Genomic DNA, 93,544 nt, shown 5'->3' on the forward strand with positions numbered 1-93,544 from the left:
ATCGTCCCAAGTGGCGCGCGATCGACCGCAACGAGCAGCGCATGCTGAGCCATCGAGAGATTTCCTCTCGTTCAGAAAGGCCGAGCGCCTGTTTGGCACGGTGCCGATCCGGAGGACGTATGCCACCGGTTGGCGAGATCACAGAGAAGACCGACGAGGACTCCCGGTCAAATCGGCGTCCGATCGAACTCATCGGCTCGCCGGCCTGCCAGCGATCCCAGATCTCAGACCGCTGAGCGGTCGAGTAATAAATGCGACGTCGCTGTTTCATGCCCACACTCCATCTTTGCTAAAAGATTAGAGTGTTGCGCTGACCAATTGAGCCCGCCCCTGCTTGCGGACAGATTGGGGATAATGCGCAAGCCGCCTATTCGCCCTTGCCCCGCCTTCCATCTCTGCCTATAGCTCTCGTTTTAATGACCCCTGCATCGAAATCGACCTTTGTCCTCGGTCACCGGCACCTGCTGGGCATAGAGGGACTTTCCACTGCCGATATTACCGGCCTGCTCGACCTCTCCGAGGAATATGTCGAGCTGAACCGCCAGGTCGACAAAAAGCGCACCTCCTTGCGCGGCCGCACCCAGGTCAACCTGTTCTTCGAGGCCTCGACCCGCACCCAGTCCTCGTTCGAAATCGCCGGTAAGCGATTGGGTGCCGACGTCATGAACATGTCGGTGTCCTCTTCCTCGATGCGCAAAGGGGAAACCCTGATCGATACCGCGGTCACGCTGAACGCCATGCACCCGGATATTCTGGTGGTACGGCACCATGCCTCCGGTGCGGTCGAGCTGTTGGCGCGCAAGGTCGACGGTTCCGTGATCAATGCCGGCGACGGCGCCCATGAACATCCGACCCAGGCGCTGCTCGATGCGCTCACCATCCGCCGCAACAAGGGCCGGCTCGAGGGGCTCGTGATTGCGATCTGCGGCGACGTGATGCATTCGCGCGTGGCACGCTCCAATATCCTCCTGCTCAACATCATGGGGGCGCGCGTACGCGTGGTCGCCCCCTCCACGCTGTTGCCGCGCGGCATCGAGCGGATGGGCGTCGAGGTGGCCCGCGATATGCGCGAGGGCCTCAATGGTGCCGATATTGTGATGATGCTGCGGCTGCAGCGCGAGCGGATGAACGGCTCGTTCGTGCCGTCATCGGGCGAATACTTCCAATATTTCGGCCTCGACCAGAAGAAGCTCGCCTATGCCAAGCCCGACGCGCTGGTGATGCATCCTGGGCCGATGAACCGCGGCGTGGAGATCGACTCGATCGTTGCCGACGGCGCCCAATCGCTGATCCGCGAACAGGTGGAAATGGGAGTGGCGGTGCGGATGGCGGTGCTCGAAGCGCTCGCCCGCAACCTGCCGAATGCGTAAATCATGCTGACCGACCGCCGCCCGATCCTGCTCGCCAACGCCCGCCTGATCGACCCCTCGCGCGATTTCGACGGGATCGCTGACGTCTTGATCGCCGACGGCACCATCCGCGAGTCCAGGCGCGGCATCGGCGCGGCCGGGGTGCCCGAAGGCACCGACATCGTCAATTGCGCCGGCAAGATCGTCGCCCCCGGGCTGATCGACATGCGCGCCTTCGTCGGCGAGCCCGGCGCCAGCCACCGCGAAACCTTTGCTTCCGCAAGCCAGGCGGCCGCGGCCGGCGGCATCACCACGATTATCTGCCAGCCCGATACCTCGCCCGTGATCGACAATTCGGCGACGGTGGATTTCGTGCTGCGCCGTGCGCGCGACACCGCGATCGTCAACATCCATCCGATGGCGGCGCTGACCAAGGGCATGCGCGGCGAGGAGATGACCGAAATCGGCCTGTTGAAGGCCGCCGGCGCGGTAGCGTTCACCGATGGCGACAAGAGCGTCACCAACGCGCAGGTGATGCGGCGGGCGCTGACCTATGCGCGGGATTTCGACGCACTGATCGTGCATCACACCGAAGACCCCAATCTGGTCGGCGAAGGCGTCATGAACGAAGGCGAATTCGCCGCGCGCCTGGGTTTGGCCGGCATTCCCAATGCGGCCGAGGCCGTGATGCTGGAGCGCGACATGCGGCTCACCGCGCTGACCGGCGGACGCTATCATGCGGCCTCGCTGAGCTGCGTCGATTCGCTGGAAATTCTAAAACGTGCCCGCGATGCCGGGCTTGCAGTCAGCGCCTCGGTCTCGATCAATCATGTGACGCTGAACGAAAACGACATCGGCCCCTACCGGACCTTCCTGAAACTTTCGCCGCCGCTGCGCACCGAGGACGACCGACAGGCGCTGGTCGCAGCCGTCGCCTCCGAATTGATCGATGTCATCATGTCCGACCACAATCCGCAGGACGTCGAGGTCAAGCGGCTGCCGTTTGCGGAAGCCGCCTCCGGCGCGATCGGGCTACAGACCATGCTGCCGGCGGCGCTGCGGCTGATCCATAATGGCGAGATGGACTTCAAGACGCTGATCCGCGCGATGTCGACGCGCCCCGCCGAGCTGTTGGGGCTTCCGGGCGGATCCCTGCGCGCCGGCTCGCCCGCCGACGTCATCGTGATCGACGCCGATACACCCTGGGTGCTCGACCCCGCCGATCTTAAATCCCAATGCAAGAATACGCCGTTCGACGAAGCGCGGTTCTCGGGCCGTGTGGTGCGCACCATCGTCGGCGGACGGACCGTTTATGAACATGTCTGATGCGTGCGGGATACCCCGTAAAGGGAGCAACGGCGATGTCACCTGAAGCATTTTTGCCGGTGGCCTTCATCCTCGGCTATCTGCTCGGCTCGATTCCGTTCGGGCTGGTCCTGACAAAACTCGCAGGAACGCAGGACCTTCGTTCGATCGGCTCCGGCAATATCGGCGCCACCAATGTGCTGCGCACCGGGCGCAAGGGCCTCGCCGCAGCGACGCTGATCTGCGACGCGCTGAAGGGCACGCTCGCCGTTGTCATCGCTGGCTATTTTGGCGGACCCAACGCCGCGATGCTGGCGGCGCTCGGCGCCTTTCTCGGCCACCTGTTTCCGGTGTGGCTGGAGTTCAAGGGCGGCAAAGGCGTCGCGGTCTATATCGGTGTGCTCATTGGATTGTTCTGGCCGGCCGCGGTGGTATTTTGCCTGCTCTGGGCCGCGACCGCCGCGACCTCACGCTACTCCTCGCTGTCAGCGCTCGTTGCGAGTTTTGTCACGCCGATTTTCCTGTGGTGGTTCGGCCACCCCGCCCTCGCCTCGCTGTTCGCCGTGTTGACCCTGTTGTTGTTCTACATGCACCGCGAAAACATCAAGCGGTTGCAAGCGGGGACCGAGGGCAGGATCGGCGCGAAGACGTAGGATCGTCATTCCGGGTTTATCGCCGCGCAAGCGCGTCTTCGACGAAGCGTGCGGCCGCCAGCGCTCCAGCGTCATCGCCAAACCGTGCGACCACCTGCACGCCCACGGGCAATCCGCCCTCGGCGACATGGGCGGGAATGTTGACGCACGGCACGCCCATCAGCGTCCAGAGCCGGTTGAAGCGGGCATCACCGGTCGAGGCCAGTCCCTTTGGCGCCGCGCCCGGCGCTGACAATGTCAGCAGCACGTCGACGCCCTCGAAAATCGCAGCCAATGCGTCTCGCCCCTGGCTCGCGATCTTGATCGCGTCGTCGTAGGCGGCGGGCGTCGTTTCCCTGCTTTCGTCGAGCCGCGCACGCAGTATCGGCGGCATGGCGGCGTAGTGCACGCGGTATTCCCAGGCCAGCGCCTGATGCGCCTCGAACTCCTGCACGACAGGCTGGATCCGCCACGCCTCCGCGACGATCTCGGGCATCGCCAGCGCGCGCACTGAGGCGCCGGCGCGTTCGGCCGCGACCGTTGCGATCCGCAGCGCCTCCACGCCCGCCGCTTCCGGCGCGCCCGCAAAGTCCTGGGTCACGACGCCGATGCGCGGCGCACGCATGGGAGCACCCGGCAGCAGGTCGGGCCGGTTGGTCATCGCCGACAAACCATGCGCGAGATCTTTTACTCCGGCCGCGAACAGGCCGGCTGTATCCAGGGTCCACGAATAACATTTTATGCCGACCGTCGGCAGCAGCCGGTAAGACGGTTTTATGGCGGCCACACCGCAGAACGAGGCGGGCCGGATCACCGAACCGCCGGTCTGTGTTCCCAACGCCAGCGGAATCATGCCGGCCGCGACCGCCGCCGCAGAACCGGATGACGACCCGCCCGGCGTGTGACCGGGGTTGCGCGGATTGACCGTCGCCGTCGGATCGAGCGACGCGAACGCCGTCGTCGTGGTCTTGCCGATAATGGTCGCGCCCGCCTGCTTCAGCATCATCACGACAGAGGCATCCCCGCGCGGTCGCCAGCCCCGGTAGATCGCGGAACCCATTTCGGTCGGAAAATCCGCCGTATCCATGATGTCCTTGATGCCGACGGCAATGCCGCGCAGCGGCCCGGCGTGCGTCGCGCGGGCGTTCTCGGTACGACAGACGAAGGCACCGATGGTTTTGTCGTGCGCGTTGATCGCTTCGAGCGACTGTGCGACCGCCGCATCGGCGGCAAGATCGCCGGAAGCGATACGGTGCTGGAGTTCGGCGAGTGAGAGCATGGACGTGGTTTTCCTGATGCGACTGGATGGGTTTTACGGGCGGGGTCGGAATGGAGCAAGCGCATCGACCACCCTCTCTCGTCACGCCTGGCCTTGTGCCGGGCATCCACCTCTTTTCGTGCAACCATCTGCGAAGTGAAGACGTGGACGGCCGGGTCAAGCCCGGCCATGACGATTGAGAGGTTGCTACGGCTGCCCAGGTTCAAAACGAGTTGATCACACCCTCCGGTTGGGCGAAGCTGCACCAGCAGGAAGCCGCATGGACACTCGAACACCCACCACCACACACCTCACCGACGACCAGCGGCTCGACTGGCTGCGGCTGATCCGTTCTGACAATGTCGGGCCGCGCACGTTCCGTTCGCTGATCAATCATTTCGGCAGCGCGCGCACGGCGCTGCAGCGGCTGCCCGATCTGGCGCGACGCAGCGGCGCGGCGCGGCCGGGGCGGATCTGCAGCGAGGAAGGCGCTCACGCTGAGCTTGCCGCGAGCAAACGACTTGGCGTCAGCCTGCTCGCGCCGGGCGAAGCCGGGTATCCGCCGCGGCTCGCCACACTTGACGATGCGCCTCCCCTGCTTGGTGTGCGCGGCGCGCTTGATGTGCTGATGCGGCCGATGATTGCGGTCGTCGGCTCGCGCAACGCCTCCGGCGCCGGCCTCAAATTCGGCGGCACGCTGGCGCGCGACCTCGGCGAGGCCGGTTTTGTCATTGCCTCGGGACTGGCGCGCGGCATCGATCAGGCGGTGCATCGCGCGAGCCTCGAAGGCGGCACGGTGGCGGTGCTGGCCGGCGGTCATGACAAAATCTATCCGCAAGAGCACGAAGACCTGCTGGCAACGATCATCGAAACTGGCGGGGCCGCAATTTCGGAAATGCCGCTCGGGCATGTGCCGCGCGCGCGGGATTTTCCGCGGCGCAATCGGCTGATTTCAGGCGTGGCGCTCGGCGTGGTCGTGGTGGAGGCCGCGCATCGCTCGGGCTCGCTGATCACCGCGCGCATCGCCGCCGAACAGGGGCGCGAGGTGTTCGCGGTGCCGGGCTCGCCGCTCGATCCACGCGCTGCCGGCACCAACGATCTCATCAAACAGGGCGCGACGCCGACTACGGAAGCTTCGGACGTCATCAACGCCGTCGAGCCGATCATGGGACGGCCGATCGAACTGCGCGAGCCTGGTGAGGAGCCGATGGCATCTGAGCCCGAGGCCAGCGATCGCGCGCGCATTATCGACCTGCTTGGGCCAGCGCCGATTCTGCTCGATGATCTGATCCGGATGGCCGCCACCTCGCCGACGATCGTTCGCACCGTGCTGCTCGAGCTTGAACTCGCAGGCCGGCTCGAACGCCACGGCGGCGGGCTGGTATCGCTGATCTAGCTCGCGACCCGATTACCCGGCTCGTTGCGTCCATCGAACCGCGCTCGCGCGGCTTCGATCTCCGCCTGATGATCGCTGGCCCACTTGCCCAGTGCTTCCACCGGCTTCCATAGCCCGCGTCCGAGATCGGTCAGTTCGTAATCGACCCGCGGCGGAATGGTCGGGAAGACGGTTCGCGTGACTAGGCCGTCGCGCTCGAGTCCGCGCAGCGTCAGCGTCAGCATCCGCTGCGAGATGCCGCCAACCATGCGCTTGATCTCGTTGAAGCGCCGCGGGCCGTCACCCAGCAGCATGATCACGAACACGCTCCATTTATCGCCGACCCGCGCCAGGATCGATGCCACCCCGCGGCAATCGCTGTCGAGGTGAGGTTGAGGCGGCAGAACAGGCACTCTGGTGTGCTCCGGTTTCAAAAATGTGCCTCCTTGCGCGATTTGCGGACGGTCACTCATATAGTCTCAGTTACAAACTTATACCAAGGGTGAACGCCATGAAGCTTCTACATATCGACTCCAGCGTGCTGGGCCCCCACTCCATCAGCCGACAGGTTTCCGCCGCAATCGTGGAGCGCTTGCGCCAAGCCACGCCGGGACTCGAGGTCGGCTATCGTGATCTGACTTTGACGCCGCTGGCGCATCTGTCCGGCCCGCATCTTGCCGCCGCACAGGGGACCGCGGCCGACGCCGCCCTGCAGCAGGACCTTGCCGCCGGCCAAGCCGTGCTGAACGAATTTCTGGCCGCCGACATCGTGGTGCTCGGCGCTCCCATGTACAATTTCACGATCCCGAGCCAACTCAAGGCCTGGATCGATCGCATCCTGGTGGCAGGCAAGACCTTCAAATACGGCCCGCAAGGTGCGGAAGGACTGGCCGGCGACAAGCGTGTGATTGTCGCGATCTCGCGCGGCGGATTCTACGGCGCCGACACGCCAGCGGCCGTGGGCGAGCATCTGGAAACATATCTGCGTTGGGTGTTCGGCTTCATCGGCGTCACGAAACCGGAATTTATTTCCGCCGACGGAATCCAGGTCGGACCGGAGCACCGCGAAAAAGCGCTGGCAGGCGCCCTGCAAGCCGCAACGAATCTCCACGCGGCCTAAGATAGAGATGGCACACCGCCTGCCGGCGTCGAACAACGGCGGCGGGCGTGTGTCGCGGCGCCGGCTAGTACCACACGCCTTGTACGCCCAGGATAACCGCGATCAGGGACACCAGCAGGCCAATTCCGGAAAATAGCGCGATCGAGACCAGCGGGTGACCATCGGATTTCTGCGATGAAGCTCCTGATGCGGGCAGCGGCGCGGAGACGCGAGCGGCCTTCGGCATATCAGCCTCCCATGCGCGAGCGACCAAAATCCTACCTTTGTAGATGTCTGGCTCCTATCACCAAGGTTCAACGCGTCTGCGCAGAAACTCAAAGACCTACGCGCCATGGATCAGCACAACGGCGAAGCGATTTTCGTCAAGTCGTGCCGACCGGATTCATGATTTTCTCGAAGGGCTATGCGCGACCGATCGGTGCGCCGCCGGCGCACCCGCCGCGCCGGCATGACGAAGATGGCGGGCACGCGCGCTTGCTCCGGGGCGCCTGTCTGAGCCAGGCACAATAATTTCGTGCGTCACGACGATATACACGCATTGAGAGCGCAACTATAGGACGCATTTTGCAACTTTAACGATGCCAACTGATTGCCGTCAGGCACCCATTCGACGCCTGTCGATTTGACAGGGGCCGCCTCACCACCCATGTTCGCTGCGAAACGGCCGACGCGAATCCCGCGAAAGCGGCCTTTATTTTTCCCGTAAGCCATTGGAATGACATGAATATCGTCATTGTCGAGTCGCCGGCGAAAGCCAAGACCATCAATAAATATTTGGGCCCGTCCTACGAAGTTCTGGCCTCGTTCGGCCATGTTCGCGACCTCCCGGCCAAGAACGGATCGGTCGATCCGGACGCCAACTTCCAGATGATCTGGGAGGTGGATCCCAAGGCGGCCGGCCGGCTCAACGACATCGCCCGGGCGCTAAAAGGCGCCGACCGGCTGATCCTCGCGACCGACCCTGATCGCGAGGGCGAAGCGATCTCCTGGCACGTGCTGGAGGTGCTGAAAGAAAAGCGCGCGCTGAAAGACCACAAGATCGAGCGCGTGGTGTTCAACGCCATCACCAAGCAGGCGGTCTCGGAAGCGATGAAGCATCCGCGCCAGATCGATGGCGCGCTGGTCGACGCCTATATGGCCCGCCGCGCGCTGGACTACCTGGTCGGCTTCACCCTCTCGCCGGTCCTCTGGCGCAAATTGCCGGGCGCGCGCTCCGCGGGCCGCGTGCAGTCGGTGGCGCTGCGGCTGGTCTGCGACCGCGAGCTTGAGATCGAGAAGTTCGTGCCGCGCGAGTACTGGTCGCTGGTCGCGACCTTGACGACGCCGCGCGGCGAGGCGTTCGAGGCGCGCCTGGTCGGCGCCGACGGCAAGAAGATCCAGCGGCTCGACATCGGCACCGGCGCGGAAGCCGAAGATTTCAAGAAGGCGATCGAGGCCGCCAACTTCACGGTTTCCACGGTCGAAGCAAAACCTGCCCGCCGCAATCCGCAGGCGCCCTTCACCACCTCGACCCTGCAGCAGGAAGCCAGCCGTAAGCTCGGCTTTGCGCCGGCGCACACCATGCGGATCGCGCAGCGGCTCTATGAAGGCATCGATATCGGCGGCGAGACCACCGGTCTCATTACCTATATGCGAACCGACGGCGTGCAGATCGACAATTCGGCGATCACGCAGGCGCGCAAGGTGATCGGTGAGGATTACGGCAACGCCTATGTGCCGGAGGCGCCGCGCCAGTACCAGACCAAGGCCAAGAACGCGCAGGAAGCGCACGAAGCCATTCGCCCCACCGACCTGTCGCGCCGCCCGTCCGAGATGCGCCGGCGCCTCGATACCGATCAGGCCAAGCTTTACGAATTGATCTGGATCCGCACCATCGCAAGCCAGATGGAATCCGCGGAACTGGAGCGCACCACGGTCGACATCGCGGCCAAGGCAGGCGCCCGCGTGCTGGACCTGCGCGCCACCGGCCAGGTCGTGAAGTTCGATGGCTTTCTCGCGCTTTATCAGGAAGGCCGTGACGATGACGGCGACGACGAGGACGCTCGCCGCCTCCCCGCGATGAGCGAAGGTGAAGCGCTGAAACGGCAGGATCTTTCCGTCACCCAGCACTTCACCGAACCGCCGCCGCGCTTTTCCGAGGCGTCACTGGTCAAGCGCATGGAAGAGCTCGGCATCGGCCGTCCCTCGACCTATGCCTCGATCCTGCAGGTGCTCAAGGACCGCGGCTACGTCAAGCTCGAGAAGAAGCGCCTGTATGGCGAGGACAAGGGCCGCGTTGTCATCGCGTTCCTGGAAAACTTCTTCGCGCGCTATGTCGAATATGATTTCACGGCCGATCTGGAAGGGCAGCTCGACCGCATCTCCAACAATGAGATTTCCTGGCAGCAGGTGTTGAAGGATTTCTGGGGCGATTTCATCGGTGCCGTCAACGAGATCAAGGATCTGCGCGTCACGCAGGTGCTGGATGCGCTCGATGACATGCTCGGCCCGCACATCTACGCGCCGCGCGAGGATGGCGGCGATCCCAGGCAGTGCCCGAGCTGCGGCACCGGCAAGCTTAACCTCAAGGCCGGAAAATTCGGCGCCTTCGTCGGCTGCTCCAATTATCCGGAGTGCCGTTATACCCGTCCGCTCGCAGCCGACAGCGAGGCGAGTGCCGACCGCATCCTGGGCCAGGATCCGGAGACCGGTCTCGATGTCGTGGTGAAGGCCGGGCGGTTCGGTCCCTATATCCAGCTCGGCGAGCCCAAGAATTACGCCGAGGGAGAAAAGCCGAAGCGCGCCGGCATTCCCAAGAACATGTCGCCCGGCGACATCGATCTCGATCTGGCGTTGAAGCTATTGTCGCTGCCGCGCGAAATCGGCAAGCATCCCGAGACCGGCGAGCCGATCACCGCGGGTCTCGGCCGGTTCGGCCCGTTCGTGCGCCATGAGAAAACCTATGCCAGCCTCGAGGCCGGCGACGAGGTGTTCGACGTCGGGCTCAACCGCGCAGTCACGCTGATTGCGGAGAAGATTGCGAAGGGGCCGAGCGGCCGCCGCTTCGGCGCCGATCCCGGCAAACCCTTGGGCGATCATCCGACCCTTGGCGGCGTTGCGGTCAAGAACGGACGCTACGGCGCCTATGTCACGGCCGGCGGCGTCAACGCCACGATCCCGAGCGACCAGACCATGGACACCATCACGCTGCCGGACGCCATCGCGTTGATCGATGAGCGCGTGGCGAAGGGTGGCGGCAAGCCCAAACGCGGCGCCAAGAAAGCCAAGGCCGAAAAGCCGGCCAAAGCCAACGCGGCCGCAACGACGCCGAAGCCGGCCAAGAAGGCAGCGGCGAAGAAGCCTGCGGCAAAGCCGAAATCCGATGCCGTCAGCAAGGCGCGCGCGCCGGTAGCGGTGACTGCCAAGACCTCTCTCGCAAAGCCAGCGGCGGCGTCCAAAACGCCCGCGAAGAAAAGCGCCGGCAAGGCCCGCGGGTAAAGTGCCCGGTAATCGCGACAGGAGCTTTCCAACCCGGGACGCCATCGTCGCCTTCATCCGCGCGCATCCGGGAAAAATCGGAACCCGCGAAATCGCGCGGGAATTCGGCTTGAAGAATGCCGACCGCGCGGAATTGAGACGTATCCTGCGGGAACTGTCTGACCAAGGCACGATCGCGAAGCGCGGGCGGAAAATAACCGAAACCGCGGCGCTGCCGGCGACCGTGATGGTCGACATCACCGGCCGCGACAGCGACGGCGAACTGATCGCGACGCCCACCGAATGGGACGAGGTGGAAAGCGGCGAGCCGCCGAAGATCCGCATCCATGTTCCGCGCCGTCCGCAGCCGGGCACGGCTGCGGGTGTCGGTGACCGCGCGCTGCTGCGGATTGAGAAGCTCGATGAGGGCGATGGCGCCGCCTATCGCGGGCGCGTCATCAAGGTCATCGATCACGCCAAGACCCGCGTGCTCGGAATCTTCCGGAGCCTGCCCGGCGGCGGCGGCCGGCTGGTCCCGGTCGACAAGAAGCAGGCCGGCCGCGAATTGAATATTGCCAAAGCCGATGCTAATGGCGCCGAGGACGGCGATCTCGTCAGCGTCGATCTGGTGCGCTCGCGCGGGTTTGGGCTTGCCTCGGGCAAAGTGAAAGAGCGGCTCGGCTCGCTGGCATCGGAGAAGGCGGTCAGCCTGATCGCCATTCACTCCCACGAAATTCCGCAAGCCTTCTCGCCAGCCGCGTTGCGCGAATCCGAAGAGGCACAGCCCGCGACCTTGAAGGGTCGCGAGGATTGGCGTGACGTACCGCTGGTGACGATCGATCCGCCCGATGCCAAGGATCACGATGATGCGGTTCACGCCGAGCCGGATACCGATCCGAACAACAAAGGCGGTTACATCGTCAACGTCGCGATCGCCGATGTCGCGTTTTATGTTCGCCCGGGGTCGGCGCTCGACCGCGACGCACTGACGCGCGGTAATTCGGTGTATTTCCCGGATCGCGTGGTGCCGATGCTGCCCGAACGCATCTCCAACGATCTCTGCTCGCTGGTACCGGGCGAGCCGCGCGGCGCGCTCGCGGTGCGAATGGTAATCGGTGCCGACGGCCGCAAGCGCTCGCACAGCTTTCATCGTGTGTTGATGCGTTCGGCCGCGAAGCTGCACTACACGCAGGCGCAGGCGGCCATCGACGGACGACCGGATGACACCACGGGTCCCCTGCTCGATCCGATCCTGAAACCGCTATACGACGCCTATGCCGTCGCGAAGCGCGCGCGCGACGAGCGCGATCCGCTCGATCTCGATATTCCCGAGCGAAAGATTCTCTTGAAGCCGGACGGCACGGTGGACCGCGTCATCGTGCCGGAGCGGCTGGATGCGCACAAACTGATCGAAGAATTCATGATCCTGGCCAACGTCGCCGCGGCGGAAATGCTTGAAAAGAAGGCGCTGCCGCTTATCTACCGGGTGCATGATGAACCGACACTTGGGAAGGTTCATGCCTTGCAGGAATTCTTGAAAACGCTCGATCTGCCGTTTGCAAAAAGCGGCGCGTTGCGCCCTTCCCTGTTCAATCGCGTGCTGATGCAGGTCAAGGGTCACGATTCCGAACTGCTGGTGAATGAAGTGGTGTTGCGCTCGCAAGCCCAAGCCGAATACGCCGCCGAAAATTACGGCCATTTCGGCCTCAACCTCCGGCGCTATGCGCATTTCACCTCGCCGATCCGCCGCTACGCCGATCTCGTCGTGCATCGTGCCCTGATCCGCGGCTTGGGGCTTGGCGAAGGCGCGTTGCCGGAGACCGAGACGCCGGAAACCTTAAGCGAGGTCGCCGCGCAAATCTCCGTCACCGAGCGCCGCGCCATGAAGGCCGAGCGCGAAACCGCCGACCGCCTGATCGCGCATTTTCTCGCCGACCGCATCGGGGCAACCTTTCAGGGCCGCATCTCCGGTGTCACCCGCGCCGGCTTGTTCGTCAAACTGACCGACACCGGGGCCGACGGTTTCATACCGATCCGCACTCTGGGGACTGAGTATTTCAACTACGACGAGGCACGCCACGCGCTGGTCGGATCGCGCAGCGGTGCCATGCACCGGCTGGGTGACGTCGTCGACGTTCGTCTGGTAGAAGCAGCACCCATAGCGGGCGCGTTGCGGTTCGAACTGTTATCGGAAGGCCGCGTTATGCCGCGCGGCGGAAAACGCGAGCGCGCGCGCGGTGTTTCGAGCGCGCAAGCCAAAGCGCATCCGGGCCGCAGCCCGCGCAAGAAAGATCGCAACGCGGGCAAAAGCAGGCCGGGCGCATTGAAGAAGGGTAAGTCATGGAAACGGTGAGTGCGCACGCAAAAGTGGTTTGGACTCCTGACTCCGCGTCGGCAGCCAAACGCGACCTGTGGACTGCGCTGAAGCGCGGCTTGCGCGGCCGCTGCCCTCGGTGCGGCGAAGGCAAACTGTTTCGTGCCTTCCTGAAAATCGACGATCACTGTTCGGTTTGCGGACAGGATTTCACAGCGCATCGCGCCGACGATCTTCCGGCCTATCTCGTCATCGTCATCGTCGGCCATATCGTGGTGCCCGCAGCGTTGTGGATCGAGACCAACTACGCGCCGGCAGTCGCGCTACAGCTCGCGGTCTATCTGCCGTTCACCTTGATCGCATCCCTGCTGCTGCTGCAACCGGTGAAAGGCGGCGTGGTCGGGATACAATGGGCTTTGCGCATGCATGGATTTGACGAACAAAGTCCTGAAAAATAGCTCAGACGATCTCAACAAACGGGAAACAAGTCGGGCGGCGGGAGTGAAATGAGCGAGACGGCAAAAGAAGAGAAAGAAGCCGACCATCATCCCTATTACCGCCCCAAGGACGCCGCCACGCTGATCCTGGTTGATCGTACCGCCGCCACGCCAAAGGTGCTGGTCGGTAAACGCCACGACAAGGTGGTGTTCATGCCCGGCAAATTCGTCTTTCCCGGCGGCCGCGTCGATAAGTCCGACAACCGGGTGCCGGTGGCCGCGCCGATCCCGAAGGCGCTCGAAGAAAACCTGCTGAAAGGCAGTCCGAAGATTACGCCGTCGCGGGCGCGCTCACTGGCGATCGCCGCGATCCGCGAGGCCTGCGAAGAGACGGGTCTCTGCCTGGGACGCAACACGAGCGGCACGGCCCCGGCACTTGAAGGCCCCTGGAAATTCTTTACCGAGGCCGGCTTGTTGCCCGACCCGTCGGGCCTGTTCCTGATCGCCCGCGCGATCACCCCGCCCGGCCGCGTGCGCCGCTTCGATACGCGCTTCTTCACCGCCGATGCGTCTGCGATCGCCCATCGCGTCGATGGCGTCATCCATGCGGAAGCGGAATTGGTGGAATTGGTCTGGGTCGAGATCGGATCAAAGCCGCTCGCCGACCTGCATCCGATGACCAAGAATGTTTTGGGCGAACTCGAAAAACGCCTCGCCGGCGGACCCCTGAGCCACGACGCAGCGGTGCCGTTTTTCCATTTCTACGGCGGCAAGATGCACAAGGATGTGTTGGGGGCGTAGGCCCAGGCCGCCATACCGCAATCGTGAGTACGGATTTCGGGCTCGCGCCAAGAGGCGCGCCCCGGATGATGGCTGTGTCATAGACACCCGCAAAAACAAAATAATCTTCTGGCCGTCTCCCGATGGCGCAGCTTCCTGTCATGCCTATCTCCTCCGTAGCGACAACCATCACGGAATGGGCGATGGCAGGACGTCAGTTACGGCTCGGCGCGTTCATGCGGCCGGTCAGCATTCACACCGGTGCGTGGCGCTATCCCGGCGCCTGGCCGGATGCCAATTTCAACTTTGCGCATATCAAGCAGCTGATCCGGAAACTCGAGAGCGGAAAATTCGACGCCTTCTTCATGGCCGACCATCTGGCCGTGCTGAACATGCCGATCAATGCGCTAAAGCGCAGCCACACCGTGACCTCGTTCGAGCCGTTCACCCTGCTGTCGGCGCTGTCAGCCGTCACCGAACATATCGGACTGATCGCGACGGGTTCAACCACTTTCGATGAGCCCTATCATGTCGCCCGCCGCTTTGCTTCGCTGGATCACATCAGTGGCGGCCGCGCTGGATGGAACATCGTCACGACTTCCAATCCGGATGCAGCTCTGAACTTTGGGCTCGAAGACCACATGGAGCACGGCGAGCGTTACAGGCGCGCGCGTGAGTTCTACGACGTGGTCACGGGCTTGTGGGATTCCTTTGCCGATGATGCCTTCGTGTGCGACGTCGAGCAAGGGCTCTATTTCGATCCCGCCAGGATGCATGTGCTCGATCACAAGGGGAAGTATTTCAGGGTGCGCGGACCGCTCAACATCGCCCGTCCGGTGCAGGGCTGGCCGGTGATCGTGCAGGCCGGCGCCTCCGAAGACGGCAAGCAGCTTGCGGCGGAGACCGCGGAAGCCGTGTTTACCGGCGGCGGCAGCCTCAGTGACGGGCAAAAGCTTTATGCCGACATCAAGGGCCGCATGGACAAGCTCGGCCGCGACCGCGACCACCTGAAGATCTTGCCGGGCGCCTTTGTCGTGGTCGGCGACAGCGTCGAGGAAGCGCGGGAAAAGCGCGCCCTCCTCGACAGCAAGGTGCACTATGACAGCGCCATTGCGTCGCTGTCGGTGATACTGGGCACTGACGCGTCCGGCTTCGATCCCGATGGCCAATTGCCGCCGATCCCCGAAACGAACGCGAGCAAGAGTGGCCGGCAGCGGCTGGTCGACGTCGCTGCGCGGGACAAGCTCACCGTCCGCCAGCTCGCCCAGCGCGTCGGCGGTTTTGGCGGGCTCTCCTTTGTCGGCACGCCCACCGTCATCGCGGACCAGATGGAGGAGTGGCTGACGAGCTTCGGCTGCGACGGCTTTAACATCATGTTCCCGTTCCTGCCCGCCGGCCTCGACGACTTCGTCGACAAGGTGGTGCCGGAACTGCAGAAGCGCGGGATTTTCCGGCGCGAATACGAAGGCAAGACCCTGCGGGAAAATCTGGGACTGCCAAGGCCAAAAAACCGGTTCTTTGAGGCCTAGTTGCCCGGAATCGTGCGGTTATTTACCCGCAAAACCTTGACTTTGGGCCGATCGAGGCTAGGTTGCGCGGCGAATGCGGGCCGATTGGCCGGCTCTCGATTCCCCAGCTATTTGAGGTTCTGAACATGGCCAAAGCGGTCACCATCAAGGTCAAGCTCGTTTCCTCGGCGGATACTGGCTACTATTACGTCGCCAAGAAGAATTCGCGCACCATGACCGACAAGCTGGTCAAGAAGAAGTATGACCCGGTCGCGCGCAAGCACGTCGAATTCCGCGAGTCCAAGATCAAGTAAGATCTCGGAACGCTACTGACTTCGAACGGGGCCTTCGGGTCCCGTTTTTGTTTGGGCGCACATCCCCCTCCTGGTGAGGAGCGCGCTCTTGCGCGCGTCTCGAACCATGATTGCCTGTTGCCATCCTTCGAGACGCGGCCAAGAGGCCGCTCCTCAGGATGAGGGCCTCGTTGGCGGAGGCAGTCGCAAACTCACATACAACTCGTCATGGCCCGGCAAAGCGCGAAGCGCGTCTTCGCGCTAGATGACCGGGCGACCCAGTATTCCAGAGACGCTAGCGATAGAACCGAGAAGCCGCGGCATACTGGGTCCCCCCGCTTTCGCGGAGGACGGCGGCTGGTAGATGGCGCGACCGCGCTACGCCGTCTTCAACATCGGCGGCGCGGACGGTCGGATCAGCGCGAACGCGACCTGGATGATGCCGCCCGCCAGCCCCAGCGCGACGCCGATCCGCCAGGCCATGTTGTAGGAGCCGAGCGAGTCGTAGATCAGCCCTCCTCCGTAAGCGCCGAGGAAGCTGCCGAGCTGATGGCTCATGAAGGCGAGCCCCTGGATCATCGCCTGCCATTGCAGCCCGAACATTTCGGCGACGGCACCGGCCACCAGCGGCCCGACCCCCATCCACAGGAATCCCATCAGCGCGCCGAACACCAGCGTGCTCGCCGGCGAGGCCGGCAGCATGAAGTACCAGGCCAGAATCAGCGAGCGCGCGATGTAGATACCGCCGAGCAGCGCCAGCTTGTTCCAGCGCCCGCCGGCCCAGCCGAAAAACAGGCTGCCGAGCACGTTGAAGCCGCCGATCATGCCCAGCGTCTGCGCGCTCAACATCGGATCCAGGCCGCAGATCGCCAGATAGGACGGCAGGTGTGTGGTGAGAAACACGAGTTGCATGCCGCAGACGAAATAGGCCAGCGTCATCACCACGAACGAGGCGTTGCCGAACGCGATCTTCACCGCCACCGCGGCGGAGCTGTCGGCGATCTGGTCGGGTGTCCGTGCCGGCAGCGGCACCTTGTCGACCCGGCCGGCGTACCAGGCGGCCGGAAGCATCAGGACCGACAGAATCACAAAGCCGACCATGCCGACCCGCCAGCCGTATCCCTCATTCAGGAGCTGTCCGATCGGCGCCGAGAGCAGCGCGCCCAGCGATCCCGCCGCCGAGACGATGCCCATCACCGTGCTCCGCACCGTCGCGGGCACGGCGCGCGCCGCTACGGACATCGCGATCGCGGCAGCGGTGCACGCCAGCGACACGCCGATCAGCACACCGCCACCGATCATCACGCTGAGCAGCCCCTGTGCGCTTGCCATCAGCGCGAGGCCCACAATGTAGAACAGCGATCCGACCATCATGATCGGGCGAAAGCCGTAGCGCACCGTCATTGCGCCAGCGAGCGGCTGCAAAAATCCCCAGGCGAGGTTTTGCACGGCCAGCGCCAGCGTGAAATCGGAAACGGATATGTGGATGTCCTGCGTCAGCGGCTGCAGGAAGATGCCGAGCGACTGCCGCAAGCCCATGCTCAAAGTGAGCATGATGGAAGCGCCGATCAGGATGGGGAGCGTGGGCCGAAGTATCTGCAGCAGGGGCATTGTTCTTCTTCTCCCGTTGGATCGCGGCTGCAAACGCCGCGATCTGCCAGCGCGTTGGGCTTGATTACACCGACCTGTGTAATTAATATGCGGGACGACGCTGCTGTCAAGGGCAGAACAACACAGGTCTGTGTAAAATGTCCCGGTCCGAAAAGCCCACTATGAAAGAGCGGATTCTCGAAACCGCCGATCGGCTGTTTTATCTGCGCGGCATTCGCGCGGTGGGTGTCGATACCGTCGCCGCGGAGATCGGCATCAGCAAGCGCACGCTGTACAACCACTTTCCCTCAAAGGACGAATTGATATCGGCCTATCTGGCGCGCCGCTTCCACAAGGCGCCGGTCTCCGACAAGCCACCCGCCCAGCAAATTCTCGGCACGTTCGATTCACTGGAGCGGCGCTTCGCCAGCCGGGATTTTCGCGGCTGCCCCTTCGTCAACGCGGTTGCCGAACTGGGGCCTGAGGATCGCGCCGTCAAAGAGATCGCGATCGCCTTCAAGGAGAGCCGCCGTGTCTGGTTTCGCGATCTCTTGATGCAGCTTAATGTCGCCGATGCAGAGGGCCTTGCGACCCAGCTCACGCTTCTTGTCGATGGCTCGATCGCGCAGCACTTGGTCCGCGGCGATCCCTCAATGGCTCACGCTGCAAGGCAGGCCGCGCGGGTGTTGCTGGCCAATGCGGGGATTGAGGTTGGTGAGCAGGATGCCCAGCAAAATCCAGGAGGGGTTATGAAGAAGCGCGCATCCAGGATCAAGTGACGTTCTCGCAACACCACTACCGTCGTCATCCGCGAAAGCGGATGATCCGGTATTCCAGAGCATTAGTGATTTAACTCGAGAAGCCGCAGTGTACTGGATACCCGCTTCGCGAGGTATGACACACAGAAATTTGGCGCGCACTACGCTAGAGCATTCACACTTATGCCGCTGCGGCCACCACGCGATTGCGGCCGTCGTTCTTGGCGCGGTAGAGCGCGGTGTCGGCGCGCTTCAGCACGTCGGCGACCGCTTCGCCCTTGAGCTCGAGCGTCGACAGCCCGATCGAGATCGTGACTTCGATGCGCGTTGCGCCCTTGTTGACTGCGAAGGGTTCGCCGGCGATCGAACGCCGCACCCGCTCCGCCACTACACCCGCGACGTGCAAATCAGTCTCCGGCATCACAATCACGAATTCCTCGCCGCCGTAGCGGCAGGCGAGATCGATGCCGCGGATCGACTTGCGGACCCGCACCGCGAACTCGCGCAACACGTCGTCGCCGGCATCGTGGCCATAATTGTCGTTAATCGACTTGAAAAAATCGATGTCGAGCATCATCAGCGCCAACGGCTTGCCCCGGCTCGAGGCCTGTTCGGCCAGCGTTGCCAGATGGCTTTCCATATAACGGCGGTTGTGCAGGCCGGTCAGCGCGTCGGTGATCGCCATCTCGATCGAATTCTGCACGTTGTCCCGCAGATGGTCGGTATAGCGGCGTTTGCGAATTTGCGTGCGCGCGCGTGCCAGCAATTCATTCTTGTCGACCGGCCGCAACAGATAATCGTTGACGCCGATCTCGAGACCGCGCAGCAGCCGCGTGTTGTTGTCGCTTTCCGCGATGGCGAGGATAGGCACCTGCCGGGTCCGCTCCAGCGATCGCAACTGGCTGCACAGCCTCAAACCGTCGAAATTATCAAGCCCGAGCGAAACGATTAGAAGGTCGTAATTGCCATCGGCGGCGTGAAACACCGCCTCCGCCGGGTTGGTTTCGACATCCACGGTGTGTTCCGTGCTCAAAACCGGCGCGAGCCGCTCATAGGATGACGGCCGGTCGTCGACCAGGAGGATGCGCCCGCCCCTCCCGGTGTCGGCCACAGCACTTCGCTCCGGCGCCTGCACGCCGATCTCGAGTGAAGTGATGGCGCGCATTCGCAGTTCATCGGTCATCATCTTCAGCCGGGTCAGCGAACGTACCCGTGCGATCAGTACGATGTCCGACACCGGCTTGGTCAGGAAATCGTCGGCGCCGGCTTCGAGACCGCGCACGCGATCAGACGGGCTATCCAGCGCGGTCACCATGACCACCGGAATGAAATGCGTTGCCGGATTGGACTTCAGCCGGCGGCAAACCTCAAAACCATCGATATCGGGCATCATCACGTCGAGCAGGATCATGTCGCACTCGGCGCGCGCACAGGTTTCAAGCGCCTCGGTGCCGTTGGCCGCGGTCAGCACATCGAAATATTCGGCCGACAGTCGTGCCTCCAAAAGCTTGACGTTGGCGGGGACGTCGTCGACGACCAGAATACGCGCGGACATCAAATTCTCCCCTACCCGATAAATCGTCGAACGGTTTCAATAAACTTGCCGACCGAAATCGGCTTTGACAAATAAGCCTCGCAGCCGCCTTCGCGGATGCGTTCCTCGTCGCCTTTCATGGCAAAAGCGGTAACCGCGACCACCGGGATCGTCCGCAACTCCGGATCGTCCTTGATCCAGCGCGTCACTTCGAGGCCGGAGACCTGCGGAAGCTGAATATCCATGAGGACGAGGTCGGGACGAAGCTTGCGGACGAGATCGAGTGCCTCAAAACCGTTGCTCGTGCCGGAGGTCTGATAGCCATGCGCTTCCAACAGATCGCGAAAGAGCTTCATATTGAGCTCGTTGTCCTCCACGATCAGGACGGTTTTAGCCATCCCGTCCCTCCCAATCCCCTTAGGAAACAGCCCGGATGCGGCGCGTCAGGCGCCGCCGGGGCGTGTCGAAATGTGAATTCAAACTAGCGCCAGATTCGCTCTAACCCGTTAAGCCCTAGTGCCAACTTTTTGCGAAGTGGTTTCCACTTGCTTGAACACATTCCGCAGACTCGGGCATGATGGTTCCAAAATTAGAGACCATAAGTGAGCGAAAGGCAAACATCGCCATTGAAAAAGCCTGTTCAAAATCCGCGGGAAGTAGCTGAAATCGTTGCCATTCAGGCGCTTTCCTTCATCGCCGGCGATCCCGAGCGGCTGGGCCTGTTCCTGGCCGAGACCGGTATCGGTCCGGAGACCCTGCGCACGGCCGCTACGGACCCGCATTTCCTCGCTTCCGTGCTCGATTTCGTGTTGCGTGATGACGCAACCGTGAAGGCGTTCGCGAGCGCTTCACAGCTTCACCCGACCAACATTGCCGCGGCTCACCAGGCGCTGACCGATCCGCAATGGGAGCGCGATGTGCCGTGAGATCAGCCGCGCCAGAGCTCGCCGGCCCGACCTGCTTTTGCCGGGATTGTCTCGGCGATCTGGACTTTGCGGCGAGGCGATGCGGCGTATGCGGCTCCCCCCGCGTCGTTCGTCACCTTGCGCTGGCCTCGCTGACGCTTGCCCACATCGATTGCGATGCGTTCTACGCCACGGTGGAGAAGCGAGACAATCCGGAACTCGCCGACAAGCCGGTGATCATCGGCGGCGGCAAGCGCGGCGTGGTCTCCGCGGCCTGCTACATTTGCCGGACCTTCGGGGTCCGCTCCGCGATGCCGATGTTCAAAGCGCTCGCGCTGTGTCCGTCCGCGATCGTGATTCGGCCGGACATGGCGAAGTATGTCCGGGTCGGGCGCGAGGTGCGCCATGCCATGCAGGCGCTGACGCCGCTGGTCGAGCCGCTATCGATCGATGAAGCGTTTCTGGATCTCAGCGGGACCGAGCGCGTTCACGGCATGATCCCGGCAAAGGTGCTGGCGCGGTTCGCCCGCGAGGTGGAGCGCAACATCGGCATCACGGTTTCCGTCGGCCTGTCCCGCAACAAGTTTCTGGCCAAGATCGCCTCCGACATGGACAAGCCGCGCGGCTTTGCCGCGATCGACCAGGACGAGGCCCGCGCGATGCTGGCGGACAAGCCGGTCGGGTTCATTTTCGGCGTCGGCCCGGCCACCCAAGAGCGGCTGTCGCAGCGCGGCTTTCGCACCATCGCCGATCTGCAGCGCGCCGATGAGATCGAACTCATGAAGCAGTTTTCGACGGAGGGGCGCAGGCTGTGGCGGCTGGCGCGCGGCATCGATGATCGCAGCGTCGTGCCCGATCGCGGCGCCAAGACCATTTCAAGCGAGACCACATTCGAGACCGACATCCGCGACTTTGCGACGCTGGAAAAGATGCTGTGGCGGATGTCGGAGAAAGTATCCTCGCGCCTCAAGACCGGCGAACTCGCGGGATCGACCATCACGCTGAAACTGAAGACCGCCGATTTCCGCCAGCGCACCCGGTCGCAATCGATTCACGCGCCGACGCAGCTGGCGGCCAAGATCTTCGCGATATCGCGCGAAATGTTGGCAAGGGAGATCGACGGCACGGCTTTCCGCCTGATGGGCACCGGCGTCAGCGCGCTCCGCCCGGGATCGCAGGCCGACGACACCGACATGCTCGATCGCCGCTCGGCCCATGCCGAGCGCGCGATGGACGATCTGCGCAGGAAGTTTGGCCAAGCCGCTGTCATCAGGGGTATTGCGTATGACGGCCCGGAGAAGGCGGAGTAGCCGGCGCCCAGAGCACGTCGGAGGTGCTTACCGCCGTCATTGCGAGCCAACGGGTCGCGCGAATGCGCGCCCGATGACAGGCTCCGCGAAGCAATCCATAGCCGACCGAACAAAAGCTTGGATTGCTTAGTCGCTGCGCTCCTCGCAATGACGAGTAGCGGCTAAGCGCGCAGCCGCCGTCACTTACACGGCTTGGTATCCCTGATGTCGAATTTTCCCAGCGCGCCGGAAATCACAAAATCATTGTAGTCGAGCACCAGCGCCCGCGAGACGCCGTTCTCGTATAGTTCGAACGACATCGCATAGACCGGAGTCTGCTCGCCATCCTTGGCCTTGGCGTCGCGGTCGTAATAGCTCACCGTGACCGGCCACCGCGTCAGCGACTTCATCGCGTCGTTTGCGGTGGAAGGATCCGGCGCCGCGGTGGCGCGATCGCCCGGTATCGCCTGCCCGATCACGGAAAGCGTATTGTAGACTTTTTCGCCATCGTCCGATCCGTCATAGACCATCAGCTCGAGCATCGATTTGCCCTCGCGCGCGGCTGCGATGATGCGCTGGATCTGCTCGGTCGGGAACACGGTCGACCCATCGAGCGTAAAGGTCTTGGACACCGGCTGCTTCAATTTCACGGTGATATGATCGCCGGCCCGCTCCGCGATCCCGTCGACCGAGCTGGAGTCGATGTCGTTCATCCGTGCATCGATCTTGAAGCGATAGCTGTTGCCCGCGCCATCCTCCCAGGAAGTCGAGCGCAGATCGCTCAAGGTCACCTTGCCCTCGCCGCTGTCCAGTGCCGACACCTGCCTGAATTCCGAGGTGTAGCCCTCGCAGGCGCTGCCGGAAAAATTATAGAGAATACGTCCGCGCGCGCTGTTGATCGAAGTGGAGCGGCGTGACTTCACCAGGCTGAGTTCGTAAAGCGCCTGATGCGCGAGAAACGGACCGCTCGCCGCGGCATGGGCTTGGCTGTCGGCAAAACCCGGCCCAACCGCAACCACGGCAATCGCCAGCAGCAGAGACCTGAGATTACGAGACGAAATCCGAAAGCGGCGGGCCATATCTTTATCCTGGGCTAGATTCGTCACATTAATGGCCGTCCCATTGCGCCGCAACTAGGGCCGCTTCACGGAAAAGTACGAATTAAACGTCGAGATGCCATGTTTTTTGGCATTTCGATACTTAAGGCCGCTGGCTTGCATGTAAGGGCGTGATGCGCGAAACAATGCGGCCGATCGGCCATCGATCGGGAACTATTCAAATCAAATGGGGACGAAACATGGCGGGTACGGTCGAGCAGAAACTTGCGGCACAGGGCGTGGTTTTGCATGAGCCCGCCAGCCCGGTGGCGAACTACGTCGGTTTCGTGCGCACCGGAAACCTGCTGTTCGTTTCGGGGCAGGTTTGCGTCAACCCGGAGGGCAAGCTGATCGCCAAAGGCAAGCTTGGCGCGGGCGTTACTGTTGAGCAAGGCAACGCTGCGGCGCGCGGCTGCGCCATCAACCTGCTGGCGCAGATCAAGGCGGCACTGGGCGACCTCGACAAGGTGGTCCGCGTGGTGCGGCTCGGCGGCTTCGTCAATTCGGCACCGGATTTTCTCGACGGGCCGAAAGTGCTGAACGGTGCGTCCGACCTGATGGTCGCGGCATTCGGTGACAAGGGCCGGCACGCCCGCACCACCGTCGGCGTGGCCTCGCTTCCTGCTGACGCCGCTGTCGAGGTCGAAGGAATATTCGAGGTCTCCTGAGCGGAGCCGCCCAAGTGCGGGCGCCCAACTGGTTGACGGCGCGGCCGGTCGCTCATCGCGGGCTGCACGACGCTGCGCGCGGCATCATCGAAAACATGCCGGGCGCGGTTCAAGCCGCCATCGATGGTAATTTCAGCATCGAAGTCGACCTGCAGCTCACCGCCGATGGCGAGGCCATGGTGCATCACGACGATGCGCTGGGCCGCCTCACCGAAGGCAGCGGCGCGCTGCTCGGCATGACCGCGGCCGAGCTCAAGGCGGTAAAGTTCAGAAATACCTTCGAGCGGATGATGTCGCTCGGCGACCTCTGCGCCCTGGTCAGGGGCCGCGTGCCCCTCGTGATCGAGGTGAAGAGCCATTTTGACGGCGACCGCAAACTGGTGACGCGAATGGCGGAGGTGCTCGCCTCCTATTCGGGACCTGTGGCTGGAATGTCGTTCGACCCCGACCAGGTGCTGGCGCTGCGCGAATCGATGCCGGCGCTTGCCCGCGGTATCGTCGCCCAGCGCAACTATGACGATGACTATTGGAAAAAGCTGACGCCGGAGCAGCGCCACGGCATGGCGCACCTCCGCCATGCGTTCCGTACGCGGCCGCATTTCGTCGCCTATTGGGTCAATCAGTTACCGGCCCCGGCGCCCTGGATCGCGCGCAACATTTTCGGCTTGCCGCTTTTGACCTGGACGGTGCGCACGCCCGAGCAACGCGAACGGGCGGCCCGCTATGCCGATCAAATGATCTTTGAAGGTTTCCGGCCGGGAACCTGACGGGCCCGCGCCCTTGAAGTCGCTGCCGCAATGCACGATCTTTGGGGCCGGTCACCATATGCGATGGCTGATCCTAACGCGTGACCGGTTCCTGACAGCCGATGGCATCATCCGAAATAACTCTCGAAGCGGTCTCGTCTATCAGCCAGATTCCGGCTGCAGATTGGGATGCCTGCGCCAAGCTGGGTCTGGCCTCGGGGACCCACAATGGCCGGGACACCCTGGCTTCGCCGAGCATCGCCGCCAATTCCTGCGTCGATACAATGTCTGGGTATAACCCATTTGTTTCACATGCGTTTTTCTCGGCGCTGGAAGCCTCCGGATCGGCAACTGCGCGAACCGGCTGGGGACCGCGCCACCTATTGGCGCGGCTCGACGGTGAGATCGCCGGCGTCGTGCCCTGCTATCTGAAATCGCACTCGCAGGGTGAATACGTGTTCGACCGCGGCTGGGCCGACGCTTATGAACGCGCCGGTGGACGCTATTATCCGAAACTGCAGGTCTCGGTTCCCTTTACCCCGGCGACCGGTCCGCGGCTGCTGGTTCGTGATGGCGCGGACAGGGAGGAAATCCGCACCTCGCTCGCGAGCGGACTGGTGGCGTTGTGCGACGCGACCAAAGCCTCTTCCGTTCACGTGACCTTTGCACCCGAAGCCGAATCGAAGTATTTGGCGCGTTGCGGATTCCTGCAGCGGAACGACCAGCAGTTTCACTGGCGCAACCAGGGCTACGGCAGCTTCGAAGACTTTCTTAGCTCCCTCAACTCGCGTCATCGCAAGGCGATCCGCCGCGAACGGCGCGATGCGATCGCCGAGGGCATCACGATCCACGCGCTCAATGGCAGCGACATCACCGAAGACGCGTGGGACGCCTTCTTCGCCTTTTACATGGAGACCGGTTCACGGAAATGGGGCCGGCCCTATCTCACCCGCAGCTTCTTTTCGCTGATCGGCGAGAGCATGGCCAAGGATGTGCTCTTGGTGATGGCCCGGCGCAAAAGCCGCTGGATCGCCGGCGCCATCAATTTCATCGGCTCCGATACCTTGTTTGGACGCAACTGGGGCGCCATCGAACATCATCCGTTTCTGCATTTCGAGGTCTGCTATTATCAGGCCATCGACTTTGCGATCCGGCGCGGCCTGAAAACTGTGGAGGCCGGCGCGCAAGGCGAGCACAAGCTCGCGCGCGGCTATCTGCCGCAAACCACCTATTCCGCGCATTACATCGCCGACCCCGATCTGCGCCGCGCGATCTCAGACTATCTCAGGCGCGAGCGCGCCTATGTGGCGGAGGCCGGTCGCGAACTCTCCGATGCCGCTCCGTTTCGTAAGATTGCCGACCCGTCTTGACCGCCGATTCAGGAGCCGCCATGACCGCCTATGACCCCAACAACCCCTTCGCAAAGATCCTGCGTGGCGAATTCCCCTGCTACAAGGTTTATGAGGACGACCACGTATTGGCCTTTCTCGACATCATGCCGCGGTCGCCTGGCCATACGCTGGTGATCCCGAAGGCGCCCGCCCGCAACATCTTGGACGTTACAGCTGAAGACTACGCCCATGTCGCGCGCGGCGCCCACAGGATAGCCCGCGCGGCGATGACGGCTTTCAAGGCCGACGGTATCACCGTGCAGCAATTCAACGAACCCGCCGGCGGACAGGTGGTGTTTCACCTGCACATGCACGTGATGCCGCGCCAAAATGGCGTCGCCCTGCTGCCGCCGGCGAGCCGCAAGGAAGACGGCAAAGTTCTGGAAGAGAGCGCCGCCAAGCTGATCGCGGCACTGAAGGGCGCGTAAGTCTCGTAGCCCATCATTCCGTCTCGAAATCCCCGTCTTGCGGCTGCGCCAGCGGCGTGAACTCGCAACGGTCGGGTTTGAGATCCAACAAAGGCGTCTCGTCGAGGCAATCCAGCCCGCGCACCAGGACCGTCGATCCCTCGATACCGACCAGCTTGACGATCGAGGTGCCGATTGGGTTCGGCCGCTGCGGCGAGCGCAGTGAGAACGTGCCGCGGGTCGATTTGTTGTTCTTCGGACTTTGCAGCACAAGGTCGCGGCGCGACCGATGCAGCCAATAGATCACTTCGAGATTGCTGTAGAAGTCGACCCCCTTCAGCGCCGGCACCCAAGGCTCGAAAATCTCGAGCCGGCAGACTGGGCCATCATGACGGCCTTGCCGCGGGACGTCGGCACGCGAGGTCCAGGGCGTGCGGATGCGGCCGATAAAGACAAGCCCGGCATCGCGTGCCGGCGGCATCTCGACGGCCAATTCCCCTTCGCGGAGTTCATTGTCTCGAACCATGTCTGCCTTTAGCTGGACCGATGAGGTAGTTACCCGAGCCACCATTTGCCAGCAAGCAACAGCAGTTCGCCGCAGACCACGCCGGCGAAAATCGATCGCCGCGTTATGACAAAAGCCGCAAACCCGGCCGCCACCGCGGCGTAGCGCAGCCATCCCGGCACGCTGGCCAAGGCGCCGGGCGGCGACAGCAAAATTTGCGCAATGACGCCGGCGAGGATGGCGGTTGCCACCGCCCTCACCCAGACCAAGAGCTCGGAGCCCTCGTCGACGCCGCCCCCGAGCCACAGTCCGAGCATCCGCCAGACCTCATTGGGCAGGAAGCCCGCGATCACAAGCACCATCAGCGCATTCCATTCGCCAAGGAGATGTCCCACCAAATCGCTCATTCGCGCTCCCGCCACCGGTGAACGCCATAAGCGATGGTGCCGGCCGAGACGCCGCTGATCAGGATATCGACGCCGGTGTGCAGCATGGTCACCAGCGGAAACAGCGCCAATCCCAGAACCAGCGCCAGGATATCGGCAAGCTGCCGGCAGTTGCGCGCGGTGGAAAGCAGAAATGCCAAAGGCGTCAAGAGCAGGATCGCGGCGGCAAACAGTTGCGGCAGGTTGGCTGCGAGACTGTAACCGATCGTGTTCGCAACCAGGCAGACGGAGACGAGACCAACGCCGAGCCCATGCGTGAACGCGATCCGCCGTTCGCGCGGCACCTGGGGCAGCAGGCGAAAACATTCGACCCACAAGGTGACCGCGATGAAATGGGTCGCCAGCACCAGGTGACGCCGTTTTGTCTTTGGCGTACGCATCATCGGCAGTACCGATACAACCATCGGAAACAGCCGGATCGCGCTGACGGTCACGGCGACTGCCGCCTGCAGTACGGTCGCGCCGGAGCCCACCGTCGAGATCAGGATGATCTGTGCCGGGCCGGCCCAAATCAGCGCCGTGCTCGCAAGCACCCATCCCAGGCTGAAATGCGTGTCATGAGCCAGCGCGCCGATGCCGAGATAGGTGGCGAACAGCACGGGCGTGAGGACCGTCGAGGCGACCGACCGCAAGCCCCATGCGAACGCCCGCACGGGACTTTGCCATTTCGGTGAGTCGAGTGCGGGAAGCGGCACGGGCAACCGGAAAATGTGAGTCGTCGCGCGCATAACGCTGGTCAAAGCAACCCGCGTCAAGCGAACCGCAGGCAGATCAGCCATCCTGCCACCGCGTCGACCTGGCTAAACGGCGGCGTCGAATCCCGGGGCAGCAACGCCGGAAAAGAATGAGTCAAGGAACATCTTTCCCAAGATATGTTTGGTCTCCGGCGTGCCGGGCTTGAGCCGCCCTTCGCTGATCGCCAGCTGGAACGCCGTCAGAGTCGGAGCCGAGAGATCGGTGTCGGGACTGGCCCGTGGGGCCGACGCAGAAGCGCTGAGCAGGACGCCCGCATAGTACAAGCGGGTAAGCGCGCGTATCAGCGCGAGCCGGTTGCGAAGGGTCTCGCCGGATGCGCGACCTAGCCAGGCCCGCAGCAATACCTCCTCCAACTCCGGTGAAGGGGCGAAACTGTCGAGCATGATCGCCACGTCGACGAGGGGATCGTTGCAATAGGCTGACTCCCAGTCGATCAGCCAAAGGCGTTCGCCATAGTCTGGGCCGTCCGATCACCCCCTGACATTCGTGTTTCGCAGCACGAAACAGGCGCCGCCGGCGCGGCGGATGCGGGCGCAGAGATCGTCGGCGGCGGGACGCGTGTCGGCGCCGATCCGCACCTGATAGAAAGTGCGGGTGCCCCGGCTGCGCCACACCGAGCTCAGCAGGCTCGGATCCTGGTCGCCGATAACCGCGCTCAAGCCTTTGATGGCGCGCGAATACATTGCCAGCGCCCGATCGCGATTGAAGCCGGCGGCGAGCTGCACGCCCCAGAGACGAGCCGCGCCAAGCTTCACATGTTGCTCGAGCTGCGTCACAAACGGATTGGGCGCGCGCTTGAGCAATGCCATCAACTCGCGGCAGCTGGAGCTCGGGGCGCGCGCTGGCATCTTGCTGTCCTTGCCGGCGGTGGACCAGTCCTCCACCGAGGCACCGGTAATGGCGACCACGTAGTTGCGCGTCTCCTGCGGCATCGGGCCGGTACCCGCGAGCCATTCCTGCACACGTCGCGGCCCGGCATTGTAGGCGGCCGCGGCAAGCCCGAGATTGCCGAACTGGTTGCGCAGTTCGTTCAAAAATTCCGCGGATTTCGGCAGCGCCTGCACGGGATCGAAGGGATCGAGCAGCCGCCGCTCGCTGGCCGTCCCGGGCATGAATTGCGCGATACCTTGCGCGCGCTGGCCGCTGCGGGTGACCGGTCCCACCGCATCGGACTGGAAGCGGCTTTCCTGCCAGATCACGCGGGCGAAAAACTCAAGCGGCAGATCGTTGGCTTTGGCCGCCGATTCGATCATCAGGCACATCGCTTCGCGGGTGTCGGTGTCGCGTGCGTTCTCCGTGGCCTTTTGCGGCGCGCCGTTGTTTTCATCCGCGGGGATGGCGCGTTCTTCGACACTCGGTTTTGCGATCTCGCCGTCGGCCACGGGCGCCGCGTCCTCGGCGGGCGCCTGCCCCACCGGCAACAAGAGCGCCAGGAGCACAGCGTAAAGCGCAGCACGCAGACCGATGAGTGTTTGCACCGCCATATCTCGCTTCCGGAAGAACCGTGCTTGACACAGGGAACCGACTAGCTAGCTATCTAGGAATGTTGGCGCGCATGTGGGAGCGCAAGACATGACCGTACCGCTTAACGACCAGCTTGGCTTCGCACCCGATGATGACGCGCCGGTCCCCTATATGGCGCGCACCCGCGAATATTATCAGGCGATCGGCTACACCACGCCCTATCGCTGGGCGCATTATGTCGATGCGCCGTTCCAGCCCCTGAAAAAGCCCCTCAACCAATCCCGCGTCGCCATCGTCACCACGGCGGCGCCGTTCGATCCCGCCAAGGGCGATCAGGGTCCGGGCGCAAAATATAACGGCGGCGCGAAATTTTATTCCGTCTATGGCGGCGACACCTCGAAGACGCATGATCTGCGGATTTCACACCTTGCCTATGATCGCGTGCACACATCAGCCGAGGACAGCGGCACCTGGTTTCCGCTGTCGCAACTGGAGCGCCTCGCCCGCGAAGGACGGATAGGCGAAGTCGCGCCGCGGTTTTTCGGCGTCCCGACCAACCGCAGCCATCGCGTCACCATCGAGATCGACGCGCCTGAAATCCTCGCGCGCTGCCGGGCCGATAAGGTAGATGTCGCCGTGCTGGTGCCGAACTGCCCGGTATGCCACCAGACCGTCAGCCTGGTCGCTCGCCACCTGGACGCCAACGGCACCTCCACCGTCGTGATGGGTTGCGCCAAGGACATCGTCGAGCACGCCGCGGTGCCGCGGTTTCTGTTCAGCGATTTTCCGCTGGGAAATTCGGCGGGCAAGCCGCACGATCCGGACTCGCAGGCCTTCACGCTGGAGCTCGCGCTGCGCGTGTTGGAAACGGCACCGGCTGCGCAAACCACCGTCCACTCGCCGCTGCGCTGGAGCGCGGACGTCTCCTGGAAGCGCGATTATAACAACATCGCACTCCTGAGCGCAGACGAACTGGCGCGCCGTCGGCGCGAGTTCGATGCGCAGAAGCAAATCGCACGCGGATTGCGCGAGAGCGCGGCGTAACCTTACGCACACGCAATATTGCCCCTGATTCCGCGCGGCTCCGGGCGGGATCGGTTTACGTTAACGCGACATTTTGGCGGCCGCGGTCTTTCGCGTGCGGCGCGGCTGGGTAAGGTCCTCCTCTTTATTGGGGGATTTTCGATGTTGGGTCGACGTCAAAGCACGCGCGACAAGATCATCTATGGCGGCGTGGCAGAGCTCGGGGAGCACGGCGCGGATGGCGTCGTCCGCAACATCCCCGACAAAGGCGCCAGCATCGAACGCAGCAACGTCATCAAACTCCCCAAAGAGCAGATGTCGCTGACGATCGAGCGAAAAGGCCGTTCCTTGCTCGCCAAAATCATCTGGTGGCGCGACAATTTCGTCGGCGTAGCCTTCTCGGAAATCCCGCCCCAGCTACCCGTCTCTGATCTCGCGGAACGGCTGCGCAAGAGCGAGCAGAAAAAGCGCCAGCTGCAGCGCCGCATCAAAAAGCTTATCGGCGAAGGCTGAACCGAACGACGCCGAAGTAACGGCGTGTACTCCTGGATGCGCGCATTACCTATATGTCCTGGTATTGAGGCGAATTTGGAAGTCTTTGATAACCTCAAGAAATGAATGCGTTCGCGTCGCTCTTTCGTTGGGCTAACCACTTTAAAACGTGCGGCTTTGGCTGAGGATGTAGTACCGGTGTCTATCGAAAATTTTAGCAAACGGCGAGCCGTCAACATTGCCGTCCGTGGGAACTACAGCCTCGCAAAATGGTATGACAAACAGGGAAAGCCCCGCACCTTCGCGTGCCGGACCACGCGCGTTTCGCCGTTCCGGATGATGGTCGAGGTGCCAGTGGTCGGCAAGGTCGGCGATCCCATCACATCCTATTTCAACGATTTCGGTAAACTCGAGGGCTTTATCAGCGACACCACGACCGGCGCCTTCCTCTTCGAACTCGAGATGACACGGTCCAAGCGGGAGAAGCTCGCGAGCAAGCTCACTTGGCTGGAAAAGAAGCTGAAAAATCCCAGCATCCCCGATACCAGGAAAGATGCGCGCATCGTCCCGGTAAGTCCGCATTCAACTCTGATCTTGGCCGACGGCACCACTCATGGCTGCTTCGTCATCGACATGTCGGTCTCGGGTGTCGCGGTGTCCGCCCAAGTGCAGCCGCCAATTGGAATGCCCCTGGCCGTCGGAGCCTGCATCGGCCGCGTCGTCCGACTTTTACCCAATGGCTTCGCGGTCAAGTTCGTCGAACAACAACAGCGATTCGATCTCAACCGGCTTATCGTCCGATCCGCACCGCCGCCTTCCGCAGGCGGCGCGAAGCGTGTGTCCACCTCAACAACGCGGGCTTTTGAAAGTCGTCGCCTGAACGGTATCACAGCGGCAACGCAGCGCGACTAGATGTGAACTTTCAAGATAAGGCGGGCGCTTTGCTGCCAATGCTAACGCAGTAAGAGGTCGCATGCCGACGTGACAAGTCGGGCATTCCTGCGTTTCAGGACCGCCCGATTCAATTCGCATTTGATGATGAAGGTGCCGATCGTATCTGCCAAAACCTGAGCAAGCGGCGCGCGTTTTCAGTCGTCAGGCTGCCAAATTGACGTCTAGCGTTGGCTAATTCATGCGAGCCCATTGAGCCAGTCGCAAAGCGGCTCTCCAGCACCGCGTAAACCGTCTCCCAGCTTAGCCCCGCTACCTTACAAGGAATAAGGACGCCGCCGTCGCGAAGGCTTTGCATCAGGGGACGAACTACTTCGATGGTGGATTGCGACAGCACGGCAAGTGCAGCGACAGTTTCTTCGTATTTGCGTTGTTTAGCGAACCCGAACAAAGTCGCTTCATTGAGTTCGCCCTTGTCGTTCAGCAGCGCCACCAATTCCTTAGCCGCGGCAAAGTTGCGAACCTTGGACATTTCGCGATTAACGCCGCCTGAGACGGCGGCAATCGCGCCTCGGATTTCCTCGAACAAATGAGGCGGCGCGCGTGACAATAGCCTCACTCGGACGGCTTCCGTCGCACTGCGCAACAGTTGATGGCGAAGTGCCGACGGCAAATCGACACGGATCCCGGTTCCGACGGCAAGTTCAGGATCGGATTCAGCCTGCGCGACAAGAATTGCAAATCCAGCTGCGGACACGCGCGCACCGGGATTATTGACTAGCCGGCGGCTGACGGTCGGATACCGACGCGCCAATAGCACATCGGTGACGACTTCCTTCAACCACCAACGACCCGAAATCGCCAACAAATGCTGCTCACCTTTGGTCTCGGCGACTTCGACCAAGTCCTCTGTGCTCAGACGCGCAGATTCCGTCAAAACGGGTCCGGCGATCGCGATCTCATCGTTCCTTGCAAGGCGCCGAACGACCGACGGCGGCGCATGGGCAACGGGAGCAAGTTGAACGCTCATTTCAGCAAGGGCTATGCGGGCGCTGACATCCGCGATCGCCCGAATCTCTATCGTCTTTATGAGACGCTCGAGCACATCGTCAAATAGCTGAATCTGCTCACTACTGAAGCTGTCCGCGGACGACAGAAAAAGATTTGTAACGCGCTTGATGGTGTCTAAGCGCTTTTCCTCTGACCCAATATCTATGGCCGCTTCGACTTGGTCGACGATTGATAGAGATGCATCTGGCATGCTCATCCTGAGCGTTTCGTGAGCGCTGTTCTAAGCTGATTAACAAATTGTACGGGGAATACCTGAATAGTCCGTAAAATTGGAACTTTGGCCGTCATCGCCGGCAAAGCACGATGTCCGTCCGGGCAACGCCCCTGCGGACTGGCCACGTCGCGCATCAAAAAAGCCGGCGGTCTTGCGACACGCCGGCTCTTCATTCGCGGCTCTTCATTCGCGATATAAACCGCTCACGCCTTGACTAGCGGACCTCGTGAGACCGGGCCCTTGGAGCCGCCACCGCTCGGCCCGCCGGGTTTCGGCTTGCGCGGCACGGTGCGCTTGCGCGCGCCGGGCAGCTTTTCCGGCTTCGGCGTGACCGGCCCCTCGACATATTCGAAGCCGATCTTCTCCTGATCCGCTTCCGCGGCCGCCTCGTCCTTGACCAGCACGACGCGAACGTGGCCGCCGCCCTTGAGCTTGCCGAACAGCACCTCGTCGGCCAGCGGCTTCTTGATGTGCTCCTGGATCACGCGGGACATCGGCCGCGCGCCCATCTGCTCGTCATAGCCGTGCTGAACCAGCCAAGCCTTTGCCGGATCCGACAGCTCGATGGTGACGTCGCGGTCGGCGAGCTGCACTTCGAGCTGCAGCACGAACTTCTCTACCACCATACCGATCACGTCGGCATTGAGATGCGCGAACGAGACGATGGCGTCCAGCCGGTTGCGGAACTCGGGCGCGAACTGGCGATTGATCGCTTCGTGATCGTCGCCTTCCCGCTTGTTGCGCGTGAAGCCGAACGCCTGACGCGCCAGGTCGGCGGCGCCCGCGTTGGTGGTCATGATCAGGATCACGTTGCGGAAATTGACCTGCTTGCCGTTATGGTCGGTCAGCCGGCCATGATCCATGATCTGCAGCAGCACGTTGTACAGATCCGGGTGCGCCTTTTCGATTTCGTCGAGCAACACCACGCAGTGCGGATGCTGATCGACGCCGTCAGTGAGCAGACCGCCCTGGTCGAAACCGACGTAGCCCGGAGGCGCGCCGATCAGGCGCGACACGGTATGGCGCTCCATGTATTCGGACATGTCGAACCGGATCAGTTCGACGCCAAGCGACGCTGCGAGCTGCTTTGCAACTTCCGTCTTGCCGACGCCGGTCGGACCGGAGAACAGATACGAGCCGATCGGCTTCTCGGGTTCCCGCAACCCTGCCCGCGCCAACTTGATCGATGCTGCGAGCGCGTCGATCGCCTTGTCCTGGCCGAACACCACGCGTTTCAACGTCTGTTCGAGATGCCTTAGTACCTCCGCATCGTTCTTGGAGACGCTCTTGGGCGGAATCCGGGCCATGGTCGCGATCGTGGTCTCGATTTCCTTGATGCCGATGGTTTTCTTGCGCTTGTTTTCCGCGACCAGCATCTGGGCCGCGCCGGATTCGTCGATCACGTCGATCGCCTTGTCCGGGAGCTTGCGGTCGTGGATGTAACGCGATGACAGCTGCACCGCGGCCTCGATCGCCTCGTTGGTGTATTTCAGCCGGTGATAGTCCTCGAAATAGGGTTTCAGACCTTTCAGGATCGCGATCGCATCCTCCACCGTCGGCTCATTGATGTCGATCTTCTGGAACCGGCGCACCAGCGCGCGGTCCTTCTCAAAGTGCTGACGGTATTCCTTGTAAGTCGTTGAGCCCATGCAGCGGATGGTGCCCGATGCCAGGGCCGGCTTGAGCAGATTGGAGGCATCCATCGCGCCGCCGGACGTCGCGCCGGCGCCGATCACCGTGTGGATCTCGTCGATGAACAGGATGGCGTTCGGATGCGCTTCGAGTTCCTTGAGGACCTGCTTCAGCCGCTCTTCAAAATCGCCGCGATAGCGTGTGCCCGCGAGCAGGGTTCCCATGTCGAGCGAGAAGACTGTCGCCGCCGCTAACACTTCCGGAACTTCGCTGTCGACGATGCGCTTGGCGAGCCCTTCCGCAATCGCGGTCTTGCCGACGCCGGCTTCGCCGACGAACAGCGGGTTATTCTTCTGCCGCCGGCAGAGCACCTGGATGGCGCGGTTGATTTCGGAGTTCCGTCCGATGACCGGATCGATCTTGCCGTCGCGCGCCTTCTTGTTGAGGTTCACGCAGTAAGTTTCGAGCGCTTCACCCTTTTTCTTGGAGTCCTCATTGCCTTTGGCCTCGGTCTCTTCGTCGACGCCGCGCACCGGGCGCGCCTCAGACACTCCGGGCCGCTTGGCGATGCCGTGGCTGATGTAATTGACCGCGTCGTAGCGGGTCATGTCCTGTTCCTGCAGGAAATAGGCGGCATGGCTCTCGCGCTCCGCGAAGATCGCGATCAGCACGTTGGCGCCGGTGACCTCCTCGCGCCCGGACGACTGGACGTGAATCACCGCGCGCTGGATAACGCGCTGGAAACCCGCGGTCGGTTTGGCGTCGTCAGCCCCGTCCGTCACCAGATTTTCGAACTCGGTTTCGAGATAATTGACGAGACTGGTGCGCAGCTTGTCGAGATCGACGCTGCAGGCACGCATCACCGCGGCCGCATCGGAGTCATCGATCAGGGACAGCAGAAGGTGTTCAAGCGTCGCATATTGATGATGACGCTCGTTTGCAATCGCAAGCGCGCGATGCAGGGATTGTTCAAGGCTCTGAGAAAAAGTCGGCATTCGCGTCCTCTGTGGCCCCCGGCCATCATGATCGCCGTTACCCGGTCAGGCAACAACAACCTTTGTCATATAGTTGCATCCGATCATGGCGAAAGACCGGCTCCCGGACCCCATTTGCACTTAGACCGAAGGCGCTACACCAGGGCAAATACGCTCAGCCGCCCGGGGGAAGGCCTACGCTCGTCCGATCCGCCCCATCTTTGAAGCAAAACCCGTTCCCATTCCTAGCGGATTTCGCGCGGCCTCACTTCTTTTCCATCACGCATTGCAGGGGATGCTGGTGCTTGCGAGCAAAATCCATCACCTGCGTCACTTTAGTCTCGGCGATCTCGTAGGTGAACACCCCACACTCCCCGATGCCATGGTGATGGACGTGGAGCATGATCTTGGTCGCGGCCTCGACATCCTTCTGGAAGAACTTTTCCAGAACGTGAACGACGAATTCCATTGGCGTGTAATCGTCGTTCAAGATCAGCACTCGGTAGAGATTCGGTCGCTTCGTCTTCGGCTTTACCTTGGCGATGACGGACGTGGCCGGACCGCCGGTACCCCCGGTGCGGTTCTCATCATTGCCCATTCGGGGAATAGATGCGGCGGTGGCGGGCGGCGCGGACGAATCAAATCTGGAAGTCAGTTGCAGCATGGCACAGGCGTTCGAAGTCCCCACGGGAAACCGGAAAACGACCAGGTGATGTCCTCCTGCCGGAGCCATCCTAAGAGTTCCCGGATACGCTTCCCAGATCGCCGCTCCCGGCCGGTCGACCCATCAGCTAAATCAATTAGCTGGAATATGGGTCCACCTTCGGCCCGCCGCAAGCACGCAAATTTTGGTCAGATGCAGGCAGCGCCGCGCCGATTACCGGGCTCGGCAATCTGGCCAAGGTTAATCAATCCTGTCGGATTTGACAAAGGTAAGTCGCAAGCTGTTTAGCCGCCATTGAGGATAGCCGCCGCTTTTGGCGGGCGGCCCGCAATTTGTGCGGGTATTGACCCGTTTTCTCAAGGGAGATTTACCGCCCGTTCAGCGGCAACCACCGAAATGGCAGCAGAAACCAATATTTCGGTGACCCATGATGTTCTGTGCATCCGTTACCCGTCATGTTCGCGAAGCGATCCGCCGCTTCGCTGCGTCCAATCAGGGCAATATTGCGGTAATCTTTGCCATTACGCTTGTGCCCCTCATCAGTTTCGTAGGCGCCGCAATCGACTATAGCCGGGCCAATCGCGCCCGCTCGACCATGCAGGCCGCGCTCGACTCCACAGCATTGATGCTCTCCAAAGACTTCAACGAAGGCCGCATCACGGCGTCGGAGATCGAGGCGAAGGCGAAAATCTATTTCGCGGAACTCTATACCAATAAGGACTCGACCGTCACGTCCGTCGAAGCGACCTACACTCCGAAGGACAGCAGCGGGGCTTCTAACGTCGTAGTCACCGGATCCGGATACGTGATCAGCGACTTCATAAAAATCGCAGGTTACCCCCAGCTCAATTTCAAGACCGATGCGACCGCAAGCTGGGGCACCGCGCGAATGCGCGTTGCGATGGTGCTTGACGTCACGGGATCGATGGCCAGTGACAACAAGATGCCCAATCTGAAAACCGCCGCGAAGGACATGATTACTACGCTTAGCAAGCTCAACAAAATAACCGGCGACGTTTACATCTCCATCATTCCATTTTCGCGGGACGTCAACATAGGCACCGGCAGTCCGGGGCCGGCGGACTGGGTAACCGGTTGGGCTGCCTGGGAAGCCGAGCCAGCCGCCATCGTTCCTCCGGCTGACAAGATCACCAACTGGAAAAACTATGGACCCGGCTCGGCTTGTCCCTTCCGCAACAAGAAATTCCAATGCGTCGAGACGCGTGTCAGCGGCAGCAACCAGACCAATAAGATCCCAAACAGCGGTGATATTTGTCCGGGTGTCGATAGCGGTACGACCAATTATTATAACGGCTGCTACACCAGCGTATACAAAGGCACCAGCAGCGACGTCACGCTTTGCACTGGCTCATCAGGCTGCAGCTGCAACAACGCGGCAATCGACGGTGTTGGCAGCGGCGATTGTTCTTGCACAGGTAGCGGCAGTAGCAAGGTCTGCAAGCAGACCCTTCGCGACTACGACCACACCTGGCAGCCCAACCTTCGCAGCACCTGGAATGGTTGCGTCAAGGACCGGGAGCAAAATTACGACACAACGATTGACGAGCCCAAGCTCGGGGATGCAGCCACGCAGTTTGTGGTTGAGCAATACAAAGACTGTCCAAAGGCGTTGACGCCGATGAGCAATCAGTGGACTGCGCTCACGACCAGCATCGACGCTCTGTCGCCGGCCGGCAATACCAACCAGCAGATCGGAGCCGCCTGGGGCGGGCTCTCGTTGAGCGTGCAGAAGGCGCCACTCTTTCCGCCCGCAAAGGATAGCGGCTATACCTACAACGACTATCTCGTCCTGGTGTCCGACGGTATCAACACTGAGAATCGTTTTTCTAACAAGTCGTGGGAAATCGACGCCCGTCAGAAGATGCTCTGTGATAATCTCAAGAAGGCGCCGCACAATATCAAGATCTTCGCGCTTCAGATCAACACCAGCACAACAAACCCCGACCCCATCTCGGCGGTGCTGCAAGATTGCGGAAAAGGCACAGACGGCACCGACAACTTCCAAATGATAACGTCTGCCGCCGACACGGCCAGTGCCTTCCAAAATATTACGACGCAACTCTCCAAACTGCGCGTCACGAGATAAGCGGCCCAATCCCGGAACAACAAAAAAGCCCGGCCGCAATGGCCGGGCTTTTGATTTTTGAAAACAGTACGGAGTTTAGGTGGCGGCCGCCGGCGTAAACTTCGCGACGATGCCTTCCACGGGCTTGTAAGATTGCTTGGCGAGATCGGTATAAAGCCCAGCGATCTTCTGCGACTCGGCCACGAAGGTCTCATACGAGGACTTCGCGAATTCAGTCTGCACCTCAAGCGCCTTGTCCAGCGATTTTACTCCGGACAACTTCTCCACGAATGACTTGGTGTCTTCAAACGACTTTTTGGTGTAATCGCCATAGGCGCTTGCGATTGCCTGAAGGCCGTTCTGAACGGTGGTCGCCGACGCTACGACAGTCTCGAAGTGTTCTTTTCCGTACTGCTGAATGTCTTCAATCTTCATCATCATGGAAGCCTTTCCCGGACTGAATGTGCAGTGGAGCTGCCGGGAGGTCCCTGCTCCCGGCGCCACATATTTATTGCGATGCACAATAAAGTCAAGAATTTTGTGCGACGCACAATCAATGGAATTTGCGACAAAGGCCGGGGCGCAGGCAAAGGATTTCTTAAGCGTTTGGAAACTCCGGCGATTTAACCTGATTCTTGGCCTGTCGGGTTCCGGATAAGCAGCCGAAAAAATTGTTTGCGTACAGCCGTTTAGATGGAATGGCGGTCTAGGCGGGCGGCGGGCCAGAGATGTCTGTCCCAATTTGGCATCTTGAGCAGGGAAACGTCGCCGGCGGTCGGGCATAATTTGGCCTCACGCACCGGTGATCAAGACAGAAATTGGCAGGGGAAGTTGATGCTTCGAACAACCTGGGCTTCCTCGCGTGTTTTGCGAGTGTGCGTCTTTGGGCTGGTCGCGATCACTACCGCAGTCATCTTCACGAGTGAGGCTGACGCGCGCCGCTACCGCCGTCACCAAGCGCAGGTCGCCCGGGACAATTACAGCCCGGCATTCTCTTCGATCATCGTAGACGGCAATTCCGGTGCGACGCTCTCCGCCAGCAATCCCGACGCAAGCCGTCATCCAGCCTCGCTCACCAAGATCATGACGCTTTATCTGCTGTTCGAGCGCCTCGACGCCGGCAAGATGAAGCTCGACACCGAAATGCAAGTTTCCGAGCACGCTTCCGAGCAAGCTCCCACCAAACTCGGGCTGCGCCCCGGTCAAACCATCCGCGTCGAAGACGCCATCAAAGGACTGGTGACGCGCTCGGCCAACGATGCTGCCGTCGTGATTGCGGAAGCCATCGCCGCCGGTGAAGACGATTTCGCCAAGCTGATGACCCGCAAAGCGCGCGCACTCGGCATGACCAAGACGGTTTATCGCAACGCGTCGGGCTTGCCCGACGACGAACAGGTGACGACGGCGCGGGACCAATCGATGCTGGGCCGCGCCATTCAGGACCGTTTTCCGCGCTATTATCGCTACTTCTCGACCACGGCGTTCAACTACCACGGCCGTTCGATCCGCAACCACAATCGCCTGCTCGGCAGTGTCGAGGGCGTCGATGGAATCAAAACCGGTTACACCCGCGCATCTGGCTTCAATCTCGTGACATCGATGCGCCGCGGCAACCGCCATCTGGTCGGCGTGGTGTTGGGGGGCCGCAGCGGCGGTTCGCGCGACGCCACTATGCGTAACCTGCTTGCCGAAAATCTCGAGAAGGCCGCGACCAAACGCACCGTCGCCGCGATCACCGAGCGCGGCGCTTCGGATGCCAATGCAGATGTTGCGGAAGCCGAAGTCGAGTCACGGCCGACGCAGACGGTTCAGGCCCAGGGTGCTGTCCAGGTCGCCTCCGCGGCATCCGAGCCGGTCGCGGCGCCGGCGCGTCCGACAGCGCCAGCTACGCGATCGATCATCGCGGCTGCTACGGCGGCGGTGCCCCCGCCGCAAGCCAGAGCCGAACCCGCCCCGCTTACCAACGGGGTGATCGAGACTCAGGCCATTGCCGCGATCCCCGGTTCGTCTGAACCGATGAAGCCTGTCAAGGTCAAGACCGTCCAGGTTAAGGCCGGGCAGATGAAGTTGGCCTCGGCCGCTTCGCCGCAGCCGGCCACGCCGACCACCGGTGCAATACCGCCGACACGCCCGGAAGTATCCGAGACATCGAGCGCGGTCATGGCCAAAGCTGAAATCAACAAGGCCGAAATTGGCAAGGCTGAAGTTGCTCGAACGGAAATGCCGCCTCAGCCGGCAGGCCACGGCACCGGCAACGGTTTGCTCGGCGTACTTCCTGCATCGAGTGTACCTTCCTCCTCCCAGGCGCTGGCCTACTCTGATCCAACTCCCCGCCTCCAATCCCAGCCGCAAGCCGTTCAGCAAAACGGAGCGATCAAGCCGGTCGCAGCCCACACCGGATGGATCGTTCAGGTCGGCGCGCTGGAAAGCGAAACCGAAGCACGGCAGCGCATCGAGGCGGCGCGCAACCAAGCCCGCGGCCTGCTTGCGAAGGCCGATCCGTTCACCGAGCCGGTCGTCGCCAGGGGCGACAGGAAGCTGTTCCGGGCCCGCTTCGCCGGCCTCGATCGCGACCAGGCCGAAGCGGTATGCCGGACGTTGAAGCGTTCCGATATCTCCTGCATCGCCGTTCGGAACTGATCTATACGGCCGTCACGGCGGATAAGGCGCCGACGGGTCCGCGTAACGCGCGGCCCGATGACGGGCTTCGCAAAGCTTCGGCCTTTCCTGTTTGTGCCACGCTCCAATCCGCCACCTGCAAACCTTCCGTCAAGACTTTGCGGTTAGAACTGAGACGAATGATCGACCACGCCGGGCAACGGCGGGCGGCAACGGGGCGTCAGTCGGAGAAACTAGCAGAAGCAACTCGCGTAGCGTTTGGTGGCGTTGCCGGAGTTAGCTGTTATGCGTGCGAAGCAAAGTATCCTTGGCCTCGTTTACACGGGAGGCGAGGTACGTCGACCCCCCTTGGTCGGGATGCAATTTCTTCATGAGCGCGCGGTGCGCCCGGCTGATCTCGTCACGCCCCGCCCCCGGCTGCAGGCCAAGGATCTGATAGGCCTCCTCGTCCGTCATTTTGCCGCTCGACGCCGCGCGGCCCTGCCCCCCTCTCGCATTTCCCTGCGCGTGCTGACGCCAAGCGGGAAACCTGCGGTCCAGATAGCTTTCAAGTAACGACACGCTTTCGGCATCGAAGCCTGGGATCATCGCCGTCAATTGCGGCAGATCGAATTCATCGAGCGAATGGCCGGCATATGGCCCGGCAGCGATCTGGCCTGACAGTCGGCCGCTGTCGTGATCCAGGATCATCTCGAGGAACTGCGAGCGGACCCGCGACGTCTGTCCCGGCGAGCGTTGCGCGCCTGCGCCCCCGAATATCCCGCCGAAATTGCCGAACCCGGATGCCCCGAAAGGCGACCAGCCCAAGAGCCCCGCGCCGAAGATGCCGAGCGGGATGGCCACCGCAAGCTCACCCTTGATGCCGGTAAAAACCGCGACAGCGAGCGCCACAACGCCGCCGCCGATCTTGATCGTGCGCGCAAGCACAACCGGATTGGCCGCACGAAACATCTGCAGCAGCGTATAAAGAACAATAACGGCGACGATGCCGGCGATCAGGGTAGGCATGAATTCAATATAGTGGCATCAGCGGCAAAAAACACGACGGTCGCCGCGCTCATCTTCGGGGAGAGCTGAACCAATCACTTCATCTGGCCGAGCAGTTTAGCGGCGCCGCTTCCTGTCTTTGACAACCTCAGCAGCGCTTCGCGGCCGCCGGCGGCATAGGCCGCCACGGCCCGCAACAGTTCGCGCAGCTGCGCCGCAGCGCCGGGATCGAACCTGCACCACGCGCCGCCGGTCAGGCGCGCGATCTCCCGGAACGCCCGCTCGGCGACGGCGTCGTGACCTTCCTGAAACATGAACACCGGCACTTTGAGCAAGCCGAGTTCGCCTGCCTTGGCGCAGAGATCGTCGATCAGCTCCTCCATGGCGTCGCCGACGAAGACCACCGCGCGCACCCCGGAGGCCACCGCCTCGCGTCGCGCCTCCGACAGCACCTTGCCGATCTGGGTGTTGCCGCCGCGGCAATCGATCTTCCCCATCAGCTTCGCCAGTTGCGCGCTGTCGGAAATCCACCCGGTGGCGCGGCACTCATTGAAGCCGCGGTAATAAACGAGGCGGATATCGAGACTGCCGATTGAGGCCGCCTCGCGAAACATATCGGCCTGCAGCGCACAGGCCATATCCCAGGTCGGCTGCCGGCTCATGGTGGCATCGAGCGCGAACACCAGCCGGCCCTTTGCGCCGGCCGCATGGGGCGACATTGCGCGAGCCCTGGCGACGAAGGCCGCAATATCTTCCGAAGCCGACGGCTTCGCCTCCGGCAACGAACCGGGCTTGCCGGACGCAGGCTTTTGCGCCGGGGACACTTCGCCTGCAGGCTTGGGTTTGGTCGGTTCGCCGGACATAAGCGCTCACAATTGCAGCAAGCTTTATGTGGGCCGGGATCGGGGAGCGGTCAATGCGCGTGAGAGGCGCTATCCTTCTCACGCCGGGAGCGATCGATCCCGCGTCAGTTATGGACCGGCGCGTAAGGCGTGACCGGGCCGGCATCGGTCATGACCGGCGGCGACTTTGTCTCGACGGGCTTGAGCGGATTGTCCTCGGCAAGGAATTTGTCGAGCATTTCCTGGATCGTTACCTTCGCATTGTCAGGACCGGTATCGCGCATGTCGTTGTGCTGGAAACCGGTATTGACCACCGTGATCCCGGCCTTCTCGCAGACCTCGTCGGCCGGAACGACCCCGGGGTCGGGCTTGAACACCGGATCCTGCGAACGGAAAGAAAGGATCTTGAACTTGCCGTCGGTCATAAACGGCACGCGCAGATTGTCGAGTGTCACGACCTTCTTGATCTGGTCAGGGTACAGCTTGGCGAAATACACCGAGATGTCGCCGCCATTGGAATGTCCTACCAGGGTCAGACGCTCATAGTCGGCATTCGGCTGGAGCTTTTTCATTTCATCGACCGCAAAGCGAATGTTGGCAATGCCACGCTGATACTGCGGCAAGCGGCCGACATAGAGTTCGCCGACTTTCGTCACCATCGGCGCGTCAGTGGGCAAATCATGCTGGATGCTGATCGCCATATAGCCGCGGGCCGCAAAGACGTTCGCCAGAAAAGAGTACTCGGTGAATTTGACGGTGTTGCCGTGGTTGAGGATTGCCACCGGCAGCTTGATCATGCCGGCGTTCGCCTGCATCTCCTTATCGCGTCGTACCGCGATATCGACCGCAACCGGACGGTTGTCGCGGGCCGGATCATTGAACGTCAGAGTCTCGTGACGGATCGCCCATTTGCTCACGGTGAAATACGCAACGGTCATCACCGCGCCAAGCGAAACCAGAATGGCAATTCCACGCTTCATGTCATCCTCGGCGCACCGCTCCCGTAACGAAAGCCCTGTTCCAACGGCTGGGACTCTGCGGTCCCTTGTGCATAATATATGTCACATCGGCGTGACCGGTAGACCAAATGTTGTGAATTGACCGCCTGCTCATTGTGCAGTGCGCTCAATTCGGGTAACCGCCACAATCGAGAATGTTTGGTCCTCCCTGTTGGACCACCAACGTCCGGTCGGATCTAAAATTCGGATCAAAAATAAAGGCTTTGTGAACAAAGCTTTCCGAGGAATTTTGTTCCCCGAAAACCGACACCGAGTCAAGAGACCATCCGCATGGCGCTCTCACCGCCAACCAATCCGGTTGGTAGTAACACCTTACCACACGGCCCTAGGCGCCCAGGATGTCGTGGAGCTCGAGCGGCTTGTCGACCTGGTTGAACCACTCGGCTCGGTTGGCCGCGCGGCGGCGGCCGCGCTCGTCGAGCGGCAGTTTCAACTGGCGCAGCAGGTTGGTCACCTCCTCGCGCGCGGTCACGTGGCCCATGCTCGGACGGGTGCCAAGCGTCGCCTCGTCGAGATCGTCGAGCGCCGTCAACCCGCGTGGGAAGAACTCCCGGTAAACCACGCGTTCGGCAAAACCATCGATCGAGCGGAAGCCGAGCCGGAACGACAGCTCGTTGAGGCCGTCAGCGACCAGCTGCTTGTTGCGCGATCCCAGCATCGACAGTCGGTTGCGGACCACGATCCAGTCGGTAGAGGCGCCATCGAGTTGGCGGCGCTTGCGCCGTGTGTCGCGCACCATCTCCGCATAGTGGCTTTCGCCGGTCACCGAATAGGTCGCGGGGTCGACGGTCCCGAGGACATCGAAATCGAGGAAACTGTCGTTGATCGGCGTCACCAGGGTATCGGCCATCGAGTGCGCCAGACGCATCAGATAGCTATCCGCCCCCGGAGTATCGATCACGATAAAATCGAAGCTACGCTCGACCGCGCTCACCGCGTCTACGAATTGCTGGAATTCGGACGTCTCGTTGTCGGCGATCTGCATGGTCTCGCCAAGCTTGATGCAGCAATGCACCGGCAGTTCCAGCTCCAGGCCGGTGCGGCGCGCCCAAGCGCTTCGGTTGTTGATGTAACGGGTGAAGCTCTGCTGGCGGCAGTCGAGATCAATGGTGGCGACGCGCTGGCCAGCTTTCAACAGGGCAACCGCGATATGCAAGGCGGTGGTGGATTTCCCTGAACCGCCCTTCTCGTTGCCCAGCACCACCACATGCGCCGAGTCCGACTGCCCCTGACTAGCCTGCAGCAACATTTTTTACCCCACGTGGATATCTTCAAATTGCGCGCGACCGCGGTCAAGTTAAATGCGCGATAACATTCCGGAGTCGTTGATCGTCTGCCTTAATCATGAATCGCATGGCCGGATCAGCGGCAATCACGCACAAGCGGCGGACAATCTTTGAGACGAGCACCAGCCTCGTGCGCGTGACGACCTGCTTGGCGACCAAGCATCGGTCTTGCTAAGGTCGGCATGCCCGCCGCACTGTCAGCGCTGGCCGCCTCCTTGACACCGAAAGATCGAGCCCAGATGTCGCGAAGCCCCTTGATCGTACGCACGGTCCCTGCGTTGCGCCGCGCCCTGGATAGCCTCCGCGCGAAAAAGGCGACGACCGCATTGGTGCCGACCATGGGAGCACTCCATGACGGCCATGTGTCGCTGGTTCGGCTGGCGAAGCGCCGCGCCGCGAAGTTGATCGTCTCGATCTTCGTCAACCCCACCCAGTTCGCGCCATCGGAGGATTTCAGTTCTTACCCGCGCACCTGGAAGGCCGATGTCGCCAAGCTCGCCGCCGAGAATGTCGACCTGATCTGGAATCCGGACGTCAAAACCATGTATCCGGACGGCTTTGCCACCAGGATTCTGACCGAAGGGCCGGCCACCGTAGGCCTGGAGGATCGCTTCCGGCCGCACTTCTTCGGCGGCGTCACCACCGTGGTCGGCAAGCTGTTCACGCAGTGTCGACCGGATTTCGCGATCTTCGGCGAAAAGGATTTCCAGCAATTGCGGGTCGTGACGCGGATGGGCAGGGATCTCGATCTTGGCGTCAAGGTGATTGGCTCGCCCACCGTGCGCGAGCGCGATGGCCTCGCGATGTCTTCGCGTAACGTCTATTTATCGGCGGAAGAACGCCGCGTGGCGCCGGCGCTGTACCGCGCCATGAAGGAGACCGCCAAGCGCTTGCGTGCGGGCGACGATATCAAGGCCGCGATGGCCGGAGGCGCTGAGTTGATCACTGACGCCGGCTTCATCCTCGACTACTTCGAGGCTCGGCACGCCGACACCTTGGCGCCGATCGGCTCGACGAAGGAGGGACCGGTGCGAATTCTGGTTGCGGCAAAGCTCGGAAAGACACGCCTGATCGATAATTTCGGCGTCTAAAGACTTTCCGTTCGATAGAATCTAAACGGAGCTCTAGATTCCTGATTTGACGCGTTTTCTTGGCACGAACCGGGCTCCACTTCGCTTGAAAACGCCCTAAAAGCAGCCCGGGGCTTAGAGCAACCCGAGATCGCGCAGTTCGCGGCGCAACGGTTCGGGCATTGCCGCAACGCTGGCAGCGGCCGCCTTGCCGAGATCGGGCGGCGCGGCATCTTCCGTAAAATAGCGCCAGCCCTGGAACGCCCGCATCGGCCGCGGCGATACCGCAATCACTTTGGGCTGCATCACCAGCCGGCACCGGCCGATGCCGTCGCGATCGCGGAAGGGTTCGATCGCGATGATTTTTTCACGGGCTGCGATTTCACCCCGGATCACCCAGTACAGCGAGCCGCCCGCGAGCAACTCTTCGACGCGCTTCGGCTTCATCCGGGTGATGTGAATATGACGAAGCGGCAGGCCTTTCTTCTTGGCCGTTTGCATACGCTCGGCGACCCAGCCTTTGAGTTCCTTGACGGACTCGCAGCCGACGGCGAGCTTGATGAGATGAAGTGGCATGGTTGGAAGGTAGCGCGCAGCCTCGGCTTTTGAAAGGATCACTCGTTCGCGGCTGAGGGCGCAGGTGCTGTTGCGGGACCCGGCGCTGCGGGCGCAAGCTGAACCGGCGCGGCCGTGCGCGCGGGTTTCGGCGCAGGCTGCTTTTTCGCCGCCGCGAGCGCGGGAGCCGTGGCCGCCGGCGGACGTGGTGACGGCAATGGCGCACTAGCTGCCGGTAATGGCGCCGCCGCTGGCGGGCGCGGCGCAACCGGCGTCGCCGCCGGACCCGGCTCCGGCGTCATGATGCTGACAGCCGGGGTCGAGGCAGCGGAGGGAAATTCGGCATTGGTGGGCTTGCCTGTTGGCGTCGATGGCGCAAGTGCCGCGACCGGCCCGGTGGCCGCCGGGGGCACGTTCCACAGCGGCGCGTAACGCGAAACCAGCCCCTCATAGGTCCGCTCGTTCATGTTGGCCGCGACCTGCTGGTAGTCGGTCAGCGACCGGAAAGCTGCGCAGGCCGACGGCGTACAATGGTCGCGCGCGGCGAGCACATAGGCCATCAGTCCATAACGGTCCCGCTCAACCGCGCGGCGCAGCGCTTGCGCCTCGGATGTCATGCTGCGGTTTGCTGCCGAGGCATCGCCCAGCGCGGTCAGCCGCGTGATCTGAGACGCCGCATAGGATACGGCCGCGGCAACCGATTCGGCGGAACCGAACAACGCCTTCTCGCACGCCGCCAAAACGGTATCACCCGCCAGATCGTCGATGCACGACAATGCCGGCAGCGCCGCGCTCGCCGACCGGGTCGCGCGCGTCGACTGCAAGGATTGCGTCTCACCGGCGGCGCCCGCGCCATCCGGACCGAACCCGCGAATGGCGGCGGCCCCCGCGATGCCGATAGCCAGCAGCGTGATCACCGTCAGCGCGCCGTTGACGACGGATTTCTCCGCCCGCAACACTGTGATGAGAACGATGACCCCGAAGAATCCCGCCGCGGCCAATGTCAGCCACATCGGAAAGGTTGGCGAACGCCAAAGTTCATCCAGTGATGCAGCCCCGAACCAGTTCATGCGCGGTGTTCCTCAACGCAGCATAAAGCGCATCCAGCGAATGAATGCCCTTTTTTGCACACCTTGCGCAAGCAAAAATGGTCCTGCGAACGGGGCCTTTTAACGGCAACGAAGTGGAACCCGCTTCGCCGGGCCATGCGCTCGATGTTTAGGAAACGGCGAGCTGGCTTTCCTTCGCCACCCGTTCAAAAGCCTCGGTCGAGTTCTTGATCCGGTACTGGCAGTCGTCGCCGTCGGTCGGCAGCAGCCGGATCACCTCATAAGTGCCGGTGGCGGCCGGACGTGCGACATTGCTGGCAGTGAAATAAACAGTCTCTCCAACGCTGAATTTGTGCTTCAACGCTTTCTCCATTACGCAAACGCCGGCCGCGCCCACGATCCCCGCTGCGACAAACCGACTGAGCACCCGGCGGGTATATAGCATAGCGCCGCTCCCGTTGACCAGTTACATCGGGACATAGCAAATGCGCGAACTTGCAGGTTTTTCAGTGCGATAAACCCGCTTTCGTGGGTTCCGGAGGAATCGGCCCTGCCGCGCTCCGGAACCGCGCTGCCTAGCCTTGGGCCGCATCCGAGAGCCTGCCGTCCGGACCGGCATCATCCACCGCGGTTGGAAGTTGCTGCACCAAAACCTTGGCGGGTTGATCGACCGCCGGTCCGCAATTTGGGCTCACACGGCTTCGAATTTCTCGATCACGAGGGTTTCGGCAAGCCCCGCCTGGGTCCACTCCTGAAACGCCGGCAACGACATCATCGTATCCATGTAGTCTCGCGCGTCGGGCGCGACCTCGATCGCATAGATGCGAAAACGATGCACCACCGGCGCAAACATGGCATCCGCGCCGCCAAAATCTCCGAACAGGAACGGTCCCATCTTTCCGTAGCGCCAGCGGCACTCGATCCAGATTTGCTCGATGCGCCCGATATTGGCGCGCGCATCCGCCGACAGCGCGATCGCGCCGATCGGGCGATGCAGGTTCATGCCGCATTCGTTGCGCAGCGCCATAAAACCTGAATGCATCTCTGCTGAAATCGAACGCGCGTGCGCACGGCGAGCGCGGTCCTCAGGCCACAGCCTGGCTTCGGGAAACCGTTCGGCGATGTATTCGATGATCGCCAGCGAATCCCAGATCGTGACATCGCCATCGATCAGCGCCGGTACCTTGCCGGAATGCGTAAAACTCAAGATCCGCTGTTTATCCGCCTCGCCGGTGTACAGCGGGATGAAAACTTCCTCGAATTCGATGTTGTTGGCTCGCAGCGCCAGCCATGCCCGCATCGACCAGGACGAATAGTTCTTGTTGCCGATCACGAGCTTCAAAGCCATTTCGCACAAATCCCTTACGCATTCGACATCCTGCCATAGCGCCAGCTGGGCGGGTGTTCAACTTGAACATCGGTGAAGGTGCATTGCTGCCTCAAGGTGACCGTGCTAATTCTCTCTCACCATGATGATGATCCGCATCTCCAGTATCGCTTCGGCCTTCTTCCTCAGCCGCTAACGGCATTGCCCGCTTCGAGCGGGCGGAAGTGGGTGCCCGCTGCCATTCGGCAGTGACGCGCCCAAGGACTAGATGAGCCTTCCCCCGATCTCGCCCCGCGAGCTGACGGTGATTGGCTTAAGCGATATGAGGATTTCATGCCATCGGATGTACGTGAATCGGTGCGCGCGCTCAGCGACGCACAACTGCAGCAATTTGTTCAAGACGGGTTTGTCCGGCTCGACAGAGCCTTTCCTCGAGAGCTCGCCGAGCAAGGGCAAGCCATTCTTTGGCGCGACCTTGGATGCGATCCCTATGACCAGAAAACGTGGACGCAACCGGTCGTTCGGCTCGGTTATTATGGGCAGGAACCGTTTCGGAAAGCGGCGAACACCCCCGCGCTCCATTCCGCTTTCGATCAGCTCGTTGGAAAGGGACGTTGGTATCCGCGCGCGGATCTCGGCAGCTTTCCGGTACGCTTTCCGAGCCCGCACGATCCCGGAGATGCCGGTTGGCACGTCGATGTGAGCTTTCCCAGCGAGTCGGATGATCCGGAGGAGCGGAATGATTTCTCCTCCTGGCGGGTAAACGTGACTTCCCGCGGTCGCGCGCTGCTGATGCTGTTCCTGTTCTCCGACGTCGGCGAACTCGACGCTCCGACGCGAATACGCGTGGGCTCGCACCTCGATATCGCACGGCTTCTTGAGCCCGCCGGAGAAACGGGCATGTCGCGTCTGGCGCTGGAAGACGAGGAGCCGACCGGCCGCAAGCGCTGGCCGTGGGCGAGGCTGGCACGGTTTATTTGTGTCACCCGTTCCTGATTCATGCCGCGCAGCGGCACTGCGGGTCGACGCCACGCTTCATGGCGCAACCGCCGTTGCATCCGGCCGAGCCTTTCCGGCTCGACCAGGAGAACGGCGACTACTCGCCGGTAGAAATGGCAATCCGGCGCGCGTTGCAGCAAGGCTCCAACTGAAAAAGCGACTGAGCCGCCAGGGCCGGAAATTCTGGACCGGGCGGCCCAGCGCTTACGCCGAAGCCCACACTACCCGCCCGAAAAATCCTGCGGCGTGAAGCTCAAGTCGAGCGTTTTCCATTCACCGTATCGGTCCATCGGCAACATCGCGTAGGGCTGACAGCCCTCAAGTGCACTCATCGCGCTTTGCATGAGGACCGGTCCCTTTGCCGACGCGCTGGCCTCAATCAGGACAGGCTCCGCCGCGAGCCTGCCGTCAGGCGTCATGAACACGCGCAGCTTGATCTTGATCTTGTCGGCGGGCGCAATCGACTGGGGCAATTTCGAGCATGTCTTGAGATGACGTCGAAACTCCGTGACGAGACTGGATGCAACGTCCGCCGTCTGTGACGCCGGGGCGTCGAAATTGTCACCAGGTCTATCCGGGGGTGGATCTTGGGGTAGACCCAGAATCACGTGATATTTGACAGTCAGATCGGGCTCCGGAGGGATGAAGGCCGGCGACGGAGACGCCGATGGGGACTGCGGCTGGACGGCAGTTTGTTGTTGAATGGGGCCTGGCATCGACAGCGCCGCCTGCTGTTGCGGCTGCGCCGCTGCCGGCTGTGGGGCGTCAGGTGCCTGCGAATCCGCGGCTTGCGAAGAAAGTTGGAAGGAGTCCGAAGGCTGCGCTGTTTTCAGCTCCGGAGGCGGCTCGACCATCTTTGGAGACTGTACGACCTCATCAGGCGAAACAAGATCAACCGTGACCGGCTCGGCCGTCACCGAACCAAACGGATGCACCTCGGAGAAGATCAGGACCATCATCAGAACCGACAGATGGCCGATCGCCGATGCCGCGATACCCGAACGTATGAACCGCCGTGATTCCACCGTACTCGATCAATGCTTCGGCATTTGTTCCCATCCCTAGCATAGCGGCCCACACACCAGTCTCAATCCCATTTCGGCGCAAAGCCGAAATTGGTCAGTCGGCCTTTGGCGCTCCCCATCTGGGATATCCGGTGCATCTCGTCGTCGGACAGTTCGAAGTCGAAGATATCGATATTTTCCGACAACCGCTCGATCTTCGAAGTCCGCGGTATCGCGGAAACATTTTGTTGCACAAGCCAGCGCAGGCAGACCTGGGCTGCGGTCTTGCCGTGGGCCTGCCCGATCTGGACCAGCGTCTGGTCGCCCTTGATACGACCCTTCGCCACCGGACTATAGGCGACCACGGCCATGCCGTGACGGGCGCATGCTTCCCGTACCTTGGTCTGGTCGAGATAGGGATGATATTCGACCTGATCGCACGCCAAAGGCTCCGGACAGGCTGCGACGGCCTCCTCGATCAAGGCCACGGTGAAGTTCGAGACCCCGATGTGTCTGGCCATGCCGAGCTTCTTGACATGCGCCAGCGCGCCCAGCGTCTCCTGCAACGGTACATGCGGATTGGGCCAATGCAGCAGCAAGAGATCGACTTCGGAAAGGCGCAGCTTTGCCAGGCTCTCTTTAGAGGAACGCTCGAGATCGTTCGGGGCGAAATGCGTGGTCCAGACTTTGGTGGTCACGAATACATCATTGCGCCGGACTCCCGAGGCGCGCAGGCCCTCGCCGACCTCGCGCTCGTTCTCGTAGACCTGCGCAGTATCGATGTGGCGATAGCCGAGTTTCAACGCCTGCTCGACCAGGCGGGCGCAGGTTCGTCCGCGCAGCTCCCAGGTGCCCAGCCCGATCGCGGGGATTTTTGCGCCGTTGGCCTCAATGAGTTGCATCCAGCTACTCAATCAAATCGAGCCTCATTATGGCCGCGAGCGGCGCATTTGCCAACATTGCCGGGAGGAGTTCCGCGCTCAGATCGGCACTGCGATTAAGCCCTTTCGGAAATCAAGTCTTGGCCAAAGCGGCAAACACGGTCTCCGGAGCACGGGCAATTACAGCGAGAAGCGCCCTCGCTGGCCCGCGCGGCATACGTTTGCCCTGCTCCCAGTTTCTGATGGTCTCAACCGGCACGCCTAACCGGGCGGCGAATTCCTGCTGCGTCAGCCGCGCGCGCCGGCGAAGGTCGCGCACCGCCGGAGGGGTCACCATGTCCGGCGCGACCGATGTCATCGCAGGTGCGGCAGACGCGATCTTAGGCGCGACAGAGGTGGGCGCCGCAAGAGGCATCGTCGGCGCGAGCGGGAACTCTCGCCCATCGCGCAGTTCGACGATCCGTCCGTCCGCTTTCAGCCGCAAGCGCATGCTCTACCCCATATCAGGATAGTCCGCGATGCGCGTTAAGGCCGGATTAACGATACGTTCGCCGCGTATCGGATCTAGGTCAGACCGAACCATAGGCTTGCGATCCCGAGAAAGGAAAAGAACCCGACGACGTCGGTGATCGTCGTGACGAAGGTACCCGACGCCACCGCCGGATCGGCCCGCACCCGCTCCAGCACCATCGGAATCAGGATGCCGCCAAGTGCGCCGGCAACGAGATTGCAAATGATCGCAAGTCCGATCACGAGGCCAAGCCCGGGGATCTTGAACCAGGCCACCGCGGCAATGGCGGTGATAACAGCAAAAGCCAGGCCGTTGACGAGGCCAACCAGCGCCTCGCGCATCACCACACGAAACGCATTGTTCGGCCCGAGTTCGCGGGTGGCCAATGCGCGCACCGCCACAGTCATGGTCTGGGTCGCGGCGTTGCCGCCCTGGCTGGCAACGATCGGCGCCAGCACCGCCAGCGCCACCATCTTTTCCAGTTGCTCCTCGAACAGGCCCAGTACCGAGGACGCCAGAAAGGCGGTGGCAAGGTTGACCAACAGCCAATTGAAGCGGCCCCGGGCGATGGTCCAGACATTGTCGGAAAGTTCTTCATCGCTGGTGACGCCGCCCAGCGCCCTCAAGTCCTCGTCCGCCTCTTCCTCGATCACGTCGACCACGTCGTCGATGGTAATGACGCCGACCAGCCGGTTGACGGTGTCGACGACGGGAGCCGCGACCAGATTGTACTTGCCGAACAGCCGGGCCACCTCTTCCTGGTCGTCCATGACCGAGACGCGACGGCGGTCCTCATCGATCAGATCGGCCAGCTGCACGGGCCTGCGCGAGCGCAGCAGCGCGTCCAGCGATATCGCACCCTGCCAGTGCTGCGCGTTATCGACTGCGTAGATCTCATAAAATCGATCCGGCAGGTCGGGCGTGTCGCGCATGTAGTCGATCACCTGCCCCACGGTCCAGTCTGGCGGCACCGCAATGAATTCGGTCTGCATCCGCCGGCCAGCGGAATTTTCCGGATAAAGCAGGCTGCGCTCGAGCGCGACCCGCTCCAAGGGCGGAAGCTTTTCGAGAATCTCGACCTTGTCGTGTTCGTCAAGGCTTTCAAGCAATTCGACGGCGTCATCGGATTCCAGTTCGCGAACGCCTTCCGCGACCGTCTCCGGTTCGAGTTCTTCGAGAATTTCCTCGCGGACGGCGTCGTCGACTTCATTGAGCGCCGAAAAGTCGAAATCCGCGCCCGTCAGCTCCACGAGCCTGACGCGGTCGTCGGGTTCGAGCGCCGCGATCAGGTCGCCGAGATCGGCCTCATGCAGTTCCGCGACGACAGCACGCAGCAATGGCGCATCGGCGGCATGGATGGCGCGCGCGATTTCCTCGATAAATTCGTGGCGGATTTCGCCATCTTTGTCGCGCATCGGGAGACGGTCGAGAACCGATGCATCGGCGGGTTGGACAACGTCCACATTTTCGGCCATGCCACGCCTCGCCAATTTGACGGATTTGCTGAATTCGTCTGAGTGTCGCTTCAGGCATTACCCAATGCGCAACACCTGGCGCAATGATAAATATGCGGCGGCAGAAAGGGCTCGGAAGTTCATGAACGTGCTGAGGGCTATCCTTGTTGCCTCGATGGCGTGGAGCGTGGCGGCGCAGGCGGCGGAATGTCCGCGCAAGGGATCGCTCGGCACCTCGCGCATTCTGAGCGTCGATGCCGCCACCACGCCGCGGGTGGGCCTAATGAGCTTCCCGCAGACCTTGCCACTTGAAGACCATGAGGTCGTGCTGACGTTCGACGACGGCCCATGGCCGCCGACAACACCGCGGGTGCTGGCGGCCCTGGCCCGGGAATGCGTCCGGGCGACCTTCTTCCTGATCGGCAAGCCCGCGTCGGAACACCCCGAGCTGGTGCGAAGGATCGCGGCCGAGGGCCACTCCATCGGGCATCACACCTGGCTGCACCGCAGCCTGAAGCAAATCCCGGCAAGCGAGACCCGTGAGGAAATCGATCGCGGCATCGCCGCCGACGAGATGGCGCTTCACGGTGTCGCGACCACTACCCCAAGCACGCCGTTCTTTCGTTTTCCGGGCCTTGAGACGACGCCGGCGACGCTTGATCTATTACAGTCGCGCCGCATCGTCGTGTTCGGGACCGACCTTTGGGCCAACGACTGGATTCCGATGACGCCAAGCCAGCAATTGAAGCTGATCACCGATCGGCTGAGAATCGCCCGCAAAGGCATCATTCTATTCCACGACCCCCAAGCGCAAACCGCGGCCATGTTGCCGGCTTTTTTGCGCTATCTCCGGGACAATCACTATCGCGTGGTCCATGTGGTGCCAGCGGCGGTCGCGACCCATGTTAATGGCGCGCCTTGATCCCGAGTCATGGTGTGAAAGTCGAGAGTTAAGACGGCGTTCATGACACCGTATGTAGCTATCTGCGAGTAGACGGGAATGCAGACGGTGTTTCATGATCGGTAGCGTGTTGGTTGGCGTTCGTACGCGGCAATGGGTCGCCTTATGTTTGGAGCTACTCGCCCTCATCACCGCACAAACAGCATTGGCCGCCGATTGTCCTGGCCATCCCGACGCGCTCGGCACCTCGCGAACCCTGGTGGTCGACCCAAAGCAGCATCCCCGCATCGGCACCATGCAATACGCCGAAACGTTGCCGCTCAGAGATCATGAGGTGGTGCTGACGTTCGATGACGGGCCGCTGCCGCACTACAGCAATCAAGTTTTGGACGTTCTCGCCTCGCAATGCGTGAAGGCGACCTTCTTTATCGTCGGCCGCATGGCCCAGGCCTATCCGGAAGGCGTCCGCAAGCTCCGCGAAGCCGGCCATAGCATCGGCACCCATACCCAGAATCATCCGCTGGGTATGAACCGCATGTCGATCGAGGGCGCCAGGCAGGAGATCGATGAGGGGATGGCGTCGGTGAAATCCGCGCTTGGCGATGGCACCGGGCTTGCCCCGTTCTTTCGCATCCCGGGTCTGTCGCGTACCGACGCTGTCGAGGATTATGTGGCGTCACAGGGCATTCAAACCTGGAGCGCCGATTTTCCGGCTGACGACTGGCGGCATATTTCATCCGCGCGTGTCTATGACATCGCGATGAAGCGGCTCGAGGACAAGGGAAGAGGCATTCTGCTGCTGCACGACATCCAGGCGCGAACGGTCGCCGCCTTGCCGAATATCCTGCATGAGCTGAAGGCGCGCGGGTACCGCATCGTCCACGTGGTGCCGGCGACATCCGAGCAGCCGGCGACGCCGACGGAGCCGCAGCAATGGCAATTGCATCCGCCGTCGGAAACCGTGGCGATTACGCATTGGCCAAAAATTCCGAATTTCGTGTTTGCCGGGGCCAAAATGCTCCCCGCCCCCGCGCTGTCGGATTTGGACTGGCGCGACGGACAGGCGATGACGCTTGCGGAAGCATCGGATCATGGCAGACGGCTTACGCGCGGCGTTCCGTTGCCGCGCCAAGCGCCTTGGCCCAGGCACTTGCCGCTCGCGCTGGACAGCACCGCAATTGCGCTGCCCGTCCCGGCGCAGAGCATTTTCGAGATCCGGGAAGGCCCGCACGCGGCCTCACCGGCCGTCGCTGCTGCCTCGCATCGTACAGAACGAACCGTTCCGACCGAGTTTGAGACCGATGGCGTCACAAGGCTGATTTCGGCCGGTGCCGGCGATTCCCAGCGCACCATCCCCGGAAGCCCGCCGGTTGTAGAGCAGACCTTGCAGCGCGTACCGCTCGGAGTGCGCTAACACCTTCGATCCAGACCAGGTTAGAAAGAAGCGCCTGAGGCTCAATTCGTGACGATCTTCGAAATGCACAAAAGCATGATCAAAGCCAGAAACAGCAGGTCGATATAAGACTTCATCTCGCCGGCATGACGCAATTCGCCGACATCGCTGACGATTTGCCTGCGCGTGGTCGATGCCGCAGGACCCTCGCCGGTGAGCCCTGCGAGACGCCGCGCCTCAAGCTCGAGCCGCTCGATGCGCTGGAAGAAATAAAACGAACGCAGCGCCGATGCCGCGCGCATCGAGGCGTAGAGCAATACGAGGATCGCGACGATCGCGCGTTGCTGATATTTCTCGAGGAAGTTCAGGCTGTAATAGACCAGCGCCAGGAAAATAAAATTGGAGAGGGACCGATAGGCATAGCTCAGGAATTTCATGCGTGCGTTCCTATCGATGGTCGCCTGGCAGTATGAACCTGGTTTGCGGGATTTCCGCCGGCAGGCTGGAAATTCCGGACTAAAGCCACATCCGCCAATGTACGCCAATGTCGTTAAGGCGAGCCAAACGGGCGCCGTTCGCATCGCTACGCGCGGTATTGCGGGCGTAGCGCACTCACATCGTCCCGGCTCTTGGCCGGCATGCCCCCCATTGCACAATCTTCTTGGCGTGCTCGGAAAATGTCGAATAACCTTTACAAATCAAAGTGTTACACCAAAAATGCGACGTTTCAGTTGCGATTTCCTGCTTTTAACGGGGCGGTCGGACTTCGTGCCCCGACCAGCGACGGCATCATGCGAATTGCGATGGGCAAATGAGCTGCCGTTAGGCCCAAGATTCGGCTCAGCTCTTTGGTGAGACGGCTTGCTCTCCATCCATCGCGCGGTCCAGGGAGTCGATCAGCGCCTGAATCTCGATGAATTTGTTGCGGGCGCGCTCAGCCTTGTCGCGATCAAAGGGGGCAGCCAGCACCTTCACATGCGTGTCCCTGTCCTCGATCATGCGCTCACGGGCTTTCTTCAGCATTTCGAGTCGCTCGCTCATTTTGTCTCCTTTGCTTTCATAGCCGGTCGCTGCACGTCCAGGATGTTAATCGAACGCCGAAGGAAACTGGCCGTTGCGGAAGATCACCGTCGGCTCGTCATCATAATCGCCCATCTCTGGATCTCCCGTGGACGAGAAGGCGACGACACCGAGTTTGTTCAACGCCAAGCGTTCTGCCGTTCGGACAGCGCCGGTTGCCGTTTTGCAGGCGATCGGCGCATCGGCCTTCAGGTTTCCGCCTTTGCCGGCGTTGAATGACTGAACGAAATAGCTTGTTTCGCGGGTCATATGGTCTCCTTGAAGGGACGGTATGTCGCGCTTTGCTTTACCGGGATAGGTAGCTTTTCATCGCTTGCATCAGCGCCGAAATCTTGATTGTCGCGAAATTGGAGAACGTGTCCGACACCGCGTACGGCAAAATGATCTGGTCGTCGTGCCTTATCGCCCCGCAGGTATAGACGACGTTGGGGACGTAGCCTTCGCGCTCGGATGGTTCAGGCCCCAATAAGGGCTCGCGCGAGCGAGCCAGCACCTTCGAGGGGTCACTCTTGTCCAGCAGCGCCGCGCCGATCGAATATTTGCGGACCGGGCCGACACCATGCGTCAGCAGCAGCCAGCCTTCGTCGAGCTCGATCGGCGACCCGCAATTGCCGATCTGCACGAACTCCCAGGGAAACTCCGGTTTCAGAATGGCCTGACCGCCCTCCCATGTGTTGAGGTCGTCCGAATAGATCAGATAGAGGTTTTCGTTGTCCTGCCGCGCGATCATGGCGTATTTCCCGCCGATCTTGCGCGGAAACAGCGCCATGCCTTTGTTGCGTGCCGCGGCACCTTTCAACGGCGCCATCCGGAACGATATGAAATCGTCGGTCTCGATCAATTCGGAACGGATCGCCCGCCCGCTATAGGCGGTATAGGTCGCGTAATAGGTTTTCCGCTCGCCATCGCGAAATTCGACAAAGCGCGCATCCTCAATGCCGTTCGATTGGGATTCGGTGACGGGAAAGATGACACGCTCGCTTAAGTCTTCATCGGGCTTGAAAACCAGCTCGACACGGTCGCCGTCCGGAGTGGATACGCGATGGCAAATCCGGGGGCTCGAGGCCAGCCGAACCGTCGGATCAACGGCCAGGCTGCCGTCGGCTGCGATGGTGCCGGAGCGAAACGTCAGTGACGACACATGCCCTTCGCCGATCGCACGCAGACTGAGAATGAAGCGCAGGCCACCTTTCGGGGCATCCGATTGGTCGGGGTGCGGCACGATGCTGGGATTGAACAACGCGGAGGCTTCGAACGAATATTCGTTGAGAAAATAGGCGCCTATCAGCTGGCGCTGGATCTTCGAAAAGGCTCCATGCGTTGCGAAAGCTTCCTCCATTTCGCCGGCGCGGGCCTCGAACGTCTCCAGCAGGTTGCGATGCCGGCCTTGAAAATTCTCCAGCACCTCAGCCAGTTGATCAGCAGCGGCTTTGGAATCAAGCGCGAGAACGCGATCGACGATATGGTTGGCGCGTGTCTTGTCGGTCGGATTGAGATCGCGCGGTTCCGTCGCCGGCTTGAACGGGCGCACAATCACCCGCGCGGGATCGGGACGCAGATAAAGCGCCTGCCTGTTCAGGAAGGTGGCTTGTGACATGGTGTCCTCGACTCGCGGGAGGTGAAGGTGAAATTCAAAAACCTACCGCGCGCAGCGCCGTGGGTTTGGTCAGGCCGGCGTTGACGCGCGCAAGTTGACGAATCTCCGCAAGCCCAAGGAGATAGCACACAACCGACTCGCCGCCGCGATTCTCGTTGGCGCGATCGGGGTGCAGCCCATCGCGGCAGCTGCCGGTGTGCAGATCGACCAGCGCCACGGAGAGATCGTTGCTGCCGAGGAACCAGCCGAAAGCGCGCGTGGCGCTCGTCTTCCACTCAGCATCGCCATCCGCCCGCCACGCCGTGAGGCAGGCAGCGATCGTCGCCGTTGCTTCCACGGGCTGCTGATCGAAGGCGCGGGGATGTTGCCGCAATTCGCCGAAGCCGGCGGTGCCGACAGGGCGGAAATGGCCTGCCGCCGTGGTTTGTTGCGTCATCAGCCAACGCAAGGATCGCAGTCCGGCATCGACGTAATCAGGCGTTTGCGTCGCCATGCCCGTCATGATCAAAGCCTGCGACAGGCGCGCGTTGTCGTAAGCCAGCCCCTCCTCGAACCATACCCAGTCCGGCGTGGCGACCGCCGCGAGAGCGGACATCAACGTGTCGGCAAGAGAATGCCGGACTTCTCTGGCGTGGAGATCATGCGGAGCTACAGCGCAATAGGCGTCGAGTCCCAATAGCGTGAACGCCCAGGCCCGCGGCGAACGAAGGATCTCCGCGGTCGACAAGGCTTCCGCGAACAAGGCGGCAGCCCACTGGCGCCGCGAGGGGCTCGCGTCTCGGCGCGCGGTTACGCCCAAGGCCCACAGCGTTCGCCCGTGACTGTCTTCGGAACCCCGGTCTTCAAGCCAGGTCCGATTGAAGCCCATGAAATTGCGAAATCGCCTGGTGTCGGGATTCCAGGCATGCTGCACGAAAGCTGCAAAACGGGCGGTCAAAACTTCCGACAGGCGCTGTTCGCCCGAATTATTGAGGGCGCAGGCCAGGAGCAAGGCGCGGGCGTTGTCATCGACGCAATAGCCGTGCGAGCGATCAGGCACCGAATGCACCGCGTGCTGGAACAGGCCGGTATCGTCGCACATCGACAGGAAATGACCGAGTTGCATGTCAGGCGCCGCCGGGCTGCGCAGCTCAGGCAAGCTGATGTCGGAGCGCGCAAGCGCCTTGAGCGGGTGACCCGGCCGTGCACTCTCGAAGACAGACATGTAACGCTCGGCGGTGCGCTCCCATGTCATGGTTCGGCTGACCGCATAGGCGCGCCGGCACATCGCCTGGCGGCGCGCGTCGTCGGTGAGCAATTCCGCGATTTCGCTGCCGATCGCCGATGCGTCGCCGAAACCCACCAGAACGCCGCGTCCATCGGCCAGCAGCTCGCGCGCGTGCCAGTACGCCGTCGAGACGACTGGCTTGCCCAGTCCGAAGCTGTAGGCCAGCGTTCCCGACGTCATCTGCGCCTCGTTGAGATAGGGCGTGACATAGACGTCGCACATCGAAATGAATTCGAGCAGCGTGGTTTGGTCGACGAACCGATCGAGGAACACCACGTGGTCTTCGACGCCAAGTTCGCGCACCCGCGCCATCAGGCTCGCGCGATAGGCCTCGCCCTGGTTTCGAACCAGATTGGGATGGGTTGCGCCGAGCACGACGTAGACCGCATCGGGGCGGTGTTTCAGGATCGACGGCATGGCGTCGACCATGACTTCGATGCCCTTGTCGGGAGACAACAGGCCGAACGTCAGAATGACCGACTTGCCACCAAATCCGAGCTTGGCCTTCGCCGCATCGGGGCCGACAAACGCGACGTCGGGAATGCCGTGGGCAATGACCTCGATCTTGTCGTCCGGCACGTGATAGACGCTACGCAGCAGCTCGCGGCCCTTGTTGGCCATCACCACGACCTTCGACGACGCCTCGACGACGCGCTGCATGACCGCGCATTGCGCGGCGCTCGGCTTGGCCAGCACGGTATGCAACGTCGTCACCACCGGCATGGTGAGGCGCGATAGCAGCGCGAGGATGTGGGCGCCGGCCTCGCCACCGAAAATTCCGAATTCGTGCTGCAGACACACGGTATCGAACCGGCCAGCATTCAGGAAGGCGGCCGCGCGAACGTATTCTTCGATGTTGCCGTCCTCGATCTGTAAAGCGACAGAGGAGGGATAATCGTAGGCTTGACCGCTTTCGGTCATCGCGACGATGCCGGTCTCCAGATTCGGGCGTGAAGTCGATATCGCCTGCTGCAGGTCGGTCGTAAAGGTTGCGATTCCACAGCGGCGGGGAAGCGAATTGCCGATGAATGCGATACGGCGGATCGGTGTCATGTCTGTACCTCGATAGTCTCTTTCGATTTTATCGAGCGTACGGCCGACGTTCCGGCAGATTTGGTCATTTGCTCTCCAGATTCTTGCAGCAACGCCATGATTGGATTCGGTCCCGGATAGGCGATCAGGCAGGTCATTCCATCGGGCCCAACTTCAATCCCGGCCCGATCAGCTTCGGCAAAGACAGCATCGCCGACCGACGTACTTATCGACCCGATCCGTGCGCACCCTTCGATCACGAGGGCCCAGGTTTCCCGATCGGCATTGAGCGTCCAGCTCGAATTCGCCTGAAGGTCGATCCGCTCGACGACAAAGTGCGGGCTTTCGATAAGGATCGTTCGGGCCGCGGTGAGGCATCGTGGACTGGATTGAGTTTGAGCCGGCCCCGCATTGGAAACCGCTACGGCACTGTCTTCGTGCAACTCGCGGTGCCGGCCATAGTCGAACAGGCGAAAGGTCGTGTCGCTGCGCTGCTGAATCTCGGCAAGCACGATGCCGGCGCCTATGGCGTGGATGGTACCGGCAGGGACGAAGATGATGTCGCCTTTCGCCACAGGACGCCATTGCGTAAGACCTGCGATCGAGCCGTCGCCGATTGACGCGCGCAATTCTTGCGGCGTGAGATGCTGTTTCAATCCAACGGCGACCCGCGCGCCCGGCGCTGCCGAAAGGATGTACCACGCCTCGGTCTTGCCGTTCGGCAAACCGATCGAGCGCGCGAATTTATCGTCCGGATGAACCTGGATCGACAAAGGCTCGCTGGTGAAAAGTAACTTGAGCAGCAGGCCCGGGATCGGTGCATTCTTGTCCGCGCGCTGAAACCACAACTCTCCAACCGGGTCGCCAGAAACGTCAATGCTGCTCCAGGGATGCAGATCGGCGCCCCCCCACGGCTTGCGCGCGACCTGCACGCAGGCATGTTCGATGGCCATAGATTGTCCTGACCCGTGACGCGCATATCGAAGCGACATGCCGTTGGTCGATACCGTTCGTAAGATTTGGCGTGGCGAGCGTGGCGTTTCGGGACATGCGCCGTTGCGGCGATCCGATCGCGTCTTGTGATTAGGTGGCTACTGCGGCACCCAATAGCAAGCTGCGCAGGGACTTATCGCGCTCACATTGCGGGAAATACGCAAAACTGCGCGGTTTTGGCACAACGAGGTCATTGAATGACTCATTATCGCGTTATCGCGTGAGAGCAGAAGGTCGCCTAGCCCCGCCCGGTGCGAAGCTCCGGGACGCTTCTTTCGGCTCGACGCTAGTTTTGGCTCCAGGTGAAATATCGGGCCAGCAGCGCCTAGCACTATGAATATGTGCGACGAGAATCGCGCTTGATGAACCGACGCGCCGGAAAGTGATGCACTTGCTTCTTAAGAAGCCGGCAGCGCCACCGGCGACGTTTCTGGAAATTCATTGATCTCAAGAACGAGCACATTCTTCTCTGGGCGGTAGCGATTAAACCTGAACTCCTGCTCTTTAAGCGGCGAACGAAACGCCACTGGCGTTTCACCAGACCATCGGCTGAGTTCAGATTTCAAGTCGCCGACGGTCAAATCGGTACAGGCTCAGTCATAGGGCAAACACCACAAACCTCCGTATGGCTTTCCCGATCCGTTTCGGTATCGCACGCGCACCTACGTACAATTGAGCCGTCAATCTCAATCGTTACTCTCTCTCGCAATCTGGAAGAGTCGATTGCAGCTAGCAATCCGGACGGTCCAACCACACTGAGGGAACCGGCAATTTTCACTTCGGTGGCCCGTCGCCCGGTACCAGTGGCTGCAACTAAGAGAAAGCCCTGTAGCGCCATGACGCCATACCAAATCGCTGCCCGCAAGGAAGCATCTACACAAGGAGCCTATGACATGATCGATCACGATGAATGGATCAGCTGTTCGCACTGGGGTATGTTTCCACTGGAACGAAAATCCACCAACTAGCGCCCAATGAGATATCTGTACGGCCGATTTGTATCGGCTGAGGATGTGCTTGGAGCGCAAAGAGGAGTTGCGACTTGATTAATCCAACAAGCATGGCGAACGGCTACGAGCAACCAGTCAACTGGGCACGGTTTGTTGTTCTAGCGGCAGTTGCGCTGCCGGTTTGCTTTCTGTTGGAGAGGCGATGGACAGGGGCGAGCCGTCGCATACCCCTGACTCTAGGAGAACGTGTCCGACTGAATAGCGGAAGTCCTATCGGTTTAGTTGTTGAAACCGGCGAGCTAGTCACCATCGCTTGGCCCCACGGCGAAGCAACATTCCATCCGGCATGTTTGCACCGCGTCTAGCGCGTCCGCCAATATTTGACGAACGTTGGCTTGGATTTTCGCTGCCTTGCGCGCCAGTCCAGACCGAAACGGAAACATCTATTCCCGCACGCGGTGGCGAGGTACGGGCCAGAGCGAAAAACTTAGCGATTTCAAAGCTATTTTTTTGAGGTGGTGCGCTCGGAGGGACTCGAACCCCCACGATGTTACTCACTGCCACCTCAAGGCAGCGCGTCTACCAATTCCGCCACGAGCGCTTTTTGCAGATCGGTCCGAAAATTGCGCCGGACCGGATCAACGGCGCGGGATGTAACAAATCAGGGGTGGTGGGACAAGGCCTGCAGAAGGAGGCCTCCCCACTCAGCCGAACTCTGGATCTTCAGCACTACCTCACCGGGTGCCCGGCGATTTCGGCAGCATTTGCTTGACTTCGACCGCGATACGGTTGCGATCGACAAGCACCACGCCGCTGGCGATCGGCAGGTTATTGGCGAGGATCTTGACCTCGTCCGCCTCGGTGGCGTCCAGTTCGATGATGGCGCCGCGGCTCAGGCGCATTACCTGATGAATGGGCATGGTCGTGGTCCCGAGGACCACCATGAGATCGACGCTGACTTTATCGAGGGTTGGCACTGGGAAAACCAAACTGACCGATGCAAAATTGCCTGGTTCCAGATCACCACGTTATGGTTAGCCAATGGTTAATGACCGCCAAAGCCTCGATTTGACGACGTTTGCGGGCCCCGCCGGCGGCGGTGCGGTTGAATGGCGGATATCCGAGACTCAAGTCCCCTACCCCGAGGCCGTCGCGTCCATGGAGGCGCGGGTTGCCGATATCGCGGCCCACCAGGCGCCCGAACTGGTCTGGCTCCTGGAACACCCCCCGCTCTATACCTCCGGGACCAGCGGCAAGGCTGGCGACCTGCTCGACCCCCGCTTTCCGATGTTCACCACGGGCCGCGGCGGGCAGCTCACCTATCACGGCCCCGGCCAGCGGGTAGCCTATGTGATGCTGGACCTGAAGCGGCGGCAGCCCGACGTCCGGGCCTACGTGGCTGGTCTTGAGGAATGGATCATCCGGACCCTTTCGGGCTTCAACGTGCGGGGCGAACGGCGCGAGGATCGCGTTGGCGTTTGGGTGAGTCGGCCAGATAAAGGCCCTGGTTTTGAAGACAAGATCGCCGCCATCGGCGTGCGGCTGCGGCGGTGGGTGTCGTTCCACGGCATCGCGATCAATGTCGAGCCGGACCTTTCGCATTTCGACGCGATCGTGCCCTGCGGCGTGGCGGATCCACGCTTTGGGGTTACCAGCCTGGTGGATCTTGGCCATCTCGTGGCCATGGTGGACGTCGATATCGCGCTTCGGCAGGCGTTTGACGAAGTGTTCGGCTCCGTGGAAGCGCGCCCGCCGGGCCGCTCCTCGGCCAGGGCGATTACCCCTTCGCTTTGACGCGGCGCCCCTCACCCGTCTCGCGCTGACGCGCGATCCACCCTCAGTCTATCGGTTGGAGTGAACAATGGCCGGCAAGACGTCCAAGAAGTCGGCGAAGGTGGCAAAGAAGGCCGCCGCCAAGCGGGTCGCTGCGAAGGCGGCCAAACCGCGCAAGACGGCGCCGAAGTCGCAGTCCCGCAAGATCGCAAAGCCGGCCCTCCTCGCAGGCGGCAACCCTCAGATCGCGAAGGCCGACGGCGACGCCCCCGTGCACGCCTACATCGCAGCTATGCCGGGCTGGAAACGCGATGTCGGGTGCCACCTCGACGCGATCATCGTGCGCACCGTCCCCAGCGTGCGCAAGGCGGTCAAATGGAACTCGCCACTGTACGGAGTTGAGGTCAAGGCTGGTTCCTCGGCATCCATTGCTTCACGAAGTACGTCAAGGTGGCTTTCTTCCGCGGCGCGTCGCTGCGTCCTGTCCCCCCGGGCGAGTCCAAGAGCAAGCACACGCGCTACCTCGACATCTATGAGGACGACCAGCTCGACGAAGCTCAGCTCGCCGCTTGGGTGAAGCAAGCCAGCCAATTGCCCGGCGAACGAATGTGAGCGGCCAGTGAGAGGTGACAACAACCATGAAGAAGAAAAAGAGCGGCTCGAAGGAAGGAAAAGCGGGAGACTCTCCCTCTCAGTTGATAGATGCGAGAATCAAGGAGTTGAGTGATTGGCGGGGCGAGACGCTCGCTCGGGTCCGAATTCTCATCAAGCAGGCCGACCCCGAAGCGGTCGAGGAGTGGAAGTGGAGAGGAGTTCCAGTGTGGTCGCACGCCGGAATGATCTGCACCGGTGAGACGTACAAGAATGTCGTGAAGATGACCTTCGCCAAGGGCGCCTCGTTGGAGGACCCTTCAGGCCTCTTCAACTCCAGCCTGGAAGGCAACACCAGGCGTGCGATCGATTTCCATGAGGGCGACAAGATTGATGAAAAGGCGTTGAAGGCGCTCATTCGCGCCGCCGTGGCACTGAACACGTCGGCGCGAGCTACCGCTCGCCCCGTCCGCTCTCAGAAAAGACCAAAGAGCGCTTGAGGAGCGTCGGGAAACTGCCTACGTCCGTCGCGCAACCTTACCGGTTCGGTCGACGGGCGTCGTCCACAGCATCGCCAGGAATCAGGACGCGATCCGCCGCCCATCGCGCAATCGCGCCGCCGGCCAACCTGTCGCCTTCGCGGGTCGACGGAACGGCCTGCCAACTTCTCAGTTGATTGAGACATGGAGATAATGAAGAGCTGCGCAGAAAAAACGGGATCGCAGGAGAATAGCCATGGAATGGTTGGCCTATGGAATCCCCACTATCATCTTATTCGCGCTGCTGATCTATGGCGCCACCCGCGCCGGCTGGTTCAGCAGAGCGGAGCAGCGCCAGCTCGATGCCAATACCGAGGCGGCACAACGTCGCGAGGATCCGCAAAAGCGACAACGCGGCGTAAGATAACACGCCGCCTGAGCCCATACCGGGAGAACTACCGTGACTAACGCTCCTTTGTCGGCAGCACCGAAGGCCCCTACCCGCTCGCGGCAAATACAACGTATCGCGGGCCGCCGATGAGACATGTTTATCGCTCGGCTTAACTCGGTGCCTGGGAGCACGTAAATCGCGGCCATCAGTCCAGTTTGGACAAACCTTCAGCGACCAAATCGACAAGCGACGGCATTGTATAGGGTTTCGCCAGCCAGCCGAGGGGCGCATAAGGTTCGGCGCGTTCGCGGGTCCGTGGATCCTCATGCGCGGTCGCGAAAATGCAACGGATATTGAGCTCCCTAAACAACTGGCTGGCCGCATCAATGCCATCCCGCTCGCTGGCGAGACGTATATCCATCACCGCTAAAGAGGGGCGCTGTTCCCTAGCAAGGATGATCGCTTCTTCCGCGGTCGTCGCAGTGCCGACGACATGAAAGCCGGCATCTGCAAGAGCCGTTTCCGTTTGCATCGCGATCAGGAAATCATCCTCGACGATGAGGATGCGCGCTGGCTCCTGCTGCTCCTGTTCGGCAGATGCGCTCGGCGCGCTGTTCGATCGAGCACCGTCAGGCCTCACGACGTCATTCCCGTCGCAAACCGAAGAGAAGCGCGGGACGAGGGAATGCGCGTTACCTGGAACGTTCCATGGAGTTGGCGGGCCAGCCCCAGGACAAGCTGCAAGCCCGATGAGCCGCTGCGGACGGCGTGCAGGTCGAAACCGTCTCCACCCTCTTCGACATACAATTCAAACTCGCCGTCCTTCTCTATCAGGCCGACGCGCACCGCTTCGTTCGTCCGATCCCTGATCCCGTGCTTCACCGCATTCGTCAGCAGCTCGTTCAATATCAGCGACAGCGGCATCGCAACGTCGTTGGAGAGCACGCCGCTTGCCGCCTGGCATTCTATCCTGATGTCCGGCCGCAGCGTCTGCTGGACGGTCTGACAGACGGCCTGCAGGAAGTCGGTCGCGGCAAAACGGTTCGCATCGGCGGTGCCGTAAAGCACGCGCTGCGCGGCCGCCATCGCGGAAACGCGGCGGCTCGCTTCATCAAGCACTTCCCGTGCTTCGCCGCTTTTTGCCCTTCTTGCCGAGGTGAACAGCAGCGATTGCAATATTTGCATATTGTTCTTGACGCGATGATTGAGTTCGTTGAGCAGCAGGCGCTGCTGCGTCTCCGCCTGCCTCCGCTCGCTGATGTCGATCAGCATATTGATGGCGCCCACGACCTTTCCGGAGATATCGCGCAAGGGGGTCGGGAACGGAATGAACGGAATTCGCGTACCATCCGGTCGTTCCGCGACGGCCTCGGCGTTACGTATCGGACGCCCTTCCTTCAGCGCGACCGCCATCGGGCACTGGTCGTGCGGCAAGGGCGTGCCGTCCGGATTGTAGAGCTTCCAGGTCACGCACCATTCATCGCTGCCGAGCGCCGGTGTGCGACCTGCCAATTCGACGGCCGCTTCGTTGAAGTAGGTGATCTTGCCCTCAGCATCCGTCGTGTAGATGGCCGCGGGAATCGCCGCCAGCAGCTCCTGCAGCTGCCGTTCGCTTTCCTGGATTTTCCGCTGTGCTTCTTTGCGCTCGGTGATATCGCGCGCGATCTTTGAGGCGCCAATGACCCGGCCCGAGCCGTCGCGCACCGGCGAGACGGTGAGTGAAATGTCAACCAGGCTTCCGTCTTTGCGCCGCCGGACCGTTTCGTAGTGATGGATGCGTTCGCCGCGGCGAAGGCGAGCAAGGATGCCCGGCTCTTCGTCCTGCCGCTCGACCGGAATCAGCATCGTCACCGGCTGCCCGACCGTTTCTTCCGCCGTGTAACCGAACAGATGCTCAGCGCCGGCATTCCATGTCTGGATCACCCCATCGAGATCCTTGCTGATGATGGCATCATCCGAAGACTCGACGATCGACACCAGTTGCAGGGCGCCCCGCTCGGCGGCGTATCGCGCACGTTCCGTCTTCAGACGGGCAATGCTGAAGCCAAGCTGACGGCTAAGCGTCAGCGCGACGTCGACCTCGGGGTCCGAAAGGTTCTGCGCCGCGTCGTAGTACGCCATGAACTTGCCGACGAGCTGGCCCCGCTCCTGGATCGGAATAAATGCGACCGCCCCGATACCCTCGCCAGCAATCGTTTGCTTCAGCGCGTCCGAAAGATCGGACGCCTGGACATCCTCGAAATAAACCGGACGAGGATTTTCCTCGTCTTTCATCCAGGGTGAATGACCCTCGACCGCCTGCCGGTACCCATCCGAAAGGCCCCGCCATGCGACGAAGCGCATGACGTCCGAGCTATCAAAGAGGAGAATGGCAGCGCGTTGGCAGTCAAGCGCGCGGACGATCGCGTCAAGCGCAACATCATAGACTTGCTCCAACGAACTGACATGTTGAAGCCGATCCGAAAATTCAAACAGCGCGGCCTGCTCGTCCATCCGCCGCGCCAGCGCCTGCTCGGCGAACTTGCGGCTCGTGATGTCATGCTGAACGCGCACCGCGTAAAGAAACTTGCCCTCGGCGTCACGGACGCTCGATGATGTCACCTCCGCCCAGAAGTGATCGCCGTTCTTGCGGCTAATGCGCTTCTCGATCGAGTAGCCATCGATCTCGCCGGCGAGCTGACGCCTAAACTGCTGCAGGTCGGCGTCCAAATCCTCCGGCAATGTTTCCTGAAAAATCGTCCGGCCCACTAACTCCTGCGCGGAATGGCCGGTGAGCTGGCAGAGCTGCTGGTTGACGCGCAGCATACGGCCATCGCCGTCGACCTCGACGATGCCTGCGCCAACGTGCTCATAGGTGGCCGCAAGCCGCTCATCGCGGGTAAGCACCCAACTTTCGGCGCGCGCGCTTGACCCACCCAGCGCGCGCGATTCGAGGCCCCTGAGGTCCGGCACGGATCTTTCCCGCATGTTCATGTTCCGATCCTCGCCGGAAAAAAATCCAAGCTGTCCTCGCCCCACTAGAGATCATGCTGGATCGTGCGGGTGATGCCCACCGAAGCGGAACGCGATCTACCTAGTCGCCAGAGAGGCAAAGGTTCCAAGCGGACGATGAAATCTGTGGGAATGGGTCTGAGAAGGAACCGCTACCGAAAATGTGAGGTTCCCCGCATGGGCGAGCTATACCGTCGGCAGCACCGAAAACCGCTCACCCGCCCGCCGCAAATTCAGCGCCTCGGGATCGCCGGGTTCGTCCTTGACCGCGTCGACATGCGCCGATGGCGGGCCATGCCGGCATAGTGTAACCATGGTCGCTACCAACTGCGGCGGCCCTGAAAACAGCGCCTCGACGCTGCCATCCCTCCGGTTGCGTACCCATCCCTCAAGTTTGCATGCGATCGCCTGGTGCTCGATCCAGGCGCGATAGCCGACGCCCTGCACCCGGCCGCGGATCGTCACCTGGAGGATCGTGCTCATCTACCGCTTGAGCCCCAGAAATTCCGCGAGCCTCAGCTTCACGTCGGCGTCGCGCATGAGACGGCCGGTCAGTTGCGATGACGGCAGGCCTTTCAGGTCTTTCGGCGGCACGCCTTCACGCAAGGCTCTTAACGTCTCGTAGACCGCCAGCGTCGCCGCGGCGAAGGGCGTGTGACCCTGCAACGCGATCCGCACCCGCTGGTGGACCAGGAATGCCGGATCGTCCAGTTCGCCCTGGGCATTGCCGAGAACGAGCGGCAAGGTGGTCGCAGCCGAAATCGTCTCAAGCTCCTTTCGCGTCTTCAACCCGGTGAAGAACAGCGCATCGACGCCGGTCGCCTCATACGCTTTGGCACGCGCCACGCAATCGTCAAAGCTGGTGGCCGACGGGCCGCCGCCCCGCGTTCCAGTCCGGCCCATGATCACCAGCGCCGGATCGCTGCGCGCATCGACCGCGGCTTTCATCTTGCCGATGCCTTCCTCGGTCGAAATGAGTTGCGGCTCTGCGGCGCCGTAAGCCTGCGGCAACAGCGTATCCTCGATCGTCAAGCCGGCGGCTCCCGCGGTTTCCAGTTCCTGCACCGTGCGACGGACATTGAGCGCGTTGCCATAGCCGTGGTCGGCATCGACCAGCACCGGCAGCGTCGACGCCCGCGACATCCGGCGCATCTGTTCGGCGAGTTCGGTGAGCGTGATCAGTGTAATATCGGGATCGCCGAGCACCGTGAGCGATGCGACCGAGCCGCCGAACATGCCGAGCTCGAAACCGAGGTCCTCCGCAATACGGATGGAAACCGGATCATACACCGAACCCGCACGAATGCATGCCGACCCCGACAGGATCGAACGCAAGGCTTCGCGGCGCTTTCGGAAGGCCATTGCAAGTCCCTTGGAATCCAACTCGAATGCAGCCAATAGAATTAGGCTGTTTTTGTGGTCGTTGCGAGGAGCGCAGCGACGAAGCAATCCAGATTGCTTCAGTTATGCCTTTACGAAAATTCGAGAATCAGCGCGTCCACCGCCAGGGTAGCGCCGGCGGCGGCGTGGATTTTCTTCACCGTGCCGTCGCGTTCGGCGCGCAGCACGTTCTGCATCTTCATCGCTTCCACCACGGCCAGCGTTTCGCCGGCCTTGACCTCCTGACCTTCGGCGACCGCGATCGACACCACAAGGCCGGGCATCGGGCACAGCAATTTCTTGCCGGTATCGGCCTTGGCGCCGACCGGCATCAGCCGCGCTGCCGTGGCCTCGGATTCGGTGAAGACATTGACCGCGACCTCAAAACCCTGATGCGCAAGACGAAAACCGTTGGGAATGGGCCGCACCTGCATGGCCACCAAGTGACCGTCGATGGTGCCCTGCCATACCGCTTCACCCGGCACCCATGACGAAATGAGATGGTGCGGATTGCCCAGCGTGCCGTCGGCGCCGACGAAGCGCACGGCGATGCCGTCGGCTTCGCGCGCGACGTCGAGCCCGATTTCGCTGCGTTCGAGCCACACCGCGCGACGGCGCTCGCGCTGCACCAGCCGGCCGGTCATCTGGCCGGAAATCTGCCGCTTGCGTTCGCCGAGCACATGATCGATGGCCGCGCCGACTGCCGCGAGCCGGCGCGCGATCTCACCTTCGGGCGCACGAACCGCAAATCCTTTTGGAAATTCCTCAGCGATGAAGCCGGTCGAAAGATTGCCTTCGCGCCAGCGCGGGTGATGCATCAGCGCCGACAGAAACGGAATGTTGTGGCGGATGCCATCGATGTAGAATGAATCGAGCGCGGTCGACTGCGCTTCGATCGCGGCGGCGCGCGAAGGCGCATGCGTCACAAGCTTGGCGATCATCGGATCGTAATAGATCGAGATCTCGCCGCCTTCCTGCACGCCAGTGTCGTTACGCACCGTGATGCCGTCGATGCTGCTCTCGAGCGGCGGGCGGTATTTCACCAGCCGGCCGATCGAAGGCAGAAAATTGCGGAACGGGTCTTCGGCATAGACCCGCGATTCCACCGCCCAGCCGGTCAGCGTGACGTCCTTCTGCGCCAGCGACAGCTTCTCGCCCGCGGCCACCCGGATCATCTGCTCGACCAGATCGATGCCGGTGACCAACTCGGTCACGGGATGCTCGACCTGCAGCCGCGTGTTCATCTCCAGGAAGTAGAAGCTCTTGTCCTGCCCCGCGACGAATTCGACGGTGCCGGCGGAATCGTAATTCACGGCTTTCGCGAGCGCGACCGCCTGTTCGCCCATCTTGCGGCGGGTGGTCTCATCCAGCAGCGGCGACGGCGCTTCCTCGATCACCTTCTGATTGCGGCGCTGGATCGAACATTCGCGCTCGCCGAGATAGATCACGTTGCCGTGCTTGTCCCCTAACACTTGAATTTCGATGTGACGGGGATCGACGATAAATTTCTCGATGAAGACCCGGTCGTCACCGAATGAGGCTTTGGCTTCGGCTTTGGCGAGACCGAACCCTTCAGCGACCTCGGAAGTCGAATGCGCGATCCGCATCCCCTTGCCGCCGCCGCCGGCGGAGGCCTTGATCATGACGGGATAGCCGATTTCGTCGGCGATCTTCACCGCATGCTTTCCGTCCTCGATAACGCCGAGGTGGCCCGGCACCGTCGAGACCTTGGCCTTGGCGGCGGCTTTCTTGGATTCAATCTTATCGCCCATGGCGGCGATAGCGCCCGCGTTGGGTCCGATGAAGGCGATGCCGGCGTCGGTGAGCGCGCGCGGAAAAGCTTCCCGTTCGGACAGAAATCCGTAGCCGGGATGCACGGCTTGCGCGCCGGTCTTGCGGCAGGCGTCGACGATCTTCTCCATCACGAGATAGCTTTCCGACGCTGCCGGCGGACCGATCAGAATCGCCTCGTCGGCCATTTCGACGTGGAGCGCGTCGCGGTCGGCTTCGGAATAGACCGCGACCGTCTCTATTCCCATGCGGCGGGCAGTCTTGATGATCCGGCAGGCGATCTCGCCGCGATTAGCGATCAGAATTCGTTTGAACATTTTCTGCTTACTTGCAACCTTTGGGCGGGGATCTGGCCTTACGAGCCGGGCCGCAATCTGGCATGCGGGGGCGGATGTAACAATTCCGTCGTACAGCTAAACCGAACGGAGGCAATGGTCCAGAGCGGGAATTTTGCTGCTTTGAGGCCGCCGCAGATGCTAATCGAAAGAAACTCGCAGCCGGCCAAAAGGCTTGGACCACTACAAACAGATTTGATGTACGCCAAATGCGATCACCACTTTCCTTCTTTGCAATTGTGACGTTATCGATACGTCTTCCTGTCCTGTTGTTGGCAGTTCTCTCGGCGAGCCCGACTTGGGCCGCGAGCGCGATGGCTAGGGATGGCGGCACCCTTCAGCTAGGGGGTGTGACGTACAGGCTCGATGGCATCGACGCACCAGAGTTGGACCAGATGTGCATCGACGAGCACGCCGACGCCTGGGCTTGCGGCGTTGAGGCCCGTGATCAACTCTCCAAGTTGATCGGCAGCCGCCAGGTCCGCTGTGAGGATCTTGGCTTGGGTACGAGCTACAAGAAGCGGCATATCGGTATTTGCACCGTCGAGGGCGAAGGCGTCAGCTTAAACCAGCTTCTTGTTCGCCAGGGCTTTGCCTTGAATTTCGAGCCCTATGCAAGAGGACGATTCAGGGAGGACGAGGCTGGCGCCAAAGAAAATCGCCGGGGACTTTGGAAAGGCTGCTTTGTAGCGCCTCGGGAATTCCGTCGCGGCCGAAAGGACGGCGCGTTATTGGGCGACTCCTGCAGGCCGGACAAAGACCGCGAAATACGCGCGGTCCTCTTCCCGGATAGTCCCGCCATGCCGCCCGGTTGCAGCATCAAGGGTAAGCTTGCCGTGCGGGCCCGCGTCACCGGGAATGTCGGCGTCTACCACCTGCAGGGATGTCGCAGTTACCCTGCCCTGACAAAGCCGGACCGCTGGTTTTGCTCTGAGGAAGATGCCCAGGCCGCAGGCTTTCGGAAAGCGTATAACTGCCGGGCCACCGAGCCGGCTCGGATGTAACAATTCCGTCGCACAGCTAAATAACAAAAGAGACAACGGCTGTTAGGCCGGGGCATGCATGTCAGAGTTTGTCACGATTAGGACATCCGGGACCGCAAGCTGATCCTGTTCATTCCCGACGGACTGCGCGCGCTGAAGGTCACGTCCGAGACAGCGCTGGCGATGGCCGAGGTCCGCGACAAGGGCGTCAATTTCAATAGCGGCAAACAAAAAAACCGCGGGGAAGTAAGGCCCGCCGTCGCGATATTCGCCCTTGCGATCTGAATTTTACATCCCGATGTCGAATACATTCGGCAATTGCGCAAGCGGCAGCGTCGCCGCGCCGACGATGCTGGCGACCAGGGTCATCAGGGTACGATTGCTGCGGCGCTTGCCGCGCATCTGGCTGGCGAGCCACTCCAGTACTTCGGTATCGACGCCGACCGCGCGCGTTGGCGCCCAGCTTTCGATCGCCGTTTCTGGCGACAGCGCGACGGTGCGCGACGGCACCGGCAGGCCGGACGCGGAGGCCGCGTGATGCACGATCGCCTTGGCCAACAAATCGTCGAAACGTCCGTCGTCGCTGCGCTCGGCGGCAGCATCGTTGATTTCAAACAGCGCTTCGGCTTCCGCCCGGCTGACCGGCTGATGCTCGACGGCAGTCGCGGTCAGGATGCGCGCGCACCAGGCGGCGTCGTCGGCATCCAGCGCACGGGAAAAATGAACGCGGCCCTTGGTGGTGGGGCCCTCGCCGGTGATCACGCCATCGCGCACGATCGTGAGGGCAAGCGCAGCGGTGTTGCTGCAGGAGATCTTCGACGGTTCCAGCACGCCGGCGGGTTCGACGACGTTCGCGAGAGGGGCAGACATTGGTACTCTTCTTCCCAGTTTCTTCTTCGAGAGCCAGCATTTTCATGCGGGCGTAAACGAGTGGTTAATGATTCGAAACTCAGATCGCGAGTTTTTTAGATGGTTGCCGATTAGTCGCCGTGACCTCCGTCACGGTTCAGGGGGCCAAGGGATCGCAACCCGGTCCGGCGATGCGGCGCGCAGGCGGCAAGATCGCGGCAGTGGGTTTTAGAAACCGCTGTGGTTTTTCCTTGCAGCGAGGCGGGTCAAAAGAACATGCTAGGAGTTCTCAGAAAGCGCAGAAGAATATTCCCTTTTGCCCCCGGCCGTTCACTTAAGACGCGCCGCCCCCTATATTGGGAATAGCGAATTCACCTGTAACTCTAATGACATGAGGTCGTACCATGGCTCTTCAGATAGGCGCTGTGGCCCCGGATTTCGAGGCCGAAACCACCGAAGGCAAAATCAAATTCCATGACTGGATCGGAAGCAGCTGGGCGCTTTTGTTCTCGCACCCGAAGGACTTCACCCCGGTCTGCACCACCGAACTTGGCGCGCTGGCCAAGCTGAAGCCGGAATTCGACAAGCGCGGCGTCAAGCTGATCGGGCTTAGCGTCGATCCAGTCGACCGGCACGTGAGATGGTCCGAGGACATCAAGGAGACGCAGGGCGCGGCGCCGAATTATCCGATGATCGGCGATAGCGATTTCAAGGTATCAAAGCTGTACGACATGCTGCCGGCCTCCACCTCAGGCGACGCCGCCACGCGCACACCCGCCGACAATCAGACGGTCCGCAACGTCTTCGTCATAGGGCCGGACAAGAAGATCAAGCTGGTGCTGGTCTATCCGATGACCACCGGCCGCAACTTCCAGGAAATCCTCCGCGCCATCGATTCCCTGCAGCTAACCGCGAACCATCGCGTCGCCACCCCCTCGGACTGGAAACAGGGCGAGGACGTCATCATTGCCGGTTCGGTCACCGACGAGGAGGCCAAGGCCATCTATCCGCAAGGCTGGAAAGCGCCGAAACCCTATATCCGGATCGTGCCACAGCCCAAGTAGGCCCCAATCCAATACTCGTCATTTCCCGATGTGCAATTGCACATCGGGGATGCGCCTCTTGGCGCAGACCCGGATCCATACTCCCGATGGTGGCTATGGATTCCGGGCTCGCTCGTTTCACTCGCAATCCCGAATGACGGTTACCATTTGGCATCGTCGAATTCCCCTGCATATTCACGGCGACTTTTTCAACTACATATCCGCCCCGCATGAAGTTGCAGCGCTGCAACGAGCTTTACATGCGCCATCCCCGGTGAAAGCATCGCGTACGCGACATTGACAGGTTGGGGATCGCCGCCATGGAAACTAAACCTTCCCGAGACATGCGTGCCTCGGCGCTAACGGGCTTTCTTATCGCCATGCTGCTGGCAGCGCTGCCGGTTGCGGTATGGCTCGATTTGAAAAATCTCACAGAGGACGCGCTCAGAAGGCAGGCGACCGATCTCAATTCCGTCGTCAGCAGCGTCCGCGCCTATTACGCCTCAAATGTCGTAGGACGGGTTTTGGCACATCCTGGCGCGACCCAGGTCGTCCACAACTACGAGGCCATTCCGGGTGCGATTCCTATTCCCGCAACGCTGTCACTGGAGCTTGGCAAGGTCATAAGCGAACAACAGCAGAATATCAGCTATCGGTTCGTTTCCGACTTTCCTTTCAAAAACCGGGCGTCGCATCAATTGGACGAGTTTGAGAAGGCTTCCCTAAAAAGCCTGCGCGGTAATCCCGACCAGAAGCTCATCGACGCAGCCAATTCATTGTTTAGCGACCGTGTCCGGCTGGTCGCCCCGGTCATCATGGGCCCCGCTTGTGTCAGTTGCCACAACGTCCATCCTGAGAGCCCGAAGCGCGACTGGAAAGTCGGCGACGTCCGCGGCATTCAGGAGGTCTCGATCACGCAGCCCATCGCCGCCAATATTTTTTCGTTCAAGTACCTCCTTGCCTATTTCGCTCTCGCCGCGATCAGCGGCGTATCGTTTCTGGGCTTGCAACGCCGTCAAGCCAGGCAAATCCAGGGCATGAACCGCGAGCTCGAAACGACCAATGACTTTCTCGCAGCGCTTTCGCTAAAGATCTCGCGGTATATTCCACCCCAGATATACAAAAGTATTTTCAGCGGCGAGAAGGACGTGACAATTCATACCGAGAGAAAGAAATTGACGATCTTCTTCTCGGATATCCAGAATTTCACGGCCACCACCGAGCGTCTGCAGCCGGAGCAGATTACTCAGCTGCTCAACGAATATTTCACCGAAATGTCCCAGATCGCCCATGAGCATGGCGGCACAATCGATAAATTCATCGGCGACGCGATGCTGATCTTCTTCGGCGACCCCGAAACAAGAGGCGACAGGGCTGATGCCCAGGCATGCCTGCGGATGGCTTGGGGCATGCAGCGTCGCCTTCTCGAACTCAACGCAAAATGGCGGGCCGCGGGGATTGAGCATCCGTTCAAATCGCGAATGGGCATCAACTCCGGCTATTGCAACGTTGGCAATTTCGGGAGCTCGGACCGAATGGACTACACGATCATCGGGGCAGAGGCCAATCTGGCGGCGCGACTGCAGGCCATCGCCGAGCCGGGCGGCATCGTCATCAGCTATGAAACATTTGCGTTGGTGAGTGACGTCATTGCCGCCCATCCGTTGCCGCCGATCACGATGAAAGGCATCAGCCGTGAAGTCATTCCCTATTCGGTGGATAGTGTGCTCGACGCCTCGGCCAGAGGTGAAGTCATCGTCGAGCGCATGAAGGGGCTGGATTTTTACCTCGATCCCTCGATCGTGGATGCGCAAGGCGCCGATCGCATCCGGTCGATATTAGGAGACGCGATGGCTACGCTTGATCGACGACAACCAAAACCGACGCAGTAGGACGGACTTTGGAATCGCTTTAACACCTCTACGAATCCCGCTATCGTCAGGGATTCGACAAAACCCTGGGGGACGACGATATGGACGACGAAAAACCCATCCTGGAGCAAGCCGCAGATGCGATGAGCAGCGCCGCCAACGCGACCACGGACGCTGCCAAGACAGCGGTCAAAAAGGTCAGGAAGGCCGCCAAGAAAATCGCGAAGAAGATGACGCCGAGGAAGAAAGCGGCGAAGAAATCCAAGAAGGCCGTCAAGAAATCTTCGGCGAAAAAGTCGCCGAAAAAGGCTGCCAAGAAAGCCCGCAAGAAAGCCGGCAACAAAGCCAGCAAGAAAGCCGCTAACAAGAAAGCCGCTAAAAAGAAAAAGAAGGCCAGGAAGTCGAAGCGCTGATCGCTGATCCCGGCGCGCAAAGAGCCTCCGGAAGAGGGTCCGGGGGCTCTTGGCGACTTAAGCTTAGTCAGGCTCGCGCGGGCCGGTTGACGAGAAACACCGCGCCGGCGCAGGCAATCATGCCCGCTATCGCAACCGTGTCGAGCCGCTCGCCGAACAGGACATACGCCATCACGGCGGTGACCGCCGGAACAAGGTAGAACAGGCTCGCTACGGAGGTAGCCGCCGAGCGCCGGATCAGCCAGTATAACAGCCCGATCGATCCGATCGATAGCACCACCGCAAGCCAGGCCAGCGACAACACGAACTCGCTGGTCCAGTGCACCACATTGGTCTCCAACAGCCCCGCGCCGATGCCAAAGAAAAGCATCACCGCGATGTACTGCACGAGATTGCCCGCCCGCCAGTCGATCCGGCCGCAATAGCGCCTCTGGTACAGCGTGCCTAAGGTGATGCCGACCAGCGACACGCCCGAGGCCAGCCATCCCCAGCCCGCCTCCCCGCTCATCGGGCGATCGTGCAGGATCAGCACCACGCCGCCGAGCCCTAGCAATAGCCCCGTCCATTGCAGCGGGGTGACGCGTTCGCCGAGCCAGCGGTTCGCCAGGGTCGAAGTAAGGATGGGCTGCAGGCCTGGAATCAACGCCGAAAGGCCGGCAGGGATCGAATGCGCGATCGCGATCGCGGTCCCGCCGAGATAAAGTCCATGCACCAGAATGCCCGCGACCACGCTGTGGGCAATACCGATGCGGTCAGGCCATTTCGGCCTTGCGATCGCAAAGATGATCGCCATCAGCCCGACCACCACGGCCATGCGGATCGCGAGATAGGTCAGCGGTTCAGCATTGTGCAGCACATACTTGGTGGCGATAAAGCCGGTACTCCAAAGCACGACGAAAACCGCCGGCGCCGCGCGGGCAGCAAGATTCTCAGGATTATGATTCATGCCGACCTGAGTGCCCGATCATGTGTTGTGCCGCAATGCCGATCTGCGCGGGCTCGCTCGCGCGGGATGACATGACTCGGATGGGAAGTAAGCAATCGCTAGACGCGCGCCGGAAATACGGCGCGTCCGTTTCAACGCGTTCGAATTGATGAAGAGCGGGAAATCCTTCCGCGGCGTGCGCCGGATGCTGCGCACCGCGCCTCCCTTGGCCGTCATCGCCCGACATGTGCGGACGTGGGGACGCTTTAGGCCAGCGGGCTCATCCCAAGATCAAAACTCTTCCGGGCAGGGATCGACGATCTTCCAGAGTTCTGTGCCGTTCTTGACCTTCTTCATCTCGGTGGTCAGCCCGCCGTTGCGGTGGATCCAGTCTTTCACCGGCTCCGGATAGTAGGACATCAGGTCCGATGTCCCCTCAGAACTGGTGACCTTGATCCCGAAGGTGAAGGCCTTGTCGTAATAGGCCTGATGAAAGCCAAGGCTGGCGCGCGGCGTCACGCAAATCTTGTTCATCGGCACGATGCCGAACACCAGCGTGCAGGCCGAATTGCAGATGCCGTCGATGATCACGCGCTCGCGGCGATCACGGATGCGCTGGTACTTTACCTTGTATTCCTCGACGTAACCGCCGTGATCCCTGGTGATGCGCAGATCCGCGCGGGCCGGCGCGGCGACCAAAAGCGGAAGCAACAGCAGGGCGAAAGGCGTGATGCGCATGGATCGGTCGAGAACCGGTAGAGCCTGTCGGGACGCGGGAAACCCGGTCCCCTAAGCAGACCAGAGGGCAAAACTCTGGCCGGACTGTGTTGGAGCCTCCTTAAGCACCCCGAACGGAGCGAAAAATCCCGTCCTGCGACGAATTTTCCTCCCTTTTTGGGGTATTGCGGTCTGGATGAGAACCGTACTTGGCCTAGAATGCCCCGCGTCATCCGATTTTTTGGAGAATCCAGATGTCCCACCCAAAAATCCTTTTTGCCGCCGCCATTCTGACCGCCCTGGCCGTGGCACCGAGCTTGGCGCAGGCCCGGACCCACTATCCTCGGCTTTATGGGTTACCCTACGAAATCAGCTACAATCACAATTACGGCCCCGGCCCCCGGCCCGGCACCTTCACCTATTATGACGGTCCTTCGACCGTTCACTGTGCGCAGAGCGCGGCGACCTATCGCGGCGCGGATCGCCGCCGCTATCCCTGCAACTGATCCGGCCGATATCGTCTGCCAGCGCGCACGTCTCGAACCCATCGCCCGGAATTCCGGGCGATGGACAACACCGGCCGAAAGACCGTTGAGGCCGATACCGATCTCGTAGCGTGGACGCCGCGCGGCGATGTCGTTGAACTGCAGTGACGGCAGCGACGCGTCGCCGACTAGGTCGACGAAAAGGCGGCCAACACGCGCGCCGTTTTTGTGGCCGGTTATCGAATTTCCCCGGACGAACTTGGTACAAATCGGCAAACAGGTGTTCCGCCGACAGGGACACTGGACCGTAGCCCTTCTCCGCCAACTCTGATAATCGAAGGCGCCCGAATATCTTTCGGCCGATGATTTTCACTGCCTGGTTAGTGCCCAAGAAATCGGGGATCCCGCTAACTCATTGAAAACATTGATGCGCTCGTAGCTCAGCTGGATAGAGCATCGGACTTCGAATCCGAGGGTCGGGAGTTCGAATCTCTCCGAGCGCGCCAGCCGTCCACGGTCCGTTCCGGAGACATAGGGAACAGGTCGTACCTAAGGCATGGGTAACACTTTCCCCAAGTTTCGAAGCTGCACTCGGCATTAGCCGGAAAGCCAACGACGCCACAAACCCGCTCCCACCACGTGATGCGGGTGCCTCGTCTTCGCCTCGGAACCGCTACTCGAAGATCCTTCTCGTACGGCACGACCTGAACGGGTGCGACGCCACGCGATTTGAATGATCCTGCCGGAACTTCGCTTAAAACCTGAACGTTGCTTCGGTGTATTCGATTCCGGAGAATGCAATGACCGTGGAGATCGCGATCCCGTGAAGCTGTTTCGCCGGTGCGGTTCCGACGAAGCCGTTTTCTTGCCAAGCGAAGACATCCTGAAACAGGCGCCTGATATCAATACTCTCGATTAACTAGCGGAGGTCCGACCATGTGGTGGACCCTGATCATCGGTCTGGTTCTTGCTTACCCGGCATTCGAGATGGTCGAGGAATGGCGCCTTCAGCGCGCCGCCCAGAAAGACCTTGTTGAAATGCGGAGACACGCAGCCTCTGGCCACCGGTGGGATGCCACACGAGGCCAATGGGTGGGGTGATTTATAGGTCCACCATGCGTTTCCTCGCAGTCGTCACCGTTGCCGGTCTTTTCCTGCTTTGCTCTGTATTGCTCAGTTCGCCCTCGGCTAGTGCGTAGCACAACTCGCCTACCCCTCACCTCTCCTCGTCCGGATGTAGTCAAGCTAGCAAGGGATCTCCCGCACTTTCGTCAGCTTGATCATGTGAACCGGAAGCGCGCAGCACCGCGACCGGCATCTCAGCGCAGCCTCAAGCCGTCGGCCGGAGCGTTCCGCCGTGCCACCATCGGGTCCGGACGTGGTCGGCCAAGGCGAAGCACGCGAGGTTAGACGGAGCGGAGGTTCGCCCGCGTCACTGAATCGCCGCTCGCGAACAGTGTAACCTCATGTCCAAGCTCAACCGATTCCTATGCTCAGTCACGCCGCTTGGAGTTCGCATCTCTCCAAGCGCGCCAACTGGCTACCAGGTGCCGAAGTCGAAGAAGCCAAATCGCGGCTGCTGCGCCATCAGAATCCTCGGCGGGGCTACATGGCTCTTCGCAACCTTGCGTTTTCGTTGCAGCTTCGGCTCCGGCTTTGTCGGATTTGATGATGCTGACTGGCTTGCATCGGACGATGGCAGTTGCGCGAGCGCCTCCCGCGCACCCGCCTTCGCCGAGACGCCGGCAGCCGTTGTCGGGACCGGCGCAGGGACGCTGGACCCTGCCTGCGCGGTCGGTAGAGGAACGATGGTAGGAATGCTGGTATCAAACACGACGCGCTCCGGCCATTTCCGATCGGAGTGAATGCGAATAGGCGGCATACCAGCTTCGGTCCTGTCCGCAGCCGGTGTCTTCGGCAGGAATGCATCCGAAACAAACAGCAGCGCCAGCAACACGCCGCCGACAAATAAAAAATACCGGGCCAAAGGCATTTTAGTATCGCTCCATCCGCGCTGCGGCCGCGGATCCTCCGTTTAACTGGGGTTGGCGCGATTGGTTCCTAGTGCTGCCATGGGCTAATAACGACGATGTTACCGCTCCGTTAGCCTTGCGGCAGGTCCCGGCGCTAGATGTGACTGGCTGCGACCAGCGAGCATTTCGCTCGATCGGCATTGATATTGACGTGACCGACGTGCAGCCGGGCGAAGGTCTTGCGGCTCTTCATGTTGACGGTGTCGCGAATTAGCCGCTTGCGATCGGTCAAATGGCTCCCGTCCCTGCGGGCAAAGGAGCAGAAAATCTCGATGTCCTTGATCGCGTAGTCGTTGGTGTTTCGTAGTGTGAAGGTGACCAGAGCTTTCGACCCCAGCCCGCCCCGGCGCCAGGACTGCGACGAAATCTTGAGGCCATCGAGGGGCGCCCTCTCCACAGGAGCGATCGCCTCTGCGGTCGCCGGATTGAACTCGATCTCGCTCGGCCCAGTTTTCGTTTGCGTCGCCTCCGTCTCTGGCGATTGTGCGGGCTCGGTGGCGGCGGCGGTGGCAAGGCGCACCGGTTCGCCTTCGGCCGTATGGTTGCCGGCCCCCGACAAGGCCGTCCACGCCCCGAGCCCGGCGATCAGGACCGCCGATAGCCACAGCAACCGGGAATTTAGCTGTCTAGCCGCGATATTTTCGGCGGCGCCTGAAAAGCCGCCATCACCCCCTCCGGTGAGCCTCGCGAGGCCGGAAAACCCTGTCAATTCGACGCGATGTAGCGCGGTATCCATGGTCATGCCATCGACAGGCGGCGAAATGCACTGCTGCACCGCACGGCAAAAGCGGCACGGCGTTGCCGCACGATTCCGCCGCTGTTCCATCAATCGGCGAAACCTAAATTGGTTTCATCCAAGTACAACAATATAGCCTAGTCGGGTCAAAGGATGGCCATGGCGGAATGCGACCGCTAAAACTGAGTGCTGGAGCCGCGCCGCAGCCCACGAGAGGCGCCGCAGCAAGCGACTTGCAACAGACAAATGGGGAGACCGACGATGCCGATAGTCACCTGGGACCATGTTCATTTGCGCAGTCCCGATCCCGAAGCGACTGCGGCATGGCTTGAAGATATCCTCGGCGGCGTGATCATCCGCGGCCCCGGGCGGATCGACGTCAAGCTCGGCGGCGCCAACCTGTTCATCGCGCCGGTCACGCCGGGCGATGGCGTCAACACGCCACCGGTGACACCCTATCAGGGACTGGATCATTTCGGGTTGACCGTAAAGGACATCGATGCGGTAGCCGCCGAGATCAAAGCCAAAGGCGTCGAGTTCACGAAAGAACCGACGACGATTCGGCCGGGCGTCCGCGTCTGCTTCATTCGCGGTCCGCAGGGCATCTCGATCGAGCTATTGGAGCGCGACAAGAAGTATGCGTAAGCCGCACCGCGAACGGCAGGCGACCCCGGTCATGCTGCCCGGCGAGATTTCGGACGGATTCCCGGCCAAGCTACCGCATTGACGGTGCCTGCCCCGCTTTGGCATAACAGCATACCGGCTCCGTCGTGACGGATGTCGTAACCGGCCACATCATGAAAAACGGTCTGTATTCGATCCACGTCAGCCTGCAGGATGGCCGAACCGGCAAAGGCAGCGGCGTGATCATGTTCCGGGACGGCAAGATCCTGGGCGGCGACGCCTATCTGTTTTACACCGGGAGCTATACGGCGAAGGGCAATACCTTCAAGGGCGAGGTGCTGGTCCAGCGCCACACCAGCAGTCCCGATGCTAACCCTCTGTTCGGCGAGCCGAGTCCGGTCGGCATCGGTGTCTCCGGCACGTTCACCGATGCGGCGGCTGTGATGGATGGCACGGCGCTTGTCGGCAAGGCCAGCCAGATCTTCAGGGCGACCTTGCGCAAACTGGCCGAGCTCGACTAAGGCTCCATTTCGATTGAATCGAAAAGGAGCTTAGATTCCTGATTCGACGCGTTTTCTTGACGCGAACCAGGCTCCCACTTCGCTTGAAAACGATCTTGCCCATCTGCGCCCGCTATTCGGCGGCCTGCTCCAGCGGTGCAATCCGGGGAAGGATGATCTGGATTCGGGTGCCTCCCCCCGGCTCGGAATCGAGGTCGAGCCGGCCGCCCAGACGATTCGTGACGATGCTGTAGACGATATGCAGGCCAAGTCCGGTGCCGCCCTGGCCGCGGCGCGTCGTGAAGAACGGATCGAACGCACGGCGGCGGACGTCAAGGCTCATACCGCAACCATTGTCGGAAAAAAGAATCTCGACGTTATCCTTGCCAGACTCGCGTACCTGAATATCCACCGTGCCGGGCTTGCCGTCGGGAAACGCGTGCGCCACCGAATTCAGAACCAGATTGGTGAGCACCTGCCCGTACGGCCCGGGATAGCTGTTCATGGTGAGATTAGGCTCGCAGTCGATGGTGAGCGTCAGATTACGCTTTCGCAAGCCCGGCCGCAGGCTCATCACGACCTGCTCGGTCAGATCGCCGAGGTCGAAGACGCGTTGATCCGAGTAATTCCGGTCGGCGGCGACCTGCTTGAACGACTGGATCAGTTCGGCCGCGCGATTGAGATTGGCGACCAGCTGTGAGGAAGCATCGCGGCTGGTTTGAAGAAAGTCATTCAGGCTGGATCGCCTGAGATCGCCGCGCGCCACCTCGGCGACGAACAATGCCGTCTTGCGCTCCAGCGACGAGGCGACCGTCAGGCTGATGCCAACGGGGTTGTTGACTTCGTGAGCGACGCCCGCCACCAGCCGGCCGAGCGCGGCAAGCTTCTCCGCCTCAATCAGCGAATTTTGCGTCTCCCGCAAGTTGCGCAGTGCCGCTTCGGCGGCATCCTTGGCCTTGCGCATCTCCTGCTCGCCGCGCTTGCGGTCCCCGATGTCGAGCGCGACGGTGACGATGTGTTCGATTTCGCCGTCCGCGTCGAGCAGCGGAAGCTTGTTTACCAGCCAGTGCCGCATGTTGCCGGAGTAGTCGATATATTCTTCCTCATAGAATCCGAGCTCCCTGCCCGCCGCCAACACCCGCTTGTCATGCTCGTCGGTCTTCTGCGCGCCGTAGCGCGACATCAGGTCGGTCGTGGTGTGGCCGATCGCATCCTTGGGCTCGATGCCGAAAACGCGGGCCATGTAGCGGTTCATCAGGACATAGCGAAGCTGTTTGTCCTTGACGTTGATCATGGCGGGCACCGTGTCGACCACTTGTTGCAGCAGCCGCCGGCCTTCGGCGATCGCGTCCTCGGCGCGCTTCTGATCGGTGATGTCGCGCAGCGTTCCTTCGTAGCGGATGATCTCGCCGATTTCATCGCGCACGGCGGTGGCGCTGTCGGCGAGCCAGAGCACCGTCCCGTCGCGCGCGCGAACCTGATATTCGAATTCGCGCACCATTCCGTCGCGCTGCATCAGCGACTGGTATTCCGCGCGCGCCGCCGGATGCACGTAAACCGTATCCGCGATATCGCCGATGCTGTTGATCAAATCCTCCGGCGTGTCATATCCCATCATGCGCGCCAGCGCCGGATTGGCATTGAGAAGCGCGCCGCCGGGCGTGGTCACATATATGCCTTCGACGGAACCTTCGAACAGCTTGCGATAGCTTTCCTCGGCGAGGCGCTGCTCGGCCAGGGCACGCACGGCCGCCTCGCGCGCCGCGTCGGCGTCGACAAGCGTGCGGCGGAACACTTCGGCGGCGCGGGCGATATCACCGATTTCGTTGTTCACATCGGTGGCGGGAATCGAGGCGTCCTTCTTGCCCGCGGCCAGCGCGCGGATAGAGGCCGCGATCGAGGCCAGCGGACGCACGGTGCGGCGAACCACGAACAGCGCTGCCAGAAGCCCGACCAGCACACCGGCCGTGCCGAGTACGATGCTTTGCCACTTGGCTTCAGTCAGCGTCCGCGCAAACTTCCGCGACAGAATCCGCCCCCGCCGTGCACTGGCCTCACGCAGCAATTCCGTGACGCGTCCGATCAGGCGGCCCTCGGCGCCGAGAACCTCCCTGTCGATATCCGCGATCTGACGCTCGCGAAGCGATATCGCAATGATCGCCTGCGCATAGTTGTCGACAGCCGTACGCAGTTTCGGATCTGGTATCGTCAACGTTCTCATGCTTTGGGCGGCTTGCTCGGCAGCCCCTGGATTGCGCGCGAGCAGCGCCGACGCGATACGGCTTTGCGTCTGGAACAATGTCGACGCAATAGCCGGCTCGGGGGTATCCGCAATGGCGGCATCGAATTGTTCGCGCAGCGGCGGGAGCCCGATGATCAATTCGGCGCGGCGATCGATCAGCGCGGAAATACGCTCAATGCCAATGCGATAGGTCGACAGCCGCTGCGTGACCCCATCGATCATGTCCTGTTGCTCGGGTGCGAGTTCGAGACGGGTCTTCTTCAAAATCTCGCCCAGCGATGCTGCGGCTTCCGCGACTTGGTTGGATTGGGTGCCAGGGTCGGTGACGAAGTCACGGGCAGCGAGCCGCAATTCGTTCATACGGCGATCGATATCCTCAGCCAGATCGTTGACGCTCTGCAGCCGCTGCAGTTCGGCAAAGGTTGAATCGATCTGGCGGATGGCGAGGACGCTGGCGATGCTGGTAATCGTGATCACGGCCAGCAACAGCAGGAAGCTGCCAAACGTCAGCTGGCCGATCGACAGCGAGAAAGAGCGTGTTCTCTGCAGCAAGGCCGCAAATGCAGATGGCATGGTTATTAAGACCGGGCTCCAATCTATCGTAGTATATACGACGTATTGGAGGTCCGAGGGAACACGCTCGAAACAGTCCTGCGGCTAGCAATGCGCGGCAGACGGTGCTGGGCGGGCATCGTCTTGCCGGCTACTGGCCTCCAAACTGCGGAATTCCGGCGCTGCCGAGGGCCTCCGCGCCGAGCGGATGACGAAATCTGTACGGCCGACGACGGTGCCTTTCTGGCGGCAACCGCTGTCCCCGAGACAGCCCGAACTCGGGCCGGATGCTGTTTCGGCCCCCCTTTTGCGGCCCGGCACCATCGCCTGCGCGACCTGATTAGAGCGGATTGCTCAGGCAGCTCCTTCCGTCGCTGCCTTGCACGGTGGTATCGTCATCGCGGCCACGCCGATCACGACGCAGCCGAGGCCGATCCACGCCGTCGGAGAGTACCGAGATTGTGCACCCCGGATCAGCCGCGCACGACCCCGTGAAGAACGGCGTGCAGCGCAGCATCCGGAGAGTGTCTCCTCTTCTCCTGCATCACACCGCGCCGACTTCGAAGACTTCGCCGTCATAGCCGGCCTCTCGGGGAATGCGAAGCTGACGGCCGCCGTTGAGTTTCGTCATGACCGGCATCACGGTCACGATCGGCTTGCCCCTGCTGTCGCTGAACGCGGCCGTCACGCTTGTTTGCTTGCCGAGCCTGATCAGGTTGCGCGTGGTCGGGAACGGCAGCTTGAACCGCCCGCTTTCGCCGCCTTCCACCGCCTCGCGCGGCGATACCCAGATCGAATCGGTGGATTCCTTGCCGTCGTGGGCACCGACCTGTTCCGGCGGAGCGGCGGCAAGAAAGAACCAAGTGTCGAACCGCTTCGGCATGCCCTCGGGCGTAATCCAGTGCGCATAGGGCACGAGTTCATCGAGCGCCAGCAGCATTCCGTTGTCGGTGAGGACCTTTAAAAATGTCGTCTTGCCCTCGCACAAGGCGGTGCGATTGGCAGCTTCGATCTCGCTAGCTCGCTTCGCATCAATCAAGCTCTTCGAGCCACGCGGCCGCGCCAGCAGAATGCCGCTTTCCTCGAAAGTTTCGCGGATCGCGGCAATGCGGAAACTCAAACCGGCCGCGTCGAGCCCCTCGCCGCCGGAATAAAGCTCAGGTCTCGCGATGATCTCCTGATCGCCCTTGTCGACGCTGCCGCCGGGAAACACCAGCGCGCCCGAATTAAAGTCGATCTCATAATGGCGCACCATCATAAAGACTTCGATCTCGCCACTCGTAGCCGCGCTGTCGCGCAGCAGCAGGATGGTCGACGCCGGACGCGGTGCAACGACTTCGTTAGACATGAACCTCACTCCTTCCTCATCCTGCAGGAGCGGCCTCTTGGCCGCGTCTCGAAGGATGAGAAGCAAATTGGCTCATGGTTCGAGACGCGAGAAGATGCGTTCCTCACCATGAGGATTTCGTTAGCCCGCCGCGCTGGATTGCGGCTGCAGGTTCGCGCGCCTATCGACCCGCGCCACCCGCGAGAGCAGATAATCCACTTCGGCCTTTGCGGCGGCAGTAATGCTCGAACCCGGCTTGCGTTGCGCGCTCGAAGCGATCACGCCGCGCTTCTGCAGCACGTACTTTCGCACGGCCAGTCCGGCGCCGGGCTGCTGTTCGTAGCGGATCAGCGGCAGATGGGCGTCGAACAGATCGTGCGCCGCATCGCGCTTGCCCGCCTTCGACAACTTCACCACGTCGATCAGCAATTCCGGGAAGGCGTAACCGGTCATCGCGCCATCGGCGCCGCGCTCCATCTCGAAATCGAGAAACAGCCCGCCATTTCCGGTGAGGATCGAGAGCGGCCGCAGCGAGCCGTCCTTCTGGAAACCGCGCAGCGTGGAAATCTTTTCCAGTCCCGGCCAATCCTCGTGCTTGAGCATTACGCAGGATGGGCTGTCCATCACGATCTTGCGGATCACGGCGGGGGTCATGATCACCGTGAGCGTCAGCGGATAGTCCTGCAGCACCCAGGGAATGTCGTCCCCAATCGCGTCTGTCGCCTGTTTGAAGTAGCCGATGATCTGATCGTCGGTTCGTAAATGCGGCGGCGGCGCGATCATCACGCCGGCGGCTCCCGCATCCATTGAGGCACGTGCCAGCGAGCGCATCGTCGCAAATCCTGGCGCCGAGACGCCGACGATGATCTGCATGTTCTTCGCCCGTTTGACAAAGCGGATCGCTACCTGCTCGGCCTCGGCAGCGTCAAGCTTCGGTGCCTCACCCAAAATGCCGAGTACCGTGACGCCATCGCAGCCGACCTCGGCATAGAAATCCGTCAGCCGATCGATCGATTTTTCGTCGATGCGGCCGTCATCGTGGAATGGCGTCGGCGCAATCGCGAAGGTGCCTGCGGCTTTATGGGTGAGTTTCATGATCGGTCCTTTTTCTGGGTAATTCAGGAATGGTCCGTAGGACCAGACCTCAGATGTGCAATTGCACATCGGGCAATCTCGAAAATCCGGGTTCGCTGCTGCGCATCGCCCCGGAATGATTTTATTTACGCCGACGCCGGTAGTGACGGAGTGTCAAAACCGGCGCGCGCCCATCTTGATCTCTTCCTCGGAGAAGAAAATCTCCTCGGCGTGTTCGACGACATCCTGCGCCTTCCAGCCTTGATGCGGCGGCTTCCAGCCCGGCTTTTCCATCATCCGCATCTCGCGCACGCCACGCGGGCCGGAAACGCCGAGCACCTTGCCGGTCTGGTCGCCCGACAAATCACTGACCATGTATAGCACGGCCGGCGCGATGCCATCAGGCCCCAATGCGGCGCCGGGGTTGTCTATATAGCGCGGCAGATCCTCGGTCATGCGGGTCAGCGCGCCGGGCGCGAGCGTCCAGATGCGGATGTTGTATTTCCGGCCCTCGATCGCCAGCACGTTCGACAGCCCCCAGATGCCGCCCTTGGCGGCGCCGTAATTGCTCTGGCCGAAATTGCCGATCAGGCCCGAAGTCGATGACGTATTGACGATGACGCCGCCGCCGTTCTCCCGCATCCAGCGGAACACCGGCTGGGTGACGCAGAACGTGCCCTTCAGATGCACCTTCAACACCTTGTCCCAGGCGGCTTCGGTCGCCTTGGCAAAAGTCTGGTCGAGCAGAATGCCGGCATTGTTGACGAGAATGTCGGCACGACCGAAATGCTTGATGGCATCGTCGAACACCGACTGGCCGCCTGCCATGGTCGAAATGTCAGCGCCGTTGGCGATTGCGCGGCCACCTTCCGCCCTGATCGCGTCGACTACCTTCTGCGCCATCGAGACATCGGCGCCGCTGCCGTCACGGGGTCCACCGAGGTCGTTGACCACGACAGCGGCGCCTTCCCGGGCGAACAGCTTTGCGTAGGCCTCACCGAGCCCGCCACCCGCGCCAGTGATCAGCGCCACCTTGCCGTCGAGCAGTCCCATGATGTTCTTCTCCCGTATCGTCGTTTTATCCGCCGTCATGGCCGTGACAAGCACGGCCATAACGACATCATTTGGAGTGCGCGCCGCGCGTTAATTTCATCCCAGCACGGTCTTGCCGCTCTTGATGACGGCGACGTTGCGCGCCTTCACCTTGGCCTCGAACGAAATCACGTTGCCGTCCTTCCACAAATCCATCGTCACGATCTCACCCGGATAGACCGGGGACGAAAACCGCGCGACGTGCTGCTTGAAGGCAGACGGATCGTAGTCGGCATAGGTCTGCAAGACACCGCGGCAGGTGATGCCGTAGGTGCACATGCCGTGCAGGATCGGCTTTGGAAAGCCGGCGCGCTTGGCAAATTCCGGATCGCTGTGCAGCGGATTGCGGTCGCCGCAGAGCCGGTAAACCAGCGCCTGATCCGGACGCGTCGAGATATCGATTGATTTGTCCGGCGCGCGGGTCGGCACCTTGTGCGGCTCCGGCTGCCCTTCCGAAGGCCCGCCAAAGCCACCGTCGCCGCGCGCAAACCGCGACGACACCAGCGTCGCCAGTTCTTCGCCCTTCTCGTTCTTGAGCACCGTCTTGTGCCGGATGACGGCGCCCTTGTCCTTGCCCTTGTCGAAGACGTCGAGCACGCTGGAATCGGCGGTGATATGAGCGGCGACGGCAAGCGGCCTGTGGAAGGTGATATCGCGTTCGCCATCGACCACCATCACGCGATTGAGGTTCATTTCACCAGGCCCGGCTCCCCATGCCGCGACGGAGGCAAATGTCGGGACAACCTTCAAGGCCCGAGGCGTGGCTGTGGCTTCGTTGACGAAAGCGAGTTCCTTCTCGTCCATCGGGTCCGCGCCCATCCCGATGCCATGGGCGTACAGCATCACGTCACGATCGGTATATGCGTATTTCTGGCCAAGGTTCTTCAGCGCCATCAGCGCGTCGTACTCGATCGGCATTGCGGCATTCCCTTCGGCATTCGTTCCCTCGTCATGCCAGCGAAAGCGGGCATCCGGTAATCACCGACGTCAGTGCTTACTGAATCCCCCCCTGCGCGGGGATGACCGTTCTTTGCATTGCTGCGCGCTGACGCAACTTCGACCTCACACCGGCGTAAAGAACGGCAGCGGCGCGCCGTCGGTCGGCTTGAACACCACCTTGACCTTCTGGCCGATCTTCAACGTGTCGATGTCGCAGTCGACAAAGTTAGTCTGCAGCGATGGGCCTTCCTTCAGCGTGACGTAACCGATCGCGTAGGGTCCGCTCGCGGATTTGCGCATCAGGCTGAAGGTATAGATTGTGCCCTCGCCCGAGCTTTCCTCCCACACCGTCTTGTCGGAAAAACAGAACGGGCAGATCGATCGCGGAAAGTAATGCGGCTCGCCGCATGCCGTGCAGCGCTTGATCAGGAATTTGCCTTGCGCGGCCGCATCCCAGAACGGCTTGGTTTCGGGATTGCCCTGCGGCGTCGGATATTTCTTCGCTTCCGCCATCACGCACGCTCCAGAATGCAGGTTGAGGCGGCGTGACGCACACCGAGCAGTCCGCCGGTGCCATGGGCGATGGCTAGATCGCAGTTCGGCACCTGCACTTTCGGGTGCGCCTCGCCGCGCAGCTGCCGCACCGCTTCGATGATCTTGGTCATGCCGCCGCGGTTAACGGGATGATTGCTGCACAGGCCGCCGCCGTCAGTGTTGAACGGCAGCTTGCCGACGCCGGAAATCAGGTTGCCGTGGGACACGAACTTGCCGCCCTCGCCTTTCTTGCAGAAGCCGAGGTCCTCGAGTTGCATCAGCACCGTGATCGTAAAGCTGTCGTAGATCGAGGCGTATTTGATGTCCTTTGGCGTGACGCCCGCCTCTTCGAAGGCCCGAGGGCCCGACCAGACGCCGGCGGAATAAGTCAAATTGAGATCCTTGCCGCCGCGTGGCCCCTTCATCGCTTCGCCGTGCCCGATCATCCGCACCAGTGGCTTCTTCAGGCTCTTGGCGATTTCGGGCGTTGTCACGATCAGCGCGCCGCCGCCGTCGCTGACGACGCAGCAATCCAGGCGATGCAGTGGATCTGATATCATCGGCGAGTTGAGCACGTCCTCGACCGTGACCACGTCCTTGAGCATCGCATGCGGGTTGTATTGGGCGTGATGGGAGGCTGCGACCTTGATCCAGGCCAGCTGTTCGCTGGTGGTGCCGTAGTCGTGCATGTGGCGCATGGCACACATGCCGTAGGCGTTGTGGGTGGTCGCGCCGTAGGCGGCCTCGAAATCAACCTCGGCGCCCGCGGCGCGCGGCGGCATCGCCCCGGTGCGCGGCTTGCCCGCCAGCGTTATCAGCGCAATCGAGCATTTGCCGGCGGCAATCGCTTCCGCCGCATGACCGAGATGGATCAGGTACGAACAACCGCCGGTTTCGGTAGAATCGATGTGGCGCACCTTCAGCCCGAGGTAATCGACCATCGGCCAGGCGCCGCCCGGGGCGTCGCCGGGGCAAAAATAGCCATCAACATCGGCCTTCGTTAAGCCAGCGTCTTCCAACGCGCCCTTGGCGACTTCGGCATGCAGCTGTGCAGTGGATTTATCGGGTGCGTGCCGGGTTGGATGTTCGTAAATCCCGGCAATGTAGGCCTTGCCCTTGATACTCAATATACGCTCCGCTGGCGTTTCTTCGTCCCAGCGGTTTTTCTGGCCTGTCAGCGCCGCCTTGGCAAGCGGCGAAATATTCCGTCAGGCGAGACGGGTATACGCTAACTCTTTCCGTCGTCCCGGCGAACGCCGGGACCCATAACCACAGGCGTTCGTCGTTATCGCGAACTGGTGCCAGCTTTCGCAAAACGTAGATCGGTGGCTGATGGGGTGGACGGCCCCCTACGGCATCAGTGTGCCAGAATGAGGTTGTTGCAAATCTCAGACAAGGGAGCCGTCCGTGGACCAGATTATCCGCATTGGAATGGATACGTCGAAGCATATTTTTCAGCTGCATGGGGTCGATGCCGCGGAGCGGCCGGGGTTGCGCAAGCGGCTTCGGCGCAACGAGGTGTTGGTGTTTTTTGCCAAGCTGCCGCCGACGGTGATTGGAATGGAGGCGTGCGGCGCAGCGCATGACTGGGCGCGGAAGTTACGCAAGCTAGGCCATGAGGTGAAGCT

General features: G+C 61.6%; 91 protein-coding genes, 2 tRNA genes and 3 pseudogenes. 40 read left to right on the forward strand and 56 right to left on the reverse strand.

Features of this window, described 5'->3' with window-relative positions; genetic code table 11:
• Positions 1-271, reverse strand: a 271-nt coding sequence (locus tag N554_RS38455) for a helix-turn-helix domain-containing protein (RefSeq protein ID WP_156041971.1), incomplete at its 3' end; no start/stop codon positions are given.
• Positions 272-416: 145 nt separating this feature from the next.
• Here N554_RS38455 and N554_RS0117810 point away from each other — a divergent pair.
• Genes N554_RS0117810 through plsY form a run of 3 tightly spaced genes read left to right on the forward strand, consistent with a single transcriptional unit; the run spans position 417 to position 3,307 of the window.
• Entirely contained in the window at positions 417-1,370 is a 954-nt protein-coding gene (locus tag N554_RS0117810; RefSeq protein ID WP_029584705.1) for an aspartate carbamoyltransferase catalytic subunit, read from the forward strand.
• A gap of 3 nt (positions 1,371-1,373) precedes the next feature.
• A complete protein-coding gene (locus N554_RS0117815) occupies positions 1,374-2,675 on the forward strand; it encodes a dihydroorotase (protein WP_029584706.1) in 1,302 nt (433 codons plus the stop codon).
• Between the two features lie 35 nt (positions 2,676-2,710).
• The gene (plsY, locus tag N554_RS0117820; protein WP_029584707.1) at positions 2,711-3,307 is read left to right on the forward strand and encodes a glycerol-3-phosphate 1-O-acyltransferase PlsY; all 597 of its coding nucleotides are present in this window, start codon (positions 2,711-2,713) and stop codon (positions 3,305-3,307) included.
• Positions 3,308-3,323: 16 nt separating this feature from the next.
• Here the strand turns inward: plsY and N554_RS0117825 are convergent, their stop codons facing one another.
• Complete coding sequence (locus N554_RS0117825; RefSeq protein WP_029584708.1) at positions 3,324-4,565, reverse strand: amidase; 1,242 nt, start codon at positions 4,563-4,565, stop codon at positions 3,324-3,326.
• A gap of 259 nt (positions 4,566-4,824) precedes the next feature.
• Here N554_RS0117825 and dprA point away from each other — a divergent pair, with 259 nt between their 5' ends.
• Complete coding sequence (gene dprA / locus N554_RS0117830; RefSeq protein WP_029584709.1) at positions 4,825-5,940, forward strand: DNA-processing protein DprA; 1,116 nt, start codon at positions 4,825-4,827, stop codon at positions 5,938-5,940.
• Here dprA and N554_RS0117835 read toward each other — a convergent pair.
• Positions 5,937-6,392, reverse strand: a complete 456-nt coding sequence (locus tag N554_RS0117835) for a winged helix-turn-helix transcriptional regulator (protein WP_029584710.1) — start codon at positions 6,390-6,392, stop codon at positions 5,937-5,939. The two genes, dprA and N554_RS0117835, sit on opposite strands and share 4 nt — an antisense overlap.
• Positions 6,393-6,430: 38 nt before the next feature.
• Between N554_RS0117835 and N554_RS0117840 the strand changes: the two genes are divergently transcribed.
• Complete coding sequence (locus tag N554_RS0117840; RefSeq protein WP_029584711.1) at positions 6,431-7,039, forward strand: FMN-dependent NADH-azoreductase; 609 nt, start codon at positions 6,431-6,433, stop codon at positions 7,037-7,039.
• A 64-nt stretch (positions 7,040-7,103) separates the two neighbouring features.
• Here the strand turns inward: N554_RS0117840 and N554_RS41040 are convergent, their stop codons facing one another.
• Positions 7,104-7,265, reverse strand: coding sequence for a hypothetical protein (locus N554_RS41040; RefSeq protein WP_197033617.1), 162 nt, complete (start codon positions 7,263-7,265; stop codon positions 7,104-7,106).
• Positions 7,266-7,759: 494 nt separating this feature from the next.
• Here N554_RS41040 and topA point away from each other — a divergent pair, with 494 nt between their 5' ends.
• From topA to rpmG, 6 genes are all read left to right on the forward strand, one after another.
• Positions 7,760-10,516: a type I DNA topoisomerase gene (gene topA / locus N554_RS0117855; protein WP_029584712.1), complete on the forward strand. Its 2,757-nt coding sequence runs from the start codon at positions 7,760-7,762 to the stop codon at positions 10,514-10,516.
• Positions 10,437-12,848: a ribonuclease R gene (gene rnr / locus N554_RS0117860; protein WP_371259501.1), complete on the forward strand. Its 2,412-nt coding sequence runs from the start codon at positions 10,437-10,439 to the stop codon at positions 12,846-12,848. Before topA ends, rnr begins: the two co-directional genes overlap by 80 nt.
• Entirely contained in the window at positions 12,836-13,267 is a 432-nt protein-coding gene (locus N554_RS0117865; protein WP_029584714.1) for a DUF983 domain-containing protein, read from the forward strand. Before rnr ends, N554_RS0117865 begins: the two co-directional genes overlap by 13 nt.
• Before the next feature lie 48 nt (positions 13,268-13,315).
• Positions 13,316-14,047 carry an NUDIX hydrolase gene (locus N554_RS0117870; RefSeq protein WP_029584715.1) on the forward strand — a complete coding sequence of 244 codons (732 nt, stop codon included), beginning with the start codon at positions 13,316-13,318 and terminating at the stop codon, positions 14,045-14,047.
• Positions 14,048-14,229: 182 nt separating this feature from the next.
• Entirely contained in the window at positions 14,230-15,555 is a 1,326-nt protein-coding gene (locus N554_RS0117875) for an LLM class flavin-dependent oxidoreductase (RefSeq protein ID WP_029584716.1), read from the forward strand.
• A 125-nt stretch (positions 15,556-15,680) separates the two neighbouring features.
• A complete protein-coding gene (gene rpmG / locus N554_RS0117880) occupies positions 15,681-15,848 on the forward strand; it encodes a 50S ribosomal protein L33 (RefSeq protein WP_029584717.1) in 168 nt (55 codons plus the stop codon).
• Between the two features lie 357 nt (positions 15,849-16,205).
• On the opposite strand, the gene N554_RS0117885 is transcribed toward rpmG, so the two are convergent.
• Entirely contained in the window at positions 16,206-17,438 is a 1,233-nt protein-coding gene (locus N554_RS0117885) for an MFS transporter (protein WP_029584718.1), read from the reverse strand.
• A gap of 161 nt (positions 17,439-17,599) precedes the next feature.
• Here N554_RS0117885 and N554_RS0117890 point away from each other — a divergent pair, with 161 nt between their 5' ends.
• Positions 17,600-18,196: a TetR/AcrR family transcriptional regulator gene (locus N554_RS0117890; protein ID WP_197033619.1), complete on the forward strand. Its 597-nt coding sequence runs from the start codon at positions 17,600-17,602 to the stop codon at positions 18,194-18,196.
• Positions 18,197-18,356: 160 nt separating this feature from the next.
• Here N554_RS0117890 and N554_RS0117895 read toward each other — a convergent pair whose 3' ends face one another.
• Both N554_RS0117895 and N554_RS0117900 read right to left on the reverse strand, forming a co-directional pair.
• Positions 18,357-19,730: a PleD family two-component system response regulator gene (locus N554_RS0117895; RefSeq protein WP_029584720.1), complete on the reverse strand. Its 1,374-nt coding sequence runs from the start codon at positions 19,728-19,730 to the stop codon at positions 18,357-18,359.
• A gap of 11 nt (positions 19,731-19,741) precedes the next feature.
• The gene (locus tag N554_RS0117900; RefSeq protein ID WP_029584721.1) at positions 19,742-20,107 is read right to left on the reverse strand and encodes a response regulator; all 366 of its coding nucleotides are present in this window, start codon (positions 20,105-20,107) and stop codon (positions 19,742-19,744) included.
• A gap of 228 nt (positions 20,108-20,335) precedes the next feature.
• Between N554_RS0117900 and N554_RS0117905 the strand changes: the two genes are divergently transcribed.
• Together N554_RS0117905 and N554_RS0117910 are read left to right on the forward strand one after the other, a co-directional pair.
• Positions 20,336-20,635 (forward strand): DUF3572 domain-containing protein, encoded by a 300-nt coding sequence (locus N554_RS0117905; protein WP_029584722.1) that lies wholly within the window; start codon positions 20,336-20,338, stop codon positions 20,633-20,635.
• On the forward strand, positions 20,614-21,924 hold the full coding sequence (locus N554_RS0117910) for a DNA polymerase IV (protein WP_029584723.1): 1,311 nt from the start codon (positions 20,614-20,616) through the stop codon (positions 21,922-21,924). Before N554_RS0117905 ends, N554_RS0117910 begins: the two co-directional genes overlap by 22 nt.
• 179 nt (positions 21,925-22,103) lie before the next feature.
• Here the strand turns inward: N554_RS0117910 and N554_RS0117915 are convergent, their stop codons facing one another.
• Positions 22,104-22,982 carry a cell envelope integrity EipB family protein gene (locus tag N554_RS0117915; protein WP_029584724.1) on the reverse strand — a complete coding sequence of 293 codons (879 nt, stop codon included), beginning with the start codon at positions 22,980-22,982 and terminating at the stop codon, positions 22,104-22,106.
• 218 nt (positions 22,983-23,200) lie between these two features.
• Here N554_RS0117915 and N554_RS0117920 point away from each other — a divergent pair, with 218 nt between their 5' ends.
• The 4 genes from N554_RS0117920 to N554_RS0117935 all read left to right on the forward strand — a co-directional run bounded on the left by N554_RS0117920 (position 23,201) and on the right by N554_RS0117935 (position 26,233).
• Positions 23,201-23,668, forward strand: coding sequence for a RidA family protein (locus tag N554_RS0117920; RefSeq protein ID WP_029584725.1), 468 nt, complete (start codon positions 23,201-23,203; stop codon positions 23,666-23,668).
• 14 nt (positions 23,669-23,682) lie between these two features.
• Positions 23,683-24,435: a glycerophosphodiester phosphodiesterase gene (locus N554_RS0117925; RefSeq protein WP_029584726.1), complete on the forward strand. Its 753-nt coding sequence runs from the start codon at positions 23,683-23,685 to the stop codon at positions 24,433-24,435.
• 101 nt (positions 24,436-24,536) lie between these two features.
• The gene (locus N554_RS0117930; protein ID WP_029584727.1) at positions 24,537-25,784 is read left to right on the forward strand and encodes a GNAT family N-acetyltransferase; all 1,248 of its coding nucleotides are present in this window, start codon (positions 24,537-24,539) and stop codon (positions 25,782-25,784) included.
• A gap of 20 nt (positions 25,785-25,804) precedes the next feature.
• Entirely contained in the window at positions 25,805-26,233 is a 429-nt protein-coding gene (locus N554_RS0117935; RefSeq protein WP_029584728.1) for an HIT family protein, read from the forward strand.
• A gap of 13 nt (positions 26,234-26,246) precedes the next feature.
• Here the strand turns inward: N554_RS0117935 and tsaA are convergent, their stop codons facing one another.
• From tsaA to N554_RS0117960, 5 genes are all read right to left on the reverse strand, one after another.
• The gene (gene tsaA / locus N554_RS0117940) at positions 26,247-26,738 is read right to left on the reverse strand and encodes a tRNA (N6-threonylcarbamoyladenosine(37)-N6)-methyltransferase TrmO (protein WP_029584729.1); all 492 of its coding nucleotides are present in this window, start codon (positions 26,736-26,738) and stop codon (positions 26,247-26,249) included.
• A 29-nt stretch (positions 26,739-26,767) separates the two neighbouring features.
• Positions 26,768-27,124: an AzlD domain-containing protein gene (locus tag N554_RS0117945; protein ID WP_029584730.1), complete on the reverse strand. Its 357-nt coding sequence runs from the start codon at positions 27,122-27,124 to the stop codon at positions 26,768-26,770.
• On the reverse strand, positions 27,121-27,858 hold the full coding sequence (locus tag N554_RS0117950; protein ID WP_029584731.1) for an AzlC family ABC transporter permease: 738 nt from the start codon (positions 27,856-27,858) through the stop codon (positions 27,121-27,123). The genes N554_RS0117945 and N554_RS0117950 overlap by 4 nt, the downstream gene beginning before the upstream one ends.
• A 105-nt stretch (positions 27,859-27,963) precedes the next feature.
• The gene (locus N554_RS0117955; RefSeq protein WP_029584732.1) at positions 27,964-28,311 is read right to left on the reverse strand and encodes a hypothetical protein; all 348 of its coding nucleotides are present in this window, start codon (positions 28,309-28,311) and stop codon (positions 27,964-27,966) included.
• Positions 28,312-28,389: 78 nt separating this feature from the next.
• Positions 28,390-29,403 (reverse strand): lytic transglycosylase domain-containing protein, encoded by a 1,014-nt coding sequence (locus N554_RS0117960; protein WP_029584733.1) that lies wholly within the window; start codon positions 29,401-29,403, stop codon positions 28,390-28,392.
• An 88-nt stretch (positions 29,404-29,491) separates the two neighbouring features.
• Between N554_RS0117960 and N554_RS0117965 the strand changes: the two genes are divergently transcribed.
• The 3 genes from N554_RS0117965 (at position 29,492) to N554_RS0117975 (ending at position 31,810) form a co-directional block, all read left to right on the forward strand.
• Entirely contained in the window at positions 29,492-30,427 is a 936-nt protein-coding gene (locus tag N554_RS0117965) for a glycine/sarcosine/betaine reductase selenoprotein B family protein (protein WP_029584734.1), read from the forward strand.
• A 141-nt stretch (positions 30,428-30,568) separates the two neighbouring features.
• Positions 30,569-30,919 (forward strand): hypothetical protein, encoded by a 351-nt coding sequence (locus N554_RS0117970; RefSeq protein ID WP_029584735.1) that lies wholly within the window; start codon positions 30,569-30,571, stop codon positions 30,917-30,919.
• 177 nt (positions 30,920-31,096) lie between these two features.
• On the forward strand, positions 31,097-31,810 hold the full coding sequence (locus tag N554_RS0117975; RefSeq protein ID WP_245283641.1) for a PilZ domain-containing protein: 714 nt from the start codon (positions 31,097-31,099) through the stop codon (positions 31,808-31,810).
• A 109-nt stretch (positions 31,811-31,919) separates the two neighbouring features.
• Here the strand turns inward: N554_RS0117975 and N554_RS0117980 are convergent, their stop codons facing one another.
• The 3 genes from N554_RS0117980 to clpS all read right to left on the reverse strand — a co-directional run bounded on the left by N554_RS0117980 (position 31,920) and on the right by clpS (position 36,278).
• The gene (locus N554_RS0117980) at positions 31,920-33,050 is read right to left on the reverse strand and encodes a DUF2336 domain-containing protein (protein ID WP_029584737.1); all 1,131 of its coding nucleotides are present in this window, start codon (positions 33,048-33,050) and stop codon (positions 31,920-31,922) included.
• Positions 33,051-33,277: 227 nt separating this feature from the next.
• Positions 33,278-35,701: an ATP-dependent Clp protease ATP-binding subunit ClpA gene (clpA, locus tag N554_RS0117985; protein WP_029584738.1), complete on the reverse strand. Its 2,424-nt coding sequence runs from the start codon at positions 35,699-35,701 to the stop codon at positions 33,278-33,280.
• 244 nt (positions 35,702-35,945) lie between these two features.
• Positions 35,946-36,278 (reverse strand): ATP-dependent Clp protease adapter ClpS, encoded by a 333-nt coding sequence (gene clpS, locus N554_RS0117990; RefSeq protein WP_029584739.1) that lies wholly within the window; start codon positions 36,276-36,278, stop codon positions 35,946-35,948.
• A gap of 496 nt (positions 36,279-36,774) precedes the next feature.
• Here clpS and N554_RS0117995 point away from each other — a divergent pair, with 496 nt between their 5' ends.
• On the forward strand, positions 36,775-38,451 hold the full coding sequence (locus N554_RS0117995; RefSeq protein ID WP_029584740.1) for a pilus assembly protein: 1,677 nt from the start codon (positions 36,775-36,777) through the stop codon (positions 38,449-38,451).
• Positions 38,452-38,526: 75 nt separating this feature from the next.
• On the opposite strand, the gene N554_RS0118000 is transcribed toward N554_RS0117995, so the two are convergent.
• Positions 38,527-38,868: a phasin family protein gene (locus tag N554_RS0118000; RefSeq protein WP_029584741.1), complete on the reverse strand. Its 342-nt coding sequence runs from the start codon at positions 38,866-38,868 to the stop codon at positions 38,527-38,529.
• Positions 38,869-39,264: 396 nt separating this feature from the next.
• Between N554_RS0118000 and N554_RS0118005 the strand changes: the two genes are divergently transcribed.
• Positions 39,265-41,070 carry a serine hydrolase gene (locus tag N554_RS0118005; protein ID WP_029584742.1) on the forward strand — a complete coding sequence of 602 codons (1,806 nt, stop codon included), beginning with the start codon at positions 39,265-39,267 and terminating at the stop codon, positions 41,068-41,070.
• Positions 41,071-41,325: 255 nt separating this feature from the next.
• Here N554_RS0118005 and N554_RS0118010 read toward each other — a convergent pair whose 3' ends face one another.
• The 4 genes from N554_RS0118010 to N554_RS0118025 all read right to left on the reverse strand — a co-directional run bounded on the left by N554_RS0118010 (position 41,326) and on the right by N554_RS0118025 (position 45,146).
• On the reverse strand, positions 41,326-42,057 hold the full coding sequence (locus tag N554_RS0118010; RefSeq protein WP_029584743.1) for a DnaJ domain-containing protein: 732 nt from the start codon (positions 42,055-42,057) through the stop codon (positions 41,326-41,328).
• 74 nt (positions 42,058-42,131) lie between these two features.
• Complete coding sequence (locus tag N554_RS0118015; protein WP_029584744.1) at positions 42,132-42,899, reverse strand: vWA domain-containing protein; 768 nt, start codon at positions 42,897-42,899, stop codon at positions 42,132-42,134.
• Between the two features lie 104 nt (positions 42,900-43,003).
• Positions 43,004-43,858, reverse strand: a complete 855-nt coding sequence (locus N554_RS0118020; RefSeq protein ID WP_029584745.1) for an alpha/beta fold hydrolase — start codon at positions 43,856-43,858, stop codon at positions 43,004-43,006.
• A 364-nt stretch (positions 43,859-44,222) separates the two neighbouring features.
• Entirely contained in the window at positions 44,223-45,146 is a 924-nt protein-coding gene (locus N554_RS0118025; protein ID WP_029584746.1) for a division plane positioning ATPase MipZ, read from the reverse strand.
• 276 nt (positions 45,147-45,422) lie between these two features.
• Here N554_RS0118025 and panC point away from each other — a divergent pair, with 276 nt between their 5' ends.
• Positions 45,423-46,274: a pantoate--beta-alanine ligase gene (gene panC / locus N554_RS0118035; RefSeq protein WP_029584747.1), complete on the forward strand. Its 852-nt coding sequence runs from the start codon at positions 45,423-45,425 to the stop codon at positions 46,272-46,274.
• A gap of 114 nt (positions 46,275-46,388) precedes the next feature.
• On the opposite strand, the gene N554_RS0118040 is transcribed toward panC, so the two are convergent.
• The 4 genes from N554_RS0118040 to N554_RS0118060 form a co-directional block, all read right to left on the reverse strand.
• Positions 46,389-46,829, reverse strand: a complete 441-nt coding sequence (locus N554_RS0118040) for a DUF1489 family protein (RefSeq protein ID WP_029584748.1) — start codon at positions 46,827-46,829, stop codon at positions 46,389-46,391.
• A gap of 38 nt (positions 46,830-46,867) precedes the next feature.
• Positions 46,868-47,878 (reverse strand): hypothetical protein, encoded by a 1,011-nt coding sequence (locus N554_RS0118045; RefSeq protein WP_029584749.1) that lies wholly within the window; start codon positions 47,876-47,878, stop codon positions 46,868-46,870.
• Positions 47,879-48,026: 148 nt separating this feature from the next.
• On the reverse strand, positions 48,027-48,230 hold the full coding sequence (locus N554_RS0118050; RefSeq protein ID WP_029584750.1) for a hypothetical protein: 204 nt from the start codon (positions 48,228-48,230) through the stop codon (positions 48,027-48,029).
• Between the two features lie 318 nt (positions 48,231-48,548).
• The gene (locus N554_RS0118060; protein ID WP_029584751.1) at positions 48,549-49,205 is read right to left on the reverse strand and encodes a glutathione S-transferase family protein; all 657 of its coding nucleotides are present in this window, start codon (positions 49,203-49,205) and stop codon (positions 48,549-48,551) included.
• 312 nt (positions 49,206-49,517) lie between these two features.
• On the opposite strand from N554_RS0118060, the pseudogene N554_RS36020 reads away from it, so the two are divergent.
• Positions 49,518-50,335, forward strand: a pseudogene (locus N554_RS36020) (phytanoyl-CoA dioxygenase).
• 69 nt (positions 50,336-50,404) lie between these two features.
• Here the strand turns inward: N554_RS36020 and N554_RS0118070 are convergent.
• The 4 genes from N554_RS0118070 to mgtE form a co-directional block, all read right to left on the reverse strand.
• A complete protein-coding gene (locus tag N554_RS0118070; protein ID WP_029584752.1) occupies positions 50,405-51,208 on the reverse strand; it encodes a hypothetical protein in 804 nt (267 codons plus the stop codon).
• Positions 51,209-51,270: 62 nt separating this feature from the next.
• On the reverse strand, positions 51,271-52,089 hold the full coding sequence (locus N554_RS0118075; protein ID WP_029584753.1) for an aldo/keto reductase: 819 nt from the start codon (positions 52,087-52,089) through the stop codon (positions 51,271-51,273).
• 112 nt (positions 52,090-52,201) lie between these two features.
• Complete coding sequence (locus tag N554_RS0118080) at positions 52,202-52,558, reverse strand: helix-turn-helix domain-containing protein (protein WP_029584754.1); 357 nt, start codon at positions 52,556-52,558, stop codon at positions 52,202-52,204.
• Between the two features lie 74 nt (positions 52,559-52,632).
• The gene (gene mgtE, locus N554_RS0118085; protein ID WP_029584755.1) at positions 52,633-54,054 is read right to left on the reverse strand and encodes a magnesium transporter; all 1,422 of its coding nucleotides are present in this window, start codon (positions 54,052-54,054) and stop codon (positions 52,633-52,635) included.
• Between the two features lie 121 nt (positions 54,055-54,175).
• Here mgtE and N554_RS0118090 point away from each other — a divergent pair, with 121 nt between their 5' ends.
• Positions 54,176-54,955 (forward strand): polysaccharide deacetylase family protein, encoded by a 780-nt coding sequence (locus N554_RS0118090; RefSeq protein WP_029584756.1) that lies wholly within the window; start codon positions 54,176-54,178, stop codon positions 54,953-54,955.
• Between the two features lie 94 nt (positions 54,956-55,049).
• On the forward strand, positions 55,050-56,348 hold the full coding sequence (locus tag N554_RS0118095) for a polysaccharide deacetylase family protein (RefSeq protein WP_029584757.1): 1,299 nt from the start codon (positions 55,050-55,052) through the stop codon (positions 56,346-56,348).
• 41 nt (positions 56,349-56,389) lie between these two features.
• On the opposite strand, the gene N554_RS0118100 is transcribed toward N554_RS0118095, so the two are convergent.
• From N554_RS0118100 to N554_RS0118145, 9 genes are all read right to left on the reverse strand, one after another.
• Complete coding sequence (locus tag N554_RS0118100; protein WP_029584758.1) at positions 56,390-56,764, reverse strand: hypothetical protein; 375 nt, start codon at positions 56,762-56,764, stop codon at positions 56,390-56,392.
• Between the two features lie 403 nt (positions 56,765-57,167).
• Positions 57,168-57,368, reverse strand: a complete 201-nt coding sequence (locus tag N554_RS0118110; RefSeq protein WP_029584759.1) for a hypothetical protein — start codon at positions 57,366-57,368, stop codon at positions 57,168-57,170.
• Between the two features lie 45 nt (positions 57,369-57,413).
• Complete coding sequence (locus N554_RS0118115; RefSeq protein WP_029584760.1) at positions 57,414-57,656, reverse strand: hypothetical protein; 243 nt, start codon at positions 57,654-57,656, stop codon at positions 57,414-57,416.
• Positions 57,657-57,693: 37 nt separating this feature from the next.
• On the reverse strand, positions 57,694-59,004 hold the full coding sequence (locus N554_RS0118120) for a glycoside hydrolase family 130 protein (RefSeq protein WP_029584761.1): 1,311 nt from the start codon (positions 59,002-59,004) through the stop codon (positions 57,694-57,696).
• A 34-nt stretch (positions 59,005-59,038) separates the two neighbouring features.
• Positions 59,039-61,324, reverse strand: coding sequence for a glycosyltransferase family 4 protein (locus N554_RS0118125; protein WP_029584762.1), 2,286 nt, complete (start codon positions 61,322-61,324; stop codon positions 59,039-59,041).
• The gene (locus N554_RS0118130) at positions 61,321-62,256 is read right to left on the reverse strand and encodes a class I mannose-6-phosphate isomerase (RefSeq protein ID WP_029584763.1); all 936 of its coding nucleotides are present in this window, start codon (positions 62,254-62,256) and stop codon (positions 61,321-61,323) included. Before N554_RS0118130 ends, N554_RS0118125 begins: the two co-directional genes overlap by 4 nt.
• Before the next feature lie 438 nt (positions 62,257-62,694).
• The gene (locus N554_RS40050) at positions 62,695-62,877 is read right to left on the reverse strand and encodes a hypothetical protein (protein WP_156041974.1); all 183 of its coding nucleotides are present in this window, start codon (positions 62,875-62,877) and stop codon (positions 62,695-62,697) included.
• An 885-nt stretch (positions 62,878-63,762) separates the two neighbouring features.
• Positions 63,763-63,847, reverse strand: a tRNA-Leu gene (locus N554_RS0118140).
• A gap of 133 nt (positions 63,848-63,980) precedes the next feature.
• Positions 63,981-64,223 (reverse strand): FliM/FliN family flagellar motor switch protein, encoded by a 243-nt coding sequence (locus N554_RS0118145; protein WP_029584764.1) that lies wholly within the window; start codon positions 64,221-64,223, stop codon positions 63,981-63,983.
• 64 nt (positions 64,224-64,287) lie between these two features.
• Between N554_RS0118145 and lipB the strand changes: the two genes are divergently transcribed.
• The 4 genes and pseudogenes from lipB (at position 64,288) to N554_RS40055 (ending at position 66,516) form a co-directional block, all read left to right on the forward strand.
• Positions 64,288-65,040 carry a lipoyl(octanoyl) transferase LipB gene (gene lipB / locus N554_RS0118150; protein ID WP_029584765.1) on the forward strand — a complete coding sequence of 251 codons (753 nt, stop codon included), beginning with the start codon at positions 64,288-64,290 and terminating at the stop codon, positions 65,038-65,040.
• Between the two features lie 67 nt (positions 65,041-65,107).
• Positions 65,108-65,631 (forward strand): annotated as a pseudogene (locus tag N554_RS36025) (DUF1801 domain-containing protein).
• Between the two features lie 26 nt (positions 65,632-65,657).
• Positions 65,658-66,110: a DUF1801 domain-containing protein gene (locus N554_RS0118160; RefSeq protein ID WP_029584766.1), complete on the forward strand. Its 453-nt coding sequence runs from the start codon at positions 65,658-65,660 to the stop codon at positions 66,108-66,110.
• Between the two features lie 235 nt (positions 66,111-66,345).
• Positions 66,346-66,516, forward strand: coding sequence for a hypothetical protein (locus N554_RS40055; RefSeq protein ID WP_156041975.1), 171 nt, complete (start codon positions 66,346-66,348; stop codon positions 66,514-66,516).
• A gap of 169 nt (positions 66,517-66,685) precedes the next feature.
• Here the strand turns inward: N554_RS40055 and N554_RS0118170 are convergent, their stop codons facing one another.
• From N554_RS0118170 to N554_RS0118190, 5 genes are all read right to left on the reverse strand, one after another.
• Positions 66,686-67,120 (reverse strand): response regulator, encoded by a 435-nt coding sequence (locus N554_RS0118170; protein WP_051677550.1) that lies wholly within the window; start codon positions 67,118-67,120, stop codon positions 66,686-66,688.
• Entirely contained in the window at positions 67,117-69,432 is a 2,316-nt protein-coding gene (locus tag N554_RS0118175) for a PAS domain S-box protein (RefSeq protein ID WP_245283642.1), read from the reverse strand. Before N554_RS0118175 ends, N554_RS0118170 begins: the two co-directional genes overlap by 4 nt.
• A 225-nt stretch (positions 69,433-69,657) precedes the next feature.
• Positions 69,658-69,954, reverse strand: coding sequence for an acylphosphatase (locus tag N554_RS0118180; RefSeq protein ID WP_029584769.1), 297 nt, complete (start codon positions 69,952-69,954; stop codon positions 69,658-69,660).
• The gene (locus tag N554_RS0118185) at positions 69,955-70,833 is read right to left on the reverse strand and encodes an isocitrate lyase/PEP mutase family protein (RefSeq protein ID WP_029584770.1); all 879 of its coding nucleotides are present in this window, start codon (positions 70,831-70,833) and stop codon (positions 69,955-69,957) included.
• Between the two features lie 110 nt (positions 70,834-70,943).
• Complete coding sequence (locus N554_RS0118190) at positions 70,944-72,959, reverse strand: acetyl-CoA carboxylase biotin carboxylase subunit (RefSeq protein WP_029584771.1); 2,016 nt, start codon at positions 72,957-72,959, stop codon at positions 70,944-70,946.
• Between the two features lie 227 nt (positions 72,960-73,186).
• On the opposite strand from N554_RS0118190, the gene N554_RS0118195 reads away from it, so the two are divergent.
• A complete protein-coding gene (locus tag N554_RS0118195; RefSeq protein ID WP_029584772.1) occupies positions 73,187-73,981 on the forward strand; it encodes a thermonuclease family protein in 795 nt (264 codons plus the stop codon).
• Positions 73,982-74,248: 267 nt separating this feature from the next.
• On the opposite strand, the gene N554_RS0118205 is transcribed toward N554_RS0118195, so the two are convergent.
• Complete coding sequence (locus N554_RS0118205) at positions 74,249-74,830, reverse strand: hypothetical protein (protein ID WP_029584773.1); 582 nt, start codon at positions 74,828-74,830, stop codon at positions 74,249-74,251.
• Between the two features lie 383 nt (positions 74,831-75,213).
• Between N554_RS0118205 and N554_RS0118210 the strand changes: the two genes are divergently transcribed.
• The gene (locus tag N554_RS0118210; RefSeq protein ID WP_029584774.1) at positions 75,214-75,873 is read left to right on the forward strand and encodes a peroxiredoxin; all 660 of its coding nucleotides are present in this window, start codon (positions 75,214-75,216) and stop codon (positions 75,871-75,873) included.
• 299 nt (positions 75,874-76,172) lie between these two features.
• Positions 76,173-77,744, forward strand: a complete 1,572-nt coding sequence (locus N554_RS0118215) for an adenylate/guanylate cyclase domain-containing protein (RefSeq protein ID WP_029584775.1) — start codon at positions 76,173-76,175, stop codon at positions 77,742-77,744.
• Positions 77,745-77,790: 46 nt separating this feature from the next.
• Here the strand turns inward: N554_RS0118215 and N554_RS40060 are convergent, their stop codons facing one another.
• The 3 genes from N554_RS40060 to N554_RS0118230 form a co-directional block, all read right to left on the reverse strand.
• Complete coding sequence (locus tag N554_RS40060; RefSeq protein ID WP_156041976.1) at positions 77,791-78,156, reverse strand: hypothetical protein; 366 nt, start codon at positions 78,154-78,156, stop codon at positions 77,791-77,793.
• A 47-nt stretch (positions 78,157-78,203) separates the two neighbouring features.
• Entirely contained in the window at positions 78,204-79,082 is an 879-nt protein-coding gene (locus N554_RS0118225) for a DMT family transporter (RefSeq protein WP_029584777.1), read from the reverse strand.
• A gap of 270 nt (positions 79,083-79,352) precedes the next feature.
• Positions 79,353-79,799: a hypothetical protein gene (locus tag N554_RS0118230; protein ID WP_029584778.1), complete on the reverse strand. Its 447-nt coding sequence runs from the start codon at positions 79,797-79,799 to the stop codon at positions 79,353-79,355.
• 233 nt (positions 79,800-80,032) lie between these two features.
• Here N554_RS0118230 and N554_RS0118235 point away from each other — a divergent pair, with 233 nt between their 5' ends.
• From N554_RS0118235 to N554_RS0118250, 3 genes are all read left to right on the forward strand, one after another.
• The gene (locus N554_RS0118235) at positions 80,033-80,284 is read left to right on the forward strand and encodes a hypothetical protein (RefSeq protein ID WP_029584779.1); all 252 of its coding nucleotides are present in this window, start codon (positions 80,033-80,035) and stop codon (positions 80,282-80,284) included.
• Between the two features lie 408 nt (positions 80,285-80,692).
• Positions 80,693-80,769, forward strand: a tRNA-Arg gene (locus N554_RS0118245).
• Between the two features lie 227 nt (positions 80,770-80,996).
• Complete coding sequence (locus N554_RS0118250) at positions 80,997-81,182, forward strand: hypothetical protein (RefSeq protein WP_029584780.1); 186 nt, start codon at positions 80,997-80,999, stop codon at positions 81,180-81,182.
• Between the two features lie 621 nt (positions 81,183-81,803).
• On the opposite strand, the gene N554_RS0118260 is transcribed toward N554_RS0118250, so the two are convergent.
• The gene (locus N554_RS0118260) at positions 81,804-82,256 is read right to left on the reverse strand and encodes a hypothetical protein (RefSeq protein WP_029584781.1); all 453 of its coding nucleotides are present in this window, start codon (positions 82,254-82,256) and stop codon (positions 81,804-81,806) included.
• 134 nt (positions 82,257-82,390) lie between these two features.
• Positions 82,391-83,032, reverse strand: coding sequence for a hypothetical protein (locus tag N554_RS38460; protein WP_029584782.1), 642 nt, complete (start codon positions 83,030-83,032; stop codon positions 82,391-82,393).
• 261 nt (positions 83,033-83,293) lie between these two features.
• Between N554_RS38460 and N554_RS0118270 the strand changes: the two genes are divergently transcribed.
• The gene (locus N554_RS0118270; RefSeq protein WP_029584783.1) at positions 83,294-83,677 is read left to right on the forward strand and encodes a VOC family protein; all 384 of its coding nucleotides are present in this window, start codon (positions 83,294-83,296) and stop codon (positions 83,675-83,677) included.
• Between the two features lie 152 nt (positions 83,678-83,829).
• Entirely contained in the window at positions 83,830-84,177 is a 348-nt protein-coding gene (locus tag N554_RS0118280) for a GrlR family regulatory protein (protein ID WP_029584784.1), read from the forward strand.
• Between the two features lie 112 nt (positions 84,178-84,289).
• On the opposite strand, the gene N554_RS0118285 is transcribed toward N554_RS0118280, so the two are convergent.
• The 7 genes from N554_RS0118285 to N554_RS0118315 all read right to left on the reverse strand — a co-directional run bounded on the left by N554_RS0118285 (position 84,290) and on the right by N554_RS0118315 (position 93,043).
• Positions 84,290-86,971 carry a PAS domain S-box protein gene (locus N554_RS0118285; protein WP_029584785.1) on the reverse strand — a complete coding sequence of 894 codons (2,682 nt, stop codon included), beginning with the start codon at positions 86,969-86,971 and terminating at the stop codon, positions 84,290-84,292.
• A 523-nt stretch (positions 86,972-87,494) separates the two neighbouring features.
• Positions 87,495-88,298 carry an NUDIX hydrolase gene (locus N554_RS0118290; protein ID WP_029584786.1) on the reverse strand — a complete coding sequence of 268 codons (804 nt, stop codon included), beginning with the start codon at positions 88,296-88,298 and terminating at the stop codon, positions 87,495-87,497.
• A 120-nt stretch (positions 88,299-88,418) separates the two neighbouring features.
• Positions 88,419-89,372: a dihydrodipicolinate synthase family protein gene (locus N554_RS0118295; protein ID WP_029584787.1), complete on the reverse strand. Its 954-nt coding sequence runs from the start codon at positions 89,370-89,372 to the stop codon at positions 88,419-88,421.
• A 153-nt stretch (positions 89,373-89,525) separates the two neighbouring features.
• Positions 89,526-90,404, reverse strand: a complete 879-nt coding sequence (locus N554_RS0118300) for an SDR family oxidoreductase (RefSeq protein WP_029584788.1) — start codon at positions 90,402-90,404, stop codon at positions 89,526-89,528.
• 96 nt (positions 90,405-90,500) lie between these two features.
• Positions 90,501-91,361, reverse strand: coding sequence for a MaoC/PaaZ C-terminal domain-containing protein (locus tag N554_RS0118305; RefSeq protein ID WP_029584789.1), 861 nt, complete (start codon positions 91,359-91,361; stop codon positions 90,501-90,503).
• Positions 91,362-91,505: 144 nt separating this feature from the next.
• Positions 91,506-91,895: a Zn-ribbon domain-containing OB-fold protein gene (locus N554_RS0118310; RefSeq protein ID WP_029584790.1), complete on the reverse strand. Its 390-nt coding sequence runs from the start codon at positions 91,893-91,895 to the stop codon at positions 91,506-91,508.
• Positions 91,895-93,043 (reverse strand): thiolase domain-containing protein, encoded by a 1,149-nt coding sequence (locus N554_RS0118315; protein ID WP_029584791.1) that lies wholly within the window; start codon positions 93,041-93,043, stop codon positions 91,895-91,897. The genes N554_RS0118310 and N554_RS0118315 overlap by 1 nt, the downstream gene beginning before the upstream one ends.
• A 280-nt stretch (positions 93,044-93,323) precedes the next feature.
• Here N554_RS0118315 and N554_RS0118320 point away from each other — a divergent pair.
• A pseudogene (locus tag N554_RS0118320) lies at positions 93,324-93,544 on the forward strand (IS110 family transposase); the annotation flags it as partial.

The organism is Bradyrhizobium sp. URHD0069 (assembly GCF_000701345.1).
Classification (GTDB): Bacteria; Pseudomonadota; Alphaproteobacteria; order Rhizobiales; family Xanthobacteraceae; genus Bradyrhizobium.

What these genes read in the sequence shown, in the direction of transcription:
- N554_RS0117810 (WP_029584705.1), top strand. Translation starts at nt 417, where the DNA reads ATGACCCCTGCATCGAAATCGACCTTTGTCCTCGGTCACCGGCACCTG.
- N554_RS0117815 (WP_029584706.1), top strand. Translation starts at nt 1,374, where the DNA reads ATGCTGACCGACCGCCGCCCGATCCTGCTCGCCAACGCCCGCCTGATC.
- plsY (WP_029584707.1), top strand. Translation starts at nt 2,711, where the DNA reads ATGTCACCTGAAGCATTTTTGCCGGTGGCCTTCATCCTCGGCTATCTG.
- N554_RS0117825 (WP_029584708.1), bottom strand. Translation starts at nt 4,565, where the DNA reads ATGCTCTCACTCGCCGAACTCCAGCACCGTATCGCTTCCGGCGATCTT.
- dprA (WP_029584709.1), top strand. Translation starts at nt 4,825, where the DNA reads ATGGACACTCGAACACCCACCACCACACACCTCACCGACGACCAGCGG.
- N554_RS0117835 (WP_029584710.1), bottom strand. Translation starts at nt 6,392, where the DNA reads ATGAGTGACCGTCCGCAAATCGCGCAAGGAGGCACATTTTTGAAACCG.
- N554_RS0117840 (WP_029584711.1), top strand. Translation starts at nt 6,431, where the DNA reads ATGAAGCTTCTACATATCGACTCCAGCGTGCTGGGCCCCCACTCCATC.
- N554_RS41040 (WP_197033617.1), bottom strand. Translation starts at nt 7,265, where the DNA reads ATGCCGAAGGCCGCTCGCGTCTCCGCGCCGCTGCCCGCATCAGGAGCT.
- topA (WP_029584712.1), top strand. Translation starts at nt 7,760, where the DNA reads ATGAATATCGTCATTGTCGAGTCGCCGGCGAAAGCCAAGACCATCAAT.
- N554_RS0117865 (WP_029584714.1), top strand. Translation starts at nt 12,836, where the DNA reads ATGGAAACGGTGAGTGCGCACGCAAAAGTGGTTTGGACTCCTGACTCC.
- N554_RS0117870 (WP_029584715.1), top strand. Translation starts at nt 13,316, where the DNA reads ATGAGCGAGACGGCAAAAGAAGAGAAAGAAGCCGACCATCATCCCTAT.
- N554_RS0117875 (WP_029584716.1), top strand. Translation starts at nt 14,230, where the DNA reads ATGGCAGGACGTCAGTTACGGCTCGGCGCGTTCATGCGGCCGGTCAGC.
- rpmG (WP_029584717.1), top strand. Translation starts at nt 15,681, where the DNA reads ATGGCCAAAGCGGTCACCATCAAGGTCAAGCTCGTTTCCTCGGCGGAT.
- N554_RS0117885 (WP_029584718.1), bottom strand. Translation starts at nt 17,438, where the DNA reads ATGCCCCTGCTGCAGATACTTCGGCCCACGCTCCCCATCCTGATCGGC.
- N554_RS0117890 (WP_197033619.1), top strand. Translation starts at nt 17,600, where the DNA reads ATGAAAGAGCGGATTCTCGAAACCGCCGATCGGCTGTTTTATCTGCGC.
- N554_RS0117895 (WP_029584720.1), bottom strand. Translation starts at nt 19,730, where the DNA reads ATGTCCGCGCGTATTCTGGTCGTCGACGACGTCCCCGCCAACGTCAAG.
- N554_RS0117900 (WP_029584721.1), bottom strand. Translation starts at nt 20,107, where the DNA reads ATGGCTAAAACCGTCCTGATCGTGGAGGACAACGAGCTCAATATGAAG.
- N554_RS0117910 (WP_029584723.1), top strand. Translation starts at nt 20,614, where the DNA reads ATGGGAGCGCGATGTGCCGTGAGATCAGCCGCGCCAGAGCTCGCCGGC.
- N554_RS0117915 (WP_029584724.1), bottom strand. Translation starts at nt 22,982, where the DNA reads ATGGCCCGCCGCTTTCGGATTTCGTCTCGTAATCTCAGGTCTCTGCTG.
- N554_RS0117920 (WP_029584725.1), top strand. Translation starts at nt 23,201, where the DNA reads ATGGCGGGTACGGTCGAGCAGAAACTTGCGGCACAGGGCGTGGTTTTG.
- N554_RS0117930 (WP_029584727.1), top strand. Translation starts at nt 24,537, where the DNA reads ATGGCATCATCCGAAATAACTCTCGAAGCGGTCTCGTCTATCAGCCAG.
- N554_RS0117935 (WP_029584728.1), top strand. Translation starts at nt 25,805, where the DNA reads ATGACCGCCTATGACCCCAACAACCCCTTCGCAAAGATCCTGCGTGGC.
- tsaA (WP_029584729.1), bottom strand. Translation starts at nt 26,738, where the DNA reads ATGGTTCGAGACAATGAACTCCGCGAAGGGGAATTGGCCGTCGAGATG.
- N554_RS0117945 (WP_029584730.1), bottom strand. Translation starts at nt 27,124, where the DNA reads ATGAGCGATTTGGTGGGACATCTCCTTGGCGAATGGAATGCGCTGATG.
- N554_RS0117960 (WP_029584733.1), bottom strand. Translation starts at nt 29,403, where the DNA reads ATGGCGGTGCAAACACTCATCGGTCTGCGTGCTGCGCTTTACGCTGTG.
- N554_RS0117965 (WP_029584734.1), top strand. Translation starts at nt 29,492, where the DNA reads ATGACCGTACCGCTTAACGACCAGCTTGGCTTCGCACCCGATGATGAC.
- N554_RS0117970 (WP_029584735.1), top strand. Translation starts at nt 30,569, where the DNA reads ATGTTGGGTCGACGTCAAAGCACGCGCGACAAGATCATCTATGGCGGC.
- N554_RS0117980 (WP_029584737.1), bottom strand. Translation starts at nt 33,050, where the DNA reads ATGCCAGATGCATCTCTATCAATCGTCGACCAAGTCGAAGCGGCCATA.
- clpA (WP_029584738.1), bottom strand. Translation starts at nt 35,701, where the DNA reads ATGCCGACTTTTTCTCAGAGCCTTGAACAATCCCTGCATCGCGCGCTT.
- clpS (WP_029584739.1), bottom strand. Translation starts at nt 36,278, where the DNA reads ATGGGCAATGATGAGAACCGCACCGGGGGTACCGGCGGTCCGGCCACG.
- N554_RS0117995 (WP_029584740.1), top strand. Translation starts at nt 36,775, where the DNA reads ATGTTCTGTGCATCCGTTACCCGTCATGTTCGCGAAGCGATCCGCCGC.
- N554_RS0118000 (WP_029584741.1), bottom strand. Translation starts at nt 38,868, where the DNA reads ATGATGAAGATTGAAGACATTCAGCAGTACGGAAAAGAACACTTCGAG.
- N554_RS0118005 (WP_029584742.1), top strand. Translation starts at nt 39,265, where the DNA reads ATGCTTCGAACAACCTGGGCTTCCTCGCGTGTTTTGCGAGTGTGCGTC.
- N554_RS0118010 (WP_029584743.1), bottom strand. Translation starts at nt 42,057, where the DNA reads ATGCCTACCCTGATCGCCGGCATCGTCGCCGTTATTGTTCTTTATACG.
- N554_RS0118015 (WP_029584744.1), bottom strand. Translation starts at nt 42,899, where the DNA reads ATGTCCGGCGAACCGACCAAACCCAAGCCTGCAGGCGAAGTGTCCCCG.
- N554_RS0118020 (WP_029584745.1), bottom strand. Translation starts at nt 43,858, where the DNA reads ATGAAGCGTGGAATTGCCATTCTGGTTTCGCTTGGCGCGGTGATGACC.
- N554_RS0118025 (WP_029584746.1), bottom strand. Translation starts at nt 45,146, where the DNA reads ATGTTGCTGCAGGCTAGTCAGGGGCAGTCGGACTCGGCGCATGTGGTG.
- panC (WP_029584747.1), top strand. Translation starts at nt 45,423, where the DNA reads ATGTCGCGAAGCCCCTTGATCGTACGCACGGTCCCTGCGTTGCGCCGC.
- N554_RS0118040 (WP_029584748.1), bottom strand. Translation starts at nt 46,829, where the DNA reads ATGCCACTTCATCTCATCAAGCTCGCCGTCGGCTGCGAGTCCGTCAAG.
- N554_RS0118045 (WP_029584749.1), bottom strand. Translation starts at nt 47,878, where the DNA reads ATGAACTGGTTCGGGGCTGCATCACTGGATGAACTTTGGCGTTCGCCA.
- N554_RS0118050 (WP_029584750.1), bottom strand. Translation starts at nt 48,230, where the DNA reads ATGGAGAAAGCGTTGAAGCACAAATTCAGCGTTGGAGAGACTGTTTAT.
- N554_RS0118060 (WP_029584751.1), bottom strand. Translation starts at nt 49,205, where the DNA reads ATGGCTTTGAAGCTCGTGATCGGCAACAAGAACTATTCGTCCTGGTCG.
- N554_RS0118075 (WP_029584753.1), bottom strand. Translation starts at nt 52,089, where the DNA reads ATGCAACTCATTGAGGCCAACGGCGCAAAAATCCCCGCGATCGGGCTG.
- N554_RS0118080 (WP_029584754.1), bottom strand. Translation starts at nt 52,558, where the DNA reads ATGCGCTTGCGGCTGAAAGCGGACGGACGGATCGTCGAACTGCGCGAT.
- mgtE (WP_029584755.1), bottom strand. Translation starts at nt 54,054, where the DNA reads ATGGCCGAAAATGTGGACGTTGTCCAACCCGCCGATGCATCGGTTCTC.
- N554_RS0118090 (WP_029584756.1), top strand. Translation starts at nt 54,176, where the DNA reads ATGAACGTGCTGAGGGCTATCCTTGTTGCCTCGATGGCGTGGAGCGTG.
- N554_RS0118095 (WP_029584757.1), top strand. Translation starts at nt 55,050, where the DNA reads ATGATCGGTAGCGTGTTGGTTGGCGTTCGTACGCGGCAATGGGTCGCC.
- N554_RS0118100 (WP_029584758.1), bottom strand. Translation starts at nt 56,764, where the DNA reads ATGAAATTCCTGAGCTATGCCTATCGGTCCCTCTCCAATTTTATTTTC.
- N554_RS0118110 (WP_029584759.1), bottom strand. Translation starts at nt 57,368, where the DNA reads ATGAGCGAGCGACTCGAAATGCTGAAGAAAGCCCGTGAGCGCATGATC.
- N554_RS0118115 (WP_029584760.1), bottom strand. Translation starts at nt 57,656, where the DNA reads ATGACCCGCGAAACAAGCTATTTCGTTCAGTCATTCAACGCCGGCAAA.
- N554_RS0118120 (WP_029584761.1), bottom strand. Translation starts at nt 59,004, where the DNA reads ATGTCACAAGCCACCTTCCTGAACAGGCAGGCGCTTTATCTGCGTCCC.
- N554_RS0118125 (WP_029584762.1), bottom strand. Translation starts at nt 61,324, where the DNA reads ATGACACCGATCCGCCGTATCGCATTCATCGGCAATTCGCTTCCCCGC.
- N554_RS0118130 (WP_029584763.1), bottom strand. Translation starts at nt 62,256, where the DNA reads ATGGCCATCGAACATGCCTGCGTGCAGGTCGCGCGCAAGCCGTGGGGG.
- lipB (WP_029584765.1), top strand. Translation starts at nt 64,288, where the DNA reads ATGGTTAATGACCGCCAAAGCCTCGATTTGACGACGTTTGCGGGCCCC.
- N554_RS0118160 (WP_029584766.1), top strand. Translation starts at nt 65,658, where the DNA reads ATGAAGAAGAAAAAGAGCGGCTCGAAGGAAGGAAAAGCGGGAGACTCT.
- N554_RS40055 (WP_156041975.1), top strand. Translation starts at nt 66,346, where the DNA reads ATGGAATGGTTGGCCTATGGAATCCCCACTATCATCTTATTCGCGCTG.
- N554_RS0118180 (WP_029584769.1), bottom strand. Translation starts at nt 69,954, where the DNA reads ATGAGCACGATCCTCCAGGTGACGATCCGCGGCCGGGTGCAGGGCGTC.
- N554_RS0118185 (WP_029584770.1), bottom strand. Translation starts at nt 70,833, where the DNA reads ATGGCCTTCCGAAAGCGCCGCGAAGCCTTGCGTTCGATCCTGTCGGGG.
- N554_RS0118190 (WP_029584771.1), bottom strand. Translation starts at nt 72,959, where the DNA reads ATGTTCAAACGAATTCTGATCGCTAATCGCGGCGAGATCGCCTGCCGG.
- N554_RS0118195 (WP_029584772.1), top strand. Translation starts at nt 73,187, where the DNA reads ATGCGATCACCACTTTCCTTCTTTGCAATTGTGACGTTATCGATACGT.
- N554_RS0118205 (WP_029584773.1), bottom strand. Translation starts at nt 74,830, where the DNA reads ATGTCTGCCCCTCTCGCGAACGTCGTCGAACCCGCCGGCGTGCTGGAA.
- N554_RS0118210 (WP_029584774.1), top strand. Translation starts at nt 75,214, where the DNA reads ATGGCTCTTCAGATAGGCGCTGTGGCCCCGGATTTCGAGGCCGAAACC.
- N554_RS0118215 (WP_029584775.1), top strand. Translation starts at nt 76,173, where the DNA reads ATGGAAACTAAACCTTCCCGAGACATGCGTGCCTCGGCGCTAACGGGC.
- N554_RS0118225 (WP_029584777.1), bottom strand. Translation starts at nt 79,082, where the DNA reads ATGAATCATAATCCTGAGAATCTTGCTGCCCGCGCGGCGCCGGCGGTT.
- N554_RS0118230 (WP_029584778.1), bottom strand. Translation starts at nt 79,799, where the DNA reads ATGCGCATCACGCCTTTCGCCCTGCTGTTGCTTCCGCTTTTGGTCGCC.
- N554_RS0118235 (WP_029584779.1), top strand. Translation starts at nt 80,033, where the DNA reads ATGTCCCACCCAAAAATCCTTTTTGCCGCCGCCATTCTGACCGCCCTG.
- N554_RS0118250 (WP_029584780.1), top strand. Translation starts at nt 80,997, where the DNA reads ATGATCCTGCCGGAACTTCGCTTAAAACCTGAACGTTGCTTCGGTGTA.
- N554_RS0118260 (WP_029584781.1), bottom strand. Translation starts at nt 82,256, where the DNA reads ATGCCTTTGGCCCGGTATTTTTTATTTGTCGGCGGCGTGTTGCTGGCG.
- N554_RS38460 (WP_029584782.1), bottom strand. Translation starts at nt 83,032, where the DNA reads ATGGATACCGCGCTACATCGCGTCGAATTGACAGGGTTTTCCGGCCTC.
- N554_RS0118270 (WP_029584783.1), top strand. Translation starts at nt 83,294, where the DNA reads ATGCCGATAGTCACCTGGGACCATGTTCATTTGCGCAGTCCCGATCCC.
- N554_RS0118280 (WP_029584784.1), top strand. Translation starts at nt 83,830, where the DNA reads ATGAAAAACGGTCTGTATTCGATCCACGTCAGCCTGCAGGATGGCCGA.
- N554_RS0118285 (WP_029584785.1), bottom strand. Translation starts at nt 86,971, where the DNA reads ATGCCATCTGCATTTGCGGCCTTGCTGCAGAGAACACGCTCTTTCTCG.
- N554_RS0118290 (WP_029584786.1), bottom strand. Translation starts at nt 88,298, where the DNA reads ATGTCTAACGAAGTCGTTGCACCGCGTCCGGCGTCGACCATCCTGCTG.
- N554_RS0118295 (WP_029584787.1), bottom strand. Translation starts at nt 89,372, where the DNA reads ATGAAACTCACCCATAAAGCCGCAGGCACCTTCGCGATTGCGCCGACG.
- N554_RS0118300 (WP_029584788.1), bottom strand. Translation starts at nt 90,404, where the DNA reads ATGGGACTGCTCGACGGCAAGGTGGCGCTGATCACTGGCGCGGGTGGC.
- N554_RS0118305 (WP_029584789.1), bottom strand. Translation starts at nt 91,361, where the DNA reads ATGCCGATCGAGTACGACGCGCTGATGGCGCTGAAGAACCTTGGCCAG.
- N554_RS0118310 (WP_029584790.1), bottom strand. Translation starts at nt 91,895, where the DNA reads ATGGCGGAAGCGAAGAAATATCCGACGCCGCAGGGCAATCCCGAAACC.